This is a genomic window from Shouchella oshimensis (assembly GCF_004375095.1).
Classification (GTDB): domain Bacteria; phylum Bacillota; class Bacilli; order Bacillales; family Bacillaceae_D; genus Shouchella; species Shouchella oshimensis.
Map to the genome: position 1 here is coordinate 172,218 of NZ_SNUX01000004.1, position 115,343 is coordinate 287,560.

Here is a 115,343-nt window from a genome sequence, read left to right on the forward strand (position 1 = left end):
CCGTTCACAACAACAGGTTGACGTAACGTTGTATGGGAATGTCCACCGATAATAACATCAAAATAGTCTACCGCTTCTGCTAAGCGACGATCTTGATCATGACCAATATGTGTTAATGCGACAATCACATCTGCCTGTTCCTCTAGCTCATCCTGATAGGAAAGAGCTGTTCCCACATAGTCTTGATCAAACGTCATGCCGATTACATTCGCTGGAGCCGTGGCAGGTGGCGCTTGTGTAATACCAAGAATACCGACTGCTATGCCATCCACATCAATGATTGTATAAGGTTCAGGATTTTCTACACCTGTGTCCCCTGTACTCATATTTGCACCAAGCCATGGAAATAAGGAATCTTCCATATTTTCTTGTAAATAAGTTTGTCCGTAGTCAAATTCATGATTGCCAATCGTAAATGCATCAAGACCTGCTAGGTTAAACACATCTACCATCGGTTTTCCAAAATTTAAATCAACAACAGGGTTACCACTGGCAAAGTCACCTGCATCAACAAATAACACATGTTCAAGCTGATCTCGCTTCTCTTTTACATAAGCAGACACTTTTCCGTATTCTTCAAACGATGCATGAATATCATTCGTATGAAAAATATTCAGTGCTTTTTCTTCTGCTTTCGCCTCTCCATTTACACTAAACGGGAGAGTCAATGCGATGAGACTAGCACCTACCCACTTTTTCCATTTCTCCATCCTTGATGTTCCTCCTCAATGAAATCGATACTTAACACTTGTCCGTAGACTCTTTAAGAGTAGCAAAAAATGACGACCAATATTGTCGAAATCACTAATATTTTTGTAAAACATGTAATAAGGTAAAAAAGATCTATAATTCTGTTGTGAATGAAGTGAAAAAATGGGAGAAAACATCTTTTATAGTCCTAGATTCCTTCCTATACTTTAGAAAAATACGGCTAGAGTCGTATGCACATTCATTCTTCCGCTCGGTTCAGCTGCATGATCATCGTGATAACGTTAGTAACGAACGAACAAATTGACTCTATTTCTTAAGTTTTTCTAAAGAAATAAGCCAATACCCATTTACTTGTAAGAAACCTCGTATAATTAAATACATTCTTCTACTCTCGTTTAGTAAGCATAAAGTCGCCTTGCTTTTATTCATAATCATCATTAAAGACAGGAGGGGTTACTGTGAATATTGGAATTTTTACTGACACTTATTTTCCACAAATTAGTGGCGTTGCTACTTCTATTGCAACACTTGATCTTGAATTAACGGCTCGAGGCCATAACGTCTTCATCTTTACTTCTGAAGATAAACAAGCAAACGTAGAAACAGAATCTGGGAAAGTCTTCCGTTTTCCAAGTGTATCATCTACCATTATTCCAGAGCGGCATCTTGCTTACCGTGGAATAAGAAAAGCATCAAAGCTTATTAAACGCTATGACATTGACCTTATTCATACCCAAACCGAATTTACAATGGGCTATTTAGGAAAATACATTGCTCACAAACATAAGCTTCCTTTCTTACACACTTATCACACGATGTATGAGGATTACTTACATTACGTTGCTAGAGGAAAGCTGTTAACGCCTAAAATGGTCGGTTGGATGACAAAATGGTTTTGTCACAAAGCGGATCGTGTCATTGCACCAACGAGTAAAGTAAAGCGAACGTTACATGGATACAACGTCCAATCTCCTATTGGGGTTATTCCTACGGGGATTAATGTCGACAGGTTTAAACGAACGGAGGAATCCATGTTTCAAGCTGCTATTCTTCGTAAAAAACTGAATATCCTGCCCGAAGATCGGGTCATCGTCTCCGTTGGTCGTTTGGCAGAAGAGAAGAATATAGACGCTTTACTCCATGCTGTTCATCATTCAAAAAAGTGCCATTCACCCATTAAACTCATTTTGGTTGGTGATGGCCCGCATAAGACATCCCTAAAGAAGCTGACAAAGACTCTCGCTATTGAAGATGATGTTCAATTCATTGGTACAGTTTGTTGGGAAGAGGTTCATATTTATTATCAACTCTGTGACCTTTTCGTTAGTGCATCCACTACTGAGGCTCAAGGTTTAACCTATTTTGAAGCAATGGCAGCAGGATGTGTTGTTGTCGCCAAAGCAGATCCAAGTATTCAACAGGCGATTGTGCACAACGAAACAGGCTACATCTTTGAAAATGACGATGACCTAGCTCCATTGCTAAACAAAATCTTTCAACAAAAAGGTGAGCGGGTAGCTGTTCAACTGAAGAGTGGTCAATTTGTTGAATCGATTTCTGCCAAAGCATTTGGTAAAAAAATTGAAGCGATTTACCGCACCCATTTATTCGCCAACACATTGCAGCAATCTACTGATAAGAAAGCGATATCAGCGTTATATCGAATGAGGAGGTCATCATAATGAAAGTGACTATGCTATCATCGGCAGAGAAAGTGAAAGGGCAAGGAGTTGCCTCGGCGTATCGAGAGTTGATTAACCTCCTCCAATCCCAAACGGAGCAAAGTTACGATCTAGCAATTAATCGATTTCGACGTTCTGATATTACGCATTATCATACGATTGATTTTCGCTTTTTCTTAACCACGTTCTTCAAGAGAACCGGGGTTAAAGTTGGCTATGTTCATTTTCTACCTGAAACAGTAGACGAAAGCCTTTCATTGCCTAAACCGATACGCGCTCTTTTTTATCATTACATGGTGTCATTCTACAAAAGAATGGATGATTTGATTGTGGTGAATCCAAGTTTTATACCAAAATTAGTAGCTTTAGGATTGGATCAAAATAAAATTCACTACATTCCTAATTTCGTTTCTAGAAGCTCTTTTTCTGCGAGTAAAAAAAGCACCGTTCGAACTGAACTTGGGATACCCGAAGATGCATTCGTCGTTTTAGGGGCAGGTCAAATCCAACATCGAAAAGGAGTAAAAGATTTTCTAGATGTAGCAAGCCAACGACCAGACATTCACTTTATTTGGGCAGGCGGCTTTTCATTCGGTAAGTTAACAGCTGGATACCACGAATTAAAAGCCTATGTCGATCAGCCACCTACCAACGTCCATTTTCCAGGAATTGTACCTAGAGAAAGCATGCAAGCGTATTACAATGCTTGTAATTTATTTTTCTCGCCATCTTACAATGAACTTTTTCCGATGACGATTTTAGAGGCAATGAGCTGCGAAAAGCCTCTTTTATTAAGAGATTTAGCATTATATGAAGACATCTTATTTGACTACTATGTTACCGGCGACTCTAACAAGAGCTTTATTGAACAAATAGACCGACTTCGAGAAGATAACCACTATTACCAACACGCGCGGAACTTATCTAAAAAAGGAGCTTATGTCTATTCCGAAGAACGATTAACAACTGTTTGGAACCAGTTTTACAGAGATGTACACGGAGTAGTTGCCTCCTCCTCTCATGCCTAAAAAACAAGCTATTCAGCTCAGCATTGTTTTGTTTATTAGTATTCTGTCGGTCTGGTTACTTGCAAAAAATATTGATCGGTCGGTTTTGTTAGTAGGACTTCAAAATATGAATAGCATTTGGCTTCTACTTGCGTTTTTATGTATGGGTCTAAGCTGGCTATTTGAAGCATTGAGCCTTATTTGGCTGTCAGCATCTAATAAGCAAGCACTATCCTTCAAAACAGCTATGCATACAACGTTAATCGGTCAGTTCTTTAACCAAATAACGCCTCTTGCAACTGGGGGGCAACCTGCACAACTGTATGTATTAGTAAAGCGAGGTCATCACAGCGGGAGCGCTACCTCTCTATTATTAATGAAGTTTTTATTATTTCAAATTGGGCTCGTCTTGAGCTTTACTCTGTTTTTAATTTTTGGCTATAAAAGCCTGTTTTCTACTTTACCAAGCATGGGGTATTTTATTGTTATTGGCTATATTGTTCATGCAAGTATCATAATTGGGTTAACCCTTGTGCTATTTCACCAACGAACAGCAAGAGTGTTAGGCGAGTTGCTTCTTAAGCCTGTTGGATGGTTGAAAAAAGAAACGGCACATGTATGGCAGCAAAAATTAGATCAATTTTTAGAGCAGTTTCATCTACAAAGTCTCTATTTCATCCATCATAAACAAGCCCTTATGATAGGAATGCTCTATACATTCATGCAACTAGGCTTTTTTTTCATCATTCCCTATTTTTTGTTTCAAGCATTTTCTATCCATCTCTCTCTTTTTACTAGCTCTACTTTTCATTCGTTTGTGATGATGTTTGCGTCTATTATTCCAACACCCGGAGGAAGCGGCGCAGCTGAAATGACGTTCTCAGCCGTCTTTCGTTCGTTTATGGATGAAGAAAAATTGATTTTAAGTATGTTATTTTGGCGTATAATCACTGCCTATAGTTCAGTCGTTATTGGGGTTGGCTTGACAATGAGAGGGATACACAGAAAGAAGACGCGCGCAAAAGAGGTCTTGGATCAGCCATAATCCCTTCATTTGTTGGAGGGATTTTTCCATAAAAAATACTCTGGTATCTCCAGAGCATTCCAATAAGGGGGATGACAAATGATTCGTTTGTTCGAAAAACATTCTGCATTAGCTTTTCGTTATATTTATTCTAGCATAGGCTTCGATAAGATCGTATTGGGATATATTTAGCAGTACACTCCTTGCATCTATCCTTTTTTCTTTAGTACGTTACTGTACTCAACTGACCAACCCTCATTTTAAAATTGTTTTTGTCGAAATTTAGGTGATAAATGTCGAATAAGCGCTCATTTCGCATGATCTTTGTTGGGAAAATGGTGGTTCATTTAAAAACAATCATTGATACTCACATGTAAGCGCTCTATTTTTTCTGACACACGTCTTTATTTCTAGTTAGTGAGGGTTTTTAATTTATTTTTCCACTGAAAAAATAAATTATTTGTCCCTTTCTTTAAAACTGTCAATTTTTTTGAAGTCATTTCCCAACATGAAAATTTCTTTTAAAAGCAAATAAGATAGGCTGTTCTTTTGACCATAAACGAACATTACTATGTCTTCTAGTCAGATTAATTAAGAAAAATCGGTTTTTCGCTTCCCTATTTACGAATGAAAAAAGCACTTTCTCACCGGTCATTCGCACTTTATTATCGGATTATTCTATTAATTATTTGCGATTTACTTCATTTTTTGCTCTTTTCCCTAAAAAGTGACTAGCTCATTTCCCAATTTCTTTTTAAATACACATCGTTACAATGAAGGTACGCAAGCAGAACTTGCGAACAAAAAGGAGGAGTTCGTTTGATTGGTAAAAAGAAAGGTCACTCGTTTCTTCAGTCAATTGGTTTCACTGTTCTTGCATCTGCTTTGTTTGTTTTCGCAAACGCAGAATCGGCAAGTGCACATGGCTACATTGAATCTCCCAAGTCTAGAGCGTTATTGTGTGCCGAACGTGTAAACACAGATTGCGGTGGCGTCATTTATGAACCGCAAAGTTTAGAAGCGCCGAAAGGATTCCCTGGTGCAAGTATTCCAGATGGACAGATTGCATCTGCTGGGGGCGTTTTTCCACAACTAGATGCCCAATCTTCTAATCGTTGGTCTAAAGTAAACATGAATAGTGGGTATCAAACGTTTGGATGGCATCTAACAGCAATGCATTCAACAGCAAAATGGCATTATTATATTACGAAACCAAACTGGAACCCTAACCAGCCATTAACACGTAACCAATTTGAACTTGTTCCATTCTATGAAAAATTTGATGGCGGTGCTCGTCCAGGACAGAAAGTAAGTCATCAGTTAACTGTACCTGAGCGTTCAGGTTATCACGTCATTCTTGGTGTTTGGGACGTGGCTGATACTGCAAATGCGTTTTACCAAGTTATTGATGCCCAATTCAGTGGTGGAAGTAATCCTACTCCAAATCCAGATCCAGGTTCACCAGAACAGCCACCTGCGTATCCTGCTTGGACATCAACTGCCACATACGTTGGCGGTGACTATGTGACACACAACGGTCAAGTATACCGTGCAAAATGGTGGACTCGTGGTGAAACTCCTGGTCGTGCCGATGTTTGGGAGCTTATCCGCTAACGCTTTTACTTATCCCCCTATTATAAAAAGCACATTATAAGGAGCAAATCCCTATATGTGCTTTTTTGTTTTAGACGAATATGTTCACTATCTTTTAGATAAAAATGATGAAAACTACAATTAACGACGTATCGCTTCAAACGTAATAAGCGATGTTTCCTTCGATGGAGCTTTATCATGAAGATAATCAGCCGTCTTTTTTATAGAGGAAAACCCAGCTTCTCTAAGCATGTATGTAAATTCTTCCACTCCGTACCAATGTACCTTAAACTGTTGCAACTCTGTATCAACCTCTTTACCAGATCGCCACTTCCGGTAGGTTAAATAGGTAAGTGAATATTGGTCTATCCAGTTCAGTTCCACGTCATAAACAGAGAGGGTAATTCCTTCTTTATCACTGAGTTCAACTGTTCTTAACGATTGGCTGTCTTCTGAAAACACCTTAGGAAAACCTAGATCAATAAAAAGTCGACCACCAGGTGAGAGATGTCGGTAAAAGCGCGCTAAGGTCTCCATTGCGATTTCACGGCCATTTAACAGGGCAAAAGAGCCTGTAGGCATAATAATCGCCTCATACATATGCGGCAGCTCCAGGGTTTCAAGCCTTTGTTCGACGAGAAATGGATCGAGATTCCGTTTCTCACAGTGTTCCCTACATAAAGCGAGCATATCGTTTGATGCATCTACACCATCCACACAAAACTTGTTCTCTAGAAGCGGAATCAGCATTCTACCAGTTCCAACACCTGCTTCTAATATTCTGCCTGTAATACCTGCTAATCGCTGCTGATAAAACTCAATATCTCCAGACATCGAAAAACCAATTGGTTTTGTTGCTTCATAAAATTGCGTACTTAACTTTCCATACTCGGAAAACATTCACTCTCCACCTCACAGATGTATTGATTGAAAAAGTGCGTAATTTTTCTCACTCCAATGTGTTCAGTAAATTCACCGTCTGTCCATTCCTCAATGACTTTTCTCCAAAACGTTTGTGCAGGTTGATTCTCTTTTAATTGCGAAACATGCCAACGCCCTTCATAATCTTGGAAGATCTGTCTAGCAACCAGTCTACCTAAACCCTGTCGCCGATACTTCCTCATAATAAAGAATTCTGCGATCGAATGATAAGGTCGTTGCCTAATCTCAATCTGTTTAACAAGAACAAAACCTGCGTAACAATTATCCACAATCACAAAGTACGGATCATGCTTAGGCTTTGTCCAATAATCGAGTAGAGGGTAATCCGTATAGCGGCCGTTCGATTCTACATCTAAATCAATATACGATGAAAAATCGTGCAAATAAAACTGCACTAAATTTGAAAGTATCTGACGCTGTTCCACTTCTGCTCTTATTAACTGAACGTTCATTTCACACCTTCCTTTACAGTATAGATCGTGACCTCGAATACTTCGAGTCCCGTAAGACCAGAACCTCAAGCTACCGTCTTAAATCCTAGTAATATACGCATAAACGTTTTGTTTCACCTAATCACTCCAGTTGTAAATGAATAAAAATCGTCCTCACCCATTTTTCGAACGATGTATGAATGGGCTGACCCATCGCATGGAAATAACCCCAATCAAGTACAAGTTGGTGCAATAAATGAATGCGCAAACGAAGCTGGACCTCTATTACTGGTTGTCCGGTAGTGTATTCAGCTATAAATTGGTTTGCAATGTCTACTAGATCCTGTCTCTGATAAAAAAGGGTCATTTTTGTTAAATCTACTAACGGATCTGCAAAATAACTATTCGTAAAATCAAATAGTCCACTTATTGCCCATTGCCCTTCTAGTTGATCTATTAGGAAGTTTCCAGGTTTAACGTCACCCATAATAAAACACGGGTCATTCATCTTAGAAAAAACATCGTTAGCTCTTCTCAGCTCTCCGTATAACCAACGTTCATCTCCTTCTGTTAAGGTTGAATACTTCTTTGCGTCATGGAACCAATGAACGATTCGGTTAAAGAGCCAGTCTTTATAACTAGAATGAAAAGGTTCGATCGTATGATTAAGAGGATGGAGCTGACCATACGATAAGCTTTTCCATTCATGCATTTCTTTTAATACACCTGCTAACGATCTAGCAATAGCAGAATGATCCGCCACTATCAATTTTTCAGCTACATCATGAAGATGTTTTCCTTTCATTTTTGGCATGATGCTATAAGCAAATCCAAGAATAGCTGGATCGTGATGAACAATATAAGGAGTTGGCACTTGGAGAGACGTTTTTCCCGCTAAACAATCAATAACATACTTTTCTTCCTCTAATTGCCCTTCATAGATGGGATTTCCTTTTACAATCCATTCTCCCTTAGTAGACACTATAGACAATGTTTGCTTCATGGCGCCTTCCTTTGTTTCATTAAAGCTAAGTAACGTTCCTAGCCCGTGAACAGCGAGTAGCTCATTCATTTGTGCTTTTGTCGGAAGACCAATTGTTTTAGATGTAAATAAAAGCTCCGCAGTCAATTGAATCACATCCTTATAAAAAATCCGAAACGATTATATTCTACACCATGAATTGATTTCCTTTTTTTATCACAAAAATGAAGTGATAACGGAACTGGTTAAATCCGATTGAATAGGGTATACTAACCTTACAATTAACGTAAACTAAAAAACCGCCTAGTGTGCGACCACTAGACGGGTGCTGAACCCCACATAGAGTGGGAACTGGCGCAAGAAGAGAGTTAAGTCCTCCTGAGCCGTCAACTCATCGTGGGGACTTAATTTTTTTTAATCAGCAAAAGCACCAACGTCACTAAGGCAAGAATAAACATTCCAAACCCTAAAGCTAAACTAAGTGCTTCAAAAACCGACACGGCACCACCCCCTCTCGAGAGTGCTACCAATCCCCACAACTATGAGTTATTCAACTCCTTTTATCATACCATCATTTTACCAGCGAACGGCTAGTTTTCCTTTATATATCTCTCTTGTTTTTCAACTTCTCTTAACTGACGCATAGATGCTTTTATCTGTAGCCGCCGCACCAATTGGAAAAAGAAAAGTGCAAACCCGATATACACGAATCCAATAACGAATGCCATTTGAAAAGCAGTGAACCATTCACTCAAAAACCCACCAGCCACCATCGCCAGTCCCATAGCACTCGTCTGTACCATGGACAAAGTGCCCGAAATCACTCCCCTTTTTGACGGAGGAAGGATTTTCATTAAGACCGTATCAAAGCAGATCGTGCTAATCCCCCCTACAAACGTAATGCTCGCCGCTACAATCAGCGCCTGTAAAAAGAAGACTGATTGACTTAACAAGAGGTGACCGACTCCTTCAAGCGCAATCATGATAACCCCTATTGTTAAATAGTTTTTTTTAAGGTAAATGGTTACCTTCGAACTAAGTACAAAACCTAGACCAAGAGCGGCGTACATGAAGCCAACGCCAAGCTCTCCACGCTCAAATTCATCAAGAGCAATCATATTCATTACAATATTATCAATCCCATTCGCTAATGGCATAAGAAGCATCATGATGAAAAAGACTTGTAACACCCGTATGCCAACAAACCATTTTATTGATTGTAACAAAGGTAAACGGACCGTTGGTATTGGCTGTTGTTCTCTTGTTTTAATAGATAAAATCGGTTTTAAGACAGCTGCCGCGATAATTAAACAAACGGCATTCAAAACAAATAACACGTTCGTTCCTATCCAAAATGCAAGTATGCCACCGATCAAGGAACCAAGCACAAGCGTATAGCCAATCAAATGTTGCTCCATTCCGTTAACGTGCAACAGGCTCTTTCTTTGTACAAGATCTGGTATCGCAGCAAATCGAACAGGTCGATAGAATGCATTGCCAATAGCAATGAGAAAAGTACTGACAAAAAGCCACCGTACATCTCCTGCACTAATTGCTAAAAGTGGTAACAAGGCAAATGGGGCACGAGCCCACGCTGACCAAGTCATCAGTTTAATTTTATGAAATCGATCCGCTAGCATACCACTTATAGGAGCAAGTAGAATTGTTGGTAATACTTGCAACGAGAGCAAGATTCCTAATGCGAACCCTGAGCCTGTCAATTGAAAGACAAGTGCAAATGAAGCAACTTGAGCAAATCGATGACCAATTTCGACAAAAAGTGAACTCCAAAACAAATACGAATATTCTTTCTCTTTCTTAAGTATACTTGCCATATTCCCTCCATCTAATTAGATAATTATCAAAATAGATTCCAAAAAAGAGAACCTGCTTAAACAGGCCACATCTCTTTCGGATTCAATTCATATTGCTGTTCATTTCGGTACATAAAATGAGACATGATTAATTCCCTTCTAATTGTTGCAAAATCACTGTTATAGCGTTTAATTACTTGATTAACATCTGTTTCAGCGTACTGGCGCCCTTCATCAAATTGTCGTGCGATCACTTCGAGTATAATAAGTCTTTTCTTCCGTTGCGCAGGTAGATGGCTTAACATTCCCTCTCGATTAAAAAAGCTTTTTACAACGGATGCCTTTTCTTCAATCGTTACATCAAAATACTCAAACCGGTCATCTCCACCAATACGAATGATAGCCTCTGCCATTTGCTTGAGCTTCGACTCATTCAAATGAAAATAGATGGTGTTCTTGTCTCTTCGTTGGTAAATCACATCAATTTCTTTTAGCTTAGTTAAGTGATGAGAAATAGTTGGTGGGGTAAGTCCAAGCTTCCCTGCAATGGCACCATTGTGAAGTGGCCCTGCTTTTAACATGCTAATTATTTGAATTCTTGTCTTATCCCCAAGCGTTTTATGAAAATGAACCATTCGACTTAATTGCATGATATCCCTCCATCTAATTAGATAATAATCGAAATAGATGAAAATGAAAAGAGGAATCATCACTTATTCCTCTTAAAAAATGGCTGATCGAGTAATAATATCGTCACTTGTACATTGTGTGGCTTCAAATATGGTTAACCCCGTCTCTTCTAAGAACGCTTTAACAACAACATATCCGACTGCATAACCGGCCGCAAATGAAAGACCTACTGGTTGATAGCCTCTCTCTGTTGCATAAGAATCACCGAACATATAGCTACTTACTTCTGCAAAACCTTTAATGTGTAAGGCATCTTTTATAACAGATATGGAATCATTTAAATCATCTTCATCTAAGCCAGTTACCCAAGGACCGAGCTGCTCTTTTCCATAAATGGTTTCTGCGAAAACATCTGCTAACCCTTCAATAACAATGTATTCCCCTACAGTTACATCGCCATGGCTCCAATTAAAATAAGAAAAACGCAGATTATGATGAAATTCATGGGCAAGCAACCCTTCAAAACGGCTAGTATTTCGCTCATTCGGAAACAGAAGCACCATCAAATAGCCTGGAATCCCACCGAATCCTGTATACCCTTCGTGCAAGCTTAACTTCTCTTCATCTGCTAAATAAATCCCTAATTGAATGGCATTCGCTCTCACTTCTAAACCTTGATCGTTCGCTACTTCCAGTAAATGTTTTAATGCCCGTTCCCCGCGATCAACTATGTTCATAGTTCGTAACCGTTCTACTCCCTTTTTCAGAACCTCTCGGTCTTCTAATTTAGCGAAACCTAACATGTCCGCAGCATAGAGAACGTCATAACCATTTGATTGTTTTGCCTTCATTGGCACTTGCAAGTACGTCCACATCGTCTTTAATGGTTCCATCATCGTATAGCGAAAAAATTGTTGTTTTTGCTCCAAGGTCTCGCACCGTAGTAACTCCTCATATTGTTGTAATGGATCATTTACCTTTATGATCATCGTATCCCCTCCTATGCTTACGATAGTGGATAACGTAACGTGAAGGTCAACATAAAAAATAAGAATTTACTTTTAAATAGGCTTTTGCTATAGTAAAGTCACAAATCTCGATGAAGTAAATTTTCTAAATAATTAATTTATAATAGTAACGACAAAAAATCCGCAAAAATCCTTCTGTTTCGCTAAAGGAAATGCAGTTAAAGCAGCGAATACAAAAGAAAACGAATCTTTTTTTAAAGAAGAGGCATGAATTCTTTTGGGATTGCCTAAGATGAAGATAGAGTACATCTTCGTCATAAGCAAAAGGTTTGCGATTATGTGAAAACAGGTACACACTAGAGTGAAAAGGCGAAAGGGTGATAAGGATGGAACAAGCCATTGTTTATGATCTTCTTAATCAACAATTTTTACATGCCTTAAAAGAATTGGCGGCACGACCAGCTGACGAAGATCAACAAATGGCAGCTGACATAGTGGGCTTACTTACGAAAAACCCTCAAGCTATTCATGCCATTGATAGCGACTATAAAGAAGCAACGATCATGGCGTGCTGGTCACCTCAGTTAACCAATCAATCTCATTGCACAAATCCTTCATAAACTAGAGGAACGTGTCCCTGCTCATCAACTCAGTTGATGAGCTTTTTTAGAGCACACTCCTCGTCCACTACCTTTCCTGTTGTCTTTTTTCATGATATCGTGTACAATCAAGAGCGGTTAAACTGTATACTTCGAACAAAAGTTTTTAACTTGTGGACCTTTTCAGAGCGATAACTGCTCTTTTTCCGCCACACTGGGCTTCGTGCCTAGTGTGGCTTTTTTATGTAATTAAGGGAGGTAAAAAAATGAAATCAACATGGCTCTATTCATTAGCTGTATTAATCGGGGGTGCTTGCTTTGGCATTTTATCCACTTTTGTCAAAATTGGTTACGGACAAGGAGCTGACCTCGTTCATGTGGTCATAACACAGTTCTTTTTTGGTTTTCTCATTTTAGCAATCTTACTGTTTTTCTCAGCTCGTAAAAAAATACCCTTAAAGATGGTAGTGGCTCTACTCGCTTGTGGTATCCCTACAGGTCTTACAGGCATTTTTTATTATCATTCGTTGCAAACATTAGATGCATCACTTGCCGTTATTTTTTTGTTTCAATTTGTATGGATTGGTTCCTTTTACGAATTTATTTTCGCAAAAAAAATACCATCAAAACGACGCCTTCTTTCTATTGGCGTGTTGATAGCTGGGTCCATTTTAGCAGCTGGTGTTTTACAGACAGCTGTACAATTTGATTGGGTTGGTGCCTTTTGGGCGTTGCTTAGTGCATTTTGCTCTGCTTTATTTATGTATGTAACTGGCGTGGTCGGTACTGAAGTTCCTGTTGTCCAAAAAGGATTTATCATTTCCATCGGTGGGTTCCTCTTATCAGCGATCATTCTTGTACCGACAGCAGAAACCCTTTCATTCACTGGAATTGAGACAGGATTTATCGGTATTGCCTTTTTACTTGGCTTATTTGGCATTGTCTTGCCTCCACTCATGTTCTCAATTGGTATGCCAAAGATAGGCTCTGGTCTAGGGGCCATTCTTTCTACAGCAGAACTACCTGTTGCGCTAATTTTATCCATTGCCTTACTTGGTGAAACGATTTTACCCATGCAATGGGCAGGTGTCGCCATTATTTTCGCGGGTATTTTCTATGGCAACGTTGAAAGAAAAAAAGTCAGATACGAGTACGCAAGGGAATAACCTTGCGTACTTTTTAGTTGTCTAACGTTTTTGTCATCTTAACAATTTCTTGTTGATATCCGAATGTTTCGTAAAACGCGACTGCATGCTCATTGGCTTTAAAAACATCTAAAACAATTGTATTCACTTCTTGTTCCTGTGCCCATTCTTCTGCTTTTTGCATGAGCCGCTTCCCAACACCCTTCCCCTCGGCTTCAGACGTGGTGGCAACAGCCGATATGTACGCTTGTCGCTCATTAGTAAAAAAATCACTTTGTAAGCGCATTTCCAAAAAACCTAAAAAATGGTGATCCTTTTCAGCAATGAAGAGGGACAAGTCGTCACGCTGAAGGGATTCTAGTAATAATGCTTCCTGTTTTTGTTCCATCGCTACTCGATCACGATGTTTCATTAAGCCAAATTGCAAAAATCGTTTTGTTAACGCCATTACATTACTTCGATCTTTTTCTTCAAATGAACGAATTTTCATAGTTAGCCTCCTTGTTACTACCTTATTGGAAAGCAGATGTAAACACAAGACTAGCGACGGTAAAAAAGACTTAATGACCGATGGTACTCATGATCATTAAGTCTAGGATGATAACATTTCTATGATAGCTCCACTGTATCCATCTTACGTAACGTGCTATCTCCTAAAACATCTGACCGACTAACGGCACCACTCGCCATTCGACTTAAAAACACGGCAAGAACACCTGGTAATAGAAGCGCATTCCCAACAACTGTAAACGCAAGCAATCCAGCAAATATAATAAGTTGTAGAAAGCAGCCGATCGTATACAATGGATACTTTAACAATAATTTCAAACTAATCCCCATAGCTCTTACTAAGCTCACGTTGTATTTATTTATAAGTGGGACGGTGTAAAGCTGACTTAAAAGAACCATTCCTGCAAAATAGCTTTGAAAACAAGCGATAGCAAACGCTACATAGCTTTGCTCTACCGACCAATGCCACCATGAAGCAACGAGTATAACAGCAAACCCCCCAAAAAAGAATGAAAGACCTAACGCTTTAAAATACTGGCATTTTAAAGAAATGAAAAACGTTCGCATTAACGGGACGTTTTTATTTGTTAATACCGTTTCCATACTAGCAGCAGCCGCTAACCAAACTGGTCCACCCAAAAAAAGCACAAAGGCAATCGCTAACTGCCACGGCAAAAATAATAGAAATGGGACGCATAGAAGAGAGACCAATACACTTATTGAGATAATTGAAACAATATGCTGATACAAATCTTTTGCCGTTATACGCACTATCGATGTAACTGAAAACATAGCCTCACCCGATCCTTTGTTTCGTTTCTAGATCAAATAAATGCATTTTTTCCGTTTGAAACGTCATCGCTATCGTTTCACCTGCTTTACTAAAATGTTCTCCAGCCGTTTTTGATATAACCGACTGTTTATTAAAAGAAAAGTACAGAAGATTCTCTGCCCCTAAATGTTCAAATACCTTCACCTTCACTTCTACATTCCCCTTTGGGTCTAGTAAAATATGTTCTGGCCGAATGCCAAACATGACATTTCGATTGACGTAGGCACGAACATAGTCTTGTAAATCTAAAGGAATATCTAAGAGATACTCCCCCATCTGTAACTGCTTCTCTGACAGGACGTAAGCAGGAATGAAATTCATTGCGGGAGAACCGATAAACCCTGCCACAAACATATTTTGTGGTCGTGCATACAACTCTTTCGGTGAAGCGATTTGCTGAACTTTCCCTTCGTTCATTACAACAATTCGTTCGCCAAGTGTCATTGCTTCTACTTGATCATGGGTGACATACACAATAGTTGCCCCTAATCGTTGATGAAGCTCTGCTAGTTCAATTCGCATTTGCACTCGTAGTTTTGCGTCTAAGTTCGAAAGTGGCTCATCAAAAAGAAAGACTTTAGGGTCTCGTACAATAGCTCGACCTAACGCAACCCGTTGACGTTGCCCTCCTGACAACTCCCGTGGCTTTCGATCCAATAATTGATCCAATCCTAATATTCTCGACGCATATGAGACTTTTTCTTCTATTATCGCTTTGTCCATTTTCATATTTTTTAAACCAAAACTTAAGTTTTGTTCAATCGACATATGAGGGTATAGCGCATAATCTTGAAAAACCATGGCAATATCCCGATCCTTTGGATGAACATGATTAACAAGTTGGCCATCAATATAAATATTTCCATCTGTTTGCTTCTCAAGCCCTGCAATCATTCGGAGGGATGTTGTTTTTCCACAGCCTGATGGGCCTACGAAAACAAGAAACTCTTTGTCTTTAATCTCGAAGTTTGCTTCGTCAACGGCTGTAAAGATACCACCTTTTTTTGTATCAGCAAACGTTTTTGTAATCCCTTCAAATACTATCGTTGCCATTTTTTCACCTACCCTTTCACCGCACCAATCGTAATGCCTTGTAAGAAATACTTTTGCAAGGAAAAAAACAAGATAAACATTGGCAATGCTGCAATAACTGAACCAGCCATCATCGCACCAAAGTCGGTGGCTTCGGCAAATTTAAAGCTCGCTAGTCCAATCTGAATCGTTCTCATTGAACTTGTTTGTGTAACGAGGAACGGCCAGAAAAATTCATTCCACGTAGCCACAAATGTAAAGATTGCTAACACAGCCAAACCAGGCTTTGAGATGGGTAGAATAATTTTATAAAAGATTCGCCATTCACTACAGCCGTCAATTCGAGCTGCTTGAATAAGCGTTGATGGCAATGTTGACATGTATTGCTTCATTAAAAAGATGTTTCCTACAGTCGCAAACATTGGTAGCATAATCGCTGTATACGTATTTCCTAGTTGAAACGTGTTCACCACAATAATATAAACTGGAATAAGCGTCACTTGTGCTGGAATCATCATCGTTCCAAGTAACATCCAAAAAATTGTATTCCTACCAGGAAAACGAAGCTTTGCAAAAGCATAGCCTGCTAGCGAACAAAACAATACATTTGTGAACGTTAGAACCGATGAAATAAACAAACTGTTTCCAAGCCATCTCATGGCATCGGTTTCAGTAAAAAAGCGGATATACGTAGCAACTGATGGGTTTTTCGGAAACCACTCTGGAGAAAAAGATGCACTCATGGATGTGTCTTTAAAAGACATGACAAGCATCCAATATAACGGGATTAATGTAATGACGATCCAAAACAATAAGATGGCGTAACTGACTATTCTTGCTGCTATTCGTTTTCCATTTGCGCGCTTTATGCTTGAGTCTTTTTGATGGTGAAAAGCAGGCTGATTCACGCTCAATGCCCCCTTTTTTAAAATTCGACATCACTTGACATTAGTTTAAATTGAAAAACAGAGGCTAGAATAATGACAATTCCAAGGGCAAAGGATTCAGCAGCCGCTAGCCCAAATTGATAATATTCAAAAGCATGTACATAAATTAAATACGCAATGGTGGTTGTGGCAAAATTCGGTCCACCTTGAGTCATTAAATAAATACTCATAAACACTTGGAAGGAGCCAATAATCCCCATTACAAGCAAGTACAGAGTCGTTGGTTTTAAAAGCGGCATCGTAATGTTTTTAAATTGAGACCACCCGCTGGCATGATCGATATCTGCAGCCTCATACAAAGACTTCGGAATCCCACCTAGGGCAGCTAAATACAAAATAATCCCTGCACCATGACCCGTTAACCAGCTCATTAAAATAAGCGAAAATAATGCTGTACTTCTGCTTCCGAGCCACATCGTATTCTCCATACCGATAAAACTTAGAATCATATTTAAAAGCCCCATATTTGTCGGATCATAAATCCAGAACCAGACAAGCGCCATCGTTACACCAGAAGCAACAGTAGGGAGATATAAAGACGCCTTAAAGAAGGTTTGTACTTTTTTTCCTCTTGGAAAGATAAGCACCGCCAGCACAAGCGTAATTCCAACGCTCACCGGTACAGTCGCTACCGTAAAAACAAACGTATTGCGCATAGAGCGCCAAAATATCTCATCTTGAACCATGGTTTGATAATTCTCTAGCCCAATAAATGTAGATCCCATAACATGGTATTGTTGAAAGCTCATAATAAACGCATAAATAACTGGAATAAACGTGAATAGCAAAAAGACAAGAATAGGAACAAGAATGAACACATAACACCATCCGTAGTCTCTTAAAAAGAGGGTCAGTTTAGACGGTGATGCCTGTACGGTTTCTGCCATAAGAAGCACTCCTTTATCAAGAAAGTAGAGGAGAGAAACGAGCCCCCTACTTTCCGGTTAACTAAGGTTGGTACTTTGCTGCTGCTGCTTCCGTCTTAAATTTTTCAAACGCTTCCTCAGGCGTTAATTCTCCACTAATTAGACCTTGAAATGTCGGAACAACGACCTGTGTTTTAAACATGTCGTCTTTAGCAGCAAGCTCACTCGTAATTGGATTTGGCGGTAATACGTTACTCGCAAGTCGTTCAGCGGCAAGCCTATTCTCATCTGAAAGTGGTAGCTCATATTTATCAGCTGCTTCTTTATGAATAATCGGTAAAGCGAGGGCGGAGGATGTCTTTCCAATTGCATCTGCACCAGCTAAGTGTTCAAGTACTTTAACGCTATTATCGATATGCGCATCATCAGCATTATTTTGTGTGAATAATAAGTAACCTTCAGCCCCACCTTGTGAAACCTCTACTTCTCCCTCGTGATGAGGAATTGGAAGCAAGACAAAATCTAATTCTTTTCCTTCTGTAACACCATCTTGAATCTCTTGGTTACGATTTTGAACGATTGCATCTGCGTAAGGAATTGCCCGTCCGTAGAAAAGGGCTTGGTAGTTGTAATACATTTCTTGTCGTTTTGCCGCATCAATGGCTGCAGTCTCAGCGGGCATGATTCCTTCATCTCTTAACTTCACAATAAACGCCATTGCTTCTACTATTCTGTCGTCATCCCATTGAATACCCTCTTCTGTCATTCGATAAGGGATTCCATTATTTCGAGCTAAATGGTCTAATAACTCTTCATCAACACCTTGAAATACAAATCCATATTGCTGATCACCGTGATCATTTTTCTGTTCGCCGATAGAAGCTAGCTCATAAAATTCATCCCATGTCCAGCCTTCTGCCTGAATTTTCTCATAATCGACATCGTATTCTTCAAGCAATGCTTTATTGCCACCCCATACATGCAGATATTGATATAACGGTAAGCCATACATGGACCCTTCTAACGTCATATGATCAAGTGCTATCTCATCATAATCGCTTAAATCAATGGATAATTTGTCATCTATAGGTACTAAAAGCTCTGTCTCTTTATATTTTCCAAGTGGACGACCAAAATATAAATCAGGTGGACTGCCTGAATTCAAGGCAATATCGAACTTCTGTAATCCTTCTGCCCAAGATAGCACTTCATACTCTACTTTAATTGTCGGATTCTCTTTTTCAAAAGCAGCAATAGATTCTTTTAATTCCCCTTCATATTCACCATGAACAGGATACGTCCATACTTTTACGACGTCTCTTTTTTCTTCATCCCCTCCACCACACGCCGTTAACGCAACAAGCATAGCGCCTGTTACGGTGGAAAGCATTAACAGCTTCTTCATTCCCATTTCCCCCTTTTTTCCGTTACTTCCTCTGCTTTCTTTCCCCCTCCTTTTTGTCAGTCGATAGTACAATGTATGCCCTAGAATCTTTGGACATACCATTTTCAGCTAAAACAGTATAACGTTTATGGTGCTTATCAATCGAGAGAAAATGCTAGCAGAAATTACTATATTAAAAAAATAATGACGACTTCCTGATAACTATGTATAATGATGTACACACAGAGAGAACAAAAGTATTTTTAATTAGCACTACACGGGGTGAGAGTATGAAACAAATTGAAACCATTAGTTCGTTCGCAGGAAAGTATTTTGTTTTTTTCGTCATAGGTGCAAGCGTGTTTGCTTTCTTACAACCGGAACCATTTTTACCTATCGCTAGCTATGTTCCTATTTTACTGGGCGTCATTATGTTTGGGATGGGCATGACGTTAAAGCCTGTTGATTTTAAAATGGTAGCAAAACACCCATTACCTGTATTTCTTGGGCTTGTTGCTCAATTTACCATTATGCCATTAACAGCATTCGGCATTGCCTACTTATTAAGTCTTCCACCAGAATTGGCAGCTGGTCTCGTTTTGCTTGGTTCTGTACCAGGAGGAACATCGTCAAACGTTATGGTGTACCTTGCAAAAGGAGATTTACCTTTATCAATTACCATGACGTCATTTTCCACTCTTGTAGCACCAATTGCTACTCCAGCAATTCTATATATTCTTGCTAACCAATGGATGCCTGTTCAATTTTGGGACATGTTTACCATGATCGTACAAGTTATTATCATTCCAGTGGCTCTTGGCGTTACGATAAAACGATTTTTGCCTACTTTTGCTCAGCAAACAGAAAAAGCAATGCCTCTCGTTTCCGTATTAGCAGTATTAGCTATTCTATCTGCTGTAGTTGCTGCAAACAATGAGGCTCTCGCTTCTACCGGATTCATTGTCTTTTTCGCTGTCATGCTTCATAATGCAGCTGGATTAATTCTTGGTTACCTTGCCGCTGCTGCGTTCCGTTTATCACCTAGTCAATGTAGAGCGGTCTCAATTGAAATTGGCATGCAAAACACAGGACTCGGGGCGACCCTTGCTACTGCTCACTTAACGCCATTTGCTGCGATTCCGAGTGTATTTGGAGCAGCTTGGCATAACTTTACCGGAACCATTGTCGCAACCTATTGGGCAAGAAAAAAATTGGATGATGAATCTGTACCCCCACAGAAAAAAAGTGCATAGCAATAAAGGCGAATGATCGTTACAGGATCATTCGCCTTTTGCTTTAAAAAGACGTCACTCACACGACGTTAACCATTCCTACATCTAAGTAGAAGCTTCCACCACTAGGGTGTATAAGGTTTCTTTATCCTCACATACTAAAGCTACCTAGGAGGAGGACAAGAAAATGAAACGATACCAGCTACTCGTTCTACTTACGATCGTACTCTTGAGCGTCACCGATCCATCTGATAGCTTTGCAGCGATTAAAGAACGATATGAATATGAACAAACAGGTAAAGTTTTTTGGGAAGCTGATACAGACGAAACCAAACTGGCTTTAACCTTTGATGATGGACCTCACCCTGCTAACACACCTGAACTACTGGATATTCTAAAAGCATATAACGTAAAAGCGACTTTTTTTGTTGTCGGAAAATGGGTCAAAGCCTATCCTGACATCGTCCAACGCATGCTTGATGAAGGACATGAGGTGGCGAACCATACATATTCTCATATTTATGATGAGGCCATAACAAAAGAGGATTTAATGGAGGAAATTGATCACGCCAATCAAGTTTTAGAGGAAACGGTTCATATTCGCCCAACCTATTTCCGTCCCGTAGGAGGATATTACACAGATGATATTATTGATGCCGCCATTGACTTAAAACAAGATGTACTCCTCTGGTCTTGGCATCAAGACCCTCGGGATTGGGCTGGAACGCCGACAACTGAAATTGTGAAACACGTTGTCGATCATGCACAAGGAGGCGACGTCATTTTACTTCACGATGGTGGCGGAGATCGCCAAAAAACATTGCGAGCAGTGAAATTGATTATTCCTGTTTTAAAACATCAAGGGTATCAATTTGTTACGGCTTCAGAACTTTTAAAGCCCTCTCCTATCTACTTAAATTAAAAGAAGAGTTTCTCCGAAAATTAACAACAAGCAAGGCATCCCCTGTGCCTTGCTTGTTCCTCATTTTAAATTTAAAAATTGAAGGATACGGTCAATAAACGTTTGCTCTTCTTCCTCTTCTTGCACGTCAACAGGAAGCGCTTCTTCTTCATCCTCTTCTTCAATCTGCTTCAATGGTTCAGAGCGAATAATCTGATTGTCATCTTCTATGACCAATGATCCGTTTCGAATATCAAACTGCAGATCGGCATCTTTTTCAAACGTAACCGATGTTGTATGTTCAAGAATATATTCGTTCCCATAAACGTCTTCGAACTGCTTCCCTTTTTCTACCGTTTTTGTGTCGTACGTATCAACACCATATTCAAGGAGTCGCTTTGTATCATTGTAACTATCGGTTGTTGTTGGTGCATTTAGTGTAACAACAATATATTCATCGTTATCAGCCTCATAGGTCGTCACTAGTGTAAAACCTGATTGAGAGACAAACCCATTTTTCACACCTGTTACATTCTCATGATCACGCACAAGTTGATGATGGTTATACAGGGTTGTTTCCCATCCTTCACCTACCCATTCTAATTCTTCTGTTGCGACAATTTCTCGAAATGTGCTATTCTTCATAGCATACTTCGTTATTTTTGCCATGTCTGCAGCTGTTGTATAATGATCGTCATCGTATAAACCATGTGGATTTGTAAAATGCGTATCCGAAACACCGACTTGTTCTTCTACAAACGTATTCATCAGCTCTGCAAACTCTTCTTCACTACCTGCCATATGCTCAGCTATAGCTGTACCAGCATCATTACCTGAATTGATTAGTAAACCTTGTACAAGCTGCTCTAGCTTCATCTCTTCCTCTTCTAAAAGATAGACAGAAGTTCCAATGACATCAACAGCATTCTCACTAATTGTCACCATGTCATTCAAGTCCCCGTATTCAATCGCAAGAATACCTGTTACGATTTTGGTTATGCTTGCTGGGTACATTTGTTGATCGGCTTCTTTATCAAATAGTATTTCTCCTGATTTTGCACTCATCAACACCGCTGCTTCACTATGTACATTCGGTGCATCTTCTGTGTTTGCAACTACTGAGTTCGATGACACAGCTAGTATAACGATAACCATCATTGCACAACAAACGGTACGTAATTTGGTTCCCATATGAATTCCCCTTCGACTTCATTCTACAATTTCCCCATCCTATATTTAAGCAGAAGGAGATCAAAGGGATGTAACAAAGAGATAACAATATTGTTTCAAGTCCCTAACGATTAAGCGTTATGTGGTACAAGCTTGGCATGAACAACAAAGCGACCATCCGAACCAGCAGTGTCATCGCACGTCGAAAGCGTAATGATTCGATCACTGCTTGATACCTCGGTAGTTGATGAATACATCGATCGCGCCTGTACTTCTTTTAAAAATTCACTGTATGCCTCATCATCTTCAAAGTCCGTTTCAATGTAATATACATCTGTTGTCGTATAATACACCGAAAAAACGTCAATCGTATATTGTCCAACTGGTGTGTCAAAAAAATGACCGTGGCTATTGTAAAAGAATGCTTCGTCCGTAAACCGCTCTAGCTTATTAAACATTGTTCCGTCCCTCATATGATGACCATATAAAATGGTGTGTTTCGCTTCTTCAGGATGGTTTCGATAATCCATGAAAATGCTACCTGCTCTTGTACGTTCCCCTTTGTAATTCCGATTTAAATAGTAATCATTATCACTACTTTGTAAAATAGGGTAATGAATGACTGTGTCATTAATAGAAATCCATCCGACAATATCTTGATTCACGGATTGTAGCTCGTCAAAGGCATTTTCACCCTTACTGCTTCTTTCTTTCTGGAACAAGTGAGGGTCAGAATAGATTGCTTTTGCTTCTAACAACGTTTGCTTATTTTCGTACGAATCATACCAGATATAAAGAAGATGACCACTCGCATAAAGAAACACAAGTGCAAAAAGACCAGTTACGCCTTTACTCCACATCTGTTTCATTTTTTCACACCCCTTCCCTTGACACTTTCCCTGTCGGAATAAGCAACGGCCTTGTTCCTTCACTCCCTTTATCAATACGCGCCCGTACACAAAATACGTCTTCTACCAACGAAGTTGTCAACACATCCTGTACGTTTCCTGCTGCTACCAGCGACCCTTCTTTCATTACCCACAAATCATCACTATATTGCAACGCTTGGTTTAAATCATGTAAGACCATTACGATGGTTTTGCCTTGCTCCCTTTTCAACCCTTCAATTAAATCAAGTAATTCAAACTGATGATAAAGATCTAAATACGTCGTTGGTTCATCTAAAAGTAATATAGGGGTCTGCTGAGCCAGAGAGAGTGCCAACCATACTCTTTGGCGCTCTCCACCTGACAACTGGAGGAGAGATTTGTTAGCCATGGTGTCTAGACCTGTCATCGCTAACGCTTCCTCAACCGCTTGCTCATCTTCTTTTTTCCATGAACGGAATCTGTTCTGATATGGAAACCGCCCGTACTTTACAAGGCTTTTAATGGTAAATTCATGTGCAACATCGTTTTGCTGGTATACAATCGCTAGTTGTTTTGCCCAATTTTTCAAAGAATACGTATCGATATTTTTCTTATAGAGAGTGGTATACCCTTGTTGCACGTGAAGTTGTCTTGCTAAAAGCGATAACATAGTGGACTTCCCACTACCGTTCGGTCCTACTATAGACGTGATGTGGCCAAGCCGAATTGAACCACTTAATTTATCTATGAGTGGTTGCTGCTTACTATAGGAGAAAGACACATTATGTAGTTCCATCATTGATACGCCCCCTGACTAGCAAAAAGATTAAGAACGGTCCACCTATAATCGACATAAAAATGGATGCTGGAATCTCATTCGGTGCTAATACGAGCCTGCCAAGTGTATCTGCTAGTAATAAGATCCAAGCTCCAGCAATGGCACAGAATGGTAGCAACCACTTATAATCAGAACCAATTAGTTGTCTACCAATATGAGGAACTAGTAATCCTAAAAATGCAATGACTCCCGCGACTGCTGTTGCAATGGATGCAAGTACAACCGCTATTATTGACACGAGCAAACGAGTCGATGTTACTTTCATTCCAATTCCAAGGGCTGTTTTATCACTAAGTAATAATCGGTTGCAAGCTCCCGCTAGGAACAAAGAAAGCAAGATTGCGACACCACCATAAAGCATTATCATTGTTGCATCAGACCACGTTTTCATCGCTAACGTGGAAGTCGTTGCTGCCGAAATACTCGTAACCGAATAACTTCCTCGATAGTTAAATACGTCCGCTAATCCTGTAAATGTAGCGTGAACTGCTACACCGATCAAAATCAACTTTAGTGGGTTTAAACCGCCTCGATAAGCAAAGCTATACACAAGGAGAAAAGCAATAATACCTCCAATAAAAGCAAAGAGTGGCATAAAGAAATACAACTGCGGATAAAGGGTCACAAACAATAACGAGGTAAAGCTCGCACCTGACGAAATCCCAATAATACTTGGATCTGCAATCGGATTCCTCATTACAGATTGCATTAATGCACCTGAGATGGCTAAAGCTCCACCTGCAAAACAAGCGATGATGATACGTGGAAACCGTAGATCATAAATAACGTTGACCTCTTCATCTGTTTTTGAACCTAAGCCATCTAGTAGTTGAGTAAATGATATACGAATACTACCACTCATAACAGCTAGATAGAGGAGGAAGAGAAATGTAATGATTACACTTGCAAAAACAATGGTTTTCTTCACCTTTCGTTGTCCTCTGGATGCAACATTTCCTCTAAGGCATCCAATGCTTCAAGAACAGCCATGTTTCCAGTCGTTCCAAACAATTTTTCCTCCAAATCGTAAACACGCCCTTTTTCCACTGCATGAAAATGTTTCCAAATATCATTGCTTTTAAATTCTTCATCAAACATCTCGATCACCTCTTCTGGCATACCATGGGCTGCACGTAAAATAATATCTGGATTCGATTGCTGCAAATATTCTGTGTTTGAAGCTAAATACTCCATATCATTGTCGACATCAATTGCTATTTCTCCTCCAGCAATCTCAACAAGATTACCTATATATGAATGTTTAGTAGCAACAAGATAGCTTCCCGGAACCCCCATCAAAATGAGAACCGACGGCTTCTCGCTATGGCGATAGGTCTCTTCAAGCGCAGCTATTCGACTATTGAATCCGTTGGCTAAAGCAGTCGCTTCATCCTCACGATTGTACCGCTCACCGATACTCAAAATTTCTTGAATCATGCCTTCAACACTTTGAAAATCTAAAAACTCTGCCTCAATCCCAGCTGATGTAAAAGGTTCTTCTAAATCAACTTGCAACGTTGATACACTCCAAACAACATCCGCCTGTAACTGTCGAATTTGTTCTACATCTGGGCTCATTGGATTACCTAGTTCTGTCACATCGTCATAACGCGTAGGCAGTTCTTTATAACTGGTTGGAATACCGACTAACTCTAAATCAAGAGCAGCCGCTAATTCTGTTGCAGATACTGTCGTAGCAACAATTCGCTCTTCTTGAACGGAAGCAGCAGAAGAAGGAGAGTGATCTCCTTCTTTTGGATCACTTGTTGGCTGACATGCCGCAAACAGAAACAAACTCGTTAGCACGACGCCATAAAGTGACTTCTGCATAGCCATCCCTCTTTTCATTATTATTACAACGCTTTTCTCCTGTTTTGTCTCCATTTCCATACAAAAAATGAAGTAGACAGTAAAAGCAATGCGATGTAGAAGCTTACTAAGGCAGGGTCTGACGTTTGTGGGTTTTGCTGATTAACGTTCGCTGCATTCCCTACTCCACTCCCTGCCCCATTATCAGAACGATCATACGTAAGGTCATTGTCATTACCGTTATTAGTGCCATTCCCATTGTCATTGTTGGTTCCTAAATGAGTCACAGGATTTGGCGCTTGATCCGCTTTAACGAGGGTTAAACTTTCTCGATCAAATTGAATATCTACTTCATATTGATTGTCATAGTCAAAACCAGGAATTCCTTTTACAATAATATGGACCCAGGCATCAATCGCTTCGTGGATAGACTTTGTTTCAAAACGCACTGTTTGCTCGTTCTTATCAAGATCTTCATTTACGACGACTGGACGGACTCCATTAATTTTCAGATCTTCGTACCATGTACGATTTGTTAATGTAAGATCGATTGTATACGTACCATCCTTAAAAAAGACAGTAGCAGGTTTTTTCGTGTACTCGTCCATTACCGATGTCTCTGTCGTACCTTTCTTTAAAACAGAAAAACTAACAGTATACTCACCATTCACAAGTTCTTCATCAAGTGAGCGCTCTTTGTGATCACTTTTTGGTTTTTCTTCTTTTGGTTTTTCTTCATCAACTGGAGTCGGCTCTTTTTCTTTTTCGACTAATGTTAAAGATTCCTCGTCAAATTGAAGCTGAGCATCGTACTGATTATCGTACTCAAAACCAGGTATCCCTTCTACACGAATGTGTACCCATAGATCAACCAACTCATTTAAATTTGAAACAGCAAAACGAACAACTCGCTTGTCTTCTGTTTCATCAACTGTCACTACTTCTGGACGTTGTCCGTTGATTGTTAAATCACGATACCAGCTTTCATTAAGTAACGTTAAATCAACTGTAAATTCTCCGTTTTTCACATAAATGGTTGCCGGTTTTTCTGTATAACCATCCATAACGGAAACATCACTTGAGCCTGACTTTAGCACGTTAAACTCAATCTGATATCGACCGTCTTCAAGTTCACCCTCATTAGGTTGATTCGGTGATGGTTGTTCCGGTTGTTCCGGTTGTTCTGGTTGCTCTGGTTGTTCTGGTTGCTCTGGTTGTTCTGGTTGTTCTGGTTGTTCTGGTTGTTCTGGACCATCTTCTACTTTCTTAGCGTTTTCTAAGTCGAAAAACAGACGAAAATCTTGTGTATTTTCGTAGACATTCCCATTTGGTAAAGCAACACGCATAGACACTTTGGCTGCTTGTGGATTTTTTAGCTCATCGACGTTAAACGCATATGTACGCGTATTCTCGTCTATATTTTCATTTACAATTGTACCTGTTACTAGCTCACCATTGTTCAACACTAAGTCCGTAATTTGATGACTTTCTTTTACCGTCACTGTTAATTCTTGTTTCCCTTTACCGATCGTCACTTGTGCTGGATTAACCAAGTAGCGACTCATCGCCGAATCACGATCTTCGGTTGCATGCTTTGCTGCAAACGGCACATCATATTTTCCATGTTGTAACGAGCTCCACGTTGGCCCTTCTTCCGGCTGTTCTTCTTTTGGTTGTTCAACTGGCTCTTCTTCCGGCTGTTCTTCCTCTGGTTGCTCACCTGGCTCTTCTTCTGGCTGTTCTTCTTTTGGTTGTTCACTCGGCTCTTCTTCTGGTTGTTCTTCTTCTGGCTGTTCTAATTCAATCATTGTTGCGTCAGCATAATGAAACGCAATATCGACATCATATTGGTTATCGTAATGAAAGCCTGGGATGCCTGTTACCACAATGTGTACCCATGCATCTACTGTTTCTGCATTCGTTGTAAAACGTACGATTTGTTTTCCCTGCTCTGTATTCTCTGAAATGACTTCAGGTCGTTGTCCTTCAACAGTAAAATCCTTATACCAACTACTGTTTGTAAGGGTTAAATCAACTTGAAAGGTTCCATCTTTCACTACAACTCTAGCTGGTTTTTCTGTATAACCATCCATGACAGAAGCCTCAGTTGACCCTTTCTTTAATACAGTAAACGGAACATCATACACACCATTTTCTATTTCATTCTTACTTTCTGCCGCAAAGCTAGTGGATGGTGCAATGAGACTAAAGACTAACAGAAATGTCAGGAGCACATTCACCATACGATTATGAATTTTCACTTTGTCTCTCCTCCTACTTTTAAGCTTGTTTTACTTGTCTACGAAGGAGTACAATAGCACTGACAATGACTAAACTCATAAGTAAAGCAATGGGTGCCCCGTCACTTGTTTGTGGGTTGTTCTCCCTCTCTGTTTTATTGCCATGAATGTGTTTTTGATCATTGTTATTTGACGATTGAGCTGCCCCAAGCGGCTCTTCGTCTTCTTTTGTTTCTTCTTTCGTTACGGTCTCACCAGTCGGCGTTAGTGTATTTTCATGGAAGTCAAGCCGAACGGTATACTGATGGTCGTAATCAATATCTGGCACAATGACATGTATTTTTGATTCTGTCATTCCATTTATATCATCTAGCGGGAACTGTACAATCCGCTTATCTGCTGCTGTATCTTCAGATAACACTGTTACGTTTGAAAAACTTCCGTTTGCCTTAGATTGATACTCCACAATCCAAGAACTATTATTTAACGTTAGTTTTGCATCGATTTGACCATTCTTAACTGTGAGTGTAGCCGGTTTTTCCCAGTAATCATTAGCAATAGACGCGGAAGAATCACTCCCATGCATGACCGTGTAATCAATTGTATACGTACCGTCTGCTAGTTCTGCCTTACTAACTGATGGGAAGACTACAGACAGAAATAAAAAGGTTGCCCCTAGTAGAAGACATACTTTATTCCATTGGATACTCATTGCATCTCTTCCTTTTCTATATTGTTTATTTAGGCCTCTTGGGTTTTCGGTAAAGGCATCCGAACAATTTTAACTTCGTAAAATTCAATTTCATTTCCTAAAATGTAGTCAGGTCGAGCATTCTTCCCAGAGTGCGCTTCACGAAATGCTTCACTCTTCGTCCAAGCGTGAAAGTCTGCCTTTTCCTCCCAGCGCGTACTAATTGTTATTTCATCGTGCTCTTTTTCCTTTGAATTGACCAATACTTCTAATCCAAGAAAGCCCTTTGCATATTCAATTTTCCCAATTTTGTCAAAGCGTTCTACAAGCTTGTAGCCTTCCCCTTTACGAATAAGTGTTTTATTTGCCACTATAATCATTTACTTTTCCTCCTAAAGTTTAGTACATGTGTCTTGCCCGCTTTCTCCGTTCACCTCCTTTAAAGATAAGATGCTACAATCGTATCGTGTTTCTCTTTAACAAATAAAGAAAGAATGGTGCCCCTAAGCAAGCTAATAAAATTCCAACTGGTAATTCAATGGGATCAAAAACGGTTCTTGCTAGCGAATCTGTAAAGACAACAAGTGCTGCCCCACCAATCATTGAAAATGGTAAGAGGTAACGAGAATCACTGCCAATTAGAAGTCGAATCATATGGGGTACGACTAGCCCAACAAAACCTAAAAGACCCGCAACACTAACTGCTGCTCCCGCTAGTAAAGCCGCAAGTAAGATGAGGTAAAACCGCATCCGTTCTACAGGTGCGCCCAGCAATTTCGCAGTATGGTCCCCTAATAACATCAGGTTTAATGGACGAATGGCTAAGAGGGCAAGAATTAAGCCGACCACTGCATAGGGCCATACAAATTCAACATGAAACCATCCTCTACCTTGAAATCCACCAGCTAGCCAAGGCAAGATTCCCTGAACACGGTCACTATAAAGAATCATAATGCCACTTTGTAGTGCTCCACATAGCGCATTAATGGCTACGCCTGCCAAAATAATCTTTAGTGGCGATGCTCCTTTTTCCCATGAAAGGGTGTAAATACAGAGCATGGCAATAATAGCACCAACAAATGCAAATGCTGGCGTTAAAAATCCATACTGCGGAAGGGCAACCATCGCTATACTTGCAGCCAAACCTGCTCCTGCTGTTACACCAATAATGCTTGGATCAGCAAGGGGGTTTTTCATTACCCCTTGTAAAATCGTTCCTGCTGCGGCTAAACATGCGCCTGCAAAAGCTGCCACAATGAGCCTTGGGAGACGAACATTGATTAATATCAGTGCATTTGCTTCGGTTTGGTTTTGTAAAGCTTCAGTCAAATCGGTAAGAGTAAACGTCACAGCCCCAAGAAATATACCTGTTAAAAAGGAAACGGCTAAAAAGATAGGTAGTCCAATTGCCAACCATTTTCGACGCTTATTACGTGTTTGAACGGTTAATTCACTCACCCTGCGCCTCAGTTAACTGCTCGCGCATATAGTCAATCGCTTCTGTTACACGGGTTCCCGGATTTGTACCAAACAGATCTGCTGGCAGTATGTTCATACGTCCCTCTTGCACTGCCGGCAATTGTGACCATCCAGCGTGTTGCTCCATTTCCTGAATAAAACTTTCTTCTACACTTGATGGATCTCCATGTGCCATAAAAAAGACAATAGCTGGATTGGCTTGTATGACCCTTTCCGGTGAGAGCGCCGCATATTGTGGATAATCTTGCAGTTGTTCAAATTCCGCAGCGATGTTTATCCCACCTGCAGCTTCTAATAGATTTCCTGCTAATGAATTTGGTAATGCTACTAAATTGGACCCTGGTGCGCCATAAACTAATAATGCTTTTGTTTCTGTATGTAATGGCTCATCCACCATCTCTTTTTCCGTTTTCTCTATCCCGCGAACGATATGACGAGCCTTTTCTTCTTGTTGTACAACCTCTCCAATCAACGTAATTTGGGCTTTAATATCGTTAATTGAATTGGCTCTTGTTAGCACTACCTCAGCTCCAGTCCCCTCAATAGCAGTTACGTCTTTTTGATTCATTGGATCATTTGCGAATACAACATCTGGCTGAGTAAGCGTTAGTCGTTCGATGTCCACTTCATGATAGGAGCCAATTTGCTCTGCTTGGTCAGCCTCTGCTACAACGGGTTGACCCTGACTTGTTGGTCGTGCTACAACTTCTTGTTCCAGTGCGTACACCATATCAAGCTCCCCATTTCCTAACACTGCAATTCGTTCAGGAACTTGAGCAAATTGGATGGAACGATGGGCGAAATCCGTCACCCCGTGACTTGCTTGTTCACTGTCAGCATTTGTTGCTTGACATCCGACTAGAAGCAACCCGAATAGGAAAAAGACAAACGAGCGCAGTTTCATTTTCAAAACCCCTAACGATAATGAGAATCAATTTCATTTAAGTCTTATGATATTGATAATGAATCTCATTGTCAATTACTAGTTTGAACGTTTTACATTATTTTTTATCTTTATGTACTAGCTCCCCCCTCCTGATCTTCTCGTTTTCAATCAAAAAGTGCCGCAACAAATAAAATACTGAAAGAATCTATAATCACTTTTTTTCGTTTGACTCTAAAAAATTCAAAAAACTAATTGAAAATGATTATCACTATCATTTATCATCTAAGATATACACTAAAGGAGTGAAGATCATGCGCATTTGCTTACTATATGCTTCTATGTCTGGAAATACCGAAGACATGGCCATCATCATAAAAAAGGAACTTGAAAAAGAAGGAATTGAGGTTGTTATGGAGGAAATGGATGGCTATGAATTGGAGAAGCTCACCGATTTCACCGGAATCATTCTCGGAAGTTATACGTGGGGAGATGGAGATTTGCCTTACGAAGTGGAAGAATTTGAGGAAGAACTTGTCCATGTTGACTTATCTCGTATACCTGCTGCTGTCTTTGGTTCAGGTGATCGGAATTACCCGTCCTATTGTGAGGCTGTGCACATATTTGAAGAAACACTAAAAAAAGCGGGGGCTGTCCTTGTTTGTAGCGGATTAAAAAATGAATTTGAACCAAAAAATGAGGAAGAAATAGAGGCGTGTCGCCACTTTGCCCAACAATTTTCCATTGCCTTAAAAGAACGAGTCTAGCACCCTCTTTTTTTCAACGAAGGCAGTCTCCACCCCCTTACTCTCCTATTGAGGGGTGATCGTTAAGCTCACTCATACTTGTTGGCGAAGGGTCAGAGCTACCTTACACCCTTCCCCTTCCACTGACTTGCACATTCATCGTCAACTATCCATTATTATATGACGACAGGTTGATCGCACTGTTCAGAGTCACTGACAACGACAACATAAATCTCTCATTTGCTCTGTTATTTTAACCTTTTGCTTGCGAAGACTTGATGTTTGTACGATTCTTCTTTCGATACGTTGGTTTTTTGGTAAAATCAAATTCAACTTTCCCTTCTTTTAGCACAAGTGCTGCAGAAAACGATTTACCTGCCTTACTTTTGAAGCCTTTTAATACAGCTGTTTCACCTTTTGTCAGTAGACGTTTTACCATCCCTTCTGTTAAGGTCTTTTTTGCTAGTCTTTTGACGATCACAAACTTGCAATTGTTCTCCTTTGACTTAGAGCAAGCGAACACAGGTCCTCTTTGTACAACCGCCGCCCCACAAAGTGGACATGGGCCTATACCTGCACTTTCACTCGTGTCGATGGTAGAGGTGTCTAATTTCATCGTCTTCACATGACTCGGTGCATCCGTTAACAGTCGATGAATATACGTATGAATGTTGGAAATAAATGTTGCGCTATCCTTTTCTCCTTGTCCAATTTTCCGCAAAAATAGTTCCCATTGAGCTGTCATTTCCGCCTTGCTTAATAAATTGCCTTCTACAGCTTCACAAAGGATTTTGCCTTTAGGGGTAACATAAACGCTATTTTTATTGATCGTAATGTACTCTCGACTTTTTAGTGTTTCAATAATATTTGCTCGTGTAGCCCCTGTACCAATTCCAGTTACTTCGTTGAGAATCGCTTGTTCTTCTTCGTCTTCTACAAATTTACCAGCTGTTTTCATAAGTGGAATAAGCTGTCCTTCTGTATAATATGCTGGAGGTTGAGTTTTTCCTTCTTTCGCTTTAACCATCGCCTGAATTGGTTCTCCTTTTTCTAGAGGAGGCAAAACTTGTTCGTCTTCTTTCTTCTTAGATTTGCTACTTTGAAACAATTCTTTCCACCCTAAAGCTTGCTCGATCTTACCCGTTGTATGAAACGCCAAGCCTTGTACATCAACCGTTACTTTTGTCTCCTCCACTTTATAAGGAGGTGCAAACATGGCTAAGGTTGTCTTCACTACTTCCAAGTAAAGGTTTCGCTCATCTTGACGAAGTTTTTCTACTTGGCTGGCAGTTGGTATTTTTTTTGTTGGTATAATAGCATAATGTTCCTGTACTTTAGCATCGTTTACATAGCGCTTTCGTGGATAGAGATATGCTGGTTCAAATGGACTTTCTAAAAGTTGCTGATAGCCAGTTACGTTTTTTCGTAGATAACTAAACTCTGCTTGTGTAATATGATTCGATTCGGTTCTTGGATAGGTTAGCCATTTTTTCTCATACAGCTTTTGCATAATCTTTAGTACTGTGGACGGACTATATTTCCATTTACGGTTCGCAGTTGCTTGCAACGTTGAGAGACTATGAAGCAAAGGAGAAGGAATTTCCTTATTTTTCTTCGTTAACTCAGAAATAACACCTGGCGTCTTCCCTTTTATCCCATGCTTCTCTAATAACGTTGTGACATCTTCTTTTGTTTTCAGACGCTGTTTAAGAGATGCTTGAAAGGTACCTCCACTGGCATCCACGTTCGCCTTTAATTCAAAGAACGGCTCCGACACAAATGCCTCAATCTCCTTTTGTCGCAAATAGATTAAGTAAAGGGTCGGCGTTTGTACCCTACCAACGGAAAAGGTATCTTGCACTCCTTTCGTTTGAAGTAACAATGAATACAACGGACTCGCGTTCATTCCCACTAACCAATCCGCCACCTGCCTCGCTTTTGCCTCCTCGTACATTGGTAAGAATTTTTCGCCGGGCTGTAGCTGAAGAAACCCTTCGCGTACGACGTCATTTTCCTGCGAATTAATCCATAGTCGCTTAATAGGAACATGGTTACGTACTCCTGCTTGTTTTATAATCGACCGAGCAATATTTTCACCTTCACGGTCTGGATCTGTAGCGATAATAATCGTTGTTGCTTTCTTTAGCCAATTCTTGACTATGTTGAACTGTTCTTGCTTGCTACGAGGAACTTGAAATTCTACTTGTTCAGGTAAAATAGGCAGATTTGCTAAGTTCCAACGTTTCCATTCTTTTTTATAGTGACCTGGTAAACAAAGCTCGACTAAATGACCGATTCCCCATGTCATAATGGCTTCCCCTTTAAAAAAACGTGGATCTTGAATCGTAATGTAGCCTTTCTGCTTTGTCGTTTGCTTAAAAACCGCTGCGTAGCTTCTCGCTTGGTCAGGTTTTTCTGCTAATATAACAGTTGTCATGAAATCCCCCCTGTACTACCAATTCCTTTGGAGTGTACGGCTAGTATACTACGATCACCGTTTCATCTGCACCCTGCCATCATAGAAGATTCGTTCCTTTCCAACAAATAGGATAAATAACACACCATTCGGTTTAGTAATGGTAGAATAAAGTCTAAATAGAGGGGGGAATTCAATGTGAAGGGAACCTGGTTTTTGCTATTATTAGTAGGGCTAGCTGGTTGTTCAGATAACAGTTTGTCTGGAGGCACATTACCAGAAGAACAGCCCGAGGATTTCAATTTTCGCCTAGCCTATGGAGTGAGTCCTCAAACGTTTAATGAGATCAATACCATTGATGGAACTTTTACAAAAGATTTAGTTACGGCAGGAACAGAAACAACCTCTTTCTTGTGGGCAGAAGAAGAGCTTGCTTTTTTTTATCAGCAATTTAAGCAGCTCAACATATTGGATCTTCCAAGACAAAGTAACAAAGCATCCTCTCCTTGTAGCCAACCGTTTCACTCTTATGAACTATACTTGATTGCAGATGAAGAAGAATACACCCTATCTTGGGATAGTAGCTGCTCAAATAAGGCGTTAGAAGAATGGGAAGGGTTTATGCATAAGGTTCATGATGACATCATTTATCCGAGCGAAGCCTACCAGTCCTTACCCGAAGCAGTGGGTGGCTATGATTAAAAAAATAGAGGCTGGGACAAAAGTAGATAGACAGACGAAAATGACGAACATTCCTGAAAGTAGGAACGTTCGTCGTTTGTTTTATATGAAAATGAGCGGAAGGAGAATCCGAAGACTCCTGGGGGATCAGCACGTGTCTGAAGACTCTGGAGTGGCGGTTTTCCATGGAGGAGGCTGAGGCCGTGTCCCCGGAAAGCGAAGGATTCTCCTGTAGCGATGCTACTCAGCATATTTTGGACTATTCGTCTTTTCAAATACTACTTTTCGTTATGTCCCAGCCTCTACCGTCTTAACCGATTTTCGTCTTCTTCACGCCAATCACACAATCGCTTTACACGATTCATTAAATGCCGATGATCTCTGCAACGCTCTCGTTTTGTTTTTCGTTCCATAATCGATTACTCCTCTGCTTGGTTTTTGTAGTATTGCTTTTCTTTCTTTGCACTACTAAACGTTTTTTGCGTTGGATAATGCGCTTTTGAAAACGAACCACCACTCACATCTTTAACCGTATGAACAACGGTAAAGGCGTTCTCATCAACATCTCGGATCAATTTTTTCAAATAAAAAAGCTGTTGTTTGGACACAGATACATAAATTAAATGCTCATCCATTCCATTTTCATCATTCTTCCCCTGCAAAATAGTTGTATGCGCCCCTAAATTGGTACGAACGCTTTTTGCCACTGCTTCATACGAACTAGAGAAGATATGCACGACTTTTTTAGATTCGAAACCTTCTAATACATAATCGGTTACCTTTTTACCAATAAACAACGCCACCACCGTATACAACGTTTGAACTGGGCCAATGACAAAAATTCCCCCTACCACAATCGCGGCATCGAGTACAAAATTAGTACCTGTTAATTCCCAGCCCAATTTATGGTTTACCATTCGAGCAATCGTAGAAGAACCACCTGTGGTACTACCTGAACGAAAAACAAACCCGAATCCAATTCCAGTAAACACGCCAGTGTAAAGTGCAGCAAGAAGAGGGTCATGAACGGGTCCACTCTTATCTTCAAGCACGTATAAAAACAATGAAAACAGTGGAATTGTCACTATTGATTTTACAATCATTGTACGCGGTAAATACCGGTAGCCAATCAGTAAGATTAAGCCATTTGCAAGTAGAGTGACAAATGAAGGAGACCAACCAATACTGTAGTACAGTAAAAGCGCGAGACCTGGAATACCACCTTCTGCTAATCCATTTGGCATCGCAAAAATAGCGACTGAAAAAGCAAAGAAAAACGTTCCAAGAATCATAAAACCATATTCTTTCATACGCCACTTCCTATCTCTATCTAGTGAGTGTGCGCTGCGAACCACGTAGTACGATGCTTCATTTAACTTGTTATAGCTCCATTACCCGTTTTAACAAAAAGTAGTCACTTTATTGACAACAAAAAAAGATGCGTGTTAGCGCATCTTTTCTTAAAACGATTTATTCTGGCTTTCTGTTATTGGTTTTATCGGAACACCATCTTTATAATACAATTCTGGTGAAAGGATTAGAAAATAAATATGAACTGTTTCAAATCCTTCCTCACGAAAAAGTGCAGCTAAATTGTTCGCTATCTGGTCATGGACCGATTGCGCTCTGGAAAACATTCGAATTTCTATTGTAAGAGGAACATTCAAAATTGGTTCTAAGGTACTCCTCTCAATTTTCACTTTTTCTTTTGAGATATGGACGATTTCCGAGAATACATCAATAACAACTGGTGCAAGTGCTTGTAGTCGCTCGGACGAAAAACCTGTAAAGCGTAAATATGGCAACCCCATCACGTCTTTTCTTCTAGTTTCTACTTGATAAGTGTACTTGTCTCCTTTTGAAAATGCAACGAAAGACCGCCCAAAAAGACGTCCGATCATACGCACGTCATATAAAGCTATAGGGCACAACGAGCGAACCGCACTCAAGGGGGAAGTGCGGTTCAGTGTGTATATATATTCATAAAGGAAGGGGGAGAAACAAATCTTAGGCATGCCTATGATTCGTTGTCCATTTAATAGCCGCTTTCTTTACTCTCTAAACCTGTTTTCCATAAAAATTTCACCCTTTTTTATGTAAAAATGTGTAAAGGGATCATGGTAAAAGAGTTTACTTGCATGAGAAGATTTTCCCTTTTTTTAAGTGTGCATATGAACATCAGTAAAGGACAGGTTGTCTCCTTGAAAGAATCTTGATATGTTTAAAGAAAAAGAGATTGGATTTTGTAGAATGACGATACATGAGTGGATTATGATAATTCTCGCCTTTTTTATTGCACTCGGCGCAATTGACTGGTGTTTAGGTAATCGGTTTGGTCTGGGGAATGAATTCCAACACGGCATCATGAGCATGGGGCAGGTTGCGCTAGCCATGATTGGCATTATAACCATTGCGCCACTTGCTGCCCAGTGGCTAACCCCCGTTATCTCACCACTCTATCTAGCAGTCGGTGCAGACCCCTCATCATTTGCCAATACCATTCTCGCACTTGATATGGGTGGCTATGCCCTCGCACAGGAGATGGGTATTGATACAGACGCAGCGCGTTTTTCTTGGGTCTTTTTAGGGACGATGCTCGGTCCAACGATTGTCTTTACAATTCCCATTGCATTACGCATGGTCGAAACAGGTGATCAACCTGCACTTGCAAAAGGCATGCTAATTGGATTAAGTACTGTTCCTCTCGGTTGTTTTATTGGTGGACTAACTGCAGGAATGGCTCCATGGATGATGCTGCAAAACTTACTAATTCCTACGATTTTTTCGTGCATTGTCATGTATGCATTACGCTTTTATTCAAAAACCTCTATTACGTTATTTTTATTATTTGGCAAAGCCATTCAAACGGTAGGGGTGCTTGGTTTAGCTCTTGCTGCCATCACTCATCTTACTGGATACAACATTCATCCTAAACTTGCTTCGTTCGAAGAAGGTTTGTTCATTGTCGGAGCGATTGCGGTAGTTCTTGCAGGCGCATTTCCTTTTGTCGCTTTTTTAAAGCAAGTATGTCAGCCCCTATTTGCCCGTGTAGGACAACGATTCTCACTCGAAGGTGCTGCCATTACGGCAATGATCACTTCGTTAGCCCATGCTATACCTGCTTTTAGCTTATTAAAAGACATGTCTGTGAAGAGTAAAGTAGTTGCAACGTCCTTTATGGTGTCCGGCGCGTTTGTTTTAGGCGGGCATCTCGGTTTTACCGCCAGTGTTGATCAAAGTATGGTCGTCCCGATGATCATCGGAAAACTTATTGGCGGAGGAAGTGCTGTCTTTATTGCGCTTATTGTTGAACGCAATAACAACACACTAAAACCGAATCCATAGGATTACATTAGTTCACGATCGATGAGGTAGATTCCAAAGAGAGTCTACCTTTTTTCACTTCCCTCAATTAGTTGGTTAGCGCTTTATTCATCCTTTGACATTTTAATAAAATTAGGTATAGTAGTATACGTAAACGCTTACGCAAACGATTACGTATTCGTTAAGAAAGGAATTTAATCACATGAGCCGTGTAAGTATTAAAGATGTGGCTAAGGAAGCGTCTGTGTCCACTGCAACTGTGTCCCATGTTGTAAATGGTACTCGTTTTGTTGCTGAATCCACAACCATTCGTGTTAAACAAGCAATGAAAAACCTTGGCTATACACCAAATTTCGCAGCAAAAACTTTACGAAGTCAAAAAACGTCTACCATCGGTATTGTTCTTCCAGATATCGGAAACCACTTTTTCACTTCCGTTGTTAAAGAAATTGAATCCGTTCTAGGCGAACAACAGTATCAATTATTAGTCGGCAATACAAATGAAGACATCGAAACAGAACGCAAAAAAATCCAAGCGTTTATTTCTCAGCAAGTTTCAGGGCTTATTATTGCATCAAGCGCAAAGCATTATAGCGAGATTGCCTGGGATATTCCTGATGATTTGCCAATTGTTTTTATCGACCGCCTGCCAGAGGAAACGAATCAAAGTTCCATCGTTGTTGATAACGAAAAAGGAGTTCAAATGGCAATTGAACAATTTATTCAAAGTGGTCATCAGAACATAGGGCTTATTACAGGTATCCATTCTTTAAGCACAACAAAAGACCGTATAAAAGGCTACAAATTGGCTCTAGCCAAGCATGGTCTTCCGTTTTCGACTAACCTAATCTACAATGGAAATTCTAAATTTGAAAGTGGTTACAAAGGCTGTGAACATTTACTAGGCACAACCAACGCATCAGCACTATTTGTCGCAAATAATTTAATGAGTGTTGGTGCGATGACCTATTTAACAGAGAACGACATAGCTGTGCCAGATGACGTCGCTATTATTGGTTTCGACGATTATAGGTGGGCAGAAATCACCTCACCACCGTTAACCGTTATCAAACAACCAGTCGAACAAATTGGTGCAGCAGCGGCAACAGAACTCTTAGAACAAATTGAATTGGGACAGCCAAGAAACAAACCATACCGGTTTGAAACGGAGTTAATCCTTCGTTCTTCCCATCACAATCATAAATAAGAACTAACTTTTTTAAGTTTTTTATAAGGAGCGTTTTTGTCTTGAAAAATAATCGTGAAATTGCAGAAGCCATTATCGCCGCTGTTGGTGGTGAAACAAATATAAAGTCGATTGCTCATTGTGCAACTCGACTCCGAATTATGGTATATGACGAAGAAAAGATCGAGAAAGAGACTGTTGAGGGTATTGATAAAGTAAAAGGAGCCTATTTTCATTCCGGGCAATATCAAATTATTCTCGGTACCGGAACAGTCAATCAAATCTATGAGAAAATCGAAAAATTAGGTGTTAGTGGCTCCACGAAAGAAGATCAAAAGAAAGAAAAGAGCAATCAAGGTAACTGGTTTCAACGGATGATACGCACGTTTGGAGATGTGTTTGTACCGATCATCCCTGTTCTTGTCGCTACAGGTCTTTTCATGGGCGTGCGAGGGTTATTTATGCAGGATCAAGTCTTAGGATGGTTTGGATTAACGGCAGAAACCATCCCTGAGAATTTTCTTCTGTTCACAGAGATCCTAACAGATACAGCTTTTGCCTTCTTACCTGCACTGATTGCTTGGTCTGCATTTCGTGTATTTGGCGGTAGCCCGGTTATTGGTATCGTATTGGGACTTATGCTTGTGAATCCTGCATTACCTAATGCATGGGCAGTTGGAGATGGCTCTGCTGATCCAATTACGTTCTTTGGACTTATTGAAGTTAGTGGCTATCAATCATCTGTTTTACCAGCGTTTATTGCTGGATTCTTAGGTGCAAAATTGGAAATTGCTATTCGTAAACGAGTTCCTGAGGCACTTGATCTTATTTTAACACCCTTCTTAACATTATTCATTATGATTACCTTAGCTTTATTTGTAATTGGTCCTGTCTTTGGTGCAGTAGAACAAATTGTCATGACTGGTGTACTCTTTTTACTTGACGTTCCATTCGGCATTAGCGGATTAATTATAGGCTTCTTTCACCAATTAATTGTTATTACTGGTGTACATCATATTTTTAACTTTCTAGAAGTACAGCTTCTTGATCAATTAGGAGCAAACCCTTTTAATGCCATCATTACTGCGGCAATTGCTGCTCAAGCAGGGGCTGCACTTGCGGTTGGTTTAAAAACACGCAGTAAAAAGTTAAAAGCACTTGCGCTCCCATCCTCTTTTTCCGCTTTTCTTGGTATAACTGAACCTGCTATCTTTGGTGTTAATCTACGTTATGGAAAACCTTTTGTAATGGGCCTTATCGGAGGTGGTGCAGGTGGCTTCTTCGCTTCACTTGTAGGATTAGCTGGTACGGGTATGGCCATCACTGTTCTACCTGGAACGTTACTCTACCTTAACGGACAAATTTTATTCTATATCTTAGCGAACATCATTGCGGCTGGAGTAGCCTTTGGATTAACTTGGCTCTTTGGTTATAGTGATAAGAAAAAAGAAGAGATTGAACAAGCATGAAGGAGTATGAGTGTTTATGAAATGGACAAATGAAAACCGCTATCGTGCATATAGTCAAATGAGCAAAAAGGAAGAAACCAAATTGCATGAGACGGTCAGCCATTCACCCTGGAGGCAGCACTATCACATTCAGCCCCCTACAGGTTTGCTAAATGATCCGAATGGGTTTAGCTATTATAACGGGATGTATCATTTGTTTTATCAATGGTTCCCTTATGGGGCTGTTCATGGGCTAAAGCACTGGTACCACGTTGTTTCACCAGACCTTGTTCACTGGGAAGAGAGAGGTCTTGCCATTGAACCGGATCGCTCATATGAGAGTCATGGAGCCTATTCAGGTAGTGGAATTGTTCACAAAAATAAGCTTTATTTATTCTATACTGGGAATCAACGCACAGCAGATTGGGAGCGTATTCCAAATCAAGCATTAGCCATCATGGATGAACATGGTTCCATTAGCAAGCACCCTACCCCTCTTTTAATTGGTTCGCCAAAAGGGTATACAGAACATTTTCGAGACCCTAAAGTTTGGCAAGTGGGGGATGATTTCTACTTCGTCATAGGGGCACAGCGAGAGACCAAAACCGGGGCCGCACTACTTTATCATTCAAGTGATCTAGAGAATTGGTCGTTAGTAGGGGAAATTCAAACAGAACTAACTGATTTTGGCTATATGTGGGAATGTCCTGATTACTTTGAGCTTGACGGAAAAGGAATCTTTATCTTTTCACCACAAGGATTGGAGCCCGTAGGTTTTCATTACCAAAACATTTACCAATCAGGCTACCTAATTGGCCAACCGCTTGATGTCACAACAGGTCATTTTAGCCACAACCTTTTTTATGAGTTAGATGCAGGCTTTGATTTTTACGCACCGCAATCTACCATGACACCTGACGGTCGTAGAATACTAGTTGGTTGGATGGGACTCCCTGACATTGAGTACCCGACTGATCCCTATGACTGGGCTCATTGTTTAACACTACCGAGAGAAATATCCGTAAAAGAAGACAAGCTCATTCAAAAACCCATCCGTGAACTAACGAAGCTTAGAGGGGAGCAATTTAGCTTTTGTGATGTAATTGGCAATTTTTATACGGAAGCCGGTACGGCCTATGAAATGATCTTAACATTCGACGCCATACAAGCAGAGTCCTACGGCATTTCCTTTCGTACAAGTGATGTCGAAAAAACAACCCTAACTTTCAACCGAGAAAGCCGGCTTTTAACTTTGGATAGAGGCCAATCAGGTCAAGTGCCCGCACAAACATATGGAACCACTCGATCTGTTTTATTAGAAAGCAGTGACCTTTTATCGCTTCATGTATTTGTTGACACATCATCTGTCGAACTTTTTGTGAATGATGGTGAGGTTGTTTTAACAAGCCGTATTTTCCCTCAAGACGTATCAACAGGTTTTCAGGCCTTTGCTGAAAAAGGAACCGTACATGTAAACGGAACCCATTGGAGCCTCTCCTAACAAGGAAGACCCCTCCTTCTTTTAGCTAGAACTAGTTAAGGAGGGGTTTCTTCTTCTTCCGAATCATGAAACGGACTTTGTTCTTCATTTATTTGCGTGTTGCCTGCGTTGTGAAAGGCTTCAATTTCATCTTCTGAAACATCGCCAACAATGATCATCTGAGTAGGCATCACATGCAGATCCCTTGCTGTAACATGGGTCTGTACAATGTAGATCCCATCTTCACCAAACTCATAAGGAATGGCATAGACTCCGTCAGCATCTAGTGTGCCTTCAATAAGCTCTCCAGCATCTCGTTCTTGGTCTTTCCATACTTCGAACACAACTTCCTCTGCATCATCTACATCTTCTTCACCTTGGGTAACATATGCACGTAGCACAGTTTTAGAGTCTGCAGGAATATGCTCCTCCACTTGGATATCTACATCAACAAGATCTGGTACACTCCACTCTTCCTGCTTACCTTGCATACAGCCGCTAAGTACTAATAAAACAATTAATCCCCCTATTAATAGCGGTTTCACTTTCACTCTGACCTTCCTTTCTAATCAGACCTCTTACACTTAGTTTACAAGAAAAGTGTGTAATCTGCATGAAGTTTCACTAGATTCTTCCCTAAAGATTACGTTGTCGTGCTATCCCTTAATAACCAGATCATCGAGTGTTCCTTTATTTTTGAAGTTTCAAGTAAAGAATCTTGAACTCCTTCACATGGCAAATACCCTGGTTACGTTCCGACAAGTTCAATGTGGAAAAGGAAAACAGATCTCGAATGTAAAGGAAAGAAAAATTAACCGTTATCATTTGCATATACAAATGATATACTAAAAAAAGGTGCTTTACCCTTTTTCTTTTATAATTTCGGATAAGTCGGTTAAATACATCGCTAAATTATCTGCATTCTTTTCTCCGAAAATGGTAACCACTTGTTTTCTTAAATCTGAAAGCGCATGTTCAACGTCTTTAGAAAATAATTCACCTTTATCTGATAAGTTAAAGTGTGTGGTCTTCCAACGAGTCTTCCTTTTGATTAAGCCCTCACCTTCTAACTTCTTGATAAACCTTGTACTAGTAGAGGGGGCTATGGATAACTTCGAACAAAGTTCTTGTTGAGTAATACCAGAATTATTTTTTATTAATAAGATTACGTATGCATAAGAGGGAGCTATATCCAATTCCTTAAAAGCCTCTTCTGCGATACGAGTCATCTTACGCGCAAATCGATTAGAAGTAAAATACAGGCACATTGTTAAAAAAGATTCTTCTTGCTTCAATGGTTTCACCTCTCAATTGCTTGTAAAAGTATCATAAATCTGTAACTACCGTCAAACGTATAACAGATTGTGTCCTATTAACTAAAAACGTGCTCTCTTTTTTTTGCTACTTCGTTACCAATAATAATATAAAAAAGGTGTTTTACCTACTGGGGTGATCATTTGAAAAAGGTTCATTATAGTTGGTTCATTTTAATCATTTCATTCTTTTCAATAATAGTCGCAGGTGCATTGATAGCTTCTTCAGGAGTTTTAATGGCTCCATTACAAGAAGAGTTTGGTTGGGAACGATCAACAATATCTCTCGGGTTCGGCATTAGTCTATTATTTTATGGATTATCTGGACCATTTGTTGCTGCGCTATTAGAGAAAATTGGCTTAAGAAAAATGATGATTATTTTCATGTCATCCCTTATCATCGGTGCAACATTAACCTTATTCGTTACTGATGCTTGGCAATTTATCCTTGTATGGGGAGTTATCGTTGGTTTTGGGTGTAGTTTATTTTTAACGACTCTTAGCCCATTTGTATCTAGTCATTGGTTTGAAAAAAGAAGAGGTCTCGTTGTGGGAATCTTAACGGCTAGCACCGCCACAGGTCAACTCTTATTCCTTCCATTACTAGCTGTCATTATAACTAATTCATCGTGGAGGTTAGCATTACTTACTTTAATTGTTTTTGGCATTTTCATGCTTATCATCATTTGTTTGTTTATGAAAGATAAACCCGTTGATTTAGGTTTGCGTCCGTTTGGTGCTGTTGCGGATCCGATTAAAACGGAGCTTGAGGTCTCAACGATCAATCCTATAGCTAATGCTTTTATGACGCTTAGGCTAGCTATGAAATCAAAGATTTTCTGGCTATTAGGTAGCAGTTTCTTTATTTGTGGGTTTACAACGAACGGTCTGATAGGTACTCATTTCATATCCTATTGCCTTTCCTTCGGTATTCCACTCCTAACAGCAACGTCTTTATTATCTTTTATGGGTGTTTTTAATTTAGTCGGAACTACGCTTTCTGGCGCACTATCAGACAAATTTGATAATCGCTGGCTGTTATTTATCTATTATTTTCTTAGAGGACTGTCTCTCATTATCCTTCCATATGCACTCTATAGCGGCAACTTTACGCTACTTGTTATCTTTACCATAGTCTATGGGTTAGACTGGATTGCTACAGTTCCGCCTACAATTAATCTAACAAGAAAAAGGTTCGGTATAAAAAGTACGGGAATTGTATTTGGCTGGATTTTCGCTTTCCACCAAGCTGGTGCCGCAACTGCTGCTTACTCTGGTGGCCTAGTTTATAGCATCACATATTCTTATACTTCGGCCTTTCTATTTGCAAGTATAACGTGCTTATTTGCATGTTTGTTTGTTGTCCTTATAAAAAAAGAAGATCTCATTCAAAAAGCGTAGTTCTCAAACGTTACTATAGGTCCTACAGTCATGTGTATAAAAATAATTTTCTCACAAAAAACTTTCCCTTACTGATGCCTAAGTGCCTTTATGATCGTTCAAAAGCGTTGATATAAAAGCATTTTCCCATGTGCAACTTTATTCCTAATAGGCAAGAACTTTAGTATGACCAAAAAAGATTTCTGTAGACCCACATGGAACCTCCTTGCTATAGTCATACTATTGCTTTATAGGAGGGCACGTAATGGAGGAAAGATACAAGGAATTAAAACAGGGAGAACGAGGTGCTCAAGTCAGCTTAGTGGCTTATATCATTCTCGCTATTTTAAAACTAACAATGGGGATTTACGCTGGTTCAGTTGCTTTACGTGCAGACGGTCTTAATAACGTAACAGACGTTGTTGTTGCCATTGCCGTTTTAATTGGACTCAGAGTGTCACAAAAACCGCCAGATAAGGATCATCCCTATGGTCACTGGAAAGCAGAAACAGTTGCTTCTCTCGTCGCATCCTTCATCATTATGGTCGTCGGTATTCAAGTAATGATTGACGCCGTTACTTCTGCTTTCACAGGTACAACTGAACCTCCTAACGTCATTGCAGCCTGGGTCGGCGCCTTTGGTTTTGTTGTCATGTTTGCCGTCTATCTCTATACACGAAAATTAGCAAAACGCATTAATAGTCACGCCGTCGAGTCTGTTTCTAAAGATAATTTATCAGATGCCCTCGTTAGCGCAGGCGCAACACTAGGGATTATTGGTTCCCAATTTGGGCTACCGTGGCTAGATCCGTTGCTTGCTTTTGTTGTTGGTGTCATTATTTGTCACACAGCCTGGGGGATCTTCTCAAAATCTTCTCTATCCCTTACTGATGGCGTTGACGATCAAACATTAGATGATATAAAAGAGACAGCTCTTGCTGTTGAAAAAGTAAATTACGTGACAGACGTAAAAGCACGCTATTATGGAAGTAATTTAATTGTCGATTTAGTTATTCAGCTTGATCATTCGCTCACCTTTACAGAGGCCCACGATGTATCGACCATTGTAGAAGATCAAATTACAGAAAAGCACCGAACCATTGATGTTCATGTGCACGTTGAACCAGAAGGAAAAACCAATCACGAATAAATAGGAAAAGCGGATGATCCCTTGTCACCCGCTTTTTCCCTCTTTGTTTCGATCCTCGACCTTCTTCTTTCATAGCGTTTGGCTACTGTTGAATAACCCAATCAAATGGGTCAGGGAGAGTGTTCCAATCTTGTTGATATTCCTCTTCCGTTAAAAGACACTCCTCTAACTCTTTAAGAATGTCTTCTTTATTCATTCCCATTCCAATAAGAACCACCTTCGTATGGCGATCGCCAAAGGTTGTGTCCCAGTCTTTTGCTACTTCTTTATTTACTGCTAGAATTTGTTGTTGCTGCTCTTTAGGTAAAGCCGCTACCCAGTACGTTACAGGTTCAATGGATACAGACGAACCAGCTTGAGAAAATAATAAAGCATAGTCATTTCTTGTCGCACACCAAACAATACCCTTTGCACGAACAATTGATTGGGGCATAGACTCACACCATTTATCCAATCGTTCTGCATGAAACGGTCGTTTGCTTTCAAACACAAAGGAAGAGATTCCATACTCCTCTGTTTCCGGCGTATGATTTTCTGGTCCAAGCTCTAATTCCTTTAACCAACCAGCAGACTCGCTCGCCTTGTCAAAGTCAAACAAACCTGTATTTAAAATCTCCTTAATCGGAACCTCGGCTCGAGTCGAACGCAGTAGCTTTGCTTCTGGTTGTAGCTTTTTAAGAAACTGTTCTAGTTGCAAGAGCTGCTCTTCTGAAACAAGGTCACATTTGTTAAGAACGAGCACATCACAAAATTCAATTTGATCAATAAGTAAGTCGGCAACCTCTCGGTAATCCTCTTCGCCTACTTCTTGCTTCCGCTCTAACAACGATTCACCAGATTCAAAGTCATGCCAGAAACGATTTGCATCGACAACGGTCACCATTGTATCTAATGTACAAAAACGGCTAAGGTCTATCCCTAATTCTTCATCTACGTAACTAAATGTGTGTGCAACAGGTATCGGCTCACTAATCCCTGAGGATTCAATTACGATGTAGTCGATGTCTCCTTGCTTAGAAAGACGCTCTACTTCTACTAAAAGATCCTCACGTAATGTACAACAGATGCACCCATTGGATAGTTCTACGAGCTTCTCATCCGTTCTTGAGAATCCTCCTTGTTTTTCCACGAGTTCAGAATCAATATTTACCTCACTCATATCATTTACAATAACAGCTACTTTTAAGCCATCTCGATTATGTAGAATATAATTTAATAATGTGGTTTTACCTGAACCAAGGTAACCACTTAACACTGTCACTGGTATTTTTTTCATTTATTAGCATCTCCTTTTATCAAATCGTAATGATTACGATTTATAATACAGCAGTTACCTAACGTTGACAACCCTTTTTCATAAAACATTTCTTGTAATTCCGTCATACCTGTAATAGAATGTGTAACAAGCATAAATGTGTTTTATGTAGAGAACTAGTTGAGTAGAGTTTAGTGAGAAGAGCAGAGATGAGTAGAGCAAACGATTATAAAAAGGGCATACCCCTGTTTATTTGCTGATGCTTTCTCTGTATACAAACGTATACAAAGGAGGTTTTTTAGTGTGAGTATTCTTTCCACATTGAAAACAAATGAAAAAACAAAACACTACATTACAGACGGAGACATTCTCGTTACAAGAAGAATTGAGACCGTCTCCCCAACCAAAATTGACACAGACATTTTGCCAGAAATAGATGCTGTAAAAGGCGCTGTTTTTTCAAGTAGCTTTGAATTTACAGGGCGTTATTCAAGATGGGATGTTGCCTTTTTACGTCCCCCACTCGAAATAAGCTTTTCAAATAACCGTTATTCCATTAATGCACTTAACGAACGAGGCGAATTTCTATTAGAACTGGTTCGTACTCATTTTTCAAACAGTCGTTTTGATTTTATTCGGGGCTTTAATGACCAACAAACGAGCCTACACGGAACGATCCCGGCTACAGCAGCCATACAAAATGAGGAAGACCGCACCAAACAACCTTCCATCTTTCACATTATTCGAGAACTGAAACAACTATTTGCTTCCGATGAAGATCAATTTTTCGGTTTATATGGTGCATTCGGGTTTGACCTTATCTATCAATTTGAACAGCTTGCGAAAGAAAAAAAACGCCCAGACGACCAAAAGGATCTCGTTCTCTATTTACCTGATGAATTAACCATTGTAGACCATCATTTATCAATCGCCTATACCCTTTCTTATGACGTCCAATTTAATAAGAAATCGACGAATCACTTAGAAAGAACAGGTCAGTTTAAACCATATGAACGAGGAACCCTCACACGGGAAACACCTTATAAAAAGGGTTATTACGCTGATCTTGTTAAGAAGGCCATTCCTTCTTTTCACGCAGGCGACTTGTTTGAAGTAGTGCCAACCCAAGTGCTTGAAAAATCACTTGTCTTAACACCTTCAGAAGTTTTTCAACAACTACGCGACATTAACCCAAGCCCGTATGGCTTTATTATTAATTTAGGTGAAGAGTACCTTGTTGGAGCCTCACCAGAAATGTTTGTCCGCGTGCAAGGGCAACAGGTAGAAACCTGCCCCATATCTGGAACCATTCGCCGTGGAAAAGACCCACTTGAAGACGCACAAAATATTAAAAAACTGCTAAACTCGAAAAAAGATGAAACCGAACTAACGATGTGCACAGACGTTGATCGGAATGATAAAGCACGTATTTGCTTACCAGGCTCTATAGAAGTAATTGGACGCAGGCAAGTCGAAACCTATGCGCGACTTTTTCATACAGTCGATCACATAGTCGGTGAAATGCGTGAAGAATACGACGCCTTAGATGCGTTTATGACGCATATGTGGGCCGTAACCGTTACAGGGGCTCCAAAAATTGAGGCATTACGCTGGATTGAAAAAAATGAAGAGACGCCCCGGGGATGGTATGGAGGTGCAGTTGGCTGGTTCGCTTTTAACGGTGACCTTAATACAGGCTTAACCTTACGGACTACAGCAATTAAAAACAATACTGCAACGTTACGCGTTGGCGCAACGCTTTTGCACACTTCTGACCCGGAAGAAGAGGAAGAAGAAACACTCGTGAAAGTTTCCGCGCTGGCGGAAGCCGTATCGCCACAAAACCATGAACCAAGAACACCACATGTTTTCCAGCAATCTGGTAAAGGCAAACGCGTCCTTATTGTTGATCATGAAGATTCGTTTGTTCATACCCTAGGTAGTTATTTCAAGCAAACAGGTGCAACCGTTTCAACAACACGGTCCATTTATGCACAAGATTTTTTAGAACGGAATTCATATGATTTAGTCGTGCTCTCTCCTGGTCCCGGAACACCTAAACGCTTCGGACTCTCAGACACCATTGCTCTTTGTGTAGAAAAAGACATACCGATCTTCGGCGTTTGCTTAGGCTTCCAAGGCATTGTTGAACACTTTAAAGGTGAGCTCGGCCTGCTTGAAACGCCGTCCCATGGCGAACAATCAGACGTATTTGTTCAACAGAGAGATGGACTGTTTAGCAATGTCCCAAAACAAATTAGTGTTGGTCGCTATCATTCCATTTACGCCAAAACGCTGCCAGATTGCCTACGCTTAGAGGCAACCACTACTGACCATATCCCAATGGCCATTCAGCATAAACATCTACCAATTGCAGGGGTTCAATTTCATCCTGAATCCATACTAAGCAAATCTGGAGAAGTTGGCTTGCAGCTTATTCAAAACGTCATGGCAAAATTATGCGTATAACAAAGAGGCCGATGAATCCATCGGCCTCTTTCATGAGCTTTTGCAGCAAAGGCTTATTATTGTCAACGTCTTTCGAAACTTAGAAAACGTGTGCCTTGAAATGTTAGTGTCCCAACGTCTCTTTCGGCAAGTAATCCATACTGACTACTCGTTAAAGAAAACTCTAACCGGTCCCCACTCTCAAATTGGAAGGTGGCATAATAAAAAGTGGAAGCACGGTACGAGGAATGCTCATGATGATGAGACGTTCCCTGACGAACGTCAGATCGCTTTGATGTGACAATTGCGTCTACTCGTAACTTAGGAGATTGATTGTTTGTGTTCCATTCTTTTAACCCTCTTACACCTACACTAATAAAAACGACTAGGACAATCGCAAAAATACAGAAAAACACCACCGGAAATAATGAGAAAAACCAGTCCCCTCCGGTTTCAAAACTATCATACATGTCCATCCCCCCTCTATCATTACGTATCATACGTTATTCGGCACACAATCGGTTCAAACTAAACAATGGCATCAAAAAAAAGTGCCGCAGAAGCACTTCACTTTTTTAATTCAGCTTTTTCTTAATGAAGCTTGCGCTAGTAAAAAAAACAAACGCTAGTACTCCTAAAAGGACTTCGAATAAGATTATTCGTTCCGTATTAAAAAGATAAGAGGAACAAATCAAAAGAAGAACGATACTAATAGAGAAAACGAGACCACTTAGAATAATCGAAACAGTAGACCATTCTTTCATACTACCACCCACTTTTTACCTTTTTACCCTTTTCTACTATATTATAGCACAAGTATCTTATTTGCTATTTCCGTACATACTGCACCCCACTCTAGGCACATGCATATGCTACAGCAACAACTTTATTGTAGAAAGGACTCTGATGAAGGGTGTTGACGCTTCCACATTGGCTTTATCTCTTTGGCATGTTACTCATTATCAGCACCATGCTTGTTCGAAAAAATGTCGTTGTCCCTGCCATTATTATGACGTTTCTACTAGGGGTCGCCTATACAGGTGCTATCACTACTGGTGTCCAAACGGTCTTCTCAGCTAGCCTTATTGCGGCAGGTGAGCTATTCAGTATTTTCCTCATCATTGCCGTCATGTCTGCTCTTTTACAAGGACTTGAAGCCATCGGTGCGAACAAACAAATGATTCAACCGATTGGGAAAATCATGATTAACGGTCATATCTCGTATCTTATTATTATACTCGTTACGTATATCATTTCATTATTCTTTTGGCCAACCCCAGCTGTTCCATTAGTCGGGGCGCTGCTACTACCTGTTGCTATACGTGCTGGTCTCCCACCTATTGCTGGTGCTGCGGCAATTGTTTTGGCGGGGCAAGGGATGGCACTCTCTTCTGACTATATGATTCAAATTGCACCAATGCTTAGTGCTACAGCGGCTGGTGTTGAGGTGCAGGCGGTTGCGGATCAAGCACTGATTCTTTCTCTCCTTACAGGAATCACCGCCATCCTCCTTGCTTATTTATTTCTTAGACGGCACATTAAGCGAAAAGACGACCGTCATTTAACGAAATGGATGCAGGGCGTTACTCAAATAAAAACTGACGTACCGGTCACGTGGAAATCAAAGCTTTTTGCCATTGTTGTGCCACTATGCTTTCTTTTAGTTGTTGGCTATATGCTCTATACAGCCTTTTTCACTAACTTGTCTTTAGAAGGCGGTGCAGGGGCTGCTTTAATAGGAGGATTAGCATTACTCTTACTCATTTTAACGAGTCTCGTTCATAAACCAAAGCAAGTGTTTGATTCTGTAAGTGATCATCTTGTAGACGGATTCTTATTTGCCTTTAGGGCAATGGGACCAGTTATTCCCATTGCAGGATTTTTCTTTTTAGGAAGTAGTGACTTTTCGTCGGCTATTTTGCAAACAGATGCTTCACCAGCTTTTCTTTTTGAACTGGTCTCAGCTGGTCAACCGTTCATTCCAGAATCCGGTGGTTGGACGGCGTTTGGTATTTTACTAATTGGGATGATCACAGGTCTCGATGGATCTGGCTTTTCTGGCCTACCCCTTACAGGCGCACTTGCTGGTGCTCTCGGTCCAGTATCTGGGATGGACCCAGTCACTTTAGCGGCCATTGGACAAATGGGGGCAGTTTGGGTTGGTGGTGGTACGCTGATTGCCTGGTCTTCCCTAGTAGCAGTTGCTGGTGTATCACGGGTACCAGCACAGGAAATCGTTCGAGTTTGCTTTCTTCCGGTTATCATCGGATTGATCGTTTCAACCCTTTTCGCCGTCTTGTTTTTTTAATTTACACGGACTGTTCACTTAAAAAAGTACCATAGGCTGCTAGTTAAGCAGCCTATGGTACTTTATCGTTAAACAAGCTTTGTTTCATTATAACTATTCCTTAGGCTATTCATTCTCATAGTACGATTTTTTCCCTTTATTCATCACAACCATATACATGTAGCAGCCAAAGACGAGAAACATAGCCGAACTAAAAATATAGACAGGACGAATAGCACTCCATTCTGCAAAAGTACCGATTAATGCAACTGCCACAATCGTTAACACCGCCTCGACCATACCAACAAGATTCGTAAACCGTCCCATAATTGATAGCGGAATATGACGCTGGTAAAAAGTGAGAAACCCTATATTGGCGAATGTAATAGCAAATGTCACGATGAAAACACCCAGTGAAGCTATAAGAAATGTGTGGGAAAATGCAAAAACACAATAGCCAATTGGCGCAACTACTGCACCAATGCCCATTAATATATTTATCTTGAGCTTCTTCGCAAACCAAGCATTTATGAGTGAACTTACGACCATTCCTAGACCAGCAATGGCGACTAAGAAGCCATACGCACTTTCAGATAATAGTAGCACCGTCCTTGCAAATGCCGCTTCTATGGAATCAATCCCTGCTAAAAAAACAACAAACCCGCCAAATAAGAGATACACCCACGTCACATGTGTATGTTTACGCCCAAAAGCCACAACCATTTTCCAATCTTCCTTTATGACGGCAAACGTTACTCTTTCATAGACCACTTCTTCATCTTTGGAATCAAGATTCGGAAGTAACATAATGGTAAACGCTGATACGAGTAAGGCAATCGCATTCACGAAAATAGCTATATTGGCTGAACTAACGATAAAAAGCATCCCTGCGATTGACGGTCCAAGTAAAAAGCCACTGGACTGAATGAAATTTCGCAATGAGTTGAAACGCTGCCTATTCTCTTTCGGGATTAATTTTGTCATATAGACAATTGATGTTGATTCAAACATTGAACTCCCCATATTAATCAACAAAACAAGTAGATAGATGAATACCAATGAATCCAAAAATGGTAGACAGAAGATCAAGCATGCCCGCACAATATCTAACATGATCATGAGCGTTCGTTTGTTTAACCGATCAATATACGAACCTGCCCACACATCAGTTAAAAGGGTAGCGATTGGGATTAGTAAATACAGAATTCCGACTGCTAAAGGTGAATTCCCTGTCATGGTTAATACCGTTAAATTTAAAGCAAGTAGGTAAACCCATGCACCAATATTTGAAATTCCAACACCAACTAACAAAAGTATAGGGGCTTTCCAGTTCATGTAGCACCACTCCTAATCGTTTTTTTGAACAACGAAAAAAAGTCTCACCTCCCAAGGTTCTTAACCTTGGGGGCGAGACTTCGGATTGTTAGAAGTTTCGCGGTGCCACCCCAGTTTGTCGCTGTATCGCTACAACAACCTTTTCAAGTACGCCATTCACATGAATGGTTATACTCTATCTCAATAACGGGAGAACCCGGTACACCATCACTTTCCGTAGAAAGATCCTTTGTACAGCTCAGAGACTTGTTTCCTTGCGCCATTACATTCTCCATTCCCACCACCAGGAGTTCTCTGTTATGCTTGTGCACAAGTACTCTTCTCATCGTCGCTTGTTTCGTTTTTTTATTATAGGTATTTTTCTGAATAAAGTAAAGACATTATTTTATTCCATGAAAGATAAAGGATGAGCTTGACGGGGTTGCTTTTTTAAATTCCCAGTCACCATAGCTGTATACCGAAGAAAAACCCGCCTGATGCAATGACTGCCGCAACGTTTCATGACTTCTGAACGTCAGCTTCATTTGTTCGGTTACATACACCTCTCCAGATTGAGCCCCTTTTACCGTTTCATAAAAGGTATAAACATCATCAATAAATCCATCATAAGTCGTCCAAATTTCTAATGGCTCCCCTGTCTGTTCATGAACAGCGAAATCCGGCGTATCATCTTGTTCCCACTGTTCCCATACCTTTGCTTCGGGATTACGTGTATCAAAAATAAGATGACCTCCCTTTTTCAGCCCACGATAGGCATCTTGGAGCATTTTCTCCCAGCTTTCCTCAGTAAGAAAAACTTGGGACACATTTGCTGTTAATACAACTGCATCATATGTTTCTTTTTTTAACATCGAGCTATCACCAAGAACCCACTGTACCTCTTTTCCTCGCCATTTCTTTTTGGCATAAGCAAGCGCTTCTTCATTCGGATCAATTCCTGTTACATCATAACCTCTTTCTATATAATGAACCGTTAACCGCCCTGTACCGCATCCTAAATCAGCTACTACCTGAACATTGACTTTTTCTAATAAAGCAAGAATAAATTCGTCATCTTTACCAAAGTGATTCAGTTGATCATAGACTAAAGGAATCATGAAAGTCCCCCTATTTATAGTAGTTTATATAAGTAATATTCATTCACAGGCTTTCCATCCACTAGTAAGGAATGGATCTTTTCCCCTTCAACCGTAAATCCTAAATTGCGGTACAGTCGATAGGCTTCTGTGTTGGTTTTCATAACCGTTAACTCCAATCGAGTTAGCTTCATCTCTTTCGCCCATTCGAATAACCGTTTAAATAATTTCGTCGCTACTCCTTTGCCACGAAATGGTTCATCGACACCGATTACAATGTAGGCAGAGTGACGTTTACGCTTTACTGTCCCACCAATCGCCATGATAAAGCCAATTAAGCTTTCGTCTACTTCAGCCACAAATAATTCGGTGGTTTTGGTTTGGATGATTTGTTCAATCATTTCCTGTTGTTTCGCGATTGAAATGTTTTTTTCTTCAGGTTCAAACAACATATAGCCCGAGGAATCGATACGTTTACTTAGTGCTAAATAGTTCTCAGCGTCTTTTAGCTCAATTGTCCTTATGTGCATCTTATCACCCTCTTACTAGCAATTGAAAAAAATGTAAGTTCCCCTTACAATGAAGATCAGTCGTCTTCTTGGAGGGAATGAAATGGCTTTACGTTTAACATCTATTATACTTCACGGTTTACTTGCTGTACTTGCCCTTGTGATTGGCCTAACAGCACTCTATTATCCTAGTAACATTTATGTAGCACCGGTACCAAGCGTTTGGATTACGTTGCTTGTCCTCTATCTCATGATCATCATTGCGTCTACCTTTATGCAACTACGGCGCCCAAGCAGCGGTTTACTAGTCTTGTCCGTTTTGATCCTTACGCTAGGTTTCTTTTCTATTCCAGTTCTAGCAGCATTTATTGAATTCACCTTTCACTTATAAGAGGGTCATTCCTGACTCTCTTCTTCATCATCACGTAATAGTTCCTCAAGCATTGTCTTCCGATGTTGCAAAAAGGAACGAGTCACCGCATAGGCATTTGTCTCTTCATACTCAACTTTTTTTATTGACTCTTCACCGAAATGAAAAATAGCAGCATTCGGAAATCCAAGTAAGATAGGAGAATGTGTTGCAATGATAAATTGGCACTGTCCCTTCTTTGTTAAATCATGCAGTATACGCAAAAACGAAAGCTGCCGCTGTGGAGAAAGAGCTGCTTCAGGCTCATCTAATAAATAAATTCCTTTCTGTCCAAACCGATTTGCAAAGAGGGAGAAAAACGATTCTCCGTGTGATTGATGATGAAGCGATTTGCCTCCATACGCGTTAAGGGCTTCAGGATGACTGTCTAAATAAGAGGCAAAGTGAAAAAAAGACTCAGCTCTGAAAAAGAATCCTTTTGTTGCTTTAGGTAGCCACGATAACCGTAAATAGTCGCCAAGTGAAGATTCAGAAGCATGAAGGTCATACACGTTGTTTCGACTTCCACCAGCCGTGTTAAACTCACATTTATCAGCAATCCCTTCTAATAACGTTGATTTGCCTGAACCATTTTCCCCAACAAAAAACGTAATCGGTGCTTCAATTTTCAGTTCATCCGTCCGCTTTACAAACGGAATAGAAAACGGGTACACGTTGTACGATGCAATACGATCATGCTGAATTGTAATATTTCGTAAAAACATACCAGCCCCTCCAATCTCTCTACTCCATTTTCACACGATTATTCTCCTTAATCAATTGTACTGTAAATAGAAAAAGACCTCCTCTTGAAAGGAAGCACCCGACTTCCTCCTGTCTATTCTCTTTTTTTATTCGTTTAGCTACTAACATGCGATAATCAAAAAAACGAGCACAAAAAGTGTTGATATCACTTTACTTTTTAGCGAAGTGTCATGCGTTTTAACAACGGGTGACTAGCACTAAATGTCACCACACCAATGAGAGCGAGTAAGAAAAAGGATTCAAGAAACTTCCCGTCATATAGCTGAGTAAACCACTTCATACTCGCTTCTCTCACCAAAGGGATTAATAGCAAAAGGCCCATAACAGCAAGCGCAACGTAAAGAGGCATCATTCCATAACGAAAACGCACCGTCCCGAATAAATAGAAAAGGCCAGCTAAAAGAACAGCAAACGTGATATCGTATCCAATTCCATGTATGAATGTAAGCTCAGGTAATAGTTCTTGGAAACCGACAAGTGTCACATTTTCAAGTGAAAATACGCTACTGATTGCCGGTAATATAATAAGATAAAGCCGATGGAGACATTGACCTATTAGAATGGCCGCTAGAAGAATAATCAAACTAGAGAAAAAGAATTGAGAGCGTGTTGCTCCTAGTTTTAATGCATATTCAAGATTATTTTTCGTCAGTTGAAAGCTGTTGGCACATAGCCATACAAGGAATATGGGCCATACAAATAATATAATCGTTGTACCATTTATAAACCAAGCAATTGTGTAGCCTAGAAGTAAAAAGCCTAAAAGCATGAACCAAAAATAAAGGAAGCCTTTTAACATATCTGAGAGAATGAGTTTATTGAGCACCATTAGTTGATTCATACGAACGATTTCTCCTTTGCTGTGTAGTCAATAAAGAATTCTTGAAGCTACAATGGCTGGACGCTACAATTGATTGGTAACGCCAGCTCCTGACCCTTATCCAACAATATCGCTACTGTCGATTCAGACAAAAACGAATCTTCAGATATGATTTTATAGACTGAACGATCAATTGTTTTCATCGCTTCTGTAGGACCTGTAATACGTAAGGCTCTCTCAGCAAGTTCTTCAACTGGCTCTTGTAATAACACTTGACCATGATTCACAATGATAGCGTGCTCAAAAATGCTTTCCGTTTCTTCAATAAAGTGTGTTGAAAATAAAATGATCCGAGGATAGTCGACGTAGTCTTCAATAATCTCTTTGTATAGCTTTTTTCTCGCCGTCGCGTCCATACCTATATAGGGTTCGTCAAAGATTGTTAATGGCGCTCGGCTTGCTAAGCCAATACTCATATTTAAGGCTGAATTCATCCCTTTTGATAATTCAATTAAACGTTTGTTTAACGGTAAATCATACTCTTTCACAAGACGATGCAGTAGTTCTTGATTTAAATTTGGATAAAAAGCCTCTATCTGTTTTAAAACATCTTTTACTTTAAGCGTTGGTTTGAAATTATCGCTTTCTTGAATAAAACAGATGTGATGTAAAATAGAAGCATTATCAAAAGGGCTGGCACCGTTTACTTCTACAGTACCGCTATCCCAATTTGATAACCCTGCCATGACATGCATACACGTCGTTTTCCCTGCTCCATTGGGTCCGAGGATTGCGTATATGCCTACTTTGTCAATCGTTATGTTCATGTTTCTTAGTATCTCTTGCCCTTTTATCTGTTTTCTTACCTGATTTAATGAAATATTCATTTACGTCTGCTCCTCTCATTATCAATAAGTTTTTTAATGTGCTCATCGCTTAAATCGATCTGTGTAGCCTCGTCTAACAATGGTATAATGTAGTTCTGCTTAAACGATTCTTGTCTTTCCTGTATAAGCTTAGCTCTTGCACCTTCCGCTACAAACATACCAATACCTCGCTTTTTATATAAAATCTTTTGGTCAACCAATAAGTTAATACCTTTCGCTGCAGTTGCCGGATTAATCTGTAATTGCTTCGCAAATTCATTTGTGGAAGGAATTTGATCTCCTTCTTTTAACGCCCCACTAACAATCTCATTTGCAATCCGAACAGTTAGTTGCCTAAAAATCGGTTGATCACCGGAAAAAGAAAATGCCATGTCGTTTTAACCTCCGGGGTTCATTACTTATGTAACTAACCATATAACTTAAGGAAGTTACTGTCAACAGTAAGATAAGGAGTTCCATTTTTATCTAGCCTTATTGTTTAAAAGATTCCCACACAAAAAAGCTATGGATAGGGAAATCCATAGCTTCTTATCTTGTATAAAATTTTTCAGTGAAGAACGGTTGGCCTTCTTCCCCAAAAGCAACTCCAATTCCTACATTTTCAAATTGGGCGTTTAAAATCGCTTCACGGTGTCCAAGTGAATTCATTAATCCTTCATGGGCATAGATACTACTGAACTGCCCCATTGCAAGGTTTTCACCAGCGGTCCTAAAGCGAATGCCATCTTCCTGCATGCGATCATAAGGAGACTTCCCCTCTAAATTAGTGTGATCGAAGTAACGTTTTTCTGCCATGTCAGCACTATGTTTCCTTGCTGTATAGCGCACATCTTCAGCCCACACCAGAATCGGCAAATCATGCGCTACTCTTTCTGCATTCATCACATCAAAAAGTTGATATTCGAATCCATCACGTAATGCCTCATCTTGATCTGCGTACAGCGAACGTTTATCTTGTTCAACATCATGATCCATAATCTGAATCCCTGTCACAGTCAGATCTTGATGTTCATCATAAAACATCGTCACATAACTGTCTTCAAGCTCGAACAAATCATACGCTTCTTCTTCGTTCAATTTATAAGAAAACAGTCCCTTGCGTAGAACATCAATCGGCTCCCCTAATTGCTCTCGCACAACCTGTTGGGGAGTACCATATATGATACCGCTCTCTGATGCAAGTAAGTCTTGATTCGTATAAAGACCTTTTACGAGGTCATTCTCATCATAAGAAACCATAAAGAAATTCTGATAATCTGAATGATACGCATACCACTCTAACCCGTACTCATTTACAGTCACCCGTTTTGGCTCTCCAACCTCTTCTTCTACTTCTTGTTTCGTATCACCTAGCTCTATATTATGAACGGAAAAGAACGTATCTTCAGGAGTTACAAGGTCTGGTGCTGGGGCTTCAACTGCAACTGCTTCTTCTTCAGGTTGTTCTTCAACAGGCAAAACAGCACGGAGAAAATCGTCTACAAATTCAAAGGAAAAATCAAAGGTTGTATCTCCACTCCACTCTTGAATCGAATCAACAGATGAAGCTAAAGCTTTCTTTGTCGGTTCAAACCAAAATTCTCGTGTACTATAGGCAATGATCACTATAACAACACATACCAGTAATCGTCTCATACGGTCACGCCCTTATTTTTCAATCATACTTATTCTCTACTAGTAAAGGTAACCAACCTTAGTCTACTTCAAACCTTTACGTCTTCATTATAGGAGAATCCTTAACATACAAGCAAAAGGAAAATAATAGAACAATGTGTGAGACGCCTAAACAACTATAAAAAAGACATAAAAAAGGAAGCTTCCCTTTTCGGAGGCTTCTTTAGCTCTCTGTATCTACATGGTCTTTTAACAATTCAAGCAAAGCGAACATCCCCATTATGCCTCCACAAACACTTAAAATGACGAGCATAGGAAGCATGCCTGTAAAGGTTGTCGCGTAAGAAAAAAGATAAGCCAGTACCACACATAAGAAAAGAGCCCCTACTCCTTTAATCATCCCTTTCATACTTATTCAACCCTTCCGATTTTTTAGTATCATTCCCACTTCAGCATGACCCTAAACTTCTTGTCGAAAACGATTGTCTTTCCTTTCCTCATCCATGTTTTGAATAAATCGATAGAAAAGAATGACACTTCCCAAACCTATTAAACAGAATAAGAACGTCATGGTAGTAAAGGATAACCAATGACTTATCACCAGAAAAGCTCCTGCGCTACAAACACCAAGTAATAAAGCAATTTGATACCAACTCATATAGGTACTACGTGCATGATCTGGAACGATGGTTGCTAACATCGTCTGCTTTATGGGCATATAAAGAACTTCACCAATTGACGCAATAAACATTCCGATTATTAGTATGAATGGTGTCGTACTTATACTTAGAGTAATGTATCCTATAAAAAATAAGAGCACCCCACCAAGCAACGTCACATAAGGAGACCACTTTTTTGTCCACTTTGCAATACCGAGTGTGAACAGAATGACAAGTACCGTATTCTCAACCTTTAACAACCCAAGCATTTCTATTCCACTTGCTTCAGTAGAAAGAAGTATCAATACCCCCTCCCCTTTTTGAATCTCTTGTACAAATCGAATTCCTAAATAGTTCGTGAGCTGCTCTTCCATTGCAACAACAAGCAAACTAGCAAAGCAGAAGGTCAAAAACCCCCTCTCTCCTAAGCGCTTAGCAAGGTTTTTTCGACAAGCTAACTTTTTGGAGGTATGACGCAATTCAGTTTTTCTTGGCATCGTTTCTTGTATAAAAAAGATGGTTACAATCACAGCAACTAAACTTGTACATGCAACGGAAAGTAATAAGAAAAATAAAAATTTATTAAACAGCATAGCTCCTAATAAACTGCCGATGGCGACACTGATATTGCCTAGCCAGTATGAATAGGTATAAATTTCTTGTCTTTCATTAGGCTGACTGCAATCAAGAATTAATGCTTGATAAATAGGATTAACAGCTCCCGTACTAAATTGGGCCATAAGAAAAAATAAAAATGTTGCTAACGCCGACGTCCCCCACGATCCATTAGACAATGCTGCACCTAAATAGCTAATAATAATTATACTTTCGAACAAAAGAATGAGTTTTTTTCTACCAAATCGGTCTGCTGCAGGTCCTCCTATCATTGCGCCCGCAACACTTGCCATAATAACAGCTATTAACATAAATCCACTTGTAATAACACCCAACTTTGCAGAAAAATAAATAATTAAATAGGGAATAACCATCATCGTTGTTAATTTTGCCATAAACATTAATAATAACCGAATTTGAATGGTTTGAGAAAAGGAACGAAATGAGGACAAACGTACATCTCCTTTATTTACGATTGATTAATCAATCGTTTTTAATATAGAAAAACGAACCTATTACTTTATAGGTCCAAATAACTGTATAGCCGAGTGCTTAAATGGTTCCCAAAAACTACTGTATCTTGAGTCAGTCGTATTGATGCGAAGTCCAGTTAACAAGCTCGTATACATGGTTGCCACAGTCATCGAATCTTGCTTGACTAGTACATTTTTTTTCTGTCCATTCTCTACTAGTATTTTGACTCGTTCACAAAATTCATCGTTAAACTCATCTAGTTTAGCAAACATATCTGGGTATTTTTGATACTGACCGATAATTTGAACAACAATAGTTAAATAATCTTGAAGCCGGGCGTATAAGTCAATATGCGTGTGAATCATCTTTTTTAACTCAACTACAGGCTCTTCTGCATAGGGGTTAAAAGATAAAACTTCTTCTTTAAATATGTCAATTGGTTCCACAACTACAGCATAAAATAAAGTTTCTTTATCTTTAAAATAAGTAAATACACTTCCAAAACTAACATTTGCCGCTTCTGATACTTTTTTTATTGTTGTCCCTTCAAACCCCAAAGTAGCAAATAAATTGGTGGCAGCAGTGAGGATAGCTGCTCGCTTTTTCTTCATGCTTTCTCGTTGACCATCTGATAGAGGCATCTGTCACACTCCTTTGACGATTGATTAACCAATCAATCATTAAAAGAAGTATACACGAACCTTGAATAGCTGTAAATAAAAAAGACTGTCAACTATTGTCGACAGTCCCTTTCACAACTATTCTACTCGGTCACTATTGGTGCGATTTTTCGTTCCATTTCCATCTTTAAATTCTTCTCTTGTAAAAACATCCGCAACATTCATATTAAATTCAACAAGTTCTAAACCTGTCATTGTTTTAATATTCTCTGCCACTTCTCTTTTTATGGATTGATAAATTTTAGGGATTTCCTTCCCATACTCCACATAAACTTCTAAATCAATCGCTGCTTGTTTCTCACCTACATCAGCACTGATTCCTTTTGTAATGTCTTCGTCACCACCAAATGTTTCTTTGATGCTCGAAAAGAATGAACCGCTCATACCTAAAATACCGTCGGCTTTCATTGTTGCGATTGCAGTAATTTTCTTAATGACTTCTGTATCATAGGTTAAGCGATCACGGTTTTTATTCTTTTCTTCCTGTTCTCTTTTTTCCTGCATATACGTTTCATCTGTTTTTGTTGTTGATTTAACATTTGTTGTGCTCATTCAAATCATCTCCTTATTTGGATTTACTGTCGTTTACTAAAAAGGGCATCAAGATAGGCTGAAGCATTCAGGTCTCCGTCTGCCCATTTCCCTACTAAAAAACCAATGGTGATAAATATGCCAACGGCAACAGTGTACCAAAAGCCAATGGTAAAAAAGAGAACACTGAACACCGCTGCAATCACAAGACCGACTATACGTCCACGATACCGTTTTAACGTTTCTGGATTCATGCGCACCCTCCTTAAATAACACGTTGCCGCTTATTTTGATTTGGCTGACTCTGTTTCACAAACACCCTTACTTCAGATACAGCTACTTCTAACCAAGATTCTAAATCTTTTTTTACGCGATCCTGTAACTCTTTCGCATTTTGTTGAACAGGATTTGGACCAAATGGCGTATATGTGATGTCTAATGATACACGATTTGAATCCCTAGAGATGCGAGAGCGTATCTCTAATGAACGCATACCATCAAGGGTTCGAGCGCTTTTTAATGCTGTGGATTCAATTGATTGCTTCGAAATGCCAATCTCTCCTATTTCCGTAGAGACATGATAAGAGTCAATTTCACTTTCACTTCTTCTAAAGCTAGCGATGAATAAAATTAACGATATCAAAACTAGGAAGGAAAAGATTCCAATTAATACCCAAAAATAGGGTTCGCCTAATGCAAGAATCTCATCAAAGACATTGTAGACGTCCGTTATTTGAAGAATAATACCTATGGACACTACTAAAGTGATTAACGCAAATAGAGCGACAAAAAACCTAAGAACGCCATTCATTGTCTCACCTCCTATATACATACCTAACATCCATCTTGCAAGAATAGATACGGTTTAAATTTACCCCCTATTTTTAAATCTAAACATTCTTAGACCGACCTTTCGTCCCATAGTTTTTGTTGATTTCAGCAATTTTATGAGGCGCAACACCTAGTTTTTTCAAAAAAAACAGATTTACTCTCCATCCCTTTGGGTATAAGAGAGTAGAGATAAACCGTTAAACAAGGAGTGGTAACGTGCGGAACGTGTACGAATTGAAAATGAATTCAGGCGAAACAAAGCTTTATGGAATTAAGGTGAAATTGAGAACGGTATTGTACGAAGGCGTTAATTTAGAAGAGATACTTTATGACTTTGGTTATGAGTGGGAGTTTATCCATACATACTTAGAAGATATTAAACGAGATTGCCAGAACTATACATTAGAAGAAACATTATTGCAGAAAAGACCACTCGAACATTATTAACTACCTCTATAGCTGTTCTTCTTTTGCTTCATTCAAATAAAAGATAACATAACGCATGACTTCACTTTTTAATCGATAGGAAGGTCCTCCAGTATAAATCGTTTTCCCTTCAACATAACAAGCATAAGTAAACGTACGATCCGCTTTCATCTTCGGCTTCAGATCAACAGTCATGTGCCGTTCTTTCATTAGAGCTTTCGTCTTTAACAAATCTTTATTTAAAAGAAGAAGCGCTTGTTGAATGACTCTTACATATGCTTCTGGAAACATCACGTTTATCTCCCGTTTCAGGAACTTAGTCTGTTCTTTCACTAAAATCTTCTTTGCGAGGGTAGTAAATATATACGTACGTAAAAGTAAAACGGGTTCTGTTTTCACAGTAAGTAAATGATTAAAATCAAGTTCATCGCTCACGTTTCTACTCACCCATTCGCACCACCTTTCATTCGTTCATTCAGTATATGCGAATGTACGTTCTCTATACAAGCAAAAAAAAGATCTGACAGCTGGTTAACGAAACCGATGCGATCAGACTTCGGTGCAATGGCGCACTTTCCGAGCTATACCATTTCCATAACTTACTAGTAATAAAGGTCAACGCTTCTCTTCATTTACAATCCAGTGATGAACACCAAATCTTATTTTGTGTAAACACGAAATGCCACCGATTTAATAGAAAGAACTCCATGCCCCCCAGCGCAAGCCTTATTCTCTTTCAAAACGATTTAAGGAAAACGCCGAAATATCGATCTCTGTCTCGCCTGAACATACAAGTTGACTTAAGGCTTGTCCAACTGCACTACTAAATTTAAAGCCATGGCCTGAAAAACCTGCGGCAACATAAAGATTCTTATAGTGAGGGTGCCGGTCAATAATAAATCGATCGTCCGGTGTCATCGTATACATGCAGGTTTTCCCATAAGCCATATTTCCAACATTCGGTATATGTCGATGTACAAAGGTACGCAAGTCTGCCTCGTCTTCGGCAAACGTTCCAAATGGAGTCATTTGTTCGTCTGGATGAATGGGTATGCCCCCGTCATGACGTCCGACTTTCAAGCCAGCACCTTCAATACTCGGAAACCCATAGTACAAACCATTCGGTGTTTCATAAGCAAATGCAGGAAAAGTGTCCTTACCGTAAATCCGTTCATCTGCATGAAACCAAGCGAACGTTTTTCTTAAAGGGGTAAGTGGCAGTTTCAAACCGATTCTATCGAGCAACGAGCCTGACCATGCTCCAGCTGAAAGAATGACTGAATGGGCAGTGTAGGTTTCATCAACTGTATGAACTTGAGCCTCCTGATCGTTTAACGTGATACCGTTTACCTTGCACCCTGTTAAAAGCGTTGCACCATAGTGTTCGGCTAATGCTTTATAGGCAGTGATGCTATCTTCACACTTCAGAACTCCAGATTCTGACTCAAAACAGCCAATTGATTCATTTGGAACATATATACCTGGAAAACGATTATGTAGATCTCTAGGATTTAACATTTGTAACGGTAACTCATAGTGTTCTGCGCTTTTCATCGTTTCTTGAATAAATGAGCCTGTTTCCTTTCCAACACTAAGTACACCTGTTTTAAGAAAAATTTCTTTTCCACTCTCTCGTTCGAGCTCGTACCATAACGATTGCGCTCTCCTTACAAAAGGGACGTACTGTTCTCCTTCTGCATAAGCATGTCGAATCATTCTTGTTTCACCATGGTGACTTCCACGCTGATGAGGAGGATTCTCTGCGTCTAATAAAAGCGTTCTCTTTCCACTTTTCGCTAGAAAATAGCCCGCAGCCATCCCCATTGAGCCAGCGCCAATAATAATAACATCATTGTGCATGTCTTTCCTCCTATCAAGTGTGGCTGTCTATTGCTTCAAACATCTTCCAATCCTGTCATATGTATGATGACTCTATTTAATCAAACGTTTAATTACGAAAGGTGACCTGTTGCTACTTACCTGCTTGATTACGATAGTGCCTAATCATCATGCCATTTCCCTTTGCCATTTGAAAGGATTGATAAAAGCCCACTAAATCGTCGTCACAGCACAAATCTACCATATAATAATCCCTTAATCCCTCTAACATTCGTGTGACAAGCGTTTTCCCAATTCCTTGATGTTTATATTCAGGTAACACTTCTAAAAAAGGTATGTATGCAGCAAGAACACCATCACTTACAGCAGTAATAAAACCTACAACACGCTGATCTTCTATCCCAAGAACGATATACGTGCTTTTTTGCAGTCATTCTAGATGTTTTTCAGGAGTAAAGTAGTTTGTTCCCCAATCGTCAAAAAAACCGATTAACATTTCAGCTGTTATTCCATCTAACGTTGTTTGGTAATACATCGTTTTCCTCTTTTCCATTTGAAAAAATGCGCCTATAAAGGCGCATCCAGGCTTTTAGCGTATTGCTACAATCATAAACCGTTTTGAATTCGTTTTTATTCCTTGATCGGTTTGGTACTGTTCACAAAAAGCATGTAGCTGCTCGTAATCTCTCTTATCTTTTCCGAACGCCCCTAGTATTGGAGTGTGTTCTAGTAAAAACGCTAAGTCATTTTCTGTTTGATAATATTCAATGGCATCATAATTATACGCCTGAACATGTTTATAGCCAGCAGTTTGAAGCTCCTTCACATAACGATCTTGCAACGTGCCGTCTACAATCGTAAACGCTTGTCCGCGATTAAACCATTCTTTTAGATTTTGTTTGTCGCCTTCGCTCACTTGCTGAGTCATAAAGACAGCCCCCTCTTTCATAACCATCTTAAGCTCTTGGACATGAAATGGTGCATGACAGCACGTAACGAGATCGTAGTATCGATTTAATTCTCCAATATCCTTGTTGTCCAAGCAATGTGAAAAGACGTTTCTATTCTTAGAGTGCCGGATATTTCTCTCTGCTGTTCTCACCATTTCCGGTGCGTTATCAACAGCATCGATCCTGGCAACAGCATCGGCCAATGTTAATACTTGTTCGGCTCCACCTGTACCTAAATCAAGCAGCATATCACCAGGCGAACAAAAGTCTCGAACCAATTTATAAAAATCCCATTTCACTCCTGAAGAGACAGCATGAACGCGTGTGAAATCCCAACCAATTTCTTTTCCAACATGATTGTATAAACGTTTTAAATCTTGATTGTTCATATTCATAACACCTTTCAAATTATGTGGTTTTCATTGTTCAAAAAGGCAGACGTATCCCTTTGCGGCTAGTACGCGTTTTTTTCTAGCCCGAATGACAGATACCTCGACCGTAATAAAACAACATATATTCACCTCATTTGAAAGATTATGACGATTATAACATAAATATTAAGTGCCTTATTTAACAATTGAATACGCATCTAAAGAAAAATCGGTTATCCACTTTTTAGAAACGACTTTAAATCCGAGCTGTTTATAAACATGAATAGCGATCGTATTCTGGGCGAAAACAGACAAGTACACGTTTGGTGAACAGGCTTTTCCAACACGTGTTAACGTACTCGTTATTGCTTTAGCATAACCTTTCCCTCGAAAAGAAGGCTCGGTTACAATGTTTCCTAACTCTACCAACACCTCGTTATAAAAATGAAATCCCCCAACCGCTGCGTAATGTTCTCCCTCACGAATAGCATAAAACGGATAGCGCTGTAATTCTCTTTCCGCGAAATAGTTCATTCCGTTTTCAGCTAAAAACCTAGCACACGCTTCCCATTCACTTTCTGTTATCTGCTCAATCAAGCCTCCTTTTAATAATTTTTGATCGTCTTCATGCTTCATGGTAATAAAAGCTACTGGCTCATTCACAGTAAGCTTTGCTGCTTGGAATAAAGCCAAATCTACATCAGACAAGATCGTACCACCAACAATTCCTTCGTGAAAATTCAGCTCTTTTCTCACATACGATACGAGTAAGTCAAGTTGAAGTTCTTTATCATCAAGACCATAAAAAGCAAACGCCGGAAACGATAACTTGTCAGTATAAGCAAGAACGCCGGTTAGTCTTTCGTTTACAAACTGGCCAAAGAAAGAGGCTTCATGTCGCCGCATGGATACATATGTATAAAACAAATAATCTTGCTCTGGGTCCACAATTTCTTCTAGTTTTTTTACTGCTCCCAAATCTAATCTGTGATGTAGTATCATTTTCTCGCTCCTTATTTTATTCTAGTTTACACAGCAAGGCACAACACCCAACTGTTTCTCTACACAGATAGCGTGTTTGTTTTTACGTTTTAAGCACAATAATCCCTTCAGTATTAGTTAATTTCTTATAAGATATCTTATTAATGAGAAAGACCTCTATAACAGGTTAGCTCCATGCTGTTTTCACGTGTGTCTTAAGCAAAAAATTCATTGGAGTCTTTTATTCAATAGGCGTATGATAAAGAAAGAACCTACTTAGAGGTGGAATTTTTTATTAGGAGCGGTAACTATGGCACCAATTCATCGTGGCACTACAGCTTTTAAAAAACTTAATACCGCTTTATTTATCGGTGGCTTTTGCACATTTGCAATCCTTTGGGGGATGCAATCGTTACTACCTGAAATGGCTAATGAATTCAATGTTAGTCCTGCTTTATCGAGTCTCGTTCAGTCTTCTACCACACTTTCTTTAGCCTTCACCTTATTAATCATTGGTGTATATGCTCATAAATTTAATCAGAAAAACTTAATGACTCTTTCTCTTATCGTTTCCTCTTTGCTCGTCATCTTATCTGGCTTTCTATCGAACTTCGGTGTCTTAATTCTGTTTCGAGTCTTACAAGGCATAACATTGGCTGGAATTCCTGCTGTTGCGATGGCTTATTTAGCGAATGCTATTGAAGGAAAAAGTCTTGGCTTTGCTATGGGCCTTTATATTAGTGGTAGTTCTATAGGTGGAATGACAGGTCGAATTCTAAGTGGCTTTTTGGCAGATCAATTTAATTGGAATAGCGCCGTCATGGGAGTCGGTTTCATTAGCTTAGCTGCGACAGCACTTTTTTGGTACCTCCTTCCGTCAGTAGAGACTACATCACACCACATACAGCAAAACCATCGTATTGCGCACTCATTTTTCTCTCCATTTCGTGTTCCGGGTTTACGCTATTTGTTTTTAAATGGCTTTTTACTTAGTGCAGGCTTTGTTTCTTTATACAATTACATCGGCTTTGTGCTGGTGGAACCTCCATACTCTTTAAGTCAAACACTCGTTGGTTTTATTTTTGTTGTTTATTTAGTAGGAAGCTTTAGTTCAATGTGGATGGGAATGCTGTCGGATAAGTATGGTAACGACCGTATCCTTACGTTAGCCATTTGCCTTTTATTTGTTGGTGGAGTCATGACCCTTCATCCAAGTTTGTGGGTCATCATAGGAGGCATTGTCGTTTTCACATTTGGTTTCTTTGGTGCCCATTCCATTTGCAGTAGTTGGGTTAGCAACTTTAGAAATGATCACAATACACAAGCGACATCCATTTACCTATTCGCCTACTATTTTGGTGGATCTGTAGTTGGAACCATTTCAGGTACGCTTTTTTACTCAACTGGGTGGTTAGGCATTGTTAGTCTCATTGCGGCGGTTGCGATTCTTTCCTTTCTTTCTACTAAACGAATTGCGTACTATAGTAAACAAGCAGAGTAAGCGCTCCATTTCTCCCCTGTTTGTTTGCTAACGTGGATTGCAGCTAAGCTTTCCTTGGAATTGCAAAACCATTCTCGATCTGCTCAAAACCTAGCTTCGGATAATAATCCATCGCTTCCACTGATGCCCTTAGCAATAGTGTGACATTTTCTCCTATTTCATCCTTTGTTTTATCCACTAGCTGACGACCGATCCCTTGAAATTGATAAGCTGTATCCACAGCAAGGTCCGATAAATAGCAGCAGTATACATAATCTGTTAAACTTCGTGCGACACCTATAAGCTTTTCTCCGTCCCAAGCAGTGACAAGCAAGTTTCCATGCTTGAGCATTTCTTCTAGGCGATTCAAGTCGTTTAGAGGGCGGTTAATGGTTGACCGTTGAAAGACAGTAGCCAATTGCTGTGGCGTAATCATTTCACCCACTTTTATTGTAATCATTCGTCTCTCCCTCCTAATGGTTTAGCTGTTTGAAAAAGCCTGGATAATTCGTGATAAATCCAAAAGAATCAACAGTAAAAATAGTCGTAAAAGAACCACTTTGGTATTGGAACGTTCTTTGTTCTCCTTCTTCAACTAATGTATAGCGTTGATTTCGTTTCCTGAAATTCAATTTTCTATCAATATAGACAACCTCTAAATCGACGGGTTCATTTATTGTCCATTCGTTACGATTAATTGGTAGGGTATTTGTAAAAGGTGTACAGGACAAATCTATGTCTCTTGCCCCTTCCAATGACTGAATCGTTTGTCCGTTCTTGTCAAACCATCTACCTTGTCCATTCGTCGAAAGTGTAAGGAAGCTCACTGTTCCTTTCTCCTTTAAGTCAATCTTTCTCACTTCCCAACCATGCGAAAGAGTAACAGCATATTCTAAACAAAAAGAAGTATCTTGACCGGTTTGAATCACTGTACTTTCTATGTTTATCTCTACACTCCCTTTCTTCATAAATAAGTATTCAAGCCCCATTTGTTCCGTGTTTTGCCAAACAACCTTTTTCATCCTATTCTCCTAATCTATTAAGGATTGAACGCAAGCGGTTCTGTACAAGTATGATAGCCGTTCCTTTTGTAATAGGGAATTGATTCGTCACTCGGCCACACAATCGCAAACTCATACTTATTTATCCCCACCCATTCATTTACCTTTTTTAACAGTCGAGTCCCTACTCCGTTTCCTCTCGCTTTTGGAATGGTGTACACGTTTGTCATAAAAACAAATGGATAGGTGACACGCCCTGGCCTTGGCACTTTATGAACAAGTTCTGTATAAATATGAGAAACCAACTCACCATTTTCTTCAAAAACCCAAATAAACCAACGATCCTCTTCCAATGCCTCCATTAAAAATGCATCGCATTCTTGTTGAAACAGTTGAAAAGATTCGTTACTCTTAGAATCATCATGTTCAATTGTAAAATCCCAACGCATCTTTATAAGCTGGGGGATGTCCGCTCTTGTGGCAAGTCGTATCATCGCTTCCTCCTATAATTGGCTTACAAATTGCTGTACTTCTTTCCGTGACCGTAAAATAAGGACACGCTTCCCTTCTGAATAACGACGAACCTCTTCTAAAACTTGTGGCTTTTTATGTTTCGGAAAATCCCATATCCACTTCAAAAAGGGGAGATCTAGTTTTTCTTCACACCCCTCCCTCATATCTGGTCGTGTCTTGTTTCTATATGTAAGAAATCGCTTTATAGCGCGGTATATGCAAAGGGTTCTTGGCATATCTAAAAAAACGATCGTGTCACAAGCTTTTAATCGAATGGGTAACGTTGATCCATAATGACCATCCATAATCCATTCTTCTTCTTCCGTAAGCGTTCGTTGTATTGCTTCTTGCTCTTCTCGAGCTGTCATTTCCCAATTAGGTTTCCAATGAAGCGTATCTAAGTGATGGACACGAATCTTTAATCTCTCACCCATCTGTCTTGCTAATGTTGATTTGCCAGCACCCCCGCAGCCAATTAATACAATCTTCTTCATATACTTCTCCTCACAAGTTTGTTTGATCAATCTTCTGTAGCTTTTTTAACGAATACACTTGGCTCTACATATCCTCACCAAATCGTATCACCATTTTCGTCACCGTCCCTGCTACTCCGCTAGAATGAACAGATTGCACCCGTATGCTATGCGTACCTTTTTCTAAATGCCAGTCCAGTTGATTATGCTGTAGTTCCCTCTCGGAATCTTGATTGAACCATACTTTAAAATAATTGTGCATTGGATTAACCGTATGGAAGACAAGCTTGAAATTAGGTTCAGCCCTAAACAAATGCAACTGATCAGCTATTGTAGTAGAACCGTTCAAACCATGTTCTTTTATAACCTTTTCAGGATTGACTTGCTCTTTATATTCGAAGATAATCGATGTTTTTGTTGGATCGCCATATATGTCTTCAACTAACTGCGTGTAAACTGCATTTGACAGTTGCATTGCTTGGAATGCCAAAAGTTGTCTTTTACCTTTCAGGTGAAGAACGAAGTCTATGATTTTTCCATCTAATTGCGCATCTGTGGTTACATAGCCTTGATAGACACTTATAAACCTCTTATAGACAGTTTCAGAAACGCCTTTTTCTAATAAACAATGAATTGAGGCATGTTCAAGTGTTTGAATCAGTTCATAGTAGCTGAGAGGCGTTTCATTCATTGAGGCATATACATTACATTGCGTATCTAAGAAAATCCACTTTTCTTGTTCAGTAGACCAAACTTCTGAACAAACATGCGATTGACCTACACCACCATAATCAGCATTCTCACTCAATACTCGAATAACTCTAGCAACATAACCAAACGCAAGTAGTAGATCCCTCGTTATTCTTGCATATTCAGCACAACGATAGTTCTCCCCTTTCTCAGCTCGCTTCAACAGTTCCAATGATGTTAAGTGATCTCCATTGTTAAATCCATTGTGTTCAAATCGCTTATGTACCCAATTCATAATTGCTAGAAATTGCTCAAGTTCACTCAAACTTTCCAAATGAACTTGATTTACAACATATTGATACAACCCTAATAGTTCACTTTCGGTAGGGTGATAAAGAGGGAGTTTTAATTGTGATAATTGATTGTTTGTTTCAAGTACTAACACTTTTTCCATCAAACTCTTCTCCTTTCTTTCCATTACGTATACATCAAACCAACAAACAAAAAGAAAGCAATGACTCCACAATTAAATAAGGTGATGGCTAAAGCAATAAGGGCTACCTTCGATTGCTCCCTTTTTGATAGGATAACAAAGATGATGCCGATAACGCTTACAAGTGTACCAATAAAAATAAATACCATCATCGGAAGACTTGCTCCTTCGTTTGTCGCTGAAGCAATCGGATCTAACAGAAACATAGCAAGAGTTACAAGAATACTAACTACTACTAGTGAATAGGAACGCCATGTATACCTAGGTTCATTCATTCTGACCATTCTCCTTTTTCAATCTATTCTAGCAATCTAAATATAGCATAAATAAAGGACGCGATCATGAGCATCTTCCTATACGTTCAACCAATAACTCTATTTAATTACTTTTAAAATTTTCTTGCATATCAATCAACTTTTCGAGTAAGATAAATACAGCTTTATACTTTTGAAAAAGGAGATGAGACCTGTGCTTTTACTAAATAGAGGATCCGTTTACGTAAACCGAATAGCCTGCGAGTCTCGTCTACAAGGTATAGAGAATTTATAACCTTGCTTTTTCTCGGGACTCGATACGAGTGCCGATTGCATATGGAGGAAAGACGTGCGGCGTAACCGTGCGTCTTTTTTTATGCTAAAAAAGATAAAGACTATTTTTTCAGGAGGACAAAATGTGAATACCTTATTATTACATGTGTACATCCCGCTGCTATTGGATACTGGAGAGCTAGAAGGCGGGTAGCTCCATTGTTGGACTAAGTGAGGAAAGAAGTGGATAGACATGTTTCGCGTATTAAAACAATTAAGCTGGTTTTTTAAAGAACAGAAAAAACGCTACGTTATCGCTATTAGTTTACTATTGGTAGTCAGTATCTTTGAGCTGACGCCGGCTCTTTTAATTGGTAGAGCCGTTGACGCGTTTCAAAGAGGAGCCTTATCACTAAGCTACGCCAGCACCCTAATCGTTATCTTGCTTGCTGTTATTCTCATTAGCTACGGATTAAGCTATATTTGGATGCGACAGTTGTTTGGTGGGGCATTTATTCTTGAACGCCAGCTCCGCAGCCGTTTTATGAAGCACTTGTTTCAAATGGACCCATCCTTCTATGAGAAACGGAAAACAGGCGATTTGCTAGCACGTGGCACAAACGATATGAAAGCCATTTCGATGACGGCTGGTTTCGGCATACTTACTTTAATTGATTCGATTATGTTTATGGCTATTATTCTTATTGCTATGACGTGGCTTATTGATTGGCGGTTAACCCTTGCAGCGGTAGCCCCATTGCCTATTATCGCCATTACTGTAACCATACTTGGGAACATGATTCATACTCGATTTACAAAAGCCCAAGAAGCATTTGGAGATTTAAATGACCGCGTTCTTGAATCCGTTGCAGGCATGCGAGTCATTCGCGCCTTTCGAAGTGAGCGTAAAGACGAAGCACAATTCGAGAACAAAAGCCTTGATGTTTACAACCGCTACATTCAAGTCGCTCGAATTGAATCATTTTTTGATCCAATTATTACTGTTGTTGTCGGTTTAAGCTATGTCATTGGTTTAGGCTACGGTGCATTTTTAGTGTTTAATCAGCAATTAACACTGGGGCAAATTGTCACGTTTAATATTTATCTTGGTATGTTAATTTGGCCGATGTTTGCCATTGGAGAGCTTGTTAACATTATGCAGCGTGGTAGTGCCTCTTACGAACGAGTCAACGAGACCTTATCTGTTTCGAAGTCTGTCTCATTACCTTCTAATGAGCTCGTTGCTTCCCTTCCCGTTCGCTTAAAAGATTATTCGTTCTCTTATCCAAATTCAACGGTGAATCAACTTCAACAGATTGATCTCACCGTTCACAAAGGGACAACAATCGGCATCGTCGGAAAAACTGGAAGTGGAAAATCTACTTTAGTCAAGCAATTTTTAAAGTATTATCCACCTGGAAATGAGGGACTGTTGTTTGGTAACCATTCCGCTAATGACCTTAGCCAAGAGGCGATTCGTCAGTTGGTTGGTTATGTGCCTCAAGACCATGTGCTGCTTTCAAAGACCGTCAAGGAAAATATATTGATAGCAGCAAACGATACAAGTAACACGCACTTACATCAAGTGATTCACACAGCTGCGTTTGACCAAGATCTTGCCTTTTTACCGAATGGATTAGATACTCTTGTTGGTGAAAATGGTGTTTCCTTATCAGGCGGTCAAAAGCAGCGTATCTCCATTGCCAGAGCGTTGGCAAAAAATCCGGAACTTCTCATTTTGGATGATTCCTTGTCGGCTGTCGATGCAAAAACAGAAGCTCGCATTGTTGAAAACATTCAACGGGACCGCTCAAATCAAACAACCATTATTACGAGCCACCGAATGTCTGCCGTTGAACATGCAGATGAAATCATTGTGTTAGAAAACGGAACCATTAAAGAGCGAGGAACCCATGAAACACTACTAAAGCAAGGTGGCTGGTACGCTGAACAAGTTCAGAACCAAACGAGTCAAGAGAAAGAGGCGATGTCATGAGTACAGAAAAACGACTAGCTCGTTACGCACTAACGAGTAAAGGGACGATACTCATTGCCCTCTTGATGCTTTCCATTGCTGTAGCAGTTGAGCTAACAGGTCCGTTTATTGCTAAAACGATTATTGATCGGCATATCTCCGGAATTGAACAACCTTGGTATGAAAGTGAACAACACGATCAGGCTGTTTCTTATAACGGCACCTATTATACCCGCGATGCTTATTTAGAAAATGATGCATGGCGAGGGGAAGAAGTTCAAATTCTCCAAATCGGAACCCAGTTTTACTTTACGACTTCACCTGTTCCAACTGATGGGGAACGACTGTATCAAGACGGTACACTGACAGTAGATCGACACGACGGAACATATACAACAGAAGCAGCCTCTCTCGATCCACAAGAGGTTTTAGCATTTTACGAGCCTGAGATACACTTCATCATTCGCTGGCTTTTACTTTATTTAGGAATTGTGTTCGTTGCGTCCTTTTTTCATTACGGTCAAAACTTTTATTTAAAAAAAGCCGCTCATAAAATTATTCAACGGATGCGCGTTGATGTATTCAACCAGCTTTCGAAAGTACCGGTGCGTTATTTTGATCACCAGCCAGCCGGAAAAATTGTTGCTCGGATTACAAATGATACAGAAGCCGTTCGAGAGCTCTATATGACCGTATTGGCAACATTCTTTTCGAGCTTCATTTACATTATTGGCATTTATGTGGCGCTATTTTTATTAGATAGCCGTCTTGCCTTTATGACCCTTGCGCTCCTTCCAATTTTATTTATTTGGTTTAAACTTTATCGGAAATTTGCAGCTGGATTGAATCGATCGATCCGTGCAAAAAACGCAGAGATTAATGCTTCGATGAATGAAAATGTACATGGCATGAAAATGATCCAAGCATTTAACCAAGAGAAGCAACAGTTCGAATCCTTTGAGGAGTTAAATCAGGCACATTATCGCTATCAGGCAAAGCTACTGAACCTAAATTCTTTAACTTCTCATAACCTAACGTTCGTTGTAAAAAACATTGTCTTTGTCGCCTTAATCTGGTGGATTAGTGGTGGGACTGCCGGGCTTATTACCCTTGGTGTCTTATATGCGTTCGTTGACTATATAAACCGTCTATTCGAACCAGTCAATCAAGTAATGAATCAACTAGCTAATTTAGAACAAGCAAGAGCGGCTGGTGCAAGGGTATTTGAACTCTTGGATGAAGATGGAGAGGATGTTGATGAAGCGACCATTCCTAGACCAAATGGAGATGTTTCGTTTCAAAACGTCCAGTTTGCCTATATAGAAGGCGAGCCTGTCTTAAAACAACTATCTTTTCATGCTAAACCAGGAGAAACGATTGCTCTCGTAGGTCATACAGGCTCAGGAAAAAGTTCGATCATGAATTTATTGTTCCGTTTCTATGACCCTACTAACGGAACCATTAAAATTGATGGCGTTGATACAAAGCATCATTCTCCACAAGCATGGCGCTCTCATATGGGCATCGTCTTGCAAGAGCCCTATTTGTTTTCTGGAACCATAGCATCAAATATTGCCTATGGCAAACCAGATGCTACAAGAAAAGAGATAGAAGCAGCCGTTCACCTCGTTGGTGGTACCGATCTATTTAACAAGAATGGGTTAGATGAACACGTCACTGAAAAAGGAAGTACCTTGTCCAGCGGTCAGCGTCAGCTCATATCGTTTGCCCGTGCACTTCTAGCAAATCCCGCCATTCTTGTTTTGGATGAGGCGACTTCAAGCATTGATACCGAGACAGAACTGCTTATTCAAAAAGGAATGCAGACATTAAAGCAGAATCGCACAACATTTGTTATCGCACACCGCTTATCAACTATTCAGGATGCCGATCAAATTATCGTACTTGATAAAGGAGAAATTCGAGAGCAAGGCACACATGAAGAATTATTGAATCGTAAAGGGGTTTATGCGCAAATGTATAAACTACAGCAAGGTCAAGCAAGTTAACGTCTACCTCTGACAGATTGTCAGAGGTTTTTTGGGTGTTAAGAGTGGGTAATGAACAGAGAATATGCTAGGATAAGAACGGATAAGTGACAGAAGGAGGTCCTGAGAATGGTGACCTATGAAGCCATACATAAGAAAGTCTCAACATATCATCAAAAACATCTGTTGGACTTTTATCATGAATTGAACGAACGTGAACAGCAAACGCTATTGGAACAAATTGATCATTTGGATCTAAGCCATATGCCAAAGATGGCTGCTAAGAGTAAACAGACGAGTGCGTCGATAACTGCTCTCCCAAGTCAACCGACATTTGATTTAACAGAAAAAGAAAAAACACAGCTTTACAATAGAGGTGTTTCATTGCTTTCACAAGGAAAAGTAGCAGTCGTTTTACTTGCTGGAGGTCAGGGAACACGATTAGGTCACGACGGTCCTAAAGGAACCGTGACGATGGATGACAATCCGGAAACATCTTTGTTTGCTCTTCAAGCGCAACAGATTCAAGCACAGCAGCAAGAGGCGCACGTGCAGATTCCTTGGTACATTATGACGAGTCCAATAAATGATGCAGATACGCGAACTTATTTTGCCGACAACCATTATTTTGGACTAAAAAAGGAACAAGTTACGTTTTTCATACAGGATGTAAGCCCAGCAATCTCTCCAGAAGGAAAAATCATTCTTGCTGATAAGGGACAGATCTTTCAGGCCCCTAACGGAAACGGTGGCGTTTTTGCTTCTATGAAAAAAGCCGGTATTCTGAAGGAAATGAAAACGAACGGAATTGAATGGATTTTCTTCAACAACATTGATAATGCACTGGTGCAAGTAGCGGACCCTCTTTTTATTGGATATGCGGATCGAGAGGGGGCGGACATTTCTACTAAGTCCGTTAAAAAGGTTGCGCCAAGTGAGAAGGTTGGGGTGCTGGGTCAACGAGATGAGAAGCCTGCGGTTATTGAATACTCTGAGTTAACAGAAGAAGAGCGCCATCATCCTCTTCTTCAAGATGCGAATATTGGCATCCATCTGTTCAAGCGCGACTTTCTTGATCGTACGGCTGACGCTTCACTCCCCTATCATTTAGCACACAAAAAAATCCCATCGATTGCAACGGACGGGACTCAGATAGATCCAGTGGAACCGAACGGGTATAAGCTAGAATTGTTTTATTTCGATGTTTTTCCACTCGCTTCAAGCATGTCCATTTTCCAAGTTGATCGAGAAAACGAATTTTTGCCAGTGAAAAACAAAACAGGACAAGATAGTTTAGAAGAAGCAAGAACACGGTTCTCCTCTTAAAAATTGTGCGGCAGGTTTAAAGACCCTGCCGCTTTTTTCATTCCCCATTCTTCTCTTCTTCTTTTTCCTCGCTATAGAGCCAATTCATGTACGCATACGTCAGAATAATGATAAGCCCTATTACCATTAAGATGATGCTCAAACTGTACGGTATCCAGCCACTAATGTTCGATAAACTATTTGAAAGTTTCCAGTCAGAATTAATGTTAGCCGGCATTGTTAAAGCAATGGCAAGATGCATCATTCCGAATAACACAACACCCGCACCGAATAAAACATAGCCGTAAACTAATTGCTCATGCTTCATCACATACTCCCTCCCTTTCTATAACAATGCCCTTCGTTCCCAAACTTGTTCAATTGTTAAACCATTTAATTTAAACTCATCAAGCAATTTCTCTTTTGAAGAGTATCGTTGCTCAAGGTCTTTTCCTTCTATTTCTACTATCCAAGCACCCTCGTCTTTATAAACATGAATGATACGTTTTTGATCATATACTAAGGGACTCGTACCAATTCCATCAAGGTTTGACAGCCATTGATGATAAGACCAGTTTATTTTTTCTTCAAGCAATTCAGCATATGCCTGTACTTCTTGGTTAGCGTCTTCTTTAAAAACTTGAAGTGTTGCCAAAACATTCTCATCTAAAAAAGCCGATTTCATACTCCATATTTGATTCGCTATTTTTGCGCGAATGCTATGGGTTGGATATGTACTTAGCTTTAAGTAAATGTTTCCTAACCACTCATAATCCATTTCAGATTGCAATGTACGTTCAATTGCATTTCTGAGTTTCTCCCTATTCTTTTCTTTCATTAATGCTTTCAAAAGCTTGATGAGTTAGTATCTCATCTTCATCATCTGCATCCTCCCATTCCTCTCCTTCTTCCACATACAACATTTCTAAGAAGGCATCGAAATGATCTGCTAGAGGATACTCCATAGTCTCTGCATCCACTTCAAAATAAACGATTGGTGGGTTCTCTTTCGTTTGACGATAATCAAATGCTAGCCACGAATGACCCGTCCTAGAAAAAAGGACAATGCCTGCTGGCAAATCCCATTCTTTAATTAAATAAGGTGAGTCATAAATGCCACCATTACCAATGCCAAAGAGTTCTTCTACCTCTATATACGGTTCTTGTATATCTTGTGAAGGGGATGGAACTGCATTTGCTGTGAGAGATCCTCCGTTTTGTACCTTAACTAACGCTACATATGTAAGAGGTAATACGACTCCAAGTCGTTCTTCCGCTTCTCGCACGGTTGTGTCTGTAGCTGATTCCAAAGAAATTCCCATATTGTCCTCTGCCCAAATGGCTTGCATCAAATCTCTCCTCTTTAAACAAATCCTCTTTTTGCTTCATTATAACTGGAAAGGTTATCCAAATCCCACTAAAAAAACACGACCGTTAAGCCGTGTTCCGTTATTTTTATGGATTATTTGACCATAAGCCTGCGTGCTTAAGCACGACACGGGGATGAAGTTTGAGCTGTGCCATCATTAAATCAGCCATGTCTTCTGGTTGCATCACGCTCTCAGGATTCCCGTCTGTTAATTGAAGCTCTTTTGCCATATCTGTGGCGACTGTACTTGGCGTTAAAGTCGTTACCCGGATATTCTGTTTACGAACTTCCATCATTAACGATTCACTTAAACCAATAACAGCTGCTTTTGATGCAGTATAGGCACTCGTTGCTGGCGCACCTTTTTGTCCCGCAGTAGATGCGATCATAATGATGTCACCTGTTTGACGTTCTACCATTTCTGGTAAGACAGCACGGGTGGTGTAATAGACCCCTTTCACATTGACATCAATAATGTTTGTCCAATCCTCAGGGGTTAAGTCCATAAAGCCACCAAACTTAGAGATTCCCGCGTTGTTGACAAGAATATCAATTGGCCCTAATTCAGCACGAACCTGCTCTACAGCCTTCGTGATGGAGTCCAATTCTTCAATTGACGCAGCGGCAATAGCGACGTTCACATCGTATTCTTTTAATTCATCTGCAACGTTTTGCAAGTTTTCAACTGTACGCCCCACTAGCCCTACGTGGATACCTTCTTTTGCAAAAGCAATAGCAGTAGATCGCCCAATTCCTCTTCCTGCACCTGTAATAAGGGCTACTTTTCCTTTAATCGATTGCATCTACCTTCACTCCCATTTCTTCATTTGTTTCATTCTAGCTGATGGAAAAAAGGAACGCAAAAGATGAGAATTAATCATGTTCCTATCGTCTTGTTCATATAGTGGACAAGGAGGTGAGTAAACATGGTGTTGAGTATCGTATTCAGTTATCTTCTTCTAGGTATAAGCTTAGGTGCACCAATAGGTCCTGTTAATGCCGCAAGAATTGAAAAAGGTATTCAAAATGGCTTTATGCATTCTTGGATGGTGGGAATTGGCAGTCTATTTGCAGATGCAACGTTTATGGCATGTGTCTACTTTGGCTTACAACGATTTATTGACGCCCCTTTTATTCAATCGTTCCTCTGGTTATTTGGCGCCTTTGTTCTTTTTTATTCAGGTATTGAAGGAATGATGCGGTCAAATCGTTTTTCTATTATTGAGAACCGTCATAGAGATACCCTCATTCACTGCTTCTTTAACGGCTTTCTTATTTCTATTTCTAATCCAATGTCGATTATGTTCTGGCTCGGCATTTACGGTTCGATCATGGTGAAAACAGCAGAGACAGCGACAAATCAACAGCTCCTTCTCTATACATGCATGATTTTTATCGGCTTAACCATGTGGGACTTGTTTGTTGCTTCAATGACTAGCGGTGGAAGAAGATTCCTCAGACCGGCGACACTAAAAGCGATTGCCTTATTATCAGGTCTTTCCCTCGTTGCTTTTGGGGTTTACTTTGCCATACATGGTATTCAGTTATTCGTATAAAAAAAGCTCATTTGGACGATTCCAAGTGAGCTTTTATTTTGCTTTAAAATTGTACAGAGGCTTGATAATATGTTGAACTTCAACAGAATCTTGAATCTGTTCCAAAATGTCTTTCATCGGTTTATACACCATTGGTGCTTCGTCAATTGTTTCTTCTGATAGAGAAGTTGTCCATATACCTGTCATAGTCTCTTTAAACTCATCTAAATGTAAAGTATCTTTCGCTTTCCTTCTACTCATTAAACGACCTGCTCCGTGTGGACCTGAATAATTCCAATCTTTGTTGCCTTTACCAGTCGCAAGTATGCTGCCATCGCGCATATTTAATGGAATAATAACTTGCTCACCTTTTTGGGCCGAAATTGCCCCTTTCCGCAAAATCTTTTGCTCCAAATCAATATAATTATGAATGGTCGTAAAGGAGTGTGACAGCGTCCAACCCATTCCTTTTATAATCTCATCTACCATTGCTTTTCGATTCATCAGTGCATACCGTTGCGCCATACCCATATCATGCATATAATCGTTAAACCCTTCTCCTTCGAGATAAGCTAAATCCTTTTTAATCGTAGGACGCTTATACGCTGAAAGAGCCGCTTGAATGTCATGATTGCGGTTCTCTTGCTTTAACTGTTCAATGAGTGAATCCCGCTCTTGCTTTTGCGTCATTAACTCATCATAAGCGCGATTTTGATAATGTTCAGCTACTTGTTTACCTAAATTTCTAGATCCAGAATGAATAACCAGGGCAATCTTATCCTCATACTCATTTAGCTCGATAAAATGATTGCCTCCACCTAATGTACCAACACTATTTAAAGCTCGGTTCTCATTGAACGGAGCTCGAATAGCTGAAAAATCAATTTGTTCAATAAAGGAATGTCTATTTTGCTCGGAACGGACGTTAAACCCGTGTGGAACCTTTGTGCGAATCACATCGTCAAGCTGATCAAAGTTGACCTCGTCTTTATGCTTATCCATTATAGCTACTTCGAGCCCACAGCCAATATCAACACCTACTAGATTAGGGACAACCTTATCTTTAATGGTCATCGTTGTTCCAATTGTACAGCCTACACCTGCATGGGTATCTGGCATAATGCGTATCGTGGACCCTTCTACAAACGATTGATTACACAATTCAACAATTTGATCCATAGCTGTAGGATCAATGGAATGTGTGAAAATCTTTGCGCTATTATACGCTCCTTTTGCTTCTAACAATTTGCTCAACTCCTTTCTCTTATTATATGGGAGCAGTCAGGGAAAGCGAGCATTATTTTACAACCTTGACCGATTAGCCTACTCACTATACGCTACATAAAAACCCCTTATTTTTCCCGTATTTAATAAGGGGCCAAATCATTTTTCAATAGCGGAAGAAAATGAATCGAAAAAACTCAATCATTTCCCTTTTTTCAGAAGCACAAGAGAGAGAACGAGCATGAGAAGCGAGATCACAAATGAAGATACAGTCGCACCAATCGTAATCATAAGATTTAATGCTTCATAAGAAGACAAAGCCACACCTCCTTTTTTTCAACTTGCTATTGAAGCATGATTTGTACTCGTTAAAGAGGGGACAATCATCATTAATCTCACACCTTTAAAGAAATACGCCAGAAGTGCTACTTTCCCAACAATCGAATGGAGGTCTATCGTATGAAGCAACTGATTGCACTTGGGGGTGGAGGCTTTTCAATGGAACCTGAAAACCCTCTACTTGATGATTATTTATTGAAGCAAGCTGATGCCTCTTCACCTAAAGTCTGCTTTCTTCCAACAGCAAGCGGAGATTCCGCTACGTATATTGAACGTTTTTATCATGCGTTTCGTAAAAAATCGTGCACCCCTTCACATTTATCCTTGTTTAAACCACCGACACGTGATCTACGTTCCTTTATCCTAGAAAAAGATATTGTCTATGTAGGTGGAGGAAATACGGTTAATTTACTACTATTGTGGAAGCATTGGGGAATCGATATCTATTTAAAAGAAGCCTATGAGAATGGAACCATTTTGGCAGGATTAAGCGCAGGCTCAATCTGTTGGTTTGAATATGGGATTACGGATTCATACGGTGAAGGGTTAGAACCGGTAAAAGGGTTAGGCTTCTTACCTGGAAGTCACGCCCCTCACTACGACGGAGAACACGAGCGAAGGCCTCTGTTTCACCAGTTTATCCGCACGAAAAAAATCGAAGGGGGAATTGCCGCAGATGATGGAGTTGGTTTGCATTATCGTGATGGGACGTTACACACAATCGTACGCTCTCGACCAAATGTCCATGCATACGATGTGCGTTTAATTGATGGCAAGCTATCTGAACAACCGTTAGAAGCGATTGATCTTAACGAGCTATAACGAAAAAAACGAGGCTGGGACAAAAGTAGATCAACAGACCAAAATGACGAACATTCCTGAAAATAGGAACGTTCGTCGTTTGTTTTATATGAAAATGAGCAGAAGGAGAATCCGAAGACTCCTGGGGGATCAGCACGTGTCTGAAGACTCTGAAGTGGCGGTTTTCCAGATAGGAGGCTGAAGCCGTGTCCCCGGAAAGCGAAGGATTCTCCTGTAGCGGTGCTACTCAGAATAGTTTAGACTATTCGTCTTTTCAAATACGACTTTTCGTTATGTCACAGCCTCGACCCTTCTATTACGTTCGTAAAGGCTTTAATTTTGCTTCAATGTCTTTACGCTTCGGCTCAAGAAACGGTGGCAGTGAAAGTGCCTTTCCAAAGTCTTCTACCGATTCATCAATGTCAAAACCAGGTCCATCTGTTGCTAATTCATAAAGAATACCGTTCGGCTCTCTGAAGTACAGTGACTTGAAATAATAACGATCAACAAAACCGGATGTCGTAAACCCTTCCTTCTCAATATGTTCCACCCATTGGTGAAGCTCTTCTTCTGTTTTTACACGAAAAGCGATGTGATGAACACTTCCTCTTCCCTCACGCGCTTTCGGTAAGTCTTTATTCTCTTCAACATGAATCTCACCAGCAAGGCCACTTTCCCCAACTTGAAAAACATGAACCGCATATTCACCATTCTTATAATGACCGCTTTTTGTGTAACCAAGTACATCGGTCAGCACTTGAGCCGTCGGTTCTGCATAGCGAACTTGTAACGTTGCTGGTCCAAGACCGATAATCGCATGCTCACCAGGCACATCATCGGTTCCATTTTCAAGAACAGGCGCGGCACTTTCATCAACAATGAGACTCATACGATGACCATCTGGATCTTGGAAAGGCAAAACAAGTACACCGTTCCGATCACGTATGTCTTCATGCTCTACTTGATACGCTTTAAAACGTTCTAACCAGAACTGTAGCGATTCCCTCGAGGAAACAAGTAGTCCAATTTCGTAAATCCGGTTTGTGCCTTCCCTTCTCTGTGCCAATAATGGAATCTCAAAGAAGGTTACTTCTGTACCTGGAGATCCTTTTGCATCTGCATAAAACAAATGATAATTCGACGTGTTGTCTTGGTTAACCGTTTTTTTTACTAATTTCATCCCTAGAATGTTTCTGTAAAATGCTAAGTTTCGTTCCGCATTTGCCGTTAAAGACGATACGTGATGATGACCATGAAGCTTCATGCATGTCACTCCCTTTGTTCTCTTGATTTATTAACAGTTTACAGGTAAACTGTTAAAGAGTCAATTTAGTTAGGAGGGTTACCATGCATTATTTTTTCCATCGTAGTCAAACATCCACCGATACGTTTATTTTACTTCATGGTAGTGCAGGAAGAGAGTCAGATTTACTTGACATTGCTGGCGACTTAGATGTTTCGTTTTCTGTTATCGGTCTACGTGGGGAAATACGTGATGGAAAAGGCTTTCGTTATTTCTCTCGTCCCGTTGAAGGAGCGTTTAATTACAAAGACATTAGCTACCGCACAGAACGGATTCATCAAACCATTGACGCGATTTTAGCTGAGAATGAAGCTCCTCATGGTAAGTGCCATCTCATTGGCTACTCAAACGGTGCGAACGTTGCCACTAGTCTGCTACTAATGTACCCCCAGGACTATACGAGCGCCATCTTGTTTCATCCAAGCAACCTGTTCCAAAACCCGAAAGAGGTTCCATTATCACATACAAAGATTTTTATTTCAGCAGGAGCTACTGATACGCTCGTTCCGCCTGGAGAAGCCTTTGCGTTACAAACACAACTGAACCAATTCGGCGCAGAAACAAAACTCTCGTTAACCGACTACGGACATGCGTTAACGAATGCAGATATCGAAGAAGCCACAAAATGGTGGGAATCTAATTATGGTGGTGCTTTATGAAACAAAAGAATAAATCAAGAGAAGATGTTCTTGCGCTTCTCGTCTGGTTCAGATTATCCCGGACTTACCATCATAGCCTAAAGCAATCAAACACGTTTCTTAAGGAATGGGGCTTAACCGTTGCCCAATTTGATGTGCTCGTTCATATCGGAGCGAATAAGCGTCTATCTCAGTTAGATCTAGCTCATTCTCTCCTTGTAACAAAAGGAAATATTACAAAGCTTTTAGCGAAAATGGAAGAGCACGGTTGGATTAAACGGGAAAAAGAGAAACGCTCAAAATACTTGTCTTTAACAGAAAAGGGTAAACAGTTATACGACGACATCGTGCCTCAGCAAGAGCAGCAGCAAGCCGCTTATTTCAACCACTTAACAAGTGACGAACTAAAGCAATTACACGAATTATTAAAGAAAGTTCAAGAGCCCCACGCAACGTAAATAGGAATACGACAATTATCGCATTCCTATTTCATTCCTTCAGCTAGTCACTTCTTTTTTACCATTCCTTACTTGAATCAACCCATAAGCGATAGTCGCCGCTAAAACGCCTGTTACCAATTGAATGAATGGATAATAAGCCGTTCCTAATGCTGGATTTACCCATTCTGCCATATAAGCAACGGTCAGTAAATAGCCTGATAACACGTGAAAAAGATACATAAGTATACTAAATGTGATGATAAATAATACGTATGATTTCATTGCTGTCCCCCTATTCCTTTCTACGTATGTCTCTCTTTGATGTTTCACCTTCTTCACATTAACGAAACCTCTATGGCTACTCTACCAAAAAACGCCTCTAGGTTCGATTAACCTAGAGGATTTTCAAATTAAAAAACGAAACCATGTATAGAGGTAACGATAGGCAAGCACTCTGCCTCCACCTGATATTCGTACAAAGGAGCCGATTATGAATTCTAAAACGCCGAAACATATCCTTTCTTCTGCAACAATTGTCTTAAACAAAAAGCAAGAACTATTACTCATTAAAGGACCGAAGCGAGGGTGGGAATTTCCTGGTGGACAGGTAGAAGAAGGTGAATCGTTGGTAGACGCAGCGGTTCGAGAAACCAAAGAAGAAACTGGATTGGACGTCGAAATCTCCAAATTTTGCGGCATTTTCCAGAATACGACTGATTCGATCTGCAACACATTATATTTAGCTAACGTCATAGGTGGGAAATTGACCACAACCCCAGAAGCCCTTGAAGTTGGTTTTTTTCCGATTGAAGATGCCTTAAACATGGTTACGTATCGCAATTTCAAGGAACGGATTGAATACTGTCTTGATCCAACAAAGCAACCATTTCTTGTTGTCTTTTAGTAGTCATACTTGCATAACTACTCCGTTCTCCTCCTAGCAAATTCGTGTTGACCCCTCCCCCACTCGTTACGTATATCAACGAGTGTTGGGGCATCTATTTCTACTGTCATTAGAGAACAATCAACTCACGTTCAATAAAAACCATTCTCTTTAACTTGGTTACTATACTTGTGAAGTGCAATTCCACCTTGTGATTATCCCCTCTTGTTCTGTAAAATTAAAAAAATTATATGTATGCGTTTACACGAAAACAAATCAATGTTAGAATGATCAAAATGTAATATTTATTACCTTTTTATTTTATAGGTAACGAATATTACTTTAACTTCTTCGAGGAGGATAACGAAATGGGAATGGCAGTGTGGGCACTTATATCATTCATCGTTATTATTTTGATTTGGGCGATTTTCACAAAACGAAATATTGGCGAAGCCATGATATTAGGTTTTATAACAACATTATTATTTGCAGGCGACCGAGCATTTGAATTATTTCTTCCCAGTTTAATGAGAGGGCTTACACATGAAGTCGTTTTTGCGTCATTAGCATTTATTTTCATGGCACAACTTATTAATCATACTGGGCTTATCGGACGAATTATTCAGATCCTCAATTCATTAATTGGACGGTTACCTGGGGGAGCCGCTTATGTGAACACCTTTGGCTCTGGTTTATTCGCACTTGTAGCAGGTTCAGGTTCAGGAATTGCTGCAACGACAGGCTCTATCACCATACCTTGGATGGAACGTTCTGGCTGGAGAAAAGAACATGCAGCATCAATCGTCGCTGGAAATTCTGGGTTCGGTAGTATTATCCCTCCTAACTCCACGATGTTTATTATGTTAGGGTTTGCACCAGTGGCTGCTAGTGTTGGTCAAAGTAGTTTATTTATTGCTCTTTACGTTGCTGGCCTTTATGCATTGGTTCATCGAGTACTCGTTGTCTTTATCATGACGAAGCGCTATAACATTCAACCAGTGCATCCAGATTTAATTCAACCAATTGGAACTTCATTTCGAGCTGGTTGGACGTCATTACTTATATTTTTAGGTATTATTGTTCCACTTCTTATTAATTTTGGTCCTCTTGCCAATTGGTTTATTTCATTAGAGGGTGTCGGACAGTCAGCAATGGACGCGATTTCCTTTATTGTTTGGGTGCCAGTCTTTATGATTCTTTTCACCCTCGTCGTTGGACGTAACCATCTACCTAAAGGAAAAAAAGAGTGGAGTCGATTTTTCGAGAAAACAGCTCCCTCATACTTTGTCATTGGGCCTGTTTTAATTTTCACCTTCGCCACTAGCGCCGTTTTAAATGAAATTGGGCTAACAGAGCAATTACAAGCACTCATGACATCTTTTGCTGTTCCAAAATGGCTTATGATTGCGATTGTAGGGATCGTTATTACATTAGTGGCAACACCATTAGCAACATCGGCAACAATAGCAACAATTGGTCTTGCATCATTTGGCGCTCTTACCGCTGTTGGCGTTGATCCATTACTTGCAGTCGTTACCATTATGATGTTTGGTGCAACTGAAGGAAGTACGCCAACCTCAGGACCTATCTATGTAGCCACCGGAATGGCAAAAATCGGAGCTGAGAAAACATACATTCCTTTACTAATTTATTACACAATTCCATTATTAATTATTAGTTGGTTGATTGGAATGGGCATACTCCCAATTCCTTTATAGGAGGCGTTTAAAATGAGAAAAGTATTGATGATCATTTTCATATGTTCTGTAACTTTATTTATTCTATTAGGATCTGTACTCGTTCTTGGCCAATTACTTGGCTTAGTCGTTGCAAAAGGGAGTTGGGTTATTGACCTTGATCAAAATCTGGCTAGCACCGTCTTTTTTGTAACATCGATTGCTGCTTTTTCTGGTTATTTACTTTCTTATACTAAAAAGAAGAACACGGAAGGATGACTAACATGAGTACTACGAACATCGTTTTAGACCAAGCACCAGAGTTGTTACCAGAAGAGTGGGTGGAACGAGCAAAAAAAGTAAGTACCACTTTATTAAGTGATGTAATGGATAGACCAATCGAAATGGAGCACTCTATTAAACCATGTCATATTGACAGTGTATTAGTAGGTGCGGCTGTAACGATTGATGTAAAAAGCGGAGATAATTTAGCTGTTCATCACGCAATCTATCATTCCCAGCCTGGTCATGTACTTGTTGTAAATGCTAATGGCTACGATAAACGTGCCGTTATTGGCGAATTAATGGCAGCAGCAGCTGAAGCGTTGCACTTAAATGGCTTTGTCATTGACGGCTTTGTTCGTGACTTCTCTACACTAGCAAAATCTACACTTCCAGTATTTAGTCGAGGGGCAGTACCTGGCGGACCAGAAAAAAACGGACCAGGTCATGTTAATGCGCCTACTCGATGTGGAGGACTAGCGATCCAACCTGGAGATTTTATTATGGGCGATGCAGATGGTGTGATCGTATTACCACGAGAAGAAGTCGAAGGAGCACTTCAGCGCGCTGAAGAAAAGGCTCAATATGAAGCAGAACGATTAAAGAAAATCGCTAAAGGTCAAATTAAGCCTGCTTGGTTAAAATCAATTTAAAACGGTCTCTTCTAAAGGGAACATAGACACTCTATTTAATGTTCGATATGATTTTAAATAAAGACTATTTCCCTTAGGAGTGTACTGTTATGAAAAATCCTTTAGATAGATTAAAAGAAAACATTTCATCTTTACCACGTTCACAGAAATTAGTTGTCGATTTTATTCTTAGCCACTACAACGATGTTGGCTTTATGACCGTTGAAGAACTATCAAAGAAAGTTGGAACGAGTACCACTACTGTCATGCGGTTAATGTCGAGTGTAGGGTTTTCAGGATACTCCGAGTTCCAAAAGAATTTACAACTTCTTTTAAAAGAAGAGAGTACTCCGCACACGAGATTAGAAAAAAATCTAACCACTTTTTCTCAAAATGAAAGGTGGTTAAATCACTATGACTTGCAGCTAGCACAAATACAACAAGCCAATCAGATTAATATGGAAACAAATCTTTCACAAGTTGAATCAATCATAAAAAAAGCAACCAATGTTTTCTGCACGAGTGTTCGTAGTGGGTTACCAGTAGCACAATATTTAGCGCACAACTTAAATCGAATGTTCGGGAATACCAAGCTTACTCTTGCAGATTCAAGCGATTGGGTGGACGACGTGATTTCTTTTTCTAAAGAGGATGTCCTCATCGTCGTTAGTTTTGCGCGGTATGGGGCTAGGTTGATGCATTACGCTGATCAAGCTCGAAAAAATGGAGCATCAGTCGTTGTCATTACAGACAAATTTTCATCACCATTACTTGCTTATGCAGATGCGCACTTAATCTGTCCAGCAGAGAGCATATCTTCTCACAATTCGGTCGTATCCTCTTTCTTTCTTGTTGACTATTTAATTAGCGCATTAGCTCTATCAGACTCCGAACGTGTGAAGCAGCGCTTAAGTGAAGTAAACAATGTGCTTACATCTATGAACTATCATATTGAAAAAAAGAATAACTAATTTTTATTTAACGAAGGATGATTTTAATGAACGTACATTTTTTAGGCTTTGGTGAAGCAGCTTACGAATTAGCAAAAGGACTAAAAGAAGAAGGAGTAACGTCCATTCGTGCGTACGACGTTATGATTGACCATGAAACGTTTGGCCAGACCATCAAAGAACGTGCAGAACAAACAGGCGTTAGTTTAGTAAAATCGATAAAAGAACTGATTAAAGAGGTGAACGTACTATTCGTAGCAGTACCTGCCAGTAAAGCAGTGGAAGTAAACGAAGCTGTATGCGCTGAAATTCAAAATGAATCCTTTCTTTACGTTGATGTTTCAGCTTCAAGCCCTGCTATTAAGCAACAAGTGCAACAAAATCTTGAGCAGAAGCACATTAAATTTGTCGATGCCGCTATGCTAGGTCCTTTACCCGTGTATCAACATAAAGTACCGATAGCTGCAAGTGGAACAGGGACGAATGAGTTCATTGCCAAAATGTCCCCTCTTCACATGTCTATCAAAGCAGTTGGAAGCAAGGCTGGTGATGCTTCCGCTATTAAACTTGTTCGCAGTATTTTCATGAAAGGGCTTGTCGGCTTATACCTTGAAACATTGGAAGCCGCTGAAGCGTATCATATATCGGATGAAGTGATAAGTTCCTTAGAGGAAACTATGAATCGCCAACCGTTTGTTGATACATTGAATCGTCTTGTAACAGGGAGTGCTGTTCATGCAGAGAGAAGAGCATTTGAATTAAACAGTTCGATTGCCATGTTACAAGAAGCTGGCATAAACTCAGATTTAAGCCATGCCTCAAAAGAAAGACTTGTAGAGTTAGCTGGAATCGTCAAGAATCACCCTGAGAAAGAATCATTTGCTAACTGGAAAGAAGTCTTAGAGCTTTACTCCATCTAAACAAACAAGCTTGTTGGTGTTCGAAAACACATCAACAAGCTTGTTTTTAAGGCAAATGTCACGCCCTAACCTCCCCTAACATTCCTTCTGAATAATCACCGGTCATGTTGTTACCAGCTTTTATTCTGTTTTTCGAAAAAGATAAACATGAAAACAATAAATTAAACGAGGCTGGGACATATTTATAACTAAAAGTAGTATTTGAAAAGACGAATAGTCTAAAATATGCTGAGTAGCACCGCTACAGGAGAATCCCTTCGCTTTCCGGGGACACGGCCTCAGCCTCCTCCGTGGAAAACCGCCACTCCAGAGTCTTTAGACACGTGCTGATCCCCCAGGAGTCTTCGGATTCTCCTTCCGCTCATTTTCATTTAAAACAAACGACGAACGTTCCTATTTTCAGGAATGTTCGTCATTTTGGTCTGTCTTTCTACTTTTGTCCCAGCCTCTTCTTTCTTATACAAAACCGTGGCTGTCTCGCTTTTGATCCCTTTTCATACGCCTTCAACTTACTAAACACTTAAAGCTTTTTCAACCTTTGAACCTCCATTGACAACCTTTCAAACTCCTGTAACATAGAAAGCAATACAATTCAGGTGGAGGAACAGCTCATGGTAAGTATTCGAGACATTGCTAAAAAGGCGGGCGTCTCTATGACTTCCGTCTCTTATGCGTTAAACAACAACCCGAAAATTTCTAAAAAGACAACGGAGCATATTAAACAGGTGGCAGCAGAGCTAAATTACCGCCCAAACGCTGCAGCCCGAACCCTTAAAGCGAGAAAAACGAAAAAAGTAGGCGTGTTCATAAAAGAAAACAAAGGGATTTTCTTTGGGGATATTCTTGCTGGCATTATTGAAACAAGCGCCGAAGCTGGATTTGATACCGTTGTTTGTACAGGTGAAAACGCCACAGATTCTTTAGCTGATGGGTCGGTTGATGGCGGCATTATTATGGATGATTTAATTACCTATGATGAAATGATGCAACTAGCCGATGCAGGCAAAAAGATGGTCGTATTGGATCGTTTGTTTTACCACAAAAATGTACGCCAAGTACTGCTTGATAATCAAAGAGGTGCGACACAAATGATTGAGCATTTGCTCACCTTCCCTTCGGCAAAAACGTATATTGTTACCGGAAATCAAGACAACTTCGACAGTCAGGAACGGCTGAAAGCCATTCAAAAAGTGATTCAGCATTCACCACCTCCTCACTCTGTTCAGATCCTCACAGGAGAATTTGAGCTAGATGGTGGACTAGAAGCAGCGGAACTGATTATGAAAGAATGGACAGGAGAACCTGTTAACGTATTTGCCCTTTCAGACAGTACTGCAGTAGGTATGCAGCGGTTGTTCCAGGAACATGGCTTTGTGATAGGAGATCAAATTAGGCTAGCAGGATTTGACAATAATTTATTAAGTCAATATGTTACACCACCTCTAACAACAGTTGATTATTCCACTAGATCATGGGGCAACGAAGCCGCAACCGTCTTAATGGCTTTAATGACCCAAAAGGAAGCACACCATTCTCTCATTCCAACAACATTAATGAAAAGAGCCTCTACAAACAATGATTAGAGGCTCTAAAAATTTTCTCTTGCATTCTATTTTACTTAAGTCGTATACTAATGTCATTCACAGTTAGTGAAACGTTACAATTTTCACATACACACTAATTTTATATTTTTTTGCCATTAGGTGAAACGTTTCACTTTATTACTCGCTTATGAGGTGTACAGATGACAGAAGAACAATTACAAGCGCTATTACAAGAGATGACAACAGCTGAAAAAGTTGGACAGCTTACTCAATTTGCTGGGGCATTTTACTCTGAGCAAGAGGACAGTACCCCAGTAACAGGTCGAATTGAATTTCCTGTTGATGAGGAGATGATTAAACAAAGCGGATCTGTGCTTGGTGTAGCTGGAGCAACAAAGTTAGCGGCCATTCAACGTGAACATTTAAAGAAAAGCCGTTTAGGAATTCCATTATTGTTTATGGCAGATGTGATTAACGGGTACGAAACCATCTTCCCTATTCCTCTTGGACTTGGCGCAACGTGGGAGCCGGACTTAATCGAAAAATTGCAAACGATTTCAGCTAAAGAAGCAGCCAGTGCTGGCCTCCACATTAGCTTTGCTCCTATGGCTGATTTAGTACGTGATCCACGATGGGGTCGAGTTATGGAATCAACCGGTGAAGATCCATTTTTAAACAGTTTATTCGCAGCTGCCACTGTTCGCGGTCTTCAAGGCGAGGGCTCTCTCATCGCTAAAGATCGTGTAGGTGCTTGCGTGAAACATTTTGCTGCTTATGGCTTAGCTGAAGGTGGACGTGATTATAATACCGTTGACTTATCGGAAAGAGAGCTTCGAGACAAACATCTTCCAGCTTATGAAGCTGCCTTAGAAGCTGGCGTCAAGTTAGTGATGACGGCATTTAATACTGTCCATTCAATTCCAGCTACTGCTAACTCAGCATTACTCCGGGATTTATTAAGAGAAGAGTTACAGTTTGACGGTGTGATCATCTCAGACTTTGGCGCCGTTCAAGAACTGATCCCACATGGCGTTGCAGAAAACGAAGCCGAAGCGGCTAAAAAAGCGCTAGAAGCTGGTGTGGATATTGACATGATGAGTTTGTCTTATGCCCATTCGTTAGCAGCATTACTAGATAAACATGCCATAGATTCAACTTTAATCGATGAAGCGGTTTTACGAGTCTTACAATTGAAGAATGAGCTAGGCTTATTTGAAGATCCCTATCGTGGCGTGAGTCTTCAGAAGGAACAAACGATTGTTGGACACCCTTCACATCATGCCTTTGCACAAACAGTCGCTGAAAAAAGCATGGTCTTACTAAAGAACAATAACGTCCTTCCTTTAACTAAGCAGGCGACCGTCGCATTAATTGGTCCTTATGCAGATAATCAAGACCTACTTGGAGAATGGTCAATTTTCGGTAAAACAGACCAGACGGCTACACTGAAACAAGCTGTTGAGAGATACTATACACATGCAATTTACGCAAAAGGCTCTCACCTTTATGAACGAAATGATGCACTTTTAACAGAAGCGATTGCAGCCATGGAGCAATCAGACTATTTACTTCTTGCTTTAGGTGAAGGCAAAGACCGTAGTGGAGAAGGAAGAAGCCGATCCTCTATCACCCTAGCACCATGTCAAATCGAGTTAGCGCGGTTAGCAAAAGACACAGGAAAACCTGTCATCGTCGCATTATTTAATGCTCGTCCACTGGATTTAACTGAATTAGAACCATTCGCTGACGCCATATTAGAATGCTGGCACCCTGGTTCAGAAGGTGCGGAAGCTGCTGTGGCGCTTCTATCTGGACAGGTGAACCCTAGCGGAAAACTAACCATGTCATTTCCAAGAGCAACTGGTCAAATTCCTGTTTATTACAACGCTTATCAAACTGGACGGCCGTTACCTCATGGAAGCAATGAGCGTTTCTTTTCACGTTACATCGATATTCCAAATGAACCTCTGTATCCATTTGGTTATGGCTTAAGTTATACAACATTCCGTTATAGCAACCGATCGCTATCAGCAGTAGAATGGGATGGTTCAGTCAGTTTAACCGTCTCTGTAGATGTGACTAACACTGGTAAAATCGATGGGGTTGAAACAGTCCAGCTCTATATTCAGGATCTGGTTGGAGAAGTAGTTAGACCGGTTAAAGAACTAAAAAGATTTCAAAAAATTACACTTTCTCCAGGGGAAACAAGAACTATCACATTCGAAATTACTCATGATATGTTGAAGTACTACCATAGCGATTTAACGTATGCGAGTGATTCTGGTCAATTTCGTGTTTATGTAAATGGGAGCAGTGTTTGTGAGCAGGAAAATACGTTAACCTTCTCACTTGTTAAGTCTTAAAAAAGGAGAATCACATATGCGGAAAGGTTTAGGTGCACTACCGTTGCTTCTTTCTATGGGACTAGTAGGATGTTCAGATGGTGAAGAAGACGGCGTTACATTAGATGTTTGGGCAATCGGTTGGGAAGCCGAGCAACTTGTTAATGAAGGGTATATTCAGCAGTTTGAACAGCAACACCCAGGCGTAAAAGTCAATCTTCAAGCCATTCCGTGGGGAAATATTTACGATAACCTACTCACTGCCGTTGCCTCCGGTAGCGGTCCTGACGTGGTTCAAATGGGTACATCCTATATGGCTGACTTTGCAAGTACTGGTTCGTTTTTACCTTTAGATGAGTACGTTGAGGACTATCCAAATTTAGATTCTGATCATTTTTTTGAAGGTGCCGTTGATTCTACTATCTACAACGGTGAATTAGTTGCCGTTCCTTGGTATGTAGAAACACGCGTCCTCTTTTATCGGACAGACTTGTTAGCTGATGTCGGCTTTCCAGAAGGTCCAGACACATGGGAGGAATTGTATGAAGCTTCAAAAGCGTTATATGATCGAGGAGACGGCTTATATGCTATGACATTACCTGAAAACGACGACACTCTTCCGTACATCTTTGCCTGGCAGAACGGCGTCGAGTTTGAAACGGCGGATAAAGGCGTTGATTTCTCTGATCCTGCTTTTGTTGAAGCAGTTACTTATTACACACGTTTCTTTAAAGAGGATCTTGCTCCTCTTGGACTAGGATTAGATCCGATGCAGTCGTTTGTTGACGGGATTCAGCCAATGTTTTTTGAGCCTCCATTCCGATATCAACAATTGATTGATAATTATCCAGAATTTGAAGAGTGGGATACAAAATTAATGCCGAGTAAAGAAAACAATACGTCCGTCATTGGTGGTTCAAACATGGCGATCTTCGAATGGACAGAACATCCAGATGAAGCAGTGGCGTTTCTTTCCTACCTCTCAGATCGTCAAACACAAATCGATTACTTCAAGGACGTCCGAGTGTTACCACCTCGAGTTGATGCTTGGGAAGACCCTGCCCTACAAGAGGATGAACGCCTCTATACCTATTATGAGCAACTGCAACATTCACGTGCTCAACCGCAAGTCTTAAATTGGAATCGAATCAATGATGAATGGAAACGATCTGAACAACGGATTACACGAGCTAACTATACGATTGAAGAAGAAATAAAGGACTTTCGATCGCGGATAGAACCAATGATTGTGACTGATGAGGAAGAGGAGGAAAACTAAATGGAGTTGGTACGAAAAAAACCATCTAGAGAAGGAAAGCGCCAAAGTGCCCCTTACGTCTTTATTGCTCCGGCCGTTCTGTTGCTCCTATTGTTCGCCGTACTACCGATCATTATTGCTCTTACCATTAGTTTCACAGATATGGATTTACGTGGCATTTCGAATTGGTCGAATATTTCCTTCGTGGGCATTGAGAACTACCGTGTGCTTTTGTCTGACCCTATTTTCTGGACATCCATGTACAACACCTTTTTCTATGTTGTTATTGGTGTTCCTCTTGTCATTATCAGTTCATTAGGGGCAGCTTTACTGTTAAATTATAGTTCAAACAAGTTATTCCGTTTCTTTCGAGTTATTTACTACATGCCTGCGATTACGAATATTGTTGCCATTGCTGTTATATGGGGATTTCTATATAACGTCTCCTATGGACTTTTCAATCAAGTGTTGCTTTTCTTTAATACAGGACCCGTACCGTGGTTAGAAGATCCAACAATGGCTAAATTGTCCTTGATCCTCTTAGCTGTATGGAAAGGCATAGGCATAAACATGCTTATTTACTTAGCTGCATTACAGTCGATTCCGAAAGATTACTATGAGGCAGCCACCATTGATGGCGCGAGCCGAACCCAGCAGTTTTTTAAGATCACCTTTCCTTTATTAGGGTTTGCGACGTTTTTCATTACAGTGACAACGCTTATTGGCTGGTTACAATTCTTTGAAGAGCCATTCGTAATGACTGAAGGCGGTCCACTCGACGGAACGATTTCAATTGCTCTATTTATTTATCAAGCTGGGTTTAGTTATAGTAATTTTGGCTATGCAGCTGCAGCATCATTTGTGCTCTTTGTCATTATCATTATCGCTACGTTAATTCAGTTTACACTACGTCGAAAACAAGGCGACATGTAGGAGGCTTATATGGCTGAAAAACAACAACGCTCGAAGATCGAGATTGGATTTGTATCCATTCTTCTCATTGTAATTGGGTTTATTCTTTCAATCCCTTTTTTGTGGATGCTTTTATCGGCATTTAAGCCTAATCCAGAGCTTATTCAAATACCTGTTCGAATTTTTCCAGAAACGTGGACAGTCGAAAACTTCACTCGTCTGTTTACCGAAATGAACTTCGGAACGTATCTACGAAATACATTAATTTTAGTTGGGTGCGCTCTGATTGGATTAATTTTCAATGCAATGGCAGGCTACAGCTTTGCAAAATTTAATTTTAAAGGGAATCGTCTCCTGTTCTTTCTCGTACTTGCCACAATGATGATCCCTGGGCAAGTGACGATGATTCCGGTTTATCTCATTCTTAACGAAATGGGTTTAACCAATACGATGCCGGGTATTGTCTTGCCAGGACTCGTCGCCGCATTTAGCATATTCTTGTTCAAGCAATTTATGACGACTATCCCAGATGCCCTATTAGAAGCAGCTCGATTAGACGGAGCAGGAGAATTTTATATCTTTTTTAAACTTGTTCTGCCAATGGCTAAATCGATTCTAGCTGTGCAAGGGATTCTTGCTTTCATCGGCGCTTGGAATAGCTTCTTATGGCCATTAATCGTTGCAAATTCTCAAGACCTTTATACCTTATCCGTTGGACTCGCCCTCCTTCAAGGACAAGCGGGTGAAAACTACGCATTGCAAATGGCTGGATCAGCTGTAATGGTTGTTCCGATTCTCATTATCTTTGCGATCTTCCAGAAATATATTGTTGATGGATTCACCATGTCAGGCATTAAATAAAAAAAAACGAGGCTGGGACATAACGAAAAGTAGTATTTGAAAAGACGAATAGTCTAAAATATGCTGAGTAGCACCGCTACAGGAGAATCCTTCGCTTTCCGGGGACACGGCCTCAGCCTCCTCCGTGGAAAACCGCCACTCCGAGTCTTCAGACACGTGCTGATCCCCCAGGAGTCTTCGGATTCTCCTTCCGCTAATGTTCATATAAAACAAACGACGAACGTTCCTATTTTCAGGAATGTTCGTCATTTTGGTCTGTCTATCTACTTTTATCCCAGCCTCTTTTTTGCTGATATTCGATAATAAGAACACATCCCGCACAATGGTTACGAATCTTTCTTCTCTTGTAATGCAGATAGTGAGTTTAACAATTCGTTCGGAAGCTGAAGACGTTCTTGGTCAAAACGCAAACTGCCAAACAACTGACTTTCATCTGCTTCGGTTATATATTTTAACGACTCATTATGAAGGGCTTCCATTTGCTGATCAAGCTCAGCAGCCGTGTCAGCAACCTTCTTAAGTTCTGTTGTCATTTCAGACGGGACTTCTTTTTCAAACTTATAAAAGATTTTATGCTCTAAACTGGCCCAAAAGTCCATCGCAACTGTTCGAATTTGAATCTCCACTGGAATACACTCGCGGCAGTTTGATAAATAGACCGGAACCTCTACAATGATGTGCATACTCCGATAGCCATTCGGTTTTGGTTTTGTAATGTAATCCTTCACTTCTATAACTTTTAGATCGTCTTGAGATTCAATCATTTCCTTCAGAAGAAAAATGTCCTTTTGAAACGAGCAGTTAATCCGCACACCAGCAATATCCATAATATGTTTCTTAATTTCATTTATGTTAATAGGCAGCTGCTTCCGCTGTACTTTCAACAATAAGCTTTCAGGTGTTTTTAAACGGGATGAAATGTTTTCAATCGGATTGTATTCATGAATGTACCTAAATTCTTCTTCTAGTATCTCGATCTTAGTTGTCATTTCGTCTAAGGCAAACTTATACTTCATCATAAAACGGGTTAGTTCTTTCTTTGCCTCTTTTAGTTGATTCATCGTAACGGCTTTACCTTGTTTGCTCATAGATGTGGAATCCTTTCTTTGTGTAAATAAGTATACGTCTATCATTGCACCTATGTACTTAGTATGTCAAAAGGAGAACCAGTGTAAACTTATGAGTAACCGTGTAACACTTACCGCTTTCAGCGAATTTCCACAAACTTATCCAAAACTATTAAACAGAATATTCAGATTACAGAACGCGCGAATGTGGGTATAGAAATACAAAGGAGGTTTGTAGCCATGAAAGCGATTTTGAAAATAGTGATCTTTGGGTTCAGCTTTTGTTTTCTTTTTTGGATTCTTATGCCACTTATCGACTTTATCTTTGCCAAGTTTAACCGCGGCGTTACCTATTCCATTCATCTACTCCTTTTTCCTTTATTAGTCGTTTTTTCATTCTTACTTACACATTGGATATACGAAAAAGCAGAGGACGCTTTTCGTTCTTAATTTTGACTAAACCACAATTGAATAATCAATCAATAAAATGTATAATAATACAAAACAAATGAAAGGAATAGGTTCATGAACATTATTGAAGCCACCGAACAAGATGCTGCTGCCATCCACCTTGTTATGATAGCAGCTTTCCGTGAGTATGAAAAAGCGCTTCCTCCTTCAAGTGCGTTAGATGAAACAGTTCTTTCTATTCACAATCAACTATTGAATGGGGAACAAGCTTTACTTTTACTTGAGAATTCACAACCGATTGGTGTTGTACGTTATACTTTACAATCAAACGTACTATCCTTTTTTCGTCTCTCCGTTCTTCCTGAAAAAAGAGGACAAGGTATTGCAACCTTGCTTTTAAACGAGCTAGAAACCATTGCAATAAAAGCCGCGGTTCCCTTTCTCCAATGCAAAGTAAGAGTAAGCGTCCCAAAAAATATTGCCCTCTACCAATCTCTCGGTTACAGCATCAAAGAAGAACAAATGTCACGCGGCATCCCCATTGTTTTAATGGAAAAACCTTTATTTCCCAATATTACTTAACTTCATTGATGTCTGTTAACGAACTGGTCTCGGTTCATAGAGACCGTTCATTTGAACACCTTCAATCGTTAAAAGGTGCTTTTTCATATCGATGCCCCCAGCATACCCTGTTAAACTACCGTTAGAACCCACTACACGGTGACAAGGAATGAGAATAGAAATGGGATTATGCCCCACCGCTCCTCCCACCGCTTGTGCAGACATCGCTCTTCCATGGCTTCGTTCCATTTTTTTCGCAATGTTGCCATACGTCTCCACTTCTCCATATGGAATGGCGAGCAAATGCTTCCATACTTCTTGTCTAAAAGTACTTCCTTCAGGCTTTAATAAGAAGTCTATGGAAGGTGCTTCACCTTGCGCGTAACGCTCTAGCCACTCCTCTACTTTTAAAAAGAGAGGCAAATCATTGTCTTCAACTGCTGTAGGATGGATGGTTTGCTTTTCATATTTCTGCCCTCTAAGCCACAATCCTGTTAACTGTTCACCATCACTTGCCAATGTAAATGCCCCTAAAGACGTTTCTAAAACCTTCCTATACATTCGATTCACTTATCCTCTCTCCTATAGCTATCTTTATCATAGCTAAATCATTTACTCTTCGCTAGTGCTGATCATAAGCAGGTAGACTAGCCATATTATCCTTTTCGATGTTGGGAAAATTTATTTTTTGTACAATTAATTGAAATTTCTGCTACAATGACGAATAAGCATATACTCTAACAAGTAGGTGAAAAGCGTGCAACACACATTAACACCTGAAGAAGTAGGTGCCAAGATCGTTGAATGGTACAGCTGCATCATTTCAGCTTCTTATGAGCAAGCCATTCTGTTAAAAGAAGAAGCGCGACATGCCGTTATCCACATGCAAACAAATGACAAGATCTTAGCCTATTATTCACTCGTCGAGTTTAGACACAATATTTTTATTGATGAATTTAATAAGAAGCATGAATTAGGTGACACATTTGAATTTGTTGAAACGGAGGTGGATCGTTATTTAAAGTACCTTTACTATTTCATTAGTGGTCAATACGAATACACACAAGAGCGTTACCGTTCAGCGATTAAGATGTTCCGTAAAGCCGAACGCCTTCTGGAACACGTAAATGATGATGCAGAGGAATCGGAATTTTATTTGTATATTGGATTAGTGTACTATCGGTTAAATCAGTATTTATTAGCCAGCTCTTATTTGGAGCAAGCCGAAACGATTTTCAACCGTTTGAGCTATTACGAAAGAGCACTTAACTGTAAGCAAGTGCTTGGAGCCATACGCTCTGAATTACACGAATTCGAAACAGGCGATGCCATCCTTAAAGAGGCTTTTCGCGAATCAACATTTCCCCGCACATCAGCGCTTATCTTGCGCACACTTGGCTTGAGCAAATTACGTCAAAAAGAGTATGAAGCTGCGAAAACCTATTTTTATCAAGCGTTGGACTATGAAGAACACCGAAGCCATCAGATCGGTATGAAAACACGTTATGATCTTTCGAACACTCTTTTTAAGCTTGACCAAGGCAACGAAGCATTAGAACTGTTTCAACAAGCGAAATCAGAAGCTGATCACTACAACAATAAAGAATACAAGGCACGCTGCCTTTATTTAGACGGTCTTTATATTGCTAAAGATCACGCGTTAGTCGATCAAGCGATAAAGGATTTATACGAATCAAGCTTGCTGTACGAAGTGTGTGAATTAGCAGAAGAGATGGTAGAACTTGCTGATCAACGTAACGACGATTCTACGTCCTTAAAGTATTATCGAATTGCTTATAAAGCAAAAATCAATCAAAACAAATTAGGAGCTGATCAAGTATGAAAAAATTATTCGCAGCGTTTATTATTGTATTAGCCGTATCGTCTACTAGCTTTTTTACTCAAGCCGATAGCGAACCCGATTTCCATACTCTCGGCAAAACAGAAATCGTAGGTTAAAGAGTACCCCCTTGTCAGTGCAAGGGGGTACCTTTTTTCTTTGCTACCAGTAACGTCCAACGATCCTTTTCCTCTATTGCGCCTTCTGTTGTAATGTTCCTCTGCATATGTGTCATTAGCTTCTGTATTTGGCTATCTGACAGTTCATGCAAAATACTTCTGCCCTTCCGTAACCGAATGTCATTAAGTAATACTTCCTTAGATGAATGACGTGCTCTTGTTTCCCAAAACGTCCAATTTTTTTCGAGCATCCATCCAGATTCATTTAATGCTGTGCAGATTTCCTCTACTGAATGCCTTCTTTTCTTCTCAACTCCCATTAAAGCAGGAAAACAATCAAAGAAGTGGCCTCGAACATGATTGTCTGTACCTTTCAAAAAGCAATCATCCGTTGTTCTCGTTTGGATAAGAAATAAACCATCTTGGTCAAGGATGCGCTCAACTTCCTGAAAAACAGGTTTAAGGGTATCTATATGATGAAGCAGTGCTCTCGCCAGCACCATATTTGCACTTTGATCTTTTAAACCCGTGCTGGTTGCTGTACCGAGTTGATAACCAACCGTCGGATAAGAATCACTATGTCGCGTCGCTGCTTCAAGCATGACGTTGGAGAAGTCAACCCCTGTCACTTTTGGAACACCCATTGCCGCTAGCGCTCGTGTATATATCCCACCACCACAGCCCAAATCGACAACATGGTTTGGTTGATGTGCTGAAAGAAGAGGAAGTAGCTCCTGCTTCCACGTACTATGGGCCCCTCTGTTGACATAGCTTGATTTATTCTTTTCACTATGAAAATTAATCGACATTGTTATTCCTCCTTTTTTCTCTCTTTTAGTATAAAGAGGTCCCACTCTTCTTGATAATAGGAAGACTGAATCAAGGATGATCCAATTTTCAAATCAAAAAAAGACTTCTCTCTTAGAAGTCTTAAAGCAAGAATTTAAGTGCCCGTTCAATAGAGGAATACACATTAACTCCTTTAAAGTCCACACCTATGTGAATAGAAGTTCGTGCCATTTCTGGCCTTAACCCAGACAGCGACGCTTTAATCCCAATCAATTTCAAGCCGCTTATTAATAAAAAGAGCTGATCGGCAACATGTCTATCTACATCTGAGACACCCGATAAATCGATTAGTAATAATATTCATAGTCGAACACGTTTCCAACGTTTGCGTGAAAATGATCTGTGCCCGATCCATTTCCAATTCCCCTACTAAAGGTAAGAGAGCAATACCTTTACTTAACTTAATAATAGGTGCACTTAATTGGGCAATCATCTCTCGCCGACTTCGTAATTGTTCAGCTGTATGAGCCAAATTATTAGCAGTGAATTTCACCATAATAACCTTTAATGCACTTGCTAATCGCTTGTTGTAGCAGCTAGAGATAAATGAAGCAAAACCATCTTTAGACGATCTAAAGATGGCCAATATCTTACTGCCCTCGTTTTCGTCGATCAGAGATTTGTTCAGCGCCTAGTCCATAGTTATCCATATCAATCTCATCAATCACGACTACAGTTGATGCCGGGTTTTTATGTAGCGTTTCTTCCAATAAGTCTGTTACGCCCTTAATTAATTTGTGTTTCTCTTCCTTTGTTAGACCTCCATTTTCTTTTGTTACTTTTATATTGACGTACGGCATGTATCTTTCCTCCTTTAAAATAGTTTCTATTACATATAACGAACGCCATTACGTATCCTTTACCTTCACGACTCCAAAGGTATATGCCAGCGCTACTAAAAGTGCCACCAAAAAGAGGTGCGTCAACCACTCCATAAGGACGGTTGCGTCAACTAATAGTTGCCCTAGAACATTTGCAATAAAAGCTGTGTGAAAAACCTTCATAAAATACTGAAATAGACGATCTCTCGCTACTTCAATCATACAATTCCCCCTACACAAATACCGTATCATGATCCAATGAACGTTTAAAGAAAATAATTAGTATACCCCTTTATAAAACAGAACAATCAGACTATAATAAAGAAAAATGTATCAGTGAAATGAGGCGTATCCCTTGTTACGAGAAGATGTCCACGTGGCTGTACCAACCGCTTTTTATGAAGATGAAACCCTTTATATTGAGGCAACAATGACTCATATAAATCACTTAGCTAAAAACGATATTCAATCCGTCCTACTATGTGGTTCAACCGGCGAACAACACAGCTTAACCCTTCATGAGAAACAACTCTTGCTGAATGCTATTCAACAAGAAAGCCACTTAATCGACCATATGGAAATCTTATTTGGCCTCTCATCGATACGGCAAACCGAAGCGGTACAACTTGCCAAGTCCCTTGAACAGTCATCAATAGCTGGTATTTTGCTTGGCTACCCACCTTATATTCGCCCTACACAAAGAGAAGCCATTGCTTACACAGAAGCGATACTTTCTGCTACAAGCAAACCGGTTATCCTTTACAACAATCCTGCACGTACAGGGTTTGACCTCTCAGTAGAAACGATTCTTTCATTAAGCGAACATGAACAGATTATTGGAATTAAAGAAGCAGGGAACCCAGAAAAAATTCCTGAGCTGATGCAACAGCTAACAAAGCCTTTCTTTTTTTACGCTGGTGGAGAACAAAACTTATATTCTAAAATAGAGCTAGGGTTTAATCGTCTTTCTTCTATATCGGCAAATGTGTACCCAAAAGAAATAAAAGCTCTCTTTTTACAGCTCACTACACTTAAACCCACCCCTAGTGCTGACTTTGAGAAACTAACGAACATCGTCGATGAACTGTATGCTGAATCGCTCTTAGTACAGATCAAAAAACGGCTATCAATGGGCCCTTGCCGAGCTCCAATCGGCCAATAAAGTCATAAAAAAGGAAGGTCGCTTTTTAAACAACCATCCTTTCCTTCCATCTATGCTTTTTCTATCACATTCACACCAAATGTTGCAAGAAGATCAAAGAACGATGGACACGTTTTTGAAACACATCCTGGATCGACAAGCTCCACTCCAGACACTTGCGTACCGATAAGCGCCAATGACATGGCAACACGATGATCATCATACGTATCGAGGGTTGTTCCTTGCGGAGTACCTGGGTATACTTTCAAACCATCTTGATATTCTTCTACTTTAATGCCAAGGGCTTTCAACGAATCCGCCATGACTTTGATTCGATTTGATTCATGATACCGAATATGTTCAACTTCCGTAATGGTGATGGGGCCGTCTGCAAATGGTGCCATCGCTGCCAGGGTTAACGTCTGATCGGACATTTCTCGCATTGATATACGAAAGCCGCCTTTAAGTTTAGCAGGCCCTTGTACTTCTACATACGTTTTACCCTTTGTTACTGTACAGCCCATCTTTTCTAGAATCGTAAGAAATTCGATATCAGGTTGTTTTGTCTCAACAGTTACATTCGTCACACGCACTCGCCCATTGTTTAGCGCCGCTAGCGCAAAGAAGTAACATGCCGTTGACGCATCTGCCTCAAGAGTCACATCCTGTGGTGTATAAACCGAAGGCGATACAGTCATTTCAGTTAATTCTTCATTGTACGATACAGTAGCACCAAACGCTTCCATTAAATCCAATGTTAAACGCACGTAAGCATGCTGTACAATGTGATCCGTTATACTCACTTTTAAAGGGCTCTTAAAATAAGGACCAGCAATTAACAAGCCACTAATGTATTGACTCGAAATTTTTCCAGATAACGTTACTTCCCCACCATCTAATGGTTTTCCTTTTATTAAAAGGGGATAGAAACCCTCTTTCTTCTCATAAGTAATGTGACCACCTAAAGAACGTAGCGCTTCAATCAAGGGTGCCACTGGTCGCTTTGTCATACTTTCGCTCGCTTCGATCTTCCATTCACCATCATTAGCCGTTACTAAGCTACCAGGCAAAAATCGGGCTACCGTTCCTGCCGCTCCAATGTATAAATCGTCACTTGACCATTTTTGGCCTGTTCCGGTAACCTTTGCTACATCTCCATCCACATCGATAGACACACCTAATTTCTTTAGCGCATCAATGCACCAATACGCATCATCACTACGTAAAAATCCCTTTAAGGTTGAGGTGCCTTTTGCAAGTGCACTCATAATGAATGCCCGATTGGTTAAACTTTTACTTCCAGGTATCGTTACTTCTCCATCGATTTTCTTTGAGCTTGGAGCTATCGCTACTTGTTGTACACCCTTTAAAGGTGTCCATGGACTTCTTGCTCGCTCATCCACATTGCCATCCTTCATTTTCACCATCTCCTTCCTTTTATTCTACTCACGGTTATGTTATAAGTAAAATAAATATTTTGAACATCAGATATAAGTGAGGTTTATATCATGAAGATGGATCTTTATCATATTTTTTATCTAAGTGCATTGGAACTGAACTTTAGTCGAGCAGCAAAACGATTATTCATTACACAGCCAAGTGTCAGCCAAAGTATTGCTCAGCTTGAAGCACACCTTCAAACTCAACTTTTCCAACGCCTATCAAAAGGCGTCATTCTTACTACAGAAGGAAAGCGACTATTTGAACAAGTTAAGCCTGCATTTGAAACCATCCAATTAGCGGAAAAAACGATGTCAGAACGAGCCACATTAAAACAAGGATCTGTTGCGATTGGTGCCAGTGATTCAGCCTGTAAATACCTTTTACTTCCAAAAGTGCAATCGTTCCAAAAAAAGTACCCAAATGTACACTTAAAGCTTCAAAATGGTTCAACACCAGAACTACTGGCAAAATTACAACAAGGCATGATAGAAATGGCTCTCGTTCATCTTCCAATAGACGACCATCTCTATTCCATTAGAGGAACATACAGCGTTCACAGCGCTTTTGTTGTTGGTGCACGGTACAAGCAGCTAACAGAAAAAGCAAAAACGCTTAGCCAATTAGTCCAATATCCAATTGTTACGTTTTCCCAACAAAGCCAATCACGTATTTACTTAGATGAATTATTCGCCTCGCACCAGTTAACGGTTACACCAGAAGTCGAAGTTAGCGCAATGGATGTTTTGTTAGCATGCACAAAAATTGGCATGGGTATCGCTTTCGTTACAAAAGAATTCGTCCAAGAATCATTAAATCAGCAAGAACTATACGAAATTCCATTAACAACCCACTTAAAACAACGTCACATTGGTATTGTCACAACTAAACATGCGCCATTATCCCATGCAAGCGAATCTTTTCTATCAATGCTCACGGATTCCTTCAACAAACAATAAATGTTTTTGTTTCTTTTGGAGAAACTACTCAAGAACCAAAATGAATTAGAAAAGGAATGAACGAAATCGATCGTTTTTTATATACGTTTGACTCAATCTGAATAGCTTTTTCAAACCGCTCAACTATCGTTTGTCAGTAAACAAAGCGACTACAAACATGCTTAAAAACGAAGCAGTAAAGAGCAGACATTCCTTTCCCTATTCATTAAAAGGTTTACACCTAGTATAAAAAAGGTAAAGAATCAGCACAGGAGGCGATAACAATGGAAACATCACATCAATCAAAAGGATCTGATGGAACTGGCGCACTTGTATTTGGTATTTTATCTTTACTTATCCCATATATTGGCCTGATATTAGGTATTGTAGCTGTCGTAATGGCTTCAGGAGTAAACACCGGAATGGCTACAGGTGGGAAAATAACAGGTATCATTGGCATCGTTTATAATGCACTAATGTTGCTATTATTTGCCACAGGCGTGTTCTTTCTATTTACTTTTTAAAAGCCTCTATACATCAGTAGAAACGCATAACGAACAAGGAGGTACACATCATGATGAGTTTTATATGGAGTTTAATTATCGGTGGTTTAATTGGTTGGGCTGCTGGTGCAATAACCGGAAAAGGCGTTCCCTTTGGTATTATCGGTAATATTATTGCAGGATTTATTGGAGCAAATATTGGTACATGGCTACTAGGAAGCTGGGGACCATCTATTGGCGGATTCGCTATCTTTCCTGCTCTTATCGGAGCGATTATTTTAGTCCTTATTGTTAGTCTTGTCTTACGAGCATTTCGTTCATAATGAAGAGAAAACAGCTATTTCTACTCGGTCCTACTCATGACCTCGATGGAAATAGTTGTTTTTACGTCTTCCAATCCAAACGATCAACGATATTGATAGCGGTATCATTCGTGTATAGGGCATTTTTTTTACTTAAAAGGGTTTTACCGTCATTAAAGAGGGTAATCTACAAAAATACTTCATTTTGTGTGTTGCACTAAATGTTACAACCTACTACGAAAGAAGAGAAGATAGATGGGATTATTATCATTCATTATTTTTACCGTAATCGTTGCGGGTATTTGGCTCTATGCCTACACTCGTAGTCGAAAAGTTAACTTGTCCAGTTCTGAAGGCCTTTTTCTTGGTGGACGAAGCTTAACAGGCATTACGATCGCAGGCTCTATCGTTATGACAAATCTTTCAACAGAACAAATTGTAGGACAAAATGGACAGAGTTATGAAACCGGTATGGAAGTGATGGGTTGGGAAGTAACAGCGGCGGTCGCCATTGTCGCCCTTGCATTAATTTTCTTACCAAAGTATTTGAAGTATGGCGTTGATACCGTTACCGATTTTATTGAAATTCGGTTTGATACAACGACGAAACGCATTGCCTCTTTGCTTTTCATCTTTACATATGTCGTTTCCTTTTTACCTGTGGTTCTATATTCCGGTTCAATCGTCTTTAATCAAATCTTTTCGATCGACGAACTGTTAGGGGTTCATTCACTAGTTGCGATTGCTCTCATATCGGTCATCACTGGCATCATCGGATTGTTGTACTTATTAATAGGTGGGTTACGACTCAGTGCTTTTAGCGACACCGTTTATGGGATTGGCTTATTAATCGCTGGTCTCGCTATTCCATTTTTAGCTTTACTTGCATTGGGAGATGGAGGTATTTTGGCAGGTTTTGAAACGATTCGAGCAAACACACCTGAAAAGTTAAGTTCCTTTGGTGCTGTGAATTCGGAAATGGTACCGTGGCCGACATTATTTTTAGGTTTGTTCTTTAATAACCTATTTTTCTGGTGTACAAATCAAATGATTGTCCAAAAGGCACTTGCTGGTCGAGATTTAAAAGAGGGGCAGAAGGGTGCCTTATACGTAGGGATTTTTAAAATTTTTGGTGCACTGTTCCTTGTCTTCCCAGGAATTATCGCCTATAACATGTTTGGAGATTCTGTTGCGCCTGCCGACAATGCGTATCCAATGCTCGTCACAGCAGTACTTCCTGAATGGGCTTTCGGTATCTTCGCGGCGGTTATCTTCGGTGCGATCCTAAGTTCATTTGTTGGGGCTCTTAACGCAACGACGACTCTTCTCACATTAGACTTTTATAAACCGTTAAAGAAAAATGTGACAGACAAGCAAGTAAGTCGTATGGGGAAAGTATTTACCATCGCAATAGGTCTAACATCTGCACTCATTGCACCACTTATCTCGTTTGCACCTGCTGGATTATTTCACGTAGTTCAGCAATTTAACGGGCTTTATAGTATGCCGCTACTTGCACTCATTCTTCTCGGCTTCTATTCAAAGTATGCAACGCCATTTGCTGCGAAGGTAACATTTATTTTCCATATTTTTGTCTACGGCTCCTCCCAGCTGTTTACAGATATTCATTACTTGTATGTGTTCAGTGTCATCCTATTTGTAGACGTCTTTCTAATCTGGGTCATCAGTCGATTTGGACCCAATGCGACACCATTTGAATTTCCAAAAATCGAAGCAAAAGTCGACCTTACTCCATGGAAACATAGGAAATGGGTGAGTGCTATCATCCTAATACTTGTCGTCGGCATGTACTGGTTCTTCTCACCAATGGGTATAGCAAAATAGACAAACAAAAGACTAGCTCCCTTGGTAGGGGCTAGTCTTTTGACTGTTTCGTTCGTTAAGATGAGGTACGCACTCTTCGTCGATGAAGTACAGAAAAACCAAGTCCACCAGCAGCTATCGTTAATCCACCCATTGCATAAAGCAAATGATGACTCGCTGTATCTGGCAACGCTCCTCCCTCAACAGGTTGTGCATGTTCAATGACTTCATCTGGAACTGTAATCGAATCGACACCATTAAAGTTGCTGACTGTTTGATCTAGTGAGATATGCATGTCCACGCTTTCTTCTCCATCATCAATCACCATGGTCATGTCCATCGTCATTTCTGTCATGTAGTACGTATCTTTTTCAACCAACATCTCGTAGCTTAAATCACTAATTTCAAATGCCTCAAACAATGCTTCCTCCCCTTGCATGTCCTCTTCCATCATGAGTTCACCAAGAAGATCGTCGATCATTTCGTTCAGTTGTTCTCCATTACCAGTGTAAGTGAGTAAATAAGAATCTCCTTCATCCGTTACATCCATATCTTCCCCAAGCATTTCTGCTTGTTCACGGGTTGACGTTGCTTGCAGAAGCGCCATCATTTCGTCGCTACTCATTCCTTCATAAACGTACCAGTCACCATCTGGTCCTTGCTCATACATCCCTTCTTCAGTCCAATAGACGGTCGTTTCGAGATCACCATCAGGTGTATGAATTGTCGACACTTGATGCATGGCAAATGGATCAAGAATAACGTCTTCCATCGTATGAACTGTAATAGTTACTTCTTCACCAGACATTGGATCAGGCATCGTTAATTCCATTGTCGTTTCACTTGAGAAGCTATCAAGCTCAAGCATGGCTTCATTGGACATTTGAATAATGTCAGCCGCACTTTCCTCATTCGCCAAAGCGTTACCAGTAATCGAAAGAACAAAAAAACTAGCTACCGTAATTGATGTCATTTTTTTCATATGTACAACCCCTATACAATTGTTTAGGTAGAGGCTCCTCTATGTTGATCCTATTCTTGATGCTCGTACCATCTCCCTATCTGTTGTCTTGGTTTCCCTAACACACACAAATGAAACCGCTTTTTTGAAAAAAATTCAAAAATCATATAAATTTGGATACCTTTTTCTTACTCTACCCCTAGTAAATTCAGCACTTCTTTAGTCGCTTCGGCTATCAACTGATCGTCCACAGCATCATCTTTCTCGTCTTTATGAGAAAGGATGGCAAGAACAATAGGCGCGGCCTGTTTTATCTCCAGCTTGCCATCCTTTATGCATATCTGCTCGTATCAACATGTCTCCAGTCGTGTTGTGAATTAGCCCATTAGTACACAGAAAAAAAGCTTCTTCAACGTATCTCGTTAGAAGAAGCCTCTTTCATATATGCATTATCTACATGTGTTCATTATAATCATAACAATAGATTAATAGAATCTCTTTACACCAATAAAATGTTGTTGCCAGTAAGAGTTGTTAATATCAGCATAAGAAACGCCTTCGCTTCCGCCACCAGAGTGAATCATTTGGCCATTCCCTACATAAATACCACTGTGAGAAGCACCTTGTGTATTATAGGTTCCTTCATAGAATAGAACATCACCAATTTGTAGGTCACTTAAGCTGACATGAACACCAGTGCTAGCCCACATTCCTGCATGTGTTCGCTCTACTTGAATTCCGTTATTTTGAAACACATAGTTTACAAAGCCACTGCTATCCATACCTGCTGTTGAAGATCCACCCCAAGCATACGGTGTACCTAACACACTTCTTGCAGTATCTGCAATAGACTGACTTAGTCCTGAAGATGTCTCATTACTTGCCGTTGTAACAACTGGCTCACTATTATCGGTACTTACTTCCGTTACTTCAATAGCTGAATCTTGTCTTGAAGTAGAAGCGTCCACATTATCAAGTGCTCCTTGTGTTGCTGGACCAGCTATCCCATCTGCTTGAAGACCTTGGCTTTGTTGGAATGAAGTAACAGCGTTCTCTGTTTCCGTACCAAAAATGCCATCATCTGCAACTGGGTAACCTGCATAAATTAAATCTTGCTGTAAATTCTCAACATCTTGTCCACGATCACCAGCCCGAAGAACGTCTGCTTGAATAGCAGTTTCTGAAGAAGATGGTTGAGGGCTATATTCAGTAGGGTCTGCATATGCGGACGCCTCATTATTCATATCTGTTACAAAAAGAAGACCTACGACAAACGAAGTTGATAAAACAATTTTACTACCTGTTGATTTTAAAGTTTTCATAATGACCTCCCAATTAATAGTCGATCACTACTGTAACATCGGTCTGGAAGAAATTCCATTTCAATCAGATTACAGTCTATTGACATTGTTACAAAATGTTCCCAAAAAATAAGCGATTCGTTCTTGAAACCCTATTAAAAACAAGCTTTCTTTAGCACATAGTTTTTTACATTTTTCTCTATCATTCTAGTAATGGCATACATGTATAACACGTTTTGTTCATAACCTAAAAAACTTCCAATAGCTTCACTTTTACAGTGAAACCATTGGAAGAACCTTACTTTCCATTACTGTCTAGTACCATGACCAATTTCAAGTTCAGCTACATAGCCTTGCATTTTCTTAAGAAGACTGTCACGAATTTCATCGTTTTGAAGGGCGAACTCAATTTGAGTCAAAACAAACCCAAGTTTTTCTCCTACATCGTACCGCTTTCCTTCAAAATCATACGCATAAACACTTTGGAACTCATTAAGCGCTTGAATCGCATCTGTTAACTGGATTTCTCCTCCAGCACCAGTATCTTGCTTCTCAAGGAAATCAAAAATTTCAGGTGTTAAAATATAGCGTCCCATAATCGCTAAGTTAGAAGGTGCTGTGCCTTGTTCCGGCTTTTCTACAAATTGAGATACGCGATAGAGACGATCATGATTAGATTCCGGATCAATGATTCCATAACGATGTGTCTCTTCGGATGGGACCGTTTGAACACCAATAACCGAACGCTCTGTCTCGTCGAACTGATTCATTAATTGTTTTAAACAAGGCGTATCAGCTTGTACAATGTCATCGCCTAAAAGCACTGCGAATGGTTCATTCCCAATAAACTTGCGTGCACAATGGACAGCATGACCAAGTCCTTTAGGTTCTTTTTGACGAATATAGTGAATCTCTACTTTTGCAGAGGCTTGTACTTTTTCAAGCATATCCAGTTTCCCTTTGTTAAATAAGTTCTGTTCTAATTCAAACGAATGATCAAAATGATCTTCTATAGCACGCTTTCCTTTACCTGTAACAATAATAATATCTTCAATACCAGCTTCCACAGCCTCTTCAACAATATATTGAATGGTAGGCTTATCTACAATTGGTAGCATTTCTTTTGGCATTGCTTTCGTAGCTGGTAGAAAACGTGTTCCAAGTCCAGCTGCTGGGATGATCGCTTTTTTTACTTTAGACATGAAAAAACCCCTTATCAAATAGTAAGAATGTAAATAATATCGAATAATGATTCGTATAATACCCTAATAAATTAAAAATAAACCTCAAAGTTGAAGTAAGGATGGTATTAGTATAGCCCATATACTATAAAAATGCACCTCGCTAATTGAAATTATTTCAATTAATGCAAGCACAAAGACCTACAACCATAAAACTGATTAGAATAAAGTTAAATCATGGTTTCACTACTTATGATTATACTTAAGAAAACAGGTTTAAAAATATCTCTCCATAACTTTACACGATATTTGAACTTTTTACAGTGTATTTAAATATCACATTACCTTTTTTCAGTAATATACATTATCCGTATCTTTTATAAAACCTTCGATTGCGTAAGCAATCGAAGGTAGATTATTTATTTTAGTTACTTCTAAAGAAAAACGATCCATTCATATAAATATAGATTTCCGCATTTGCTCCTGTGTTTAAATTTATAATTCCCCCTACTATGGCTAACAACGTATTAGCTGGAATTGTTACATTTAAACCTGTCGAGCTTCCAGTAAGAATGGTTGTATTTGGATTAGACGCACCAGCCGTGTATCCAATAATAGGAATTTGTTGCATTGCAGGGTCTATTGCAAAATTATACGTTCCTTGTGGTGATGTAGCTAATGCAACAAACGGTCTAAAATCAGTACCTGCCGCCGCGGTAAAAGCACTCCAATTATTAAAAGTTGCAGAGATCCCTGTTAATGTAACCTGTTGAGGGAAAGAGAAGAAAAATTGATAATTGTCATTACCAAATGGAATGGGGATACTAGTTCCATCAGGAACCGTTATATCATTGCTTGTTCTCCCAAAAGAAATTAGATTTACTCGACTCGGAGCCCCACTTGCATTTGCTAATGGATGAACGGTTCCCCTACCAGCTCCCCCTGCAGATGAGAAAACCACGGCAAAGTTTGATAACGACGCAGGTCCTGTTAATCCAGTAATTCCCGTTGGACCTTGGATTCCTGTAGGGCCAGTGACTCCTGTTATTCCTTGTAACCCTGTGGTACCTGTGGCTCCGGTTACTCCTTGGATTCCTTGTAACCCTGTAGCACCAGTTACTCCGGTTACTCCTTGGATTCCTTGTAACCCTGTGGTACCTGTGGCTCCGGTTGCCCCTTGGATTCCTTGTAATCCGGTAGCACCAGTTACTCCGGTTATTCCTTGGATTCCTTGTAATCCCGTAGCACCGGTTATTCCTTGGATTCCTTGTAATCCCGTAGCACCAGTTACTCCAGTTAACCCTTGAATTCCTTGAATTCCTGTAGCGCCAGTTACTCCGGTTATTCCTTGGATTCCTTGTAATCCCGTAGCACCAGTTACTCCTGTTGATCCTTGAATTCCTTGTAACCCTGTAGCACCAGTTACTCCTTGGATTCCTTGTAATCCCGTAGCACCAGTTACTCCGGTTACTCCTTGGATTCCTTGTAATCCCGTAGCACCAGTTACTCCGGTTATTCCTTGGATTCCTTGTAATCCCGTAGCTCCAGTTACTCCAGTTACTCCTTGGATTCCTTGTAATCCTGTAGCACCAGTTACTCCGGTTATTCCTTGGATTCCTTGTAATCCTGTAGC

At 40.0% G+C, this 115,343-nt stretch carries 123 protein-coding genes (2 of these 123 cut by a window edge); 47 read left to right on the forward strand and 76 right to left on the reverse strand.

The genetic code is table 11. From position 1 onward, the window contains the following. Window positions 1-710, reverse strand: the 5' portion of a protein-coding gene (locus E2L03_RS16425; RefSeq protein ID WP_134259662.1) for a 5'-nucleotidase C-terminal domain-containing protein. The gene continues 2,044 nt to the left of window position 1, outside the view; 710 of the gene's 2,754 nt are visible here — the first part of the coding sequence; it begins with the start codon at window positions 708-710; its stop codon lies beyond the left edge, outside the window. Window positions 711-1,169: 459 nt separating this feature from the next. On the opposite strand from E2L03_RS16425, the gene E2L03_RS16430 reads away from it, so the two are divergent. The 4 genes from E2L03_RS16430 (at window position 1,170) to E2L03_RS16445 (ending at window position 6,038) form a co-directional block, all read left to right on the forward strand. Next, entirely contained in the window at window positions 1,170-2,393 is a 1,224-nt protein-coding gene (locus tag E2L03_RS16430; RefSeq protein ID WP_134259663.1) for a glycosyltransferase family 4 protein, read from the forward strand. Next, window positions 2,390-3,421 carry a glycosyltransferase family 4 protein gene (locus E2L03_RS16435; RefSeq protein WP_055736809.1) on the forward strand — a complete coding sequence of 344 codons (1,032 nt, stop codon included), beginning with the start codon at window positions 2,390-2,392 and terminating at the stop codon, window positions 3,419-3,421. Before E2L03_RS16430 ends, E2L03_RS16435 begins: the two co-directional genes overlap by 4 nt. Continuing rightward, window positions 3,414-4,445 (forward strand): lysylphosphatidylglycerol synthase transmembrane domain-containing protein, encoded by a 1,032-nt coding sequence (locus E2L03_RS16440; protein WP_134259664.1) that lies wholly within the window; start codon window positions 3,414-3,416, stop codon window positions 4,443-4,445. Before E2L03_RS16435 ends, E2L03_RS16440 begins: the two co-directional genes overlap by 8 nt. An 801-nt stretch (window positions 4,446-5,246) precedes the next feature. Next, entirely contained in the window at window positions 5,247-6,038 is a 792-nt protein-coding gene (locus E2L03_RS16445; RefSeq protein ID WP_051667768.1) for a lytic polysaccharide monooxygenase, read from the forward strand. Between the two features lie 120 nt (window positions 6,039-6,158). On the opposite strand, the gene E2L03_RS16450 is transcribed toward E2L03_RS16445, so the two are convergent. The 7 genes from E2L03_RS16450 to E2L03_RS16480 form a co-directional block, all read right to left on the reverse strand. Next, window positions 6,159-6,917, reverse strand: a complete 759-nt coding sequence (locus tag E2L03_RS16450; protein WP_134259665.1) for a class I SAM-dependent methyltransferase — start codon at window positions 6,915-6,917, stop codon at window positions 6,159-6,161. After that, window positions 6,893-7,411, reverse strand: a complete 519-nt coding sequence (locus E2L03_RS16455; RefSeq protein ID WP_038483408.1) for a GNAT family N-acetyltransferase — start codon at window positions 7,409-7,411, stop codon at window positions 6,893-6,895. Before E2L03_RS16455 ends, E2L03_RS16450 begins: the two co-directional genes overlap by 25 nt. Window positions 7,412-7,532: 121 nt before the next feature. Beyond that, on the reverse strand, window positions 7,533-8,519 hold the full coding sequence (locus tag E2L03_RS16460; RefSeq protein ID WP_134259666.1) for a phosphotransferase family protein: 987 nt from the start codon (window positions 8,517-8,519) through the stop codon (window positions 7,533-7,535). Window positions 8,520-8,776: 257 nt separating this feature from the next. After that, on the reverse strand, window positions 8,777-8,872 hold the full coding sequence (locus tag E2L03_RS16465; RefSeq protein ID WP_038483411.1) for a putative holin-like toxin: 96 nt from the start codon (window positions 8,870-8,872) through the stop codon (window positions 8,777-8,779). A 90-nt stretch (window positions 8,873-8,962) separates the two neighbouring features. Next, window positions 8,963-10,207, reverse strand: coding sequence for an MFS transporter (locus E2L03_RS16470; RefSeq protein WP_134259667.1), 1,245 nt, complete (start codon window positions 10,205-10,207; stop codon window positions 8,963-8,965). Window positions 10,208-10,263: 56 nt separating this feature from the next. After that, window positions 10,264-10,836: a DUF2087 domain-containing protein gene (locus E2L03_RS16475; protein WP_124742621.1), complete on the reverse strand. Its 573-nt coding sequence runs from the start codon at window positions 10,834-10,836 to the stop codon at window positions 10,264-10,266. 72 nt (window positions 10,837-10,908) lie between these two features. Then, the gene (locus tag E2L03_RS16480; protein WP_134259668.1) at window positions 10,909-11,805 is read right to left on the reverse strand and encodes a DUF2268 domain-containing putative Zn-dependent protease; all 897 of its coding nucleotides are present in this window, start codon (window positions 11,803-11,805) and stop codon (window positions 10,909-10,911) included. A gap of 365 nt (window positions 11,806-12,170) precedes the next feature. Here E2L03_RS16480 and E2L03_RS16485 point away from each other — a divergent pair, with 365 nt between their 5' ends. Continuing rightward, window positions 12,171-12,404 carry a hypothetical protein gene (locus tag E2L03_RS16485; protein ID WP_038483422.1) on the forward strand — a complete coding sequence of 78 codons (234 nt, stop codon included), beginning with the start codon at window positions 12,171-12,173 and terminating at the stop codon, window positions 12,402-12,404. Between the two features lie 245 nt (window positions 12,405-12,649). Further along, window positions 12,650-13,549 (forward strand): EamA family transporter, encoded by a 900-nt coding sequence (locus tag E2L03_RS16490; protein ID WP_038483424.1) that lies wholly within the window; start codon window positions 12,650-12,652, stop codon window positions 13,547-13,549. A gap of 13 nt (window positions 13,550-13,562) precedes the next feature. Here E2L03_RS16490 and E2L03_RS16495 read toward each other — a convergent pair whose 3' ends face one another. The 6 genes from E2L03_RS16495 to E2L03_RS16520 form a co-directional block, all read right to left on the reverse strand. Continuing rightward, complete coding sequence (locus E2L03_RS16495; protein WP_095150730.1) at window positions 13,563-14,018, reverse strand: GNAT family N-acetyltransferase; 456 nt, start codon at window positions 14,016-14,018, stop codon at window positions 13,563-13,565. A gap of 119 nt (window positions 14,019-14,137) precedes the next feature. Next, the gene (locus tag E2L03_RS16500; RefSeq protein ID WP_208394368.1) at window positions 14,138-14,809 is read right to left on the reverse strand and encodes a hypothetical protein; all 672 of its coding nucleotides are present in this window, start codon (window positions 14,807-14,809) and stop codon (window positions 14,138-14,140) included. A 25-nt stretch (window positions 14,810-14,834) separates the two neighbouring features. Next, entirely contained in the window at window positions 14,835-15,923 is a 1,089-nt protein-coding gene (locus E2L03_RS16505) for an ABC transporter ATP-binding protein (RefSeq protein WP_124742625.1), read from the reverse strand. Between the two features lie 8 nt (window positions 15,924-15,931). Next, the gene (locus E2L03_RS16510; protein ID WP_078440027.1) at window positions 15,932-16,810 is read right to left on the reverse strand and encodes a carbohydrate ABC transporter permease; all 879 of its coding nucleotides are present in this window, start codon (window positions 16,808-16,810) and stop codon (window positions 15,932-15,934) included. A 17-nt stretch (window positions 16,811-16,827) separates the two neighbouring features. Next, entirely contained in the window at window positions 16,828-17,736 is a 909-nt protein-coding gene (locus tag E2L03_RS16515; RefSeq protein WP_095150732.1) for a carbohydrate ABC transporter permease, read from the reverse strand. A gap of 61 nt (window positions 17,737-17,797) precedes the next feature. Then, on the reverse strand, window positions 17,798-19,120 hold the full coding sequence (locus E2L03_RS16520) for an ABC transporter substrate-binding protein (RefSeq protein ID WP_134259670.1): 1,323 nt from the start codon (window positions 19,118-19,120) through the stop codon (window positions 17,798-17,800). A gap of 269 nt (window positions 19,121-19,389) precedes the next feature. On the opposite strand from E2L03_RS16520, the gene E2L03_RS16525 reads away from it, so the two are divergent. Together E2L03_RS16525 and E2L03_RS16530 are read left to right on the forward strand one after the other, a co-directional pair. After that, window positions 19,390-20,352: a bile acid:sodium symporter family protein gene (locus tag E2L03_RS16525; protein ID WP_124742627.1), complete on the forward strand. Its 963-nt coding sequence runs from the start codon at window positions 19,390-19,392 to the stop codon at window positions 20,350-20,352. A 166-nt stretch (window positions 20,353-20,518) separates the two neighbouring features. Then, a complete protein-coding gene (locus tag E2L03_RS16530; RefSeq protein ID WP_134259672.1) occupies window positions 20,519-21,253 on the forward strand; it encodes a polysaccharide deacetylase family protein in 735 nt (244 codons plus the stop codon). Window positions 21,254-21,313: 60 nt separating this feature from the next. Here the strand turns inward: E2L03_RS16530 and E2L03_RS16535 are convergent, their stop codons facing one another. The 10 genes from E2L03_RS16535 to E2L03_RS16580 form a co-directional block, all read right to left on the reverse strand. Continuing rightward, window positions 21,314-22,423 (reverse strand): D-alanyl-D-alanine carboxypeptidase family protein, encoded by a 1,110-nt coding sequence (locus E2L03_RS16535; RefSeq protein ID WP_134259674.1) that lies wholly within the window; start codon window positions 22,421-22,423, stop codon window positions 21,314-21,316. A gap of 110 nt (window positions 22,424-22,533) precedes the next feature. Then, entirely contained in the window at window positions 22,534-23,271 is a 738-nt protein-coding gene (gene srtB, locus E2L03_RS16540; protein WP_134259676.1) for a class B sortase, read from the reverse strand. Window positions 23,272-23,275: 4 nt separating this feature from the next. Next, window positions 23,276-24,070, reverse strand: coding sequence for an ABC transporter ATP-binding protein (locus tag E2L03_RS16545; protein ID WP_241742035.1), 795 nt, complete (start codon window positions 24,068-24,070; stop codon window positions 23,276-23,278). Continuing rightward, complete coding sequence (locus tag E2L03_RS16550) at window positions 24,054-25,037, reverse strand: FecCD family ABC transporter permease (protein ID WP_038483449.1); 984 nt, start codon at window positions 25,035-25,037, stop codon at window positions 24,054-24,056. Before E2L03_RS16550 ends, E2L03_RS16545 begins: the two co-directional genes overlap by 17 nt. Further along, window positions 25,034-25,939 (reverse strand): heme ABC transporter substrate-binding protein IsdE, encoded by a 906-nt coding sequence (isdE, locus tag E2L03_RS16555; RefSeq protein ID WP_134259678.1) that lies wholly within the window; start codon window positions 25,937-25,939, stop codon window positions 25,034-25,036. Before isdE ends, E2L03_RS16550 begins: the two co-directional genes overlap by 4 nt. A 23-nt stretch (window positions 25,940-25,962) precedes the next feature. Next, complete coding sequence (locus E2L03_RS16560) at window positions 25,963-28,179, reverse strand: NEAT domain-containing protein (protein ID WP_134259680.1); 2,217 nt, start codon at window positions 28,177-28,179, stop codon at window positions 25,963-25,965. Between the two features lie 19 nt (window positions 28,180-28,198). After that, window positions 28,199-28,870 (reverse strand): heme uptake protein IsdC, encoded by a 672-nt coding sequence (gene isdC, locus E2L03_RS16565; RefSeq protein WP_051667641.1) that lies wholly within the window; start codon window positions 28,868-28,870, stop codon window positions 28,199-28,201. Window positions 28,871-28,899: 29 nt separating this feature from the next. Then, window positions 28,900-29,229, reverse strand: a complete 330-nt coding sequence (gene isdG / locus E2L03_RS16570; protein WP_134259682.1) for a heme oxygenase — start codon at window positions 29,227-29,229, stop codon at window positions 28,900-28,902. Between the two features lie 73 nt (window positions 29,230-29,302). After that, window positions 29,303-30,307 (reverse strand): FecCD family ABC transporter permease, encoded by a 1,005-nt coding sequence (locus E2L03_RS16575; RefSeq protein ID WP_134259684.1) that lies wholly within the window; start codon window positions 30,305-30,307, stop codon window positions 29,303-29,305. Beyond that, window positions 30,300-31,232: an ABC transporter substrate-binding protein gene (locus E2L03_RS16580; protein WP_134259686.1), complete on the reverse strand. Its 933-nt coding sequence runs from the start codon at window positions 31,230-31,232 to the stop codon at window positions 30,300-30,302. The genes E2L03_RS16575 and E2L03_RS16580 overlap by 8 nt, the downstream gene beginning before the upstream one ends. Before the next feature lie 293 nt (window positions 31,233-31,525). Here E2L03_RS16580 and E2L03_RS16585 point away from each other — a divergent pair, with 293 nt between their 5' ends. Next, a complete protein-coding gene (locus E2L03_RS16585; protein WP_206698942.1) occupies window positions 31,526-31,978 on the forward strand; it encodes a flavodoxin in 453 nt (150 codons plus the stop codon). 232 nt (window positions 31,979-32,210) lie between these two features. On the opposite strand, the gene E2L03_RS16590 is transcribed toward E2L03_RS16585, so the two are convergent. After that, window positions 32,211-34,394: a type IA DNA topoisomerase gene (locus E2L03_RS16590; protein WP_134259688.1), complete on the reverse strand. Its 2,184-nt coding sequence runs from the start codon at window positions 34,392-34,394 to the stop codon at window positions 32,211-32,213. Between the two features lie 177 nt (window positions 34,395-34,571). Between E2L03_RS16590 and E2L03_RS16595 the strand changes: the two genes are divergently transcribed. Next, a complete protein-coding gene (locus tag E2L03_RS16595; protein ID WP_124742637.1) occupies window positions 34,572-35,075 on the forward strand; it encodes a hypothetical protein in 504 nt (167 codons plus the stop codon). A 398-nt stretch (window positions 35,076-35,473) separates the two neighbouring features. Here the strand turns inward: E2L03_RS16595 and E2L03_RS16600 are convergent, their stop codons facing one another. Together E2L03_RS16600 and E2L03_RS20565 are read right to left on the reverse strand one after the other, a co-directional pair. Then, the gene (locus tag E2L03_RS16600) at window positions 35,474-36,364 is read right to left on the reverse strand and encodes a YitT family protein (protein ID WP_038483470.1); all 891 of its coding nucleotides are present in this window, start codon (window positions 36,362-36,364) and stop codon (window positions 35,474-35,476) included. Window positions 36,365-36,514: 150 nt separating this feature from the next. Continuing rightward, window positions 36,515-36,865 (reverse strand): DUF1904 family protein, encoded by a 351-nt coding sequence (locus E2L03_RS20565; protein WP_166740346.1) that lies wholly within the window; start codon window positions 36,863-36,865, stop codon window positions 36,515-36,517. Between the two features lie 439 nt (window positions 36,866-37,304). On the opposite strand from E2L03_RS20565, the gene E2L03_RS16610 reads away from it, so the two are divergent. The 4 genes from E2L03_RS16610 (at window position 37,305) to E2L03_RS16625 (ending at window position 42,513) form a co-directional block, all read left to right on the forward strand. Then, entirely contained in the window at window positions 37,305-38,399 is a 1,095-nt protein-coding gene (locus E2L03_RS16610; RefSeq protein WP_134259690.1) for an ethanolamine utilization protein EutH, read from the forward strand. Between the two features lie 181 nt (window positions 38,400-38,580). Next, on the forward strand, window positions 38,581-39,585 hold the full coding sequence (locus tag E2L03_RS16615; protein WP_055736784.1) for a LacI family DNA-binding transcriptional regulator: 1,005 nt from the start codon (window positions 38,581-38,583) through the stop codon (window positions 39,583-39,585). A gap of 41 nt (window positions 39,586-39,626) precedes the next feature. After that, complete coding sequence (locus E2L03_RS16620; RefSeq protein WP_134259692.1) at window positions 39,627-41,033, forward strand: sucrose-specific PTS transporter subunit IIBC; 1,407 nt, start codon at window positions 39,627-39,629, stop codon at window positions 41,031-41,033. Window positions 41,034-41,049: 16 nt separating this feature from the next. Then, window positions 41,050-42,513: a glycoside hydrolase family 32 protein gene (locus E2L03_RS16625; RefSeq protein WP_134259694.1), complete on the forward strand. Its 1,464-nt coding sequence runs from the start codon at window positions 41,050-41,052 to the stop codon at window positions 42,511-42,513. Between the two features lie 35 nt (window positions 42,514-42,548). Here the strand turns inward: E2L03_RS16625 and E2L03_RS16630 are convergent, their stop codons facing one another. Next, on the reverse strand, window positions 42,549-43,043 hold the full coding sequence (locus E2L03_RS16630) for a FixH family protein (protein ID WP_134259696.1): 495 nt from the start codon (window positions 43,041-43,043) through the stop codon (window positions 42,549-42,551). Window positions 43,044-43,352: 309 nt separating this feature from the next. Then, entirely contained in the window at window positions 43,353-43,787 is a 435-nt protein-coding gene (locus E2L03_RS16635; protein ID WP_241742038.1) for a MarR family winged helix-turn-helix transcriptional regulator, read from the reverse strand. A 162-nt stretch (window positions 43,788-43,949) separates the two neighbouring features. On the opposite strand from E2L03_RS16635, the gene E2L03_RS16640 reads away from it, so the two are divergent. Continuing rightward, on the forward strand, window positions 43,950-45,206 hold the full coding sequence (locus tag E2L03_RS16640; RefSeq protein WP_134259698.1) for an MFS transporter: 1,257 nt from the start codon (window positions 43,950-43,952) through the stop codon (window positions 45,204-45,206). A 244-nt stretch (window positions 45,207-45,450) separates the two neighbouring features. Then, window positions 45,451-46,335: a cation diffusion facilitator family transporter gene (locus tag E2L03_RS16645; RefSeq protein WP_124742643.1), complete on the forward strand. Its 885-nt coding sequence runs from the start codon at window positions 45,451-45,453 to the stop codon at window positions 46,333-46,335. Window positions 46,336-46,417: 82 nt separating this feature from the next. Here the strand turns inward: E2L03_RS16645 and E2L03_RS16650 are convergent, their stop codons facing one another. Continuing rightward, window positions 46,418-47,611, reverse strand: coding sequence for a GTP-binding protein (locus E2L03_RS16650; RefSeq protein ID WP_134259700.1), 1,194 nt, complete (start codon window positions 47,609-47,611; stop codon window positions 46,418-46,420). Window positions 47,612-47,893: 282 nt separating this feature from the next. On the opposite strand from E2L03_RS16650, the gene E2L03_RS16655 reads away from it, so the two are divergent. Further along, complete coding sequence (locus E2L03_RS16655) at window positions 47,894-50,059, forward strand: anthranilate synthase component I (RefSeq protein WP_055736779.1); 2,166 nt, start codon at window positions 47,894-47,896, stop codon at window positions 50,057-50,059. 62 nt (window positions 50,060-50,121) lie between these two features. On the opposite strand, the gene E2L03_RS16660 is transcribed toward E2L03_RS16655, so the two are convergent. Continuing rightward, on the reverse strand, window positions 50,122-50,508 hold the full coding sequence (locus E2L03_RS16660) for a DUF2500 domain-containing protein (RefSeq protein ID WP_134259702.1): 387 nt from the start codon (window positions 50,506-50,508) through the stop codon (window positions 50,122-50,124). A 479-nt stretch (window positions 50,509-50,987) separates the two neighbouring features. Between E2L03_RS16660 and E2L03_RS16665 the strand changes: the two genes are divergently transcribed. Next, window positions 50,988-52,346 carry a hypothetical protein gene (locus E2L03_RS16665; protein ID WP_134260211.1) on the forward strand — a complete coding sequence of 453 codons (1,359 nt, stop codon included), beginning with the start codon at window positions 50,988-50,990 and terminating at the stop codon, window positions 52,344-52,346. A 105-nt stretch (window positions 52,347-52,451) separates the two neighbouring features. Here E2L03_RS16665 and E2L03_RS16670 read toward each other — a convergent pair whose 3' ends face one another. From E2L03_RS16670 to E2L03_RS16680, 3 genes are all read right to left on the reverse strand, one after another. Continuing rightward, complete coding sequence (locus E2L03_RS16670; protein ID WP_134259704.1) at window positions 52,452-53,660, reverse strand: MFS transporter; 1,209 nt, start codon at window positions 53,658-53,660, stop codon at window positions 52,452-52,454. Between the two features lie 380 nt (window positions 53,661-54,040). Further along, window positions 54,041-54,757 (reverse strand): class I SAM-dependent methyltransferase, encoded by a 717-nt coding sequence (locus E2L03_RS16675; RefSeq protein ID WP_055736775.1) that lies wholly within the window; start codon window positions 54,755-54,757, stop codon window positions 54,041-54,043. Between the two features lie 14 nt (window positions 54,758-54,771). Further along, window positions 54,772-55,266 carry a GNAT family N-acetyltransferase gene (locus tag E2L03_RS16680; RefSeq protein ID WP_038483501.1) on the reverse strand — a complete coding sequence of 165 codons (495 nt, stop codon included), beginning with the start codon at window positions 55,264-55,266 and terminating at the stop codon, window positions 54,772-54,774. An 82-nt stretch (window positions 55,267-55,348) separates the two neighbouring features. On the opposite strand from E2L03_RS16680, the gene E2L03_RS16685 reads away from it, so the two are divergent. Then, on the forward strand, window positions 55,349-55,636 hold the full coding sequence (locus E2L03_RS16685) for a hypothetical protein (RefSeq protein ID WP_038483504.1): 288 nt from the start codon (window positions 55,349-55,351) through the stop codon (window positions 55,634-55,636). Between the two features lie 5 nt (window positions 55,637-55,641). On the opposite strand, the gene E2L03_RS16690 is transcribed toward E2L03_RS16685, so the two are convergent. From E2L03_RS16690 to amaP, 11 genes are all read right to left on the reverse strand, one after another. Then, window positions 55,642-56,379: an AAA family ATPase gene (locus E2L03_RS16690; protein ID WP_038483507.1), complete on the reverse strand. Its 738-nt coding sequence runs from the start codon at window positions 56,377-56,379 to the stop codon at window positions 55,642-55,644. Between the two features lie 197 nt (window positions 56,380-56,576). Continuing rightward, the gene (locus E2L03_RS16695; protein ID WP_134259706.1) at window positions 56,577-57,260 is read right to left on the reverse strand and encodes a hypothetical protein; all 684 of its coding nucleotides are present in this window, start codon (window positions 57,258-57,260) and stop codon (window positions 56,577-56,579) included. Between the two features lie 47 nt (window positions 57,261-57,307). After that, window positions 57,308-58,126, reverse strand: coding sequence for an ATP-binding cassette domain-containing protein (locus tag E2L03_RS16700; protein ID WP_134259708.1), 819 nt, complete (start codon window positions 58,124-58,126; stop codon window positions 57,308-57,310). Next, complete coding sequence (locus tag E2L03_RS16705; RefSeq protein WP_134259710.1) at window positions 58,123-58,497, reverse strand: GntR family transcriptional regulator; 375 nt, start codon at window positions 58,495-58,497, stop codon at window positions 58,123-58,125. Before E2L03_RS16705 ends, E2L03_RS16700 begins: the two co-directional genes overlap by 4 nt. A gap of 157 nt (window positions 58,498-58,654) precedes the next feature. Continuing rightward, complete coding sequence (locus tag E2L03_RS16710; protein WP_124742651.1) at window positions 58,655-59,761, reverse strand: CAP domain-containing protein; 1,107 nt, start codon at window positions 59,759-59,761, stop codon at window positions 58,655-58,657. A 202-nt stretch (window positions 59,762-59,963) separates the two neighbouring features. Further along, window positions 59,964-60,149, reverse strand: a complete 186-nt coding sequence (locus E2L03_RS16715) for a hypothetical protein (protein WP_038483522.1) — start codon at window positions 60,147-60,149, stop codon at window positions 59,964-59,966. Window positions 60,150-60,200: 51 nt separating this feature from the next. After that, window positions 60,201-61,466, reverse strand: coding sequence for an MFS transporter (locus E2L03_RS16720; protein ID WP_134259712.1), 1,266 nt, complete (start codon window positions 61,464-61,466; stop codon window positions 60,201-60,203). A 63-nt stretch (window positions 61,467-61,529) separates the two neighbouring features. Continuing rightward, on the reverse strand, window positions 61,530-62,129 hold the full coding sequence (locus E2L03_RS16725; protein ID WP_095150828.1) for a TetR/AcrR family transcriptional regulator: 600 nt from the start codon (window positions 62,127-62,129) through the stop codon (window positions 61,530-61,532). Between the two features lie 117 nt (window positions 62,130-62,246). Beyond that, window positions 62,247-62,720 carry an Asp23/Gls24 family envelope stress response protein gene (locus tag E2L03_RS16730; protein WP_038483525.1) on the reverse strand — a complete coding sequence of 158 codons (474 nt, stop codon included), beginning with the start codon at window positions 62,718-62,720 and terminating at the stop codon, window positions 62,247-62,249. Between the two features lie 23 nt (window positions 62,721-62,743). After that, window positions 62,744-62,953 carry a DUF2273 domain-containing protein gene (locus tag E2L03_RS16735; RefSeq protein ID WP_038483527.1) on the reverse strand — a complete coding sequence of 70 codons (210 nt, stop codon included), beginning with the start codon at window positions 62,951-62,953 and terminating at the stop codon, window positions 62,744-62,746. Window positions 62,954-62,964: 11 nt separating this feature from the next. Further along, entirely contained in the window at window positions 62,965-63,510 is a 546-nt protein-coding gene (gene amaP, locus E2L03_RS16740; protein WP_055736769.1) for an alkaline shock response membrane anchor protein AmaP, read from the reverse strand. Between the two features lie 236 nt (window positions 63,511-63,746). Here amaP and E2L03_RS16745 point away from each other — a divergent pair, with 236 nt between their 5' ends. Next, on the forward strand, window positions 63,747-63,977 hold the full coding sequence (locus E2L03_RS16745; protein WP_055736768.1) for a hypothetical protein: 231 nt from the start codon (window positions 63,747-63,749) through the stop codon (window positions 63,975-63,977). A gap of 6 nt (window positions 63,978-63,983) precedes the next feature. On the opposite strand, the gene E2L03_RS16750 is transcribed toward E2L03_RS16745, so the two are convergent. The 5 genes from E2L03_RS16750 to E2L03_RS16770 all read right to left on the reverse strand — a co-directional run bounded on the left by E2L03_RS16750 (window position 63,984) and on the right by E2L03_RS16770 (window position 68,118). Continuing rightward, a complete protein-coding gene (locus tag E2L03_RS16750; protein WP_134259714.1) occupies window positions 63,984-64,403 on the reverse strand; it encodes a YhjD family protein in 420 nt (139 codons plus the stop codon). 279 nt (window positions 64,404-64,682) lie between these two features. Continuing rightward, on the reverse strand, window positions 64,683-65,816 hold the full coding sequence (gene solA / locus E2L03_RS16755; RefSeq protein ID WP_134259716.1) for an N-methyl-L-tryptophan oxidase: 1,134 nt from the start codon (window positions 65,814-65,816) through the stop codon (window positions 64,683-64,685). A gap of 112 nt (window positions 65,817-65,928) precedes the next feature. After that, window positions 65,929-66,225 carry a GNAT family N-acetyltransferase gene (locus E2L03_RS16760; protein WP_309546763.1) on the reverse strand — a complete coding sequence of 99 codons (297 nt, stop codon included), beginning with the start codon at window positions 66,223-66,225 and terminating at the stop codon, window positions 65,929-65,931. Between the two features lie 159 nt (window positions 66,226-66,384). Further along, complete coding sequence (locus E2L03_RS16765; RefSeq protein ID WP_166740347.1) at window positions 66,385-67,134, reverse strand: class I SAM-dependent methyltransferase; 750 nt, start codon at window positions 67,132-67,134, stop codon at window positions 66,385-66,387. A gap of 177 nt (window positions 67,135-67,311) precedes the next feature. After that, window positions 67,312-68,118 (reverse strand): GNAT family N-acetyltransferase, encoded by an 807-nt coding sequence (locus tag E2L03_RS16770; RefSeq protein ID WP_134259720.1) that lies wholly within the window; start codon window positions 68,116-68,118, stop codon window positions 67,312-67,314. Window positions 68,119-68,407: 289 nt separating this feature from the next. Here E2L03_RS16770 and E2L03_RS16775 point away from each other — a divergent pair, with 289 nt between their 5' ends. Beyond that, entirely contained in the window at window positions 68,408-69,598 is a 1,191-nt protein-coding gene (locus E2L03_RS16775; RefSeq protein WP_134259722.1) for an MFS transporter, read from the forward strand. A gap of 43 nt (window positions 69,599-69,641) precedes the next feature. On the opposite strand, the gene E2L03_RS16780 is transcribed toward E2L03_RS16775, so the two are convergent. The 6 genes from E2L03_RS16780 to E2L03_RS16805 form a co-directional block, all read right to left on the reverse strand. Then, window positions 69,642-70,037 (reverse strand): GNAT family N-acetyltransferase, encoded by a 396-nt coding sequence (locus E2L03_RS16780; protein WP_038483545.1) that lies wholly within the window; start codon window positions 70,035-70,037, stop codon window positions 69,642-69,644. 13 nt (window positions 70,038-70,050) lie between these two features. Next, on the reverse strand, window positions 70,051-70,599 hold the full coding sequence (locus E2L03_RS16785; RefSeq protein ID WP_134259724.1) for a putative glycolipid-binding domain-containing protein: 549 nt from the start codon (window positions 70,597-70,599) through the stop codon (window positions 70,051-70,053). Between the two features lie 17 nt (window positions 70,600-70,616). Continuing rightward, the gene (locus E2L03_RS16790) at window positions 70,617-71,072 is read right to left on the reverse strand and encodes a GNAT family N-acetyltransferase (protein ID WP_241742041.1); all 456 of its coding nucleotides are present in this window, start codon (window positions 71,070-71,072) and stop codon (window positions 70,617-70,619) included. A gap of 9 nt (window positions 71,073-71,081) precedes the next feature. Further along, a complete protein-coding gene (locus tag E2L03_RS16795) occupies window positions 71,082-71,585 on the reverse strand; it encodes a DNA topology modulation protein (RefSeq protein WP_134259726.1) in 504 nt (167 codons plus the stop codon). 64 nt (window positions 71,586-71,649) lie between these two features. Next, window positions 71,650-72,708: a transglutaminase-like domain-containing protein gene (locus E2L03_RS16800; protein ID WP_166740348.1), complete on the reverse strand. Its 1,059-nt coding sequence runs from the start codon at window positions 72,706-72,708 to the stop codon at window positions 71,650-71,652. 23 nt (window positions 72,709-72,731) lie between these two features. Continuing rightward, window positions 72,732-73,022, reverse strand: coding sequence for a hypothetical protein (locus E2L03_RS16805; RefSeq protein WP_134259730.1), 291 nt, complete (start codon window positions 73,020-73,022; stop codon window positions 72,732-72,734). Window positions 73,023-73,527: 505 nt separating this feature from the next. Here E2L03_RS16805 and E2L03_RS16810 point away from each other — a divergent pair. The 3 genes from E2L03_RS16810 to E2L03_RS16820 all read left to right on the forward strand — a co-directional run bounded on the left by E2L03_RS16810 (window position 73,528) and on the right by E2L03_RS16820 (window position 78,563). Next, complete coding sequence (locus tag E2L03_RS16810; protein WP_134259732.1) at window positions 73,528-75,270, forward strand: ABC transporter ATP-binding protein; 1,743 nt, start codon at window positions 73,528-73,530, stop codon at window positions 75,268-75,270. Further along, entirely contained in the window at window positions 75,267-77,258 is a 1,992-nt protein-coding gene (locus E2L03_RS16815) for an ABC transporter ATP-binding protein (RefSeq protein ID WP_134259734.1), read from the forward strand. The genes E2L03_RS16810 and E2L03_RS16815 overlap by 4 nt, the downstream gene beginning before the upstream one ends. A 108-nt stretch (window positions 77,259-77,366) precedes the next feature. Then, on the forward strand, window positions 77,367-78,563 hold the full coding sequence (locus E2L03_RS16820; protein WP_134259736.1) for a UDPGP type 1 family protein: 1,197 nt from the start codon (window positions 77,367-77,369) through the stop codon (window positions 78,561-78,563). A gap of 37 nt (window positions 78,564-78,600) precedes the next feature. Here the strand turns inward: E2L03_RS16820 and E2L03_RS16825 are convergent, their stop codons facing one another. The 4 genes from E2L03_RS16825 to E2L03_RS16840 all read right to left on the reverse strand — a co-directional run bounded on the left by E2L03_RS16825 (window position 78,601) and on the right by E2L03_RS16840 (window position 80,714). Continuing rightward, the gene (locus tag E2L03_RS16825; RefSeq protein WP_134259738.1) at window positions 78,601-78,870 is read right to left on the reverse strand and encodes a hypothetical protein; all 270 of its coding nucleotides are present in this window, start codon (window positions 78,868-78,870) and stop codon (window positions 78,601-78,603) included. Window positions 78,871-78,888: 18 nt separating this feature from the next. Next, the gene (locus E2L03_RS16830) at window positions 78,889-79,392 is read right to left on the reverse strand and encodes a hypothetical protein (protein WP_166740349.1); all 504 of its coding nucleotides are present in this window, start codon (window positions 79,390-79,392) and stop codon (window positions 78,889-78,891) included. After that, complete coding sequence (locus E2L03_RS16835) at window positions 79,364-79,891, reverse strand: SMI1/KNR4 family protein (RefSeq protein WP_134259742.1); 528 nt, start codon at window positions 79,889-79,891, stop codon at window positions 79,364-79,366. Before E2L03_RS16835 ends, E2L03_RS16830 begins: the two co-directional genes overlap by 29 nt. A 106-nt stretch (window positions 79,892-79,997) precedes the next feature. Next, on the reverse strand, window positions 79,998-80,714 hold the full coding sequence (locus tag E2L03_RS16840) for a 3-ketoacyl-ACP reductase (RefSeq protein WP_134259744.1): 717 nt from the start codon (window positions 80,712-80,714) through the stop codon (window positions 79,998-80,000). Between the two features lie 123 nt (window positions 80,715-80,837). Here E2L03_RS16840 and E2L03_RS16845 point away from each other — a divergent pair, with 123 nt between their 5' ends. Next, window positions 80,838-81,467 carry a LysE family translocator gene (locus tag E2L03_RS16845; protein WP_055736751.1) on the forward strand — a complete coding sequence of 210 codons (630 nt, stop codon included), beginning with the start codon at window positions 80,838-80,840 and terminating at the stop codon, window positions 81,465-81,467. A gap of 33 nt (window positions 81,468-81,500) precedes the next feature. Here E2L03_RS16845 and E2L03_RS16850 read toward each other — a convergent pair whose 3' ends face one another. Next, entirely contained in the window at window positions 81,501-82,691 is a 1,191-nt protein-coding gene (locus E2L03_RS16850; protein WP_134259746.1) for an RtcB family protein, read from the reverse strand. A 180-nt stretch (window positions 82,692-82,871) separates the two neighbouring features. Beyond that, complete coding sequence (locus E2L03_RS20965) at window positions 82,872-82,988, reverse strand: putative holin-like toxin (RefSeq protein WP_371836657.1); 117 nt, start codon at window positions 82,986-82,988, stop codon at window positions 82,872-82,874. A gap of 141 nt (window positions 82,989-83,129) precedes the next feature. Here E2L03_RS20965 and E2L03_RS16855 point away from each other — a divergent pair, with 141 nt between their 5' ends. After that, the gene (locus tag E2L03_RS16855; RefSeq protein WP_134259748.1) at window positions 83,130-83,831 is read left to right on the forward strand and encodes a Type 1 glutamine amidotransferase-like domain-containing protein; all 702 of its coding nucleotides are present in this window, start codon (window positions 83,130-83,132) and stop codon (window positions 83,829-83,831) included. Between the two features lie 295 nt (window positions 83,832-84,126). On the opposite strand, the gene E2L03_RS16860 is transcribed toward E2L03_RS16855, so the two are convergent. Then, complete coding sequence (locus tag E2L03_RS16860; RefSeq protein WP_055736748.1) at window positions 84,127-85,074, reverse strand: ring-cleaving dioxygenase; 948 nt, start codon at window positions 85,072-85,074, stop codon at window positions 84,127-84,129. An 83-nt stretch (window positions 85,075-85,157) separates the two neighbouring features. On the opposite strand from E2L03_RS16860, the gene E2L03_RS16865 reads away from it, so the two are divergent. Continuing rightward, window positions 85,158-85,772: an alpha/beta hydrolase gene (locus tag E2L03_RS16865; RefSeq protein ID WP_055736747.1), complete on the forward strand. Its 615-nt coding sequence runs from the start codon at window positions 85,158-85,160 to the stop codon at window positions 85,770-85,772. Continuing rightward, a complete protein-coding gene (locus tag E2L03_RS16870; protein WP_038483570.1) occupies window positions 85,769-86,209 on the forward strand; it encodes a MarR family winged helix-turn-helix transcriptional regulator in 441 nt (146 codons plus the stop codon). The genes E2L03_RS16865 and E2L03_RS16870 overlap by 4 nt, the downstream gene beginning before the upstream one ends. A 39-nt stretch (window positions 86,210-86,248) precedes the next feature. Here the strand turns inward: E2L03_RS16870 and E2L03_RS16875 are convergent, their stop codons facing one another. Further along, window positions 86,249-86,473 (reverse strand): hypothetical protein, encoded by a 225-nt coding sequence (locus E2L03_RS16875; RefSeq protein WP_134259750.1) that lies wholly within the window; start codon window positions 86,471-86,473, stop codon window positions 86,249-86,251. A gap of 208 nt (window positions 86,474-86,681) precedes the next feature. Between E2L03_RS16875 and E2L03_RS16880 the strand changes: the two genes are divergently transcribed. From E2L03_RS16880 to E2L03_RS16930, 11 genes are all read left to right on the forward strand, one after another. Next, window positions 86,682-87,095, forward strand: a complete 414-nt coding sequence (locus E2L03_RS16880; protein WP_038483574.1) for an NUDIX hydrolase — start codon at window positions 86,682-86,684, stop codon at window positions 87,093-87,095. A 347-nt stretch (window positions 87,096-87,442) separates the two neighbouring features. Then, window positions 87,443-88,792, forward strand: coding sequence for a TRAP transporter large permease subunit (locus E2L03_RS16885; protein WP_134259754.1), 1,350 nt, complete (start codon window positions 87,443-87,445; stop codon window positions 88,790-88,792). A 12-nt stretch (window positions 88,793-88,804) separates the two neighbouring features. After that, on the forward strand, window positions 88,805-89,029 hold the full coding sequence (locus E2L03_RS16890; protein WP_095150843.1) for a hypothetical protein: 225 nt from the start codon (window positions 88,805-88,807) through the stop codon (window positions 89,027-89,029). Between the two features lie 5 nt (window positions 89,030-89,034). Then, window positions 89,035-89,685, forward strand: coding sequence for an RraA family protein (locus E2L03_RS16895; RefSeq protein ID WP_051667649.1), 651 nt, complete (start codon window positions 89,035-89,037; stop codon window positions 89,683-89,685). A gap of 89 nt (window positions 89,686-89,774) precedes the next feature. Further along, window positions 89,775-90,635, forward strand: coding sequence for a MurR/RpiR family transcriptional regulator (locus E2L03_RS16900; RefSeq protein ID WP_038483580.1), 861 nt, complete (start codon window positions 89,775-89,777; stop codon window positions 90,633-90,635). Window positions 90,636-90,661: 26 nt separating this feature from the next. Beyond that, complete coding sequence (locus tag E2L03_RS16905; RefSeq protein ID WP_038483582.1) at window positions 90,662-91,534, forward strand: NAD(P)-dependent oxidoreductase; 873 nt, start codon at window positions 90,662-90,664, stop codon at window positions 91,532-91,534. 611 nt (window positions 91,535-92,145) lie between these two features. After that, on the forward strand, window positions 92,146-93,117 hold the full coding sequence (locus E2L03_RS16910; protein WP_134259756.1) for a LacI family DNA-binding transcriptional regulator: 972 nt from the start codon (window positions 92,146-92,148) through the stop codon (window positions 93,115-93,117). 161 nt (window positions 93,118-93,278) lie between these two features. Further along, entirely contained in the window at window positions 93,279-95,441 is a 2,163-nt protein-coding gene (bglX, locus tag E2L03_RS16915) for a beta-glucosidase BglX (protein WP_134259758.1), read from the forward strand. 16 nt (window positions 95,442-95,457) lie between these two features. Continuing rightward, window positions 95,458-96,699 (forward strand): extracellular solute-binding protein, encoded by a 1,242-nt coding sequence (locus E2L03_RS16920; protein ID WP_134259760.1) that lies wholly within the window; start codon window positions 95,458-95,460, stop codon window positions 96,697-96,699. Beyond that, complete coding sequence (locus E2L03_RS16925; protein WP_134259762.1) at window positions 96,700-97,611, forward strand: carbohydrate ABC transporter permease; 912 nt, start codon at window positions 96,700-96,702, stop codon at window positions 97,609-97,611. Window positions 97,612-97,620: 9 nt separating this feature from the next. Further along, window positions 97,621-98,451 carry a carbohydrate ABC transporter permease gene (locus E2L03_RS16930; protein ID WP_055736736.1) on the forward strand — a complete coding sequence of 277 codons (831 nt, stop codon included), beginning with the start codon at window positions 97,621-97,623 and terminating at the stop codon, window positions 98,449-98,451. Between the two features lie 326 nt (window positions 98,452-98,777). Here E2L03_RS16930 and E2L03_RS16935 read toward each other — a convergent pair whose 3' ends face one another. Beyond that, window positions 98,778-99,539, reverse strand: a complete 762-nt coding sequence (locus E2L03_RS16935) for a GTP pyrophosphokinase (RefSeq protein WP_134259764.1) — start codon at window positions 99,537-99,539, stop codon at window positions 98,778-98,780. Window positions 99,540-99,758: 219 nt separating this feature from the next. Here E2L03_RS16935 and E2L03_RS16940 point away from each other — a divergent pair, with 219 nt between their 5' ends. Beyond that, the gene (locus E2L03_RS16940; protein ID WP_134259766.1) at window positions 99,759-99,968 is read left to right on the forward strand and encodes a hypothetical protein; all 210 of its coding nucleotides are present in this window, start codon (window positions 99,759-99,761) and stop codon (window positions 99,966-99,968) included. Between the two features lie 75 nt (window positions 99,969-100,043). Then, window positions 100,044-100,511, forward strand: a complete 468-nt coding sequence (locus E2L03_RS16945) for a GNAT family N-acetyltransferase (protein WP_134259768.1) — start codon at window positions 100,044-100,046, stop codon at window positions 100,509-100,511. Between the two features lie 15 nt (window positions 100,512-100,526). Here E2L03_RS16945 and E2L03_RS16950 read toward each other — a convergent pair whose 3' ends face one another. After that, window positions 100,527-101,051, reverse strand: a complete 525-nt coding sequence (locus tag E2L03_RS16950) for a methylated-DNA--[protein]-cysteine S-methyltransferase (protein WP_038486195.1) — start codon at window positions 101,049-101,051, stop codon at window positions 100,527-100,529. 196 nt (window positions 101,052-101,247) lie between these two features. On the opposite strand from E2L03_RS16950, the gene E2L03_RS16955 reads away from it, so the two are divergent. Next, window positions 101,248-102,333, forward strand: a complete 1,086-nt coding sequence (locus E2L03_RS16955; RefSeq protein ID WP_055737215.1) for a Rap family tetratricopeptide repeat protein — start codon at window positions 101,248-101,250, stop codon at window positions 102,331-102,333. Window positions 102,334-102,463: 130 nt separating this feature from the next. Here the strand turns inward: E2L03_RS16955 and E2L03_RS16960 are convergent, their stop codons facing one another. From E2L03_RS16960 to E2L03_RS16975, 5 genes are all read right to left on the reverse strand, one after another. Then, complete coding sequence (locus E2L03_RS16960; protein ID WP_134259770.1) at window positions 102,464-103,258, reverse strand: class I SAM-dependent methyltransferase; 795 nt, start codon at window positions 103,256-103,258, stop codon at window positions 102,464-102,466. A gap of 121 nt (window positions 103,259-103,379) precedes the next feature. Beyond that, entirely contained in the window at window positions 103,380-103,598 is a 219-nt protein-coding gene (locus tag E2L03_RS20925; RefSeq protein WP_367613696.1) for an STAS domain-containing protein, read from the reverse strand. Then, entirely contained in the window at window positions 103,555-103,884 is a 330-nt protein-coding gene (locus E2L03_RS16965; RefSeq protein WP_134259772.1) for an STAS domain-containing protein, read from the reverse strand. The genes E2L03_RS20925 and E2L03_RS16965 overlap by 44 nt, the downstream gene beginning before the upstream one ends. 4 nt (window positions 103,885-103,888) lie before the next feature. After that, a complete protein-coding gene (locus E2L03_RS16970; protein ID WP_038483604.1) occupies window positions 103,889-104,098 on the reverse strand; it encodes a tautomerase family protein in 210 nt (69 codons plus the stop codon). A 48-nt stretch (window positions 104,099-104,146) separates the two neighbouring features. After that, window positions 104,147-104,341 carry a hypothetical protein gene (locus tag E2L03_RS16975; protein ID WP_134259774.1) on the reverse strand — a complete coding sequence of 65 codons (195 nt, stop codon included), beginning with the start codon at window positions 104,339-104,341 and terminating at the stop codon, window positions 104,147-104,149. A 133-nt stretch (window positions 104,342-104,474) separates the two neighbouring features. Between E2L03_RS16975 and E2L03_RS16980 the strand changes: the two genes are divergently transcribed. Further along, entirely contained in the window at window positions 104,475-105,281 is an 807-nt protein-coding gene (locus E2L03_RS16980) for a dihydrodipicolinate synthase family protein (RefSeq protein ID WP_055737212.1), read from the forward strand. A gap of 50 nt (window positions 105,282-105,331) precedes the next feature. Here the strand turns inward: E2L03_RS16980 and aroA are convergent, their stop codons facing one another. Beyond that, on the reverse strand, window positions 105,332-106,678 hold the full coding sequence (aroA, locus tag E2L03_RS16985) for a 3-phosphoshikimate 1-carboxyvinyltransferase (RefSeq protein ID WP_134259776.1): 1,347 nt from the start codon (window positions 106,676-106,678) through the stop codon (window positions 105,332-105,334). A gap of 90 nt (window positions 106,679-106,768) precedes the next feature. Here aroA and E2L03_RS16990 point away from each other — a divergent pair, with 90 nt between their 5' ends. From E2L03_RS16990 to E2L03_RS17005, 4 genes are all read left to right on the forward strand, one after another. Further along, window positions 106,769-107,659, forward strand: coding sequence for a LysR family transcriptional regulator (locus tag E2L03_RS16990; protein ID WP_134259778.1), 891 nt, complete (start codon window positions 106,769-106,771; stop codon window positions 107,657-107,659). Window positions 107,660-107,922: 263 nt separating this feature from the next. Continuing rightward, complete coding sequence (locus E2L03_RS16995) at window positions 107,923-108,162, forward strand: hypothetical protein (RefSeq protein ID WP_038483614.1); 240 nt, start codon at window positions 107,923-107,925, stop codon at window positions 108,160-108,162. Between the two features lie 53 nt (window positions 108,163-108,215). After that, window positions 108,216-108,464, forward strand: a complete 249-nt coding sequence (locus E2L03_RS17000; RefSeq protein ID WP_038486198.1) for a GlsB/YeaQ/YmgE family stress response membrane protein — start codon at window positions 108,216-108,218, stop codon at window positions 108,462-108,464. Window positions 108,465-108,698: 234 nt separating this feature from the next. Further along, on the forward strand, window positions 108,699-110,288 hold the full coding sequence (locus tag E2L03_RS17005) for a solute:sodium symporter family transporter (RefSeq protein ID WP_134259780.1): 1,590 nt from the start codon (window positions 108,699-108,701) through the stop codon (window positions 110,286-110,288). A gap of 55 nt (window positions 110,289-110,343) precedes the next feature. Here the strand turns inward: E2L03_RS17005 and E2L03_RS17010 are convergent, their stop codons facing one another. From E2L03_RS17010 to E2L03_RS20880, 4 genes are all read right to left on the reverse strand, one after another. Further along, complete coding sequence (locus tag E2L03_RS17010) at window positions 110,344-111,249, reverse strand: DUF6612 family protein (RefSeq protein WP_038483618.1); 906 nt, start codon at window positions 111,247-111,249, stop codon at window positions 110,344-110,346. A gap of 464 nt (window positions 111,250-111,713) precedes the next feature. After that, window positions 111,714-112,550 (reverse strand): C40 family peptidase, encoded by an 837-nt coding sequence (locus tag E2L03_RS17015; protein ID WP_134259782.1) that lies wholly within the window; start codon window positions 112,548-112,550, stop codon window positions 111,714-111,716. A gap of 287 nt (window positions 112,551-112,837) precedes the next feature. Further along, entirely contained in the window at window positions 112,838-113,731 is an 894-nt protein-coding gene (galU, locus tag E2L03_RS17020) for a UTP--glucose-1-phosphate uridylyltransferase GalU (RefSeq protein WP_134259784.1), read from the reverse strand. 403 nt (window positions 113,732-114,134) lie between these two features. Continuing rightward, on the reverse strand, window positions 114,135-115,343 hold the end of the coding sequence (locus E2L03_RS20880) for a collagen-like domain-containing protein (protein ID WP_134259786.1). Its footprint extends 1,488 nt past the window's final position; the window shows 1,209 of its 2,697 coding nt (coding positions 1,489-2,697); its start codon lies beyond the right edge, outside the window — the gene reads right to left on this strand; its stop codon occupies window positions 114,135-114,137.

Coding starts and splice junctions, on each gene's coding strand:
- E2L03_RS16440 (WP_134259664.1), top strand. CDS start 3,414: ATGCCTAAAAAACAAGCTATTCAGCTCAGCATTGTTTTGTTTATTAGT.
- E2L03_RS16450 (WP_134259665.1), bottom strand. CDS start 6,917: ATGTTTTCCGAGTATGGAAAGTTAAGTACGCAATTTTATGAAGCAACA.
- E2L03_RS16455 (WP_038483408.1), bottom strand. CDS start 7,411: ATGAACGTTCAGTTAATAAGAGCAGAAGTGGAACAGCGTCAGATACTT.
- E2L03_RS16470 (WP_134259667.1), bottom strand. CDS start 10,207: ATGGCAAGTATACTTAAGAAAGAGAAAGAATATTCGTATTTGTTTTGG.
- E2L03_RS16475 (WP_124742621.1), bottom strand. CDS start 10,836: ATGCAATTAAGTCGAATGGTTCATTTTCATAAAACGCTTGGGGATAAG.
- E2L03_RS16480 (WP_134259668.1), bottom strand. CDS start 11,805: ATGATCATAAAGGTAAATGATCCATTACAACAATATGAGGAGTTACTA.
- E2L03_RS16485 (WP_038483422.1), top strand. CDS start 12,171: ATGGAACAAGCCATTGTTTATGATCTTCTTAATCAACAATTTTTACAT.
- E2L03_RS16490 (WP_038483424.1), top strand. CDS start 12,650: ATGAAATCAACATGGCTCTATTCATTAGCTGTATTAATCGGGGGTGCT.
- E2L03_RS16495 (WP_095150730.1), bottom strand. CDS start 14,018: ATGAAAATTCGTTCATTTGAAGAAAAAGATCGAAGTAATGTAATGGCG.
- E2L03_RS16505 (WP_124742625.1), bottom strand. CDS start 15,923: ATGGCAACGATAGTATTTGAAGGGATTACAAAAACGTTTGCTGATACA.
- E2L03_RS16515 (WP_095150732.1), bottom strand. CDS start 17,736: ATGGCAGAAACCGTACAGGCATCACCGTCTAAACTGACCCTCTTTTTA.
- E2L03_RS16520 (WP_134259670.1), bottom strand. CDS start 19,120: ATGAAGAAGCTGTTAATGCTTTCCACCGTAACAGGCGCTATGCTTGTT.
- E2L03_RS16525 (WP_124742627.1), top strand. CDS start 19,390: ATGAAACAAATTGAAACCATTAGTTCGTTCGCAGGAAAGTATTTTGTT.
- E2L03_RS16530 (WP_134259672.1), top strand. CDS start 20,519: ATGAAACGATACCAGCTACTCGTTCTACTTACGATCGTACTCTTGAGC.
- E2L03_RS16535 (WP_134259674.1), bottom strand. CDS start 22,423: ATGGGAACCAAATTACGTACCGTTTGTTGTGCAATGATGGTTATCGTT.
- srtB (WP_134259676.1), bottom strand. CDS start 23,271: ATGAAACAGATGTGGAGTAAAGGCGTAACTGGTCTTTTTGCACTTGTG.
- E2L03_RS16545 (WP_241742035.1), bottom strand. CDS start 24,070: ATGATGGAACTACATAATGTGTCTTTCTCCTATAGTAAGCAGCAACCA.
- isdE (WP_134259678.1), bottom strand. CDS start 25,939: ATGCAGAAGTCACTTTATGGCGTCGTGCTAACGAGTTTGTTTCTGTTT.
- isdC (WP_051667641.1), bottom strand. CDS start 28,870: ATGAGTATCCAATGGAATAAAGTATGTCTTCTACTAGGGGCAACCTTT.
- isdG (WP_134259682.1), bottom strand. CDS start 29,229: ATGATTATAGTGGCAAATAAAACACTTATTCGTAAAGGGGAAGGCTAC.
- E2L03_RS16580 (WP_134259686.1), bottom strand. CDS start 31,232: ATGAAACTGCGCTCGTTTGTCTTTTTCCTATTCGGGTTGCTTCTAGTC.
- E2L03_RS16585 (WP_206698942.1), top strand. CDS start 31,526: ATGCGCATTTGCTTACTATATGCTTCTATGTCTGGAAATACCGAAGAC.
- E2L03_RS16590 (WP_134259688.1), bottom strand. CDS start 34,394: ATGACAACTGTTATATTAGCAGAAAAACCTGACCAAGCGAGAAGCTAC.
- E2L03_RS16600 (WP_038483470.1), bottom strand. CDS start 36,364: ATGAAAGAATATGGTTTTATGATTCTTGGAACGTTTTTCTTTGCTTTT.
- E2L03_RS20565 (WP_166740346.1), bottom strand. CDS start 36,865: ATGGGGTTGCCATATTTACGCTTTACAGGTTTTTCGTCCGAGCGACTA.
- E2L03_RS16610 (WP_134259690.1), top strand. CDS start 37,305: ATGACGATACATGAGTGGATTATGATAATTCTCGCCTTTTTTATTGCA.
- E2L03_RS16615 (WP_055736784.1), top strand. CDS start 38,581: ATGAGCCGTGTAAGTATTAAAGATGTGGCTAAGGAAGCGTCTGTGTCC.
- E2L03_RS16625 (WP_134259694.1), top strand. CDS start 41,050: ATGAAATGGACAAATGAAAACCGCTATCGTGCATATAGTCAAATGAGC.
- E2L03_RS16645 (WP_124742643.1), top strand. CDS start 45,451: ATGGAGGAAAGATACAAGGAATTAAAACAGGGAGAACGAGGTGCTCAA.
- E2L03_RS16650 (WP_134259700.1), bottom strand. CDS start 47,611: ATGAAAAAAATACCAGTGACAGTGTTAAGTGGTTACCTTGGTTCAGGT.
- E2L03_RS16660 (WP_134259702.1), bottom strand. CDS start 50,508: ATGTATGATAGTTTTGAAACCGGAGGGGACTGGTTTTTCTCATTATTT.
- E2L03_RS16665 (WP_134260211.1), top strand. CDS start 50,988: ATGTTACTCATTATCAGCACCATGCTTGTTCGAAAAAATGTCGTTGTC.
- E2L03_RS16670 (WP_134259704.1), bottom strand. CDS start 53,660: ATGAACTGGAAAGCCCCTATACTTTTGTTAGTTGGTGTTGGAATTTCA.
- E2L03_RS16675 (WP_055736775.1), bottom strand. CDS start 54,757: ATGATTCCTTTAGTCTATGATCAACTGAATCACTTTGGTAAAGATGAC.
- E2L03_RS16680 (WP_038483501.1), bottom strand. CDS start 55,266: ATGCACATAAGGACAATTGAGCTAAAAGACGCTGAGAACTATTTAGCA.
- E2L03_RS16685 (WP_038483504.1), top strand. CDS start 55,349: ATGGCTTTACGTTTAACATCTATTATACTTCACGGTTTACTTGCTGTA.
- E2L03_RS16690 (WP_038483507.1), bottom strand. CDS start 56,379: ATGTTTTTACGAAATATTACAATTCAGCATGATCGTATTGCATCGTAC.
- E2L03_RS16695 (WP_134259706.1), bottom strand. CDS start 57,260: ATGAATCAACTAATGGTGCTCAATAAACTCATTCTCTCAGATATGTTA.
- E2L03_RS16700 (WP_134259708.1), bottom strand. CDS start 58,126: ATGAATATTTCATTAAATCAGGTAAGAAAACAGATAAAAGGGCAAGAG.
- E2L03_RS16705 (WP_134259710.1), bottom strand. CDS start 58,497: ATGGCATTTTCTTTTTCCGGTGATCAACCGATTTTTAGGCAACTAACT.
- E2L03_RS16710 (WP_124742651.1), bottom strand. CDS start 59,761: ATGAGACGATTACTGGTATGTGTTGTTATAGTGATCATTGCCTATAGT.
- E2L03_RS16715 (WP_038483522.1), bottom strand. CDS start 60,149: ATGAAAGGGATGATTAAAGGAGTAGGGGCTCTTTTCTTATGTGTGGTA.
- E2L03_RS16725 (WP_095150828.1), bottom strand. CDS start 62,129: ATGCCTCTATCAGATGGTCAACGAGAAAGCATGAAGAAAAAGCGAGCA.
- E2L03_RS16730 (WP_038483525.1), bottom strand. CDS start 62,720: ATGAGCACAACAAATGTTAAATCAACAACAAAAACAGATGAAACGTAT.
- E2L03_RS16735 (WP_038483527.1), bottom strand. CDS start 62,953: ATGAATCCAGAAACGTTAAAACGGTATCGTGGACGTATAGTCGGTCTT.
- amaP (WP_055736769.1), bottom strand. CDS start 63,510: ATGAATGGCGTTCTTAGGTTTTTTGTCGCTCTATTTGCGTTAATCACT.
- solA (WP_134259716.1), bottom strand. CDS start 65,816: ATGCACAATGATGTTATTATTATTGGCGCTGGCTCAATGGGGATGGCT.
- E2L03_RS16765 (WP_166740347.1), bottom strand. CDS start 67,134: ATGAACAATCAAGATTTAAAACGTTTATACAATCATGTTGGAAAAGAA.
- E2L03_RS16770 (WP_134259720.1), bottom strand. CDS start 68,118: ATGATACTACATCACAGATTAGATTTGGGAGCAGTAAAAAAACTAGAA.
- E2L03_RS16775 (WP_134259722.1), top strand. CDS start 68,408: ATGGCACCAATTCATCGTGGCACTACAGCTTTTAAAAAACTTAATACC.
- E2L03_RS16780 (WP_038483545.1), bottom strand. CDS start 70,037: ATGATTACAATAAAAGTGGGTGAAATGATTACGCCACAGCAATTGGCT.
- E2L03_RS16785 (WP_134259724.1), bottom strand. CDS start 70,599: ATGAAAAAGGTTGTTTGGCAAAACACGGAACAAATGGGGCTTGAATAC.
- E2L03_RS16790 (WP_241742041.1), bottom strand. CDS start 71,072: ATGATACGACTTGCCACAAGAGCGGACATCCCCCAGCTTATAAAGATG.
- E2L03_RS16795 (WP_134259726.1), bottom strand. CDS start 71,585: ATGAAGAAGATTGTATTAATTGGCTGCGGGGGTGCTGGCAAATCAACA.
- E2L03_RS16800 (WP_166740348.1), bottom strand. CDS start 72,708: ATGGAAAAAGTGTTAGTACTTGAAACAAACAATCAATTATCACAATTA.
- E2L03_RS16805 (WP_134259730.1), bottom strand. CDS start 73,022: ATGAATGAACCTAGGTATACATGGCGTTCCTATTCACTAGTAGTAGTT.
- E2L03_RS16810 (WP_134259732.1), top strand. CDS start 73,528: ATGTTTCGCGTATTAAAACAATTAAGCTGGTTTTTTAAAGAACAGAAA.
- E2L03_RS16815 (WP_134259734.1), top strand. CDS start 75,267: ATGAGTACAGAAAAACGACTAGCTCGTTACGCACTAACGAGTAAAGGG.
- E2L03_RS16820 (WP_134259736.1), top strand. CDS start 77,367: ATGGTGACCTATGAAGCCATACATAAGAAAGTCTCAACATATCATCAA.
- E2L03_RS16825 (WP_134259738.1), bottom strand. CDS start 78,870: ATGAAGCATGAGCAATTAGTTTACGGCTATGTTTTATTCGGTGCGGGT.
- E2L03_RS16835 (WP_134259742.1), bottom strand. CDS start 79,891: ATGCAAGCCATTTGGGCAGAGGACAATATGGGAATTTCTTTGGAATCA.
- E2L03_RS16840 (WP_134259744.1), bottom strand. CDS start 80,714: ATGCAATCGATTAAAGGAAAAGTAGCCCTTATTACAGGTGCAGGAAGA.
- E2L03_RS16845 (WP_055736751.1), top strand. CDS start 80,838: ATGGTGTTGAGTATCGTATTCAGTTATCTTCTTCTAGGTATAAGCTTA.
- E2L03_RS16855 (WP_134259748.1), top strand. CDS start 83,130: ATGAAGCAACTGATTGCACTTGGGGGTGGAGGCTTTTCAATGGAACCT.
- E2L03_RS16860 (WP_055736748.1), bottom strand. CDS start 85,074: ATGAAGCTTCATGGTCATCATCACGTATCGTCTTTAACGGCAAATGCG.
- E2L03_RS16865 (WP_055736747.1), top strand. CDS start 85,158: ATGCATTATTTTTTCCATCGTAGTCAAACATCCACCGATACGTTTATT.
- E2L03_RS16870 (WP_038483570.1), top strand. CDS start 85,769: ATGAAACAAAAGAATAAATCAAGAGAAGATGTTCTTGCGCTTCTCGTC.
- E2L03_RS16875 (WP_134259750.1), bottom strand. CDS start 86,473: ATGAAATCATACGTATTATTTATCATCACATTTAGTATACTTATGTAT.
- E2L03_RS16880 (WP_038483574.1), top strand. CDS start 86,682: ATGAATTCTAAAACGCCGAAACATATCCTTTCTTCTGCAACAATTGTC.
- E2L03_RS16885 (WP_134259754.1), top strand. CDS start 87,443: ATGGGAATGGCAGTGTGGGCACTTATATCATTCATCGTTATTATTTTG.
- E2L03_RS16890 (WP_095150843.1), top strand. CDS start 88,805: ATGAGAAAAGTATTGATGATCATTTTCATATGTTCTGTAACTTTATTT.
- E2L03_RS16895 (WP_051667649.1), top strand. CDS start 89,035: ATGAGTACTACGAACATCGTTTTAGACCAAGCACCAGAGTTGTTACCA.
- E2L03_RS16900 (WP_038483580.1), top strand. CDS start 89,775: ATGAAAAATCCTTTAGATAGATTAAAAGAAAACATTTCATCTTTACCA.
- E2L03_RS16905 (WP_038483582.1), top strand. CDS start 90,662: ATGAACGTACATTTTTTAGGCTTTGGTGAAGCAGCTTACGAATTAGCA.
- E2L03_RS16910 (WP_134259756.1), top strand. CDS start 92,146: ATGGTAAGTATTCGAGACATTGCTAAAAAGGCGGGCGTCTCTATGACT.
- bglX (WP_134259758.1), top strand. CDS start 93,279: ATGACAGAAGAACAATTACAAGCGCTATTACAAGAGATGACAACAGCT.
- E2L03_RS16920 (WP_134259760.1), top strand. CDS start 95,458: ATGCGGAAAGGTTTAGGTGCACTACCGTTGCTTCTTTCTATGGGACTA.
- E2L03_RS16925 (WP_134259762.1), top strand. CDS start 96,700: ATGGAGTTGGTACGAAAAAAACCATCTAGAGAAGGAAAGCGCCAAAGT.
- E2L03_RS16930 (WP_055736736.1), top strand. CDS start 97,621: ATGGCTGAAAAACAACAACGCTCGAAGATCGAGATTGGATTTGTATCC.
- E2L03_RS16935 (WP_134259764.1), bottom strand. CDS start 99,539: ATGAGCAAACAAGGTAAAGCCGTTACGATGAATCAACTAAAAGAGGCA.
- E2L03_RS16940 (WP_134259766.1), top strand. CDS start 99,759: ATGAAAGCGATTTTGAAAATAGTGATCTTTGGGTTCAGCTTTTGTTTT.
- E2L03_RS16945 (WP_134259768.1), top strand. CDS start 100,044: ATGAACATTATTGAAGCCACCGAACAAGATGCTGCTGCCATCCACCTT.
- E2L03_RS16950 (WP_038486195.1), bottom strand. CDS start 101,051: ATGTATAGGAAGGTTTTAGAAACGTCTTTAGGGGCATTTACATTGGCA.
- E2L03_RS16960 (WP_134259770.1), bottom strand. CDS start 103,258: ATGTCGATTAATTTTCATAGTGAAAAGAATAAATCAAGCTATGTCAAC.
- E2L03_RS16970 (WP_038483604.1), bottom strand. CDS start 104,098: ATGCCGTACGTCAATATAAAAGTAACAAAAGAAAATGGAGGTCTAACA.
- E2L03_RS16975 (WP_134259774.1), bottom strand. CDS start 104,341: ATGATTGAAGTAGCGAGAGATCGTCTATTTCAGTATTTTATGAAGGTT.
- aroA (WP_134259776.1), bottom strand. CDS start 106,678: ATGAAGGATGGCAATGTGGATGAGCGAGCAAGAAGTCCATGGACACCT.
- E2L03_RS16990 (WP_134259778.1), top strand. CDS start 106,769: ATGAAGATGGATCTTTATCATATTTTTTATCTAAGTGCATTGGAACTG.
- E2L03_RS16995 (WP_038483614.1), top strand. CDS start 107,923: ATGGAAACATCACATCAATCAAAAGGATCTGATGGAACTGGCGCACTT.
- E2L03_RS17000 (WP_038486198.1), top strand. CDS start 108,216: ATGAGTTTTATATGGAGTTTAATTATCGGTGGTTTAATTGGTTGGGCT.
- E2L03_RS17005 (WP_134259780.1), top strand. CDS start 108,699: ATGGGATTATTATCATTCATTATTTTTACCGTAATCGTTGCGGGTATT.
- E2L03_RS17010 (WP_038483618.1), bottom strand. CDS start 111,249: ATGAAAAAAATGACATCAATTACGGTAGCTAGTTTTTTTGTTCTTTCG.
- E2L03_RS17015 (WP_134259782.1), bottom strand. CDS start 112,550: ATGAAAACTTTAAAATCAACAGGTAGTAAAATTGTTTTATCAACTTCG.
- galU (WP_134259784.1), bottom strand. CDS start 113,731: ATGTCTAAAGTAAAAAAAGCGATCATCCCAGCAGCTGGACTTGGAACA.